This is a genomic window from Streptococcus sanguinis (assembly GCF_050223295.1).
Taxonomy (GTDB): Bacteria; Bacillota; Bacilli; order Lactobacillales; family Streptococcaceae; genus Streptococcus; species Streptococcus sanguinis_X.
On record NZ_CP071424.1, the window covers coordinates 2,237,501 to 2,351,320 of the forward strand.

Genomic DNA, 113,820 nt, shown 5'->3' on the forward strand with positions numbered 1-113,820 from the left:
CCTCGACTACCTGTGTCGGTTTGCGGTACGGGTAGAGTATGATACAACGCTAGAAGCTTTTCTTGGCAGTGTGACATCACTCACTCGCTACTAAACTTCGCTCCCCATCACAACTCAACGTTAGAGGTATAAGCATTTGACTCATACCACGCCTCACTGCTTAGACGTACATCCAATCGTACGCACGAGTTAGCCTACTGCGTCCCTCCATCACTTCATACTCTAGTACAGGAATCTCAACCTGTTGGCCATCGGATACACCTTTCGGTCTCTCCTTAGGTCCCGACTAACCCAGGGCGGACGAGCCTTCCCCTGGAAACCTTAGTCTTACGGTGGACAGGATTCTCACCTGTCTTGCGCTACTCATACCGGCATTCTCACTTCTATGCGTTCCAGCACTCCTCACGGTACACCTTCTCCACACATAGAACGCTCTCCTACCATACCTATAAAAGGTATCCACAGCTTCGGTAAATTGTTTTAGCCCCGGTACATTTTCGGCGCAGGGTCACTCGACTAGTGAGCTATTACGCACTCTTTGAATGAATAGCTGCTTCTAAGCTAACATCCTAGTTGTCTGTGCAACCCCACATCCTTTTCCACTTAACAATTATTTTGGGACCTTAGCTGGTGGTCTGGGCTGTTTCCCTTTCGACTACGGATCTTAGCACTCGCAGTCTGACTGCCGACCATAATTCATTGGCATTCGGAGTTTATCTGAGATTGGTAATCCGGGATGGACCCCTCACCCAAACAGTGCTCTACCTCCAAGAATCTTTATGTCGACGCTAGCCCTAAAGCTATTTCGGAGAGAACCAGCTATCTCCAAGTTCGTTTGGAATTTCTCCGCTACCCACAAGTCATCCAAGCACTTTTCAACGTGCCCTGGTTCGGTCCTCCAGTGCGTTTTACCGCACCTTCAACCTGCTCATGGGTAGGTCACATGGTTTCGGGTCTACATCATGATACTAAAGCGCCCTATTCAGACTCGGTTTCCCTACGGCTCCGTCTCTTCAACTTAACCTCGCATCATAACGTAACTCGCCGGTTCATTCTACAAAAGGCACGCTCTCACCCATTAACGGGCTCGAACTTGTTGTAGGCACACGGTTTCAGGTTCTATTTCACTCCCCTCCCGGGGTGCTTTTCACCTTTCCCTCACGGTACTGGTTCACTATCGGTCACTAGGGAGTATTTAGGGTTGGGAGATGGTCCTCCCAGATTCCGACGGGATTTCACGTGTCCCGCCGTACTCAGGATACTGCTAGGTACAGAATCTATTTAAAATACGAGGCTCTTACTCTCTTTGGCTGACTTTCCCAAGTCATTCTTCTATAAATTCTGAGTCCACATTGCAGTCCTACAACCCCGAAGAGTAAACTCTTCGGTTTGCCCTCCTGCCTCTTCGCTCGCCGCTACTAAGGCAATCGCTTTTGCTTTCTCTTCCTGCAGCTACTTAGATGTTTCAGTTCACTGCGTCTTCCTCCTCATTCCCTTAACAGAAATGGGTAACAGGCATCAACCTGTTGGGTTCCCCCATTCGGACATCCCCGGATCAAGTGCTTACTTACAGCTCCCCGAGGCATTTCGTCGTTTGTCACGTCCTTCTTCGGCTCCTAGTGCCAAGGCATCCACCGTGCGCCCTTACTAACTTAACCTTATTTTTGACCTTTCAGTCTTAAACTCATTAATTTTCACAGCGTTTTCGGTTTATTTTCTTGTTACTATTTGATATCGGTATTCAATTTTCAATGGACAAGTTCTTTATCTAGTCAAACTAGATAATGGAGCCTAGCGGGATCGAACCGCTGACCTCCTGCGTGCAAAGCAGGCGCTCTCCCAGCTGAGCTAAGGCCCCACATAGCCCTCTCAAAACTAAACAAGACTCAAGTGCATTCCGTGTGTCCTTACGGACTCCTTAGAAAGGAGGTGATCCAGCCGCACCTTCCGATACGGCTACCTTGTTACGACTTCACCCCAATCATCTATCCCACCTTAGGCGGCTGGCTCCTTACGGTTACCTCACCGACTTCGGGTGTTACAAACTCTCGTGGTGTGACGGGCGGTGTGTACAAGGCCCGGGAACGTATTCACCGCGGCGTGCTGATCCGCGATTACTAGCGATTCCGACTTCATGTAGGCGAGTTGCAGCCTACAATCCGAACTGAGACTGGCTTTCAGAGATTAGCTTGCCGTCACCGGCTTGCGACTCGTTGTACCAGCCATTGTAGCACGTGTGTAGCCCAGGTCATAAGGGGCATGATGATTTGACGTCATCCCCACCTTCCTCCGGTTTATTACCGGCAGTCTCGCTAGAGTGCCCAACTGAATGATGGCAACTAACAATAGGGGTTGCGCTCGTTGCGGGACTTAACCCAACATCTCACGACACGAGCTGACGACAACCATGCACCACCTGTCACCTCTGTCCCGAAGGAAAACTCTATCTCTAGAGCGGTCAGAGGGATGTCAAGACCTGGTAAGGTTCTTCGCGTTGCTTCGAATTAAACCACATGCTCCACCGCTTGTGCGGGCCCCCGTCAATTCCTTTGAGTTTCAACCTTGCGGTCGTACTCCCCAGGCGGAGTGCTTAATGCGTTAGCTGCGGCACTAAGCCCCGGAAAGGGCCTAACACCTAGCACTCATCGTTTACGGCGTGGACTACCAGGGTATCTAATCCTGTTTGCTCCCCACGCTTTCGAGCCTCAGCGTCAGTTACAGACCAGAGAGCCGCTTTCGCCACCGGTGTTCCTCCATATATCTACGCATTTCACCGCTACACATGGAATTCCACTCTCCCCTTCTGCACTCAAGTTAAACAGTTTCCAAAGCATACTATGGTTAAGCCACAGCCTTTAACTTCAGACTTATCTAACCGCCTGCGCTCGCTTTACGCCCAATAAATCCGGACAACGCTCGGGACCTACGTATTACCGCGGCTGCTGGCACGTAGTTAGCCGTCCCTTTCTGGTAAGATACCGTCACAGTGTGAACTTTCCACTCTCACACCCGTTCTTCTCTTACAACAGAGCTTTACGATCCGAAAACCTTCTTCACTCACGCGGCGTTGCTCGGTCAGGGTTCCCCCCATTGCCGAAGATTCCCTACTGCTGCCTCCCGTAGGAGTCTGGGCCGTGTCTCAGTCCCAGTGTGGCCGATCACCCTCTCAGGTCGGCTATGTATCGTCGCCTTGGTGAGCCGTTACCTCACCAACTAGCTAATACAACGCAGGTCCATCTGGTAGTGATGCAATTGCATCTTTCAATTAATTATCATGCAATAATCAATTTCATGCGGTATTAGCTATCGTTTCCAATAGTTATCCCCCGCTACCAGGCAGGTTACCTACGCGTTACTCACCCGTTCGCAACTCATCCAAGAAGAGCAAGCTCCTCTCTTCAGCGTTCTACTTGCATGTATTAGGCACGCCGCCAGCGTTCGTCCTGAGCCAGGATCAAACTCTCATTAAAAAGTTTGAGTTCGCACTCATTACTGTCCACTGACAGATTTATTTTCGTTTTTTGACAGGTTACATATCTCTATGTCACCCTGCACTTGGTTCGTCTTGTTCAGTTTTCAAAGGGCTTTGTCTTTCGCGACAACTATATTAGTATATCACCCAACCACACTCCCTGTCAATACCTTTTTCCAATTTTTTTAAAATTTTTCTAGATTTTTTTATTCATCAGAGGCCATCCTCTATTAAAGAGAGGGAAGATAAACTTCCTCACCTAGTTGACGTGCTATTAAACCAGCTCTCGCCAGCTGAAGCAAACTCTCTGTGAATTCATAAATATGCTCTCTTTCGCTTGTGGTCAACTCTTTTTTAGAAAATTTTCTTCTTAAAGCTTTGTAATCCCGACCTTCCTCTTGAAAGAAGGGAGCATCTTGTAAATAGGCTTTTACATTCTCCAAGTTTTCTAAAATACCAAGATGAAAAGCGGCAGAAGCAAAAGTTTTATCAAAAGGCTGGGTGCAAACGCTCCGAAACTCTACTGTCCCCCGTGTCGTCAAATCTTGATACTGGTAACTTCTGTGATTCTTGAAGTCTGCTTCCCTTGGAGTCAAGTTTGCTTTTTCGCCTGAAAGGTCATAAGCCTCAATAGTTTTCTGGCTCAAGTATTCATTAGCAGCTATCGGATAGAAATAGTAGGATTGACCATTTCGTTCGGCAGTAAAAAGTGCTGATCTATCAAGATATGCAAAAAATTCATCTTCAGTTTGAAAATCTTTCGAATTAACACCCGCATTTTCCTGTAAAATGCCATGCATCGATTGCTCCCAGAAAATATCTCGAGCGATTTTTGTATTCCAAGAAGAATCTGAAAACTCTGAATTGGCAAAGAGGTATGCCTTGGCAGCTTCAATTTGATTGAAGACATTGATAACAGTTAAATAATTTTCTCTTGAAACATCTAACTGCACCTGACTCCCACAAATAAAAGCACCATATTCTGGATAATTGTGCAGACCATCCATGTTCTTTCCCATAGCTAAATACTGCATCAGCATTTCATATCTTGGATACTTAACTGGACTATTATCATTTTCTGCCCAGAAAGGATGAATTCCTTTACCTTGAATTTCATGGTTTTCTTTGCGTAGAATTGCCTGAATAATGCTCAGATAGTTCTTAAAACGCTCTTCAACTTCTTGAATTCTGCTAGCCTTGGCAAAAGCAAATTCCAAAGTATTGTAAGAGACCTCAAAAAGAATTCTGTCTTCATTTTTAGTAGATTTCAGTTGAATGGGATTCCCGTCTCTGTCAAATCGTTCCGACTCAAAATCATACTCTTCCAACAGACGTTTCAAGAGATTTTTTGCAACATTTGTATCAGTCGCTCCGCCCTGGCTATTGACAATAGGAAATTCTAACTCAATGCCAATGTAGACAGTTGGATTTTCTTTGATATTCTTTAAATAGCGTTCTCTTAAAATTTGGATTGAATCCATCATTTCCATTTCCTATAAATTTTTGATAGTGTTAAAGTATTATAACAAAATTTCAGGTATTTTCCTAGCCTCATGCAAAAACGCCTGCTTACGAAATTGTTTTTGCCTTAAAAGCAATTTCGTAAACAAGCGTCTACCTATTATCAACTATATGATGAGTGTTCCCGCTAGGAAAGAATCCTAGCGGTAGACCAGAGCTAGACTAAGAATAGAGATTCTATTCCATCATCATAACACTCAACAAAGATTGATGATCTTAAACTAATTCGATGATTGCCATTGGCGCAGCATCTCCACGGCGCGGTTCAGTTTTCAGGATACGAGTATATCCACCGTTGCGCTCTGCATAGCGTGGTGCAATCTCAGAGAACAATTTTTGAAGAGCAGTAGTTGTAGTATACTTTTCTGTTGCTTCATCATAGTTTTCTGATGCGATTTCATTGCGTACAAAAGCTGCAGCTTGACGACGAGCGTGCAAGTCTCCACGTTTGCCCAATGTAATCATTTTTTCAACTGTTTTACGGATTTCTTTAGCACGAGCTTCAGTTGTCACGATTGATTCGTTGATCAGCAAATCAGTAGTCAAATCGCGAAGCATTGCTTTACGTTGTGAGCTAGTGCGTCCTAGTTTACGGTAAGCCATGTATTCCTCCTTTATTTATCGTTTTTTAACCCCAGACCGAGATCAGCAAGTTTAACTTTTACTTCTTCCAGACTCTTGCGTCCCAAGTTACGAACTTTCATCATTTCAGGCTCAGATTTCTCTGTCAAATCAAACACAGTATTGATACCTGCACGCTTCAAACAGTTGTATGAGCGAACTGACAAATCTAATTCTTCTATGGTCCGTTCCAAAATGCGGTCATCAGAAGTCTTTTCTGCTTCCTTCATAACGTCTGCAGCGATAGCTACTTCTGTCAGGTTAGTGAAGAGATTCAAATGTTCTGTAAGGATGCGGGCTGAAAGTCCCAAAGCATCTTCTGGAATAATTGTTCCATTCGTTAAAATTTCAAGGGTTAGTTTGTCAAAACCATCGTTGCTACCAACACGAGCTGGCTCAACTTGGTAATTAACTTTTGTCACTGGCGTATAGATAGAATCCACCGCAAGTGTTCCCACTGGTGCATCATCTTTCTTATTTTCATCAGCAGGCACATAACCACGACCGCTGTTGACAGTCATCGTTGCCTTAAAGCTTGCGCCTTCTCCGATTGTAAAGAGATAATGATCAGGGTTTATAATTTCAATATCACTGTCTGTCAAAATGTCTCCGGCAGTTACTTCTGCTGGTCCTTCAACATCCAGTTCAATAATCTTTTCGTCTTGGACGTAAGATTTTACAGCAATCCCTTTGACGTTCAGAATAATTTGCATCACGTCTTCGCGGACACCGGAAATTGTATCAAACTCGTGCAAAACACCTTCAATATTAATTGAAGTAACAGCAGCACCTGGAAGTGAAGCCAAAAGCACACGGCGAAGAGAATTTCCCAGTGTTGTACCATAGCCACGCTCAAGCGGCTCTACTACAAACTTGCCATAATCTTTATTTTCATCAATTTTTGTTATATTTGGTTTTTCAAACTCAATCATTTGCTATACTCCCTCTTAAACGAAAAGCAGTGTAACGGTTGGTGATTATACACGGCGACGTTTTGGAGGACGAGCACCATTGTGTGGTACAGGAGTCACATCACGAATAGCTGTTACTTCAAGACCAGCGGCAGCAAGAGCACGAATAGCAGACTCACGACCAGAACCTGGACCTTTTACAGTAACTTCAACTGATTTCAGACCGTGTTCCTGTGCAGATTTAGCAGCTGCTTCAGATGCCATTTGGGCAGCAAATGGTGTAGATTTACGAGAACCTTTAAATCCAAGAGCTCCAGCAGATGACCAAGCAATCGCGTTACCATGCACATCAGTAATCATAACAATAGTGTTATTAAATGTAGCGTGAATATGAGCAATACCGGATTCGATATTTTTCTTCACACGACGTTTACGTGTTGGTTTAGCCAAGACTTTTTACCTCCTTATATTATTTTTTCTTACCTGCAATCGCAACAGCTTTACCTTTACGAGTGCGGGCGTTATTTTTAGTGTTTTGTCCACGGACAGGAAGTCCACGACGGTGACGGATTCCACGGTATGAACCGATTTCCATCAAACGCTTGATGTTCAAGTTTACTTCACGACGAAGGTCACCTTCAACTTTAATCGCATCTACTTCACGACGGATAGCGTCTTCTTGTTCGATTGTAAGATCTTTTACACGAATGTCTTCTGAAACTCCAGCAGCTGCCAAGATTTTCTTAGAAGTTGGAAGTCCGATACCGTACACATAAGTCAGTGAAACGACTACACGTTTGTCATTTGGAATGTCAACTCCAGCAATACGAGCCATTTTTTCTCCTTTCTATCTTATCCTTGACGTTGTTTGTGTTTTGGATTTGCTGGGCAAATTACCATAACACGACCATTACGACGAATAACTTTGCAGTATTCGCAAATTGGTTTGACCGATGGTCTTACTTTCATTTTTTCCCTCCAAGTTTTTCGATTATTTAAAGCGGTATGTGATCCGTCCACGTGTCAAATCATAAGGACTCATTTCTACAGTCACACGGTCTCCCGCTAAAATACGAATATAGTTTTTACGAATTTTACCAGAAACTGTTGCTAAAATCTGATGTCCATTTTCAAGTTCAACCGTAAACATTGCATTAGGCATTGTATCAACTACCTTGCCTTCAACCTCAATCACATCGTCTTTTGCCACGCAAAAGTACCTCCATAAATTTCGATTTGATCCCTCTGAGCACAGAGGTAACAATTATAAGTCAGACTAATTCATTGTATCACTACTTGTCAAATATTGCAAGCAGGAAAAACGCTTTTATTTCAAATTTGTCAAGACTTTTTCGATAGCTGAGAAGACATCATTAATATCTTGATTTCCTTGAATATCATGGACCAGACCTTTGCTGCGATAGTGATCAATGATTGGCTGACCCTGAGCAATATTAACATCCAAACGACGTTTAACTGTCTCAGGCTTGTCATCTTCGCGCTGGTAATAATCCTCTTCCTTGTAGTCTACTGGCGGATTGAAGACCTTGTGGAAGGTTTCGCCTGTTTCACGATGGATAATCCGGCCGCTCAAACGCTCCAATAAGCTGTTAGGATCCACTTCGATATTGATAACTCCGTCCAAAGCTAAATCAAGCTCTGCTAGCGTTTGATCCAAGGCATTTGCTTGCTCAATCGTGCGCGGATAGCCATCCAAGAGGAAGCCTGTTTGCTTAATATCATCCTGACTCAAGCGCTCTTTGACAATGCCGTTTGTCACTTGGTCTGGAACCAACTCGCCCTTGTCAATATAGGACTTGGCTAAAACGCCCATCTCTGTTTGGTTAGCAATCGCCGCACGGAACATATCTCCAGTCGAAATATGCGCAACATTGAAGTTCTCAACGATTTTAGCAGCTTGAGTTCCTTTACCAGCACCTGGTAAGCCCATAATCAAAAGATTCATGATTGGTCTCCTTTTTTGTTTTTAAAGCAATCTATTAAACCGATTAATAAACTCGTTTAAAAACAAAATAGAAGGGGGTGAGTCTACTCTGTCCCCTTTTATTTTGTTTATTTTCGGTTCAAGAAAGGTTATCTGAACAAGCTTCTCATTAGATAAGCAATTCAAAAGTTCCCTTACTCTGATGTATCCATAAAGCCGACATACTTTCTCTTCAGCAAGTAGCCTTCTAGCTGTTTCATTCCCTCAATACCAGTTGAGATGATGATCAAGAGACTGGTCCCTCCAAGAGCAACGGCATCTGTCAATCCAAATACATCTTTAGCCAAGATAGGCAGGATAGAGATGAAACCTAGGAAGAGAGATCCCACTGTTGCCAAACGACGCAACAGCTTAGACATGTAGTCTTCTGTTCCTTTACCAGGACGAACACCTGGAATGTAGGCTCCGCTCTTTTGCAGATTTTCTGCTGTCTTCTCTGGATTAATCTGTACAAAAGTATAGAAGAATGTAAAGAGGACAATCAGGAAGGCGTACATGAACATGCCACTAATGGTCGTTGTTGCCAAAAGTGACTGAGCTGTCTTAACCCAATCTGCGTCATAGCCCATGGCACTGACAACTTGGAAAATCGCTGCCGGTGCAGCTGTAATCGAGCTGGCAAAGATTACTGGAATAACCCCAGCCGGATTGACTTTCAGTGGCAGATAGGAGCTAGAAGGTGCACCCTTAGCTACTTTCGTATACTGAATTGGAATTTTATATTCAGCCTGCTGTACAAAGGTTGTAAAGTAAATGATAAGCAGGACTGCCACAATCAGAATCCCTACAAAAATGAAGGATGAAGTCAAACGCTCACTAGGGATATTGACAAAGTAATCTTCATAAATACCTTTAATCATATCAGGGATAGCTGAAACGATACCAGCAAAGATGATCATGGAAACGCCATTTCCGTAACCCTTGTCTGTAATCTGCTCACCCAGCCAAGTTACAATCATTGAACCAGTTGCTAGAAGAACGCAAATCAAAGCGTAGGTCTGAACATTAGGATTGGCAACCAGATTAGCTCTTGAGAGAGTATCAAAACCAGCGGTAATCCCAATTGCCTGCACAAAGGCCAAAACTAGGGCGATATAACGAGTCGCTTGATTCAGCTTCCTCCGTCCCACTTCCCCTTGCTTGCCCCACTCTACAAACTTCGGAAGCAAGTCCATTTGCAGCAGCTGAACAACGATCGAAGCTGTGATGTAAGGACTGACTCCAAGTGCAAAGACAGAGAAGTTGCGCATGGCGTTACCAGAGACCAAGCTCAGCATATTCAGGAATGGCAAATCATTCAAATTGCTTAAAGCTTTGGCATTAATCCCCGGAACCGTTATGGTTGTACCGATACGGAAAACTAAGATGATAAAAATCGTGAACAGAATCTTAGACCGTACCTGTTTGATTTTAAATGCGTCTTTTAATAGTTTGAAAAACATAGGTCACCTCGCTTAGATGACTTCCACTGAACCACCTTTAGCAGTGATAGCTTCTTCAGCTGATTTAGAGAATTTAGCTGCCTTAACAGTCAATTTCTTTGTCAATTCTCCGTTACCAAGAATCTTGATACCTGATTTTTCAGCTTTTACAATACCTGCTTCGATGAGAACAACTGGTGTTACTTCAGCGCCATCTTCAAAGGCGTTCAGTTGGTCAAGGTTAACAATCGCATATTCTTTGCGGTTGATGTTCAGGAAACCACGTTTTGGAAGACGACGGAACAATGGAGTTTGTCCACCTTCAAAACCAAGGCGAACGCCGCCACCGCTACGAGCTTTTTGACCTTTTTGACCACGGCCAGATGTTTTACCGTTACCAGATGATGTACCACGACCAACACGGTTGCGGACTTTACGAGAACCTGCAGCAGGTTGTAATTCATGAAGTTTCATTATATTATTTCTCCTCTTTTGTAAAATGCTAGCGCTCATATAGGAGAAAAGGTGTCTCCTATATAAACTCGCCTATACATATATTTAGTTTTAGGGGCTGAGAAAATCCCATCCCCTAACGTATTTTAATTTAAAGTTGTTAAACCAGCAAAGCTTATTTAACTTCTTCAACAGTTACCAAGTGTGATACTGCAGTAATCATACCGCGTACTGCTGGATTATCTTCTTTGATAACTGAGCTGTTCAATTTGCCAAGTCCAAGTGCTACAACAGTTTTACGTTGTGACGGGATGCGTCCGATTGGAGACTTAGTCAAAGTAATTTTAATTTGAGCCATGTTATCCCCTTTCTTATGCCAAGTCAGAAACTGAAATACCACGAAGGGCAGCAACTTCTTCAGCGCGTTTTAATTGTTTCAAACCTTCAACAGTTGCGCGAACGATGTTGATTGGAGTGTTAGAGCCAAGAGATTTAGATGTAACATCTGCTACACCTGCCAATTCGATGACGGCACGAACCGCACCACCAGCAGCAACTCCAGAACCCTCAACAGCTGGCTTAAGCAATACTTTCGCTCCGCCAAATTCTGAAAGAACTTCGTGAGGAATTGTTGTGCCAACCATTGGTACTTCAATCAAATTCTTCTTCGCATCTTCAACTGCTTTGCGGATTGCTTCTGGTACTTCTTGAGCTTTACCAGTACCGAAGCCAACACGACCATTGCGATCACCAACAACTACAAGAGCTGCAAAGCGAAGACGACGTCCACCTTTAACAACTTTTGTAACACGGTTGATGGCAACTAAACGTTCTTCAAGTTCAACTGCGTTGTCTTTAAATGCCATTTTCTAGTGTCCTCCTCTTAGAATTTCAATCCGTTTTCACGAGCTGCATCAGCCAAAGCTTTTACACGTCCGTGATAGAGATATCCACCGCGGTCGAAGACGACTTCAGAAATACCTTTAGCAACTGCACGTTCAGCAACGAGCTTACCAACAACAACGGCTTGTTCTGTTTTAGTTCCTTTTGAAACTTCTTTGTCAAGAGTTGAAGCGCTTGCGAGCGTTACACCCGCTACGTCATCAATCACTTGAGCGTAGATGCCTGTATTAGAACGGAATACGTTCAAACGTGGGCGATCAGCAGTTCCAGAGAGTTTTCCGCGAACGCGACGGTGGCGTTTTTGGCGGATTTTATTTTTATCTGGTTTCGTAATCACAATTTTCACCTCTTAATTTTAATCTTGTGCTTATGCACAACCTTGGGAAACAGCTTGTTTGGCTGAAAAAATCAGCCAGACAAGATTATTTACCAGTTTTACCTTCTTTGCGGCGAACGAATTCACCAACGTAGCGGATACCTTTACCTTTGTATGGCTCTGGAGCACGCAGACTACGTACGTAAGCTGCAGTTTGTCCGACTACTTCTTTTGAAATTCCACTGACAACGATAGTTGTTGGGTTTGGAAGTTCAAAAGTGATGCCTTCTGGTGCTTCTACTTCGTCTGGATGAGATTTACCAACTGAAAGTACAAGCTTTTTGCCTTGAAGTTGTGCACGGTAACCAACCCCGCGCATTTCAAGTTCTTTCTTGAATCCTTCTGATACACCAACAACCATGTTGTTCAAAAGGGCACGAGTTGTTCCGTGGATTGTTTTCATTTCTTTTGAATCGTTTGGACGGTGAAGAGTTACTTCAGTTCCTTCCACACGGATTTCAATATCTTTTGAGAACTCACGAGTCAGTTCTCCTTTAGGTCCTTTTACAGTTACAACGTTGTCTTTGTTGCTGATCTCAACACCAGCAGGCAACACGATAACTTTATTACCAATACGTGACATGTATATATTCTCCTGTTAGATTGTCAGGCCGCAAGCGACCAGTTTTCACGGGGGGGCATTCGGATTAGAGCAAACCTAGTTTCTTTCGAAAAGCTTTGACAAATTCCTGATATTCTGTCAATACATCAATAGCCGCAGGACTATAACCAATTTCACATAAAAGAGATACAAGGTCATCTTTTGACAATTCAGCCAAAGCGTCTTCTGCAACAATAAGTTTTTCATTCAATTCAGTAGCTTTCATCTTTTTCTCCTAAACTATTTTACTCTCTATTTAGCTGATCAGTAAATCAGCTAAATTGAACACGAGCTATGGTCTGTGTGAAAAAGACAAATCTTCCTAGAGTGTTAACACTCTTTGTCAGATTTCCTATTTTCACATTGCCCATGACGCTCTTTGTATCTTGATTTTACCAAACGTAAGCGATAACCTCTCCACCAACATTCTTTTGGCGTGCTTCTTTATCAGTCAGCAAGCCTTCAGATGTTGAAAGGATAGCAATTCCAAGTCCGTTCAGAACTTTTGGAAGATCTTCGCGTTTCTTGTAAACACGCAGACCTGGTTTTGAAACGCGTTTCAAACCAGTGATAACTTTTTCACCATTTTGTCCGTATTTAAGGAATACACGAATGATGCCTTGTTTGTCATCTTCGATGATTTCAACGTTTTTTACAAAACCTTCACGCTTCAGGATTTCAGCAATCCCTTTTTTGATGTTTGATGCAGGCACTTCAAGCACTTCGTGGTTTGCTTGGTTAGCATTACGGATACGTGTCAGAAAGTCTGCAATTGGGTCAGTCATAACCATTTTATATTTCTCCTCTTACTAGTAGTTTGCAAGCTGCACTTGCTAGTTAATGATTGAGCTAGGCTCAGAATATGTTTCTAGGTTTCAATTCCTAAGTGAGTCTAGGCATCGGCTTGTAGGCATAACTAAAGTTAGGCAAAAGCCGATAACGAAGAATCGTGACGGAATTGAAAGCTAGAATTACCAAGATGCTTTGGTAACGCCAGGGATTTGTCCTTTGTATGCTAATTCACGGAAGCAAACACGGCAAAGTTTAAACTTGCGGTAAACGGAATGTGGACGGCCACATTTTTCACAACGAGTATAAGCTTGCGTAGAGAACTTAGCTGGGCGTTTGTTCTTAGCAATCATTGATTTTTTAGCCATTTGTTTTACCTCCTATATTATTTTGCAAAAGGCATTCCAAGGCCTGTAAGCAATTCGCGTGACTCTTCGTCAGTGTTAGCAGTTGTTACGATAACGATGTCAAGACCGCGAGTCTTATCAACGTCATCAAAGTTGATTTCTGGGAAGATCAATTGTTCTTTCACACCAAGTGTGTAGTTTCCGCGTCCATCAAAAGATTTTGTTGGAACACCGTGGAAGTCACGAACACGTGGAAGAGAAACTGAAACCAATTTATCCAAGAATTCATACATACGTTCGCCACGAAGGGTTACTTTAGCACCGATCGCTACACCTTCACGAAGACGGAAGCCGGCGATTGATTTTTTAGCTTTAGTGATAAGTGGTTTTTGACCTGAGATAAGAGCCAATTCTTCAGCAGCTTTTTCAAGGTTTTTAGCGTTTGATACAGCGTCACCGACACCCATGTTCAAAACGATTTTATCCACTTTTGGCACAGCCATAACAGATGAGTAGTTGAACTTTTCAGTCAAAGCTGGAACTACTTCTTTAAGATATTTTTCTTTTAAACGATTTGCCATTATACTTCTCCTTTCCTTCGTGATTAGTCAAGCACTTCGCCTGATTTTTTATTGTAACGAACTTTTTTGCCGTCTACAAACTTGTAGCCAACACGTCCTGCAACTCCATTCTTGTCAAGCACTTGAACGTTTGACACATGGATTGGCGCTTCTTTTTCCACGATAGCACCTTGAGGGTTTTCGTTATTTGGCTTTTGGTGTTTCTTAACGATGTTTACACCTTCAACAACAACTTTGTTTACTTTTGGAAGAGCTGTAACAACAAGTGCTTCAACACCCTTGTCTTTACCAGCAATTACGCGAACTTTGTCGCCTTTTTTTACAAACATTTATTTCTCCTCTTAATTCTTACGCCCATAGGGCACCCTGACTTTTGCCAGGGGACTGTGTTTGTTAATTTTGATTAAAGTACTTCTGGAGCCAATGATACGATCTTCATGAAGCCGCCGTCACGCAATTCACGAGCAACTGGGCCGAAGATACGAGTTCCGCGAGGAGTTTTGTCTTCACGGATGATGACTGCAGCGTTTTCGTCAAATTTGATGTATGAACCATCTTTACGACGAGCACCTGATTTAGTACGAACGATAACAGCTTTTACAACGTCACCTTTCTTAACCGCACCACCAGGAGTAGCTTGTTTTACAGACGCAACGATTACATCACCGATGTTAGCGAACTTACGTCCTGAGCCACCAAGAACTTTGATTGTCAAGATTTCGCGAGCGCCGCTGTTGTCGGCAACTTTCAAACGAGTTTCTGTTTGAATCATTTAAGTTTTCTCCTTTCTGGTTTGATTAGATGATAACCGCTTCTTCAACGACTTCTACAAGACGGAAGCGTTTTGTAGCTGAAAGCGGACGAGTTTCCATGATACGAACGATATCGCCTTCTTTGGCAACATTGTTTTCGTCATGTGCTTTGTACTTCTTAGAGTAGTTAATACGTTTACCATAGACTGGGTGGTTACGTTTAGTTTCAACTACAACTGTGATTGTTTTGTCCATTTTGTCAGAAACAACGCGTCCGACAAGAACTTTACGATTATTGCGTTCCATTGAAATTCTCCTTCCCTAGTCTATTATTTAACTTCTGATTGAACAGTTTTGATACGAGCGATTTGTTTTTTCACTTCTTTCAAACGAGCTGTCTGCTCCAATTGGCCAGCAGCTGCTTGGAAACGAAGGTCAAACAATTCTTTCTTCAATTCATTTTCACGCTTCGCGAGTTCTTCTTGAGAAAGACCACGAAGTTCTTTAACAAATTCTTTTACTTCATTAAGTTTCATGCCTTCTCCTTATTCTGCTTCACGTTTTACGAATTTACATTTAACTGGAAGTTTGTGGCTTGCAAGGCGAAGCGCTTCGCGAGCGATTTCTTCTGAAACGCCAGCAACTTCAAACATTACTTTGCCACGCTTAACTGGTGCAACCCAACCTTCTGGAGCACCTTTACCAGATCCCATCCGTACACCGATAGCTTTTGCAGTGTATGATTTGTGTGGGAAGATTTTAATCCAAACTTTACCACCACGTTTCATGTAACGAGTCATAGCGATACGGGCAGCTTCGATTTGGCGGTTAGTGATCCAGTGGCTAGTAGTTGCTTGAAGACCATATTCTCCAAATGCTACTTCTTTTCCGCCTTTAGCTTCACCGCGCATTTTTCCACGGAATTCGCGACGGTGTTTAACACGTTTAGGTACTAACATTGGTTATTTACCTCCTTTAGTGTTTTTACGAGCTGGAAGGACTTCTCCACGGTAGATCCAGACTTTAACACCCAGTTTACCGTAAGTAGTGTCAGCTTCTTCCCAAGCGTAATCAATATCCGCACGAAGAGTGTGAAGCGGAACAGTTCCCTCAGAGTAACCTTCGCTGCGGGCAATATCTGCACCATTCAAACGACCTGATACTTGAGTTTTGATTCCCTTAGCTCCTGCACGCATTGTACGTTGGATAGCTTGTTTTTGAGCACGACGGAAAGCAACACGCTGCTCAAGCTGGCGAGCAATTCCTTCACCAACCAGATGCGCATCCAAGTCAGGACGCTTGATTTCGATGATGTTGATGTGGACTTGTTTTCCAGTCAATTTGTTGAGTTTTGCACGGAGTGCATCAACGTTTGCTCCACCTTTACCGATAACCATACCTGGCTTAGCAGTGTGAAGAGAAACGTTTACTTTGTTTACTGCGCGTTCAATTTCAATAGTTGAAATCGCTGCGTCAGCCAATTCTTTTTGAACGAATTTACGGATTGCAAGATCTTCATGAAGGTAATCCGCGTATTCTTTTTCAGCATACCATTTGGCATCCCAATCACGGATGATGCCGACACGCATACCAATTGGATGTACTTTTTGACCCACGATGTTACCTCCTTATTTTTCTGCAACGACCACAGTGATGTGGCTTGTGCGTTTGTTGATTGGTGAAGCTGAACCTTTAGCGCGCGGACGGAAACGTTTCATAGTTGGTCCTTCGTTTGCGAAAGCTTCAGATACTACCAAGTTTGCTTTTTCCAAACCAAAGTTGTTTTCAGCATTAGCGATTGCAGAGTTCAAAACTTTTTCGATAATGCCAGCAGCTTTGTTTGGAGTGAATTTCAAGATTGCGATTGCGTCAGCGACGTTTTTACCACGAATATTGTCAAGAACCAGACGAGATTTACGAGGTGAAACACGCACTGTACGAGCCATTGCTTTAGCTGAAGTAATTTCTGCCATTTATGTTCTCCTTATTTTCTACGTGTTTTCTTGTCGTCTGCAGCGTGACCCTTGTAAGTACGAGTTGGCGCAAATTCACCAAGCTTGTGACCTACCATGTCTTCCTGGATGTAAACAGGCACGTGTTTACGTCCGTCATAAACTGCGATTGTGTAACCAATGAAACTTGGGAAGATCGTTGAACGACGTGACCAAGTTTTGATGACTTTTTTCTTTTCGTCGTTAGCTTGAGCTTCAACTTTCTTCATCAGATGCTCATCGACGAAAGGTCCTTTTTTAAGACTGCGTCCCATTTTATATTTTCTCCTTTAAATAAGTACCACAGCGGCCTGCGCTGACTAAGCAGCGCTACCGAGCTGGCGGATAGATTGTTTTAAATTATTTCTCGTTGCGACGACGAACGATAAGTTTGTCAGATTTCGCTTTTTTGTTACGAGTTTTAAGTCCAAGAGCAGGTTTGCCCCATGGAGTAGATGGCGCTTTACGACCAACTGGTGCTTTACCTTCACCACCACCGTGTGGGTGATCGTTAGGGTTCATTACAGAACCGCGAACTGTTGGGCGGATGCCTTTCCAACGGCTACGTCCTGCTTTACCAAGGTTTACAAGTCCATGTTGTTCGTTTCCGACAACACCAACTGTAGCGCGACAAGTACCAAGAATCATACGAACTTCGCCTGATTGAAGACGAACAAGTGTGTACTTACCTTCTTGACCCAATACTTGAGCAGAAGCTCCAGCAGCACGAACCAATTCTCCACCGCGGCCTGGTTTCAACTCAATGTTGTGAACCAAAGTACCAACTGGGATGTTAGCAAGCGGAAGAGCGTTTCCGACTTTGATATCTGCTTCAGGACCTGAAACGATGCGTTGACCAACTTCAAGACCTTTAGGAGCGATGATATAAGCCTTCACACCGTCAGTGTAGTGAACCAAAGCGATGTTTGCTGAACGATTTGGATCATACTCAATTGTTTTTACAACTGCTTCAACAGCGTCTTTGTTACGCTTGAAGTCAATCAAACGGTAGTGACGCTTGTGGCCGCCACCTTGGTGACGAACAGTGATGCGACCGTTGTTATTACGACCAGCCTTGCTCTTCAAAGAAACAAGCAAAGATTTTTCTGGAGTGCTGGTAGTGATTTCAGCGAAATCCAAAGAAGTCATATTACGGCGACCGTTTGTTGTTGGTTTATAAACACGAATTCCCACGATATTTCCTCCTTAGATTATTCTTCTTCTGCACCGAACAACTCGATTGCTTTAGAATCAGCTGTCAGTGTTACGATAGCTTTTTTAGTTTTGTTTGTAAAACCAGTGTAGCGTCCAACGCGTTTTGCTTTTGGTTTTACATTGATAGTGTTAACGTTAGCAACCTTAACTCCTTCAAAAGCAGCTTCAATAGCTTGCTTGATCAAGAGCTTGTGAGCGCGAGTGTCCACTTCAAATACGTATTTGCCTGCTTCGTACTGAGCCATTGAGCCTTCAGTGATAACAGGTTTTTTGATTACGTCGTACAAATTCATTATGCAAGAACCTCCTCAATTTTAGAGATAGCTGCCTGAGTAACCAGAAGTTTATCGCTGTTTACGATGTCCAGAACGCTTGCAGTTGTTGCAGTTGCAACTTTCACGTTTGGAAGGTTGCGAGCTGAAAGTGCAGCGAATTCATTTCCTTCTTCAAGGATAACAAGGACTTTCGTATCGATGCTCAGTGCAGCAAGCACTTTTGCAAACTCAGCAGTTTTTGGAGCTGTAAATGAAAGGCTGTCTACAGCTACGAATTTGTTTTCAGCAACTTTTTCAGAGTAAACTGATTTCAATGCCAATCTACGAACTTTACGTGGAAGTTTGTAAGCATATGAACGAGGAGTTGGACCGAATACGATACCACCACCACGCCATTGTGGAGAGCGGATAGAACCTTGACGAGCACGTCCAGTTCCTTTTTGACGCCATGGTTTGCGTCCGCCGCCTGATACTGCAGAACGGTTTTTAACAGCGTGAGTTCCTTGACGAAGGCTAGCGCGTTGGCTGATGATAACATCAAAGACAACTGATTCATTTGGTTCAATACCAAAGACCGCATCGTTCAGAACTACTTCACCAGCTTCTTTACCAGTTTGGTCAAATAATTTTACGTTTGCCATTGTGACTGATTTCCCCTTTCTTTATTATTTACCAGCTTTAACTGCTGACTTGATAGTGATAAGAGATTTCTTAGCACCTGGTACGTTACCTTTAATCAGGATAACGTTCTTCTCTGGAACAACCTGTACGATTTCAAGGTTTTGAATTGTTACACGGTTGCCACCCATACGTCCAGCCAAGCGTTTGTTTTTGAACACGCGGTTTGGCGCAACTGGTCCCATTGAACCAGGACGACGGTGGTAGCGTGAACCGTGAGCCATTGGACCACGAGATTGGCCGTGGCGCTTGATAACACCTTGGAAACCTTTACCTTTTGAAGTTCCTGTTACATCAACAACATCACCAGCTTCGAATGTATCGACAGTGATTTCTGCTCCTACTTCCAAGCCTTCAATGTTTTTGAATTCACGAATGAAGCGCTTAGGAGCTGTGTTAGCTTTCGCTACATGGCCTTTGGCAGGTTTGTTGCTCAATACGTCACGAAGGTCATCAAAACCAACTTGAACTGCGTTGTAACCATCTGTTTCAACTGTTTTAACTTGAAGAACAACGTTTGGAGCTGCTTCAACAACAGTTACAGGGATTAATTCGCCAGCTTCAGTGAAGATTTGAGTCATTCCCACTTTTTTCCCTAAGATTCCTTTTGTCATGAGAAAATGTTTCCTTTTCTATAATTTTTTTCAAAAAGTTTTTAACGAGCGTTTTTCATGCTCTGGTTTAGATCAAGCTTTAGATTAAAGTTTAATCTCTACGTTCACACCACTTGGAAGATCCAATTTCATCAAAGCGTCAACTGTTTTTTGAGTTGGGTTGATGATATCGATCAAGCGTTTGTGAGTACGCATTTCAAATTGTTCGCGAGAGTCTTTGTATTTGTGAGTCGCACGAATGATTGTGTAGAGGCTGCGCTCAGTTGGAAGTGGGATTGGACCCGCAACTTCAGCACCAGTACGAGTAGCAGTTTCTACGATTTTTGCAGCCGCTGTGTCAAGTGTACGATGTTCGTAAGCTTTCAAACGGATGCGGATTTTTTTGTTTGCCATCTTTTTCTCCTTTTCGTCTATTTAAGATAATAGGCTAGCTCCACAAGAAAACCGACAGGTGATTGCGTGGCAATGCAACCGAGCGTGTCGCAACCTCTTGCATCAAAGCTAAACACTGTATTTTTACAGCACCATAGTATCTTAACACAAAGAACCAGTCATTGCAAGGGATTTTAGTAATTTTTTAAAGATTTTTAGGATGATTTTTTATGAAAGTGTTTTCTAAACAATTTATAAGTCTTGTAAATCATTATAGAGAAGAAAATTTAGACTTTTAACCTATTTATTCGAGTTTGTATTCAGAAAATACAAAATCTCACTGACGCACATCAGTGAGATTAGAAACGAAAATTTACCCTTGGCTACTTTGTTTTATAACAAGGGACTGTTCTTTTCAATGCGAAAGCTATTGCCCGACTGGCAGATGACAAGGTCTGCAGCTGCTAGATAGGGTTGATAAAAGTGCCTATATTGCTCTCGTCGAGCCAGATGCGTCTGCTCTATCCACTCTGGCCTGCGCTCTCGCACAGCCACATCCCGTGCCAAGCGTCGTTCTAACTCAGTCTGATCGTCCGTGTAAAAGCAAAGCGACAAATCAAACAAACTTTCAGGCAAAAAGGCAGCCGACATACCTTCTACTATTAAAATCGGCTTTCGAGCTGATAAACGCAAGCTAGACGACCAAGCTGTGCCAATGGTCAGAATATCCAGACCAGACTGCAAGGCGCAAATATCTCGCTCCAGACTCCCGAGTTCATGAACAGCTGGGAGACAGGCCGTGACTTTTTGATGAGGAAAATCTTTGGAACTGAGCAAATCTCGATACTCCCCAGTAATTACATAAGGATCTGTTTCCAGCAGATTGGCTCGATCCTCACCCAAGGCTAGCTGGAGTTTTCGAGCAAAAGTCGACTTCCCCGAAGCACCATGACCATAAATACGCAAGGTACGTCTTTGGTCGTCTGACAGATAAGCTATCAATCTGTTCAGCAATTTCTCTTCATCAGACATGGCTTCCCCTTTCAAATGGAACTTCTTAGAAATTTCGGCTGGATTTATTGTAGCCGTAGCGCTCAATAAAGTCTTCACGGAATTCCAGCAGGTTGTCATCCATGATGGCTTGGCGGACTTTCTTCATAAGGTTTACCAAGAAGTAGAGGTTGTGATAGCTGGTCAGGCGGATGCCGAAGGTTTCGTCCGCTTTAAGCAAGTGGCGGATATAAGCCCGCGTGTAGTTGCTGCAAGTGTAGCAGTCACAGTCATGATCCAACGGTGTGAAATCTTCTTCAAACTGGGCATTTTTAACCACCAGACGTCCTTCGCTGGTCATACAGGTACCGTTTCGGGCAATCCGAGTCGGCAAGACACAGTCAAACATATCTACACCACGGATAATCCCATCAATCAAGCTATCTGGCGCTCCAACTCCCATGAGATAACGAGGTTTGTTTTCAGGAAGAAGTTGGGTTGTGAAGTCCAAGACTGCATTCATCTCTTCGTGAGACTCACCAACTGCCAGTCCTCCGATTGAATAGCCTGGGAAATCCATGCTGACCAAGTCTTGAGCAGATTGGCGGCGCAAATCTTCAAAGCCAGCACCCTGAACAATCCCAAAGAGACCTTGGTCGTGTGGACGGCTGTGAGCCTTGAGTCCACGCTCTGCCCAACGGCTAGTCCGCTCAATGGACTTCTTGACATAGTCATAGGGCTGGTAGAACTGCGGGCATTCATCAAAGGACATCATAATGTCACTGCCCAGATTGTTCTGGATGGAGATGGCCTTTTCTGGTGACAGGAACATTTTGGAACCATTGAGGTGGTTTTTAAAAGTTACTCCTTCTTCTGTGATATTGCGGCTGTCAGCTAGAGAATAGACCTGAAAACCGCCACTATCCGTCAGAATAGGCTGATCCCAGTTCATGAACTTGTGCAAGCCACCTGCACGAGCAATCAGCTCATCGCCCGGCCGCAGCCAGAGGTGGTAAGTATTGGACAAGATGATACCTGAACCCATTTGCTTGAGCTCTTCTGGTGACTGGGTCTTGACCGTCGCCTGGGTACCAACCGGCATAAACATAGGCGTCGGAAAGGTCCCATGAGGCGTGATAATTTCCCCCAAACGAGCACCTGTATGCTTTTCTTTTTTAATCAAACGATATTGAATCGGTGATGTTGACATGTTTCCTCCTGCTGGGAAAAACAGTCCCAGCGATTTTTCTTCTATATAATAAGCAACAATAGCTCACAAGATACCGTATGATTTTACCAAAAAAACTTCTATCTGTCACGGGGTATGATATAATGTAACAGACAAATCCAAATGGAGGAATTATGAATCTAAGTCACATCAGAGCTCAGGCTCGTACCGTCCGCAGCCAAACGAGAGGGATTTTTCTTTTGTTTGCGGCCCCAACCCTTGTCAGTATCCTCAGCATCTTACTTTCCCTCAATGACAATCTAAGAGATTCCATTCCCAGCCTAACTTTTAGCCAGTCCATCTATCTTCTCATTAGTAAAAATCTTTTTCCGACGACCATCCAGTTTATCTTGACCTTACTACTGCTTTCTGCCAGCTATACCATGATGAAGGTCCTTCGTAAGAAAAAGGATGACGTTGGTTTTTCAGATATTGGCCAGCTTTTTACGAGCAAGACTTTCACACCTGTCTTCAAGACGGTTTTGCTCAAGCATCTGCTGATTTTTCTTTGGAATATTCCTATGTTCTGCGGAAGTCTCCTAGCAATCTTCAATGCTTATAAAATCCTCTCTATTTCGGAAAAAATCCCAGCCCATACTGTAGTGACGGCTCAAAGTGCTGCAGGCCAGCAGATTCTTCAATACACCCCTGGTATGTTACTGGGAACCCTCTTGATATTAACTGGCTTAGGTATTGCCATCCCTCAGTACTATGCTTATGCTCAAGCAGAGTTCATCCTCTATGACCAGCTTGAGGCTGGGAGTTACCAGGGAGCTTTCTATGCTATCCGTCAAAGCCGGAAGCTAATGAAAGGCTATAAAGGAAAGCTTTTTATGCTTAATCTGAGCTTCATCGGCTGGAATTTATTGGCCAGATTAACTTACGGCTTGCTGAATTTTATAGTTCTCCCTTATACAGCGACTGCTTACATTCTCTTTTATGAAGAATTGAAAAAAGAAAACGCAATCTCACATAAAAACAACCCACAGGAACAGGACTCCTTGTCCTAAGCTTGTGAGTTGTTTTTTTATTTACTATTATATTCTGTCTTGTCCAGGGCAGAGCAGATTTTGTCAAAGGCTGCCTCTAGTGAATCCTCATCTGTGAAAAAGGCTTCCTCTTCCCAGCCTAAGAAGTCTCGGTCTTTCCACCAGCGCTTCATGTCTGCTGGGCTAAATTCTTCTTGCTTAGCTCTGGTCTGATGGCGACGGACTGTTTCTTCAAAGGATAGGTCATAGTAGTAAGCAAAGACCTGCGGAGCGAAGATTTTTTTCAACCGCTCTAGCATCTGTCCGTAAATGTCTGTCTCATAAAATCCTTCTACCAGAACCAGCAAATCATGTTCGTAGCCGAAGTGAGCCAGTGTCTCCGTCAGGCCAATAGACAAATTCCCCGGCTCGACTTTCTCCTTGAGCATGTCCCGTCTAACCGTATCCTGCGATATCAGGAGAGTTCCTCGGCCGTAGTGAGTCTGCAGTTTCCCAGCGAGACTAGACTTGCCAGAGCCGGAATTTCCACGAATGATAACTAACTTGGCCATCTTATTCGCCTAGAACCAAGCGAGTATGCTCGCGTTTAATGCAGCGGTCCATGACAATGTCATCCCGACCGGCTGCCCGCAAAATTTGCTCAGCCTCCTCACTCTCCAAGCCCAACTGAGCCCAGAAAATCTTGGCATCCGACTGCAGAAAATCCAGTGCCACATCCGGCAAAAACTCACTGCGACGGTATACATCGACAATATCAACCGGAAAAGGAATATCTTTGAGACTGGCATAAACAGTCTCACCAAAAATTTGACTGCCCGCTGCCCGCGGATTGACAGGGATAATGCGATAACCTCGCTCCTGCATCTCCTTGGACACGCGGTTGCTGGTCGTTTCTTCGCGGTCAGACAGTCCAACAACAGCAATTACTTTGCTGTTGTTCAAATAATGCTTGACGATTGCGTCACTGGGATTTTGAAAATGATAAGTCATAGGCTTCCTCCTCATTCATAATAAAGCTGGATAGTTTTGTAGTATTTGCGTCTTAGCTGAATCCGGGCTAAACACCGTGTGAAAAAGACAAGCTTCCTTGCATTCATCGAATACTGTGTCAGCTTTCTATTTTCACTTTGTATTTCACGCCCTTGATATCTTAAACTGAACATGAGCTAAAACCTTGGAAAATAGATAATCCATTCTAGGAGCATCGCTCCTTCGTCCGAATTGCTAATTTTCAGTCGGTTTTGACGCTCTTTGTATCTTGTTTTACTTCGCCTCGTACCAAGTTTGGCCGGCATTTTCATCAGCTACTAGTGGAACGGCCAGCTCAATCGCAGCTTCCATGGTTTCTTTGACTAGTTGGCGGACGGCTGTTAGTTCGTCATTTGGCACTTCTAACACGATTTCATCGTGCACCTGCAAGAGCATGCGAGATTTAAAATTCTTCTCTGTCAGAGCTCGGTCCAGATTAATCATAGCGACTTTGAGAATATCTGCGGCGGAACCTTGGATGGGGCTGTTAATGGCTGTGCGCTCCGCAAAATTTCGGATGTTAAAGTTGCGGGAATTGATATCTGGCAAAGAACGACGGCGATGATAAATGGTCTCTACATAGGCCTTATCACGCGCTTCGCGAACAATGGTTTCCATATAATTCTTGATACCAGGGAAACGCTCAAAATAAGTCTGAATATAATCTTTGGCAGCCTTGCGGGAAATTCCCAAATTATTGGCCAGTCCGAAGTCGGAAATTCCATAAACTACTCCGAAGTTGACAGCCTTGGCATTGCGGCGGTCATTAGGCGTCACATCCTCTGACTTTTCAATACCAAAGACCCGCATGGCTGTAGCCGTGTGAATATCTTCTCCATGCTGAAAGGCAGCAATCAGATGCTCGTCCTGCGAAATATGAGCCAGCACCCGCAGCTCAATCTGGGAATAATCCGAGCTGAGTAGTACGCTGTCAGCCCACTCTGGCACAAAGGCCTTACGAATAAGGCGGCCCTGCTCCAAACGAACGGGGATGTTCTGCAGGTTCGGGTCAACCGAGGACAGGCGACCCGTCTGGGTCAAATCCTGAACATAGCGAGTGTGGATCTTGCCGTCAGCCGCTATCGCCTCCTGCAGTCCGATGATATAAGTGGACTGAAGCTTGCTGATTTGACGGTATTCCAGAATCTTAGACACAATCGGTGCAATGGGAGCTAGGCGCTCCAGCACATCGACTGCTGTCGAGTAGCCCGTCTTGGTCTTTTTGGTGTACTCCAGTGGCAACCCCATATCCTCAAAGAGAATGGTTCCCAGCTGTTTCGGCGAGTTAATATTGAACTTCTGACCAGCCAGATCATAAATCTCCTGCGTTAGACTTTCCAGCGTCTTTTCATTTTCTGCCTGCATGCCCTGCAGGGTTTCCCGCTCAACCTTGATCCCCGCAATCTCCATCTTGGCTAGGACAAAGGCCAACGGCTGCTCCATTTCAAGCAACAAATCCAGCTGATTGTGGGCGCGGAGCTGTTCTTGCATAGGCTCTTCTGTTTCCAGCAATACCTGAACCTTACGAGCCAGATGCTCAAAGAGCTGCTCTTGCTCCGGCAAAGCACGCTTGGCTCCCTTACCATAAACCTCGTCATCAGTCGGCAGGATAGTTTGGCCGTAGAGGCGAGCAATAGTCGCCAGCTCATTATCCTCGACCGTCGAAAGCAGATACTTGGCTAGGCGCGCATCAAAGGCTGCTGCTGGCAGTTCGATACCATAATGACTGAGCAGTACCTTGGCCCGCTTGAGGTCGTAGGTTTTCAGAGCTGTTTTTGTCAAAAACTCCTGAAAGAGAGGTTGCTGTAGTAAATCGCTGGAACCGACATAAATCTGACGGCTATCGCCCCAGGCAAGGCCGACAATCTCTTCCTTGTGGTAGTTGTCGCCCAAGATTTCAAAATAGAAAAACTGCTCTGGTGCCAGCATATCTGCTGTCACCTCAGTCACTTTGGTAAATTCAATTGGTTTGACTTCTACCGGCTCTTGACCAGTTCCTAGCTGAGCCTTGAGCTGCTTGAAGCCCATCTCGTCATAGAACTTGCTCAGAGCCTCTACCTGCGGACCCTTATAAACCAAATCATCCAGTCCGATTTCAATCGGAGCCTGAGTATTGATAGTAGCTAGGGTTTTAGATAAGAAGGCCTTGTCCTTGTCATTGATCAGATTTTCCTTCATCTTGGAAGCCTTGAGCTGATCAATATTTTCATAGAGATTTTCCAAAGAGCCATACTCCAAGAGGAGCTTGAGGCCAGTCTTCTCACCAATCTTGGTCACGCCGGGGATATTATCCGACTGATCGCCCATCAGCGCCTTGAGGTCAATGAACTGCTCTGGCGTGATGCCCATCTTTTCCATGAGGTAGGCTGGGGTAAATTCCTCAAACTCAGCTACGCCTTTCTTGGAAATCTCCACCACGGTATTTTCATCCGTCAGCTGAATCAAGTCTTTATCGCCGCTGACAATGGTCACATCGTAAGGCACAGCTGTCTTTTCAGCCATCTTGTCCAAGGTTCCGATGATGTCATCCGCCTCGTACTGAGCCAAGTCGTAGTAGTGAATGCCTAGGTGCTTCAGCATTTCTCGGATAAAGGGCAGCTGCTCACGAAATTCATCCGGTGTCTTGGCCCGCCCTGCCTTATAGTCGGCGTACATCTCGGTCCGGAAGGTCGTCTTGCCAGCATCAAAAGCTACTAGGACATGAGTCGGCTGCACGCGCTCCAAGAGATGATTGAGCATAAGGTGGAAGCCATAAATGGCATTGGTATGCAGGCCCGATGGACTCTTGAAACGGTCAATTTGATTATAAAGCGCAAAAAAAGCGCGAAAAGCAACGGATGAGCCGTCGATTAATAATAATTTGTTCTTTTTTTCCATAGGTTTATTATAACACGAAAGGCGGACAAAGACAGAAAAGGCGGCGTGGAAAATAAAAAGTGATTTTAATAATTCCTGTATGGTATAATAATAAAAACTGGAGGTAAAAGATGTTTCCAATCCATATTACAACTCTTGTGACTGAAGAAGTGTATCAACGATTTGCTTGGTCTGTTTTCTTACGCGGGAAAAGATTTTTGCTAAATATTATTATTTTAATAGGAATCCTGTCTCTCTATCTAACCTTCCTACCTGACAACCTGAGGCGTTTTTCTATCTTTACCGTGCTATTTATATCTTTGGTGACATTCTCAGCAATGTACTTTGGCATGGACTTTCAGATAAAGAAAGCCTATCAAAAAACTCCTTTCTGGAAGGATATGGAGCAAACTCTTATATTTGAGAAAGATAAATTTTCTGTGAAAAGCAAACGGGGAGAGTTTCTTTATAGCTATGATGACATCGTCAAAGTTTTTCATACTAAGGATGATTTTTATATCATGTTGGGGCCAAATATCGGTTTCCCTATTGAAAAAAAGAACTGCACTCCCGAGGCTCTTGAGTTCTTGCTGGAACTTCACATTGAGCATATGTAAAAGAAAAAGCAGGCTAGACTGACAGTAAATCAGTTCTGGTCTGCTTTTTATTTTGTAAATAATTGCTTGATATCCACCAACTTCTCTATTTTTTGATTGATTTCTGGTCGGTAGTCACAGAAGTTAATGCTCTGGATGCCACTGTTGACGGCGACATCCACATCCAGCGTCCGGTCGCCGATATAGTAAGTTTCCTGCTTGTCCAGGCCATATTTCTCGAGCAGATAGTCGACACCTTCTGGGTGGGGCTTGCGCTCAAAGCCGTTGGCTGTTGTGATGATTTCTATAAAATAGTCATGAATGCCCAAGTCTTTTAAGATTTGATGAGCATTGATTCCCTTGTGGGTATAGACGAACTGGGCAATGCCCTGCTCTTCAGCCCATGCCAGTATCTCCGCAGCTCCTTCCATCAGATGGACCTGAGCATTTTTCTCCTTTAGGCTTGCTCCACGGAAGGCATTCATCTCGGCAGCATCCAGCCCCTTCTCAGACGCTACTTTTTCCAAGAGCTTCTGGACAGAGTGCTTTAGGATATAGCTGTGAATACTCGCCCTGTCGAAGTCCAGACCATAGTGAGCATAGGTTTCCTCAATCCCCGCCAAAATAGCATCGTATGAGTCCAGCAAGGTGCCGTCCAAATCCCAAATAAACGCTTTTTTCATGTGATTTCCCTCATTTTTCTGTCAAATAAAACCTTTAAAAATAGCCAGCGGAAGCCATTGTCCAAGAGCATCCCAGTCCAAACCCCCGGCAGACCCAATCCAAAGGTCACTCCCAGCAAGTAACCGGCAATAATGCGAATCAGCCACATGCCAACAGTCGTGGCATAAAAGGGCAGTCTGGCATTGCCCATCCCCTGCCAGATAGCTGTGTAAATCACGGTTCCGACTGCCATGGGAGTTCCCAGCAAGGAGAAAAGCATGACTGAAAGACTGGCTGTGATCGCTCCGCTATTATCCGTATAGAGCAAGGTTAGTGGCCGACCAAAAACGAAAATTCCTAGAGCCACGGGCAGCATACAAGCAAAAGAGAGCCAGAAGGTCCGCTGACGAATCAGACCGACTTCTTTCATATCTCCCTCACCTACCGCATGGCCTACAAGCATGACTGTTGCTGTTGCGACCCCGAAGATTGGCATATAATTAAACTGCGTCAGAACTTCACCGATGGCATTCCCCGCTACTGCATCCGTCCCAAAGACGACCACAATGGCGATAATCACTACATCACCCGCCCGCATCATGAGCCGCTCTCCAGCAGCTGGCAGAGACAGGCGCAAGAGCTCTCTATCTAAGCCCCAACTCCAGCGAATTGTGGACAAATCCAGCTCCCGCCAGAGAATCAGCACACCGACCAAACGAGCCAGCACCGTCCCCAGCGCTACACCGATAATACCAAGCCGAAAGACATAAATCCCCAGACCGGAAAAGAGGGCATTGAGGGCATTGGTCAGAAGACTGACATACATGGGGAATCTAGGATTGCGCGTGACCCGCACTAAAGCTCCAAAAGAAGTCATCAAGCCTAGCAGAACAATAGTCCCACCAACCAGAGCCAGATAAAGACCGCCTGCTTCAGCCACCGCCTTTTCTGTCCCTAGAAGATCCAGCATCTGCCTGCCAAAGAGTAGGGAAACGAGGCCTAGCAAAAGACTCAGAAGTAGCGTCAGCTTGATAGCCTCGGCTGTATGATAGGCCAAACGCTCCTTGTCTCCCTGTGCCAGAGTCTTGGAAATAAGACTGGAAATAGCAGCCCCCAGCGCGATAAAAATTGCCTGATAAATCGTAATGATGTTGCCGGCCACCGAGACACCAGAAATCGCAATCAGCCCAAGACTGGCCACCAGATAGCTGTCGACCATTCCCATGAGCATCTGCAAAAAATTCTCCGCCATAGCCGGCAAGGCGATATTCATGATTTTTTTATACGTCGTCATTGTCTGAAAATCTCCTGCATTTGTATATCCTTTCTTACTCGAGCCACTCTCCACCATAGAGAATAGAAAGCGGTGGGACTATTGTCCTACCGCATATGAATCTCCTATCACAAAATCTCGTTTTAAGCACAAACTCCCACACTATACTGCTTCGCATTCCCAAACTCAATGAATATCTTCACTCCTCCACAAAGAGTCCCAAGATATGGACATTGTCTGCAACGGAAACAAAGGCAGCTGGGTCTGTATGCTTCATGATTTGCTTGAATTCATTAAACTCAGCTCGGGTGATAACCGTCACCAGAACAGCTTTTTTTTCGTGATTGTAGGTTCCCTCGGCGCCATGGATTACTGTCGCCCCGCGATGAAGCTTGTTGTGAATCTTATCAATCACCCTGTCCGGATGGCTGGTGATAATCATAGCTTGCATACGCTTCTGCTTGGTAAAGACAGCATCCGTCACTCGACTTGATACAAAAATAGTAATCATAGAGTACAGCGCATATTCCCAGCCAAAAGTCAGACCCGCAATCAGCATAATAATCCCATTGACAATCAAGGAAATATTCCCGACATTCCGGCCTGTTTTTTTCCGAACAGTTAGACTTACAATATCAGTCCCACCGCTGGAGATGCTGGACTTAAGGGCAAAGCCAATCCCCGTGCCCATGACCACACCACCAAAAAGAGCGTTGATAATAGGATTGTCAGTCAAGGTTACTTCCGGCACAAACTGGATAAAAAGCGAGCTCATCGTAACCGTGATAAAGGTGAAAATGGTAAACTTATGCCCAATCTGGTACCAGGCTAGGATCATCAGCGGAATATTGATGGCGTAAAAAGTCACAGAAACCGGAATGGTAAAACCTAAGAAACGAGTACTGAGGGCTGTAATAACCTGCGCCAGACCAGTCGCCCCGCTGGAATAAACATGCCCCGGCTGAAAGAAGAAATTGACTGCGACAGCTGATAAAAAGCCATAGACAAGCGAGGCAGAAATCTTCTCATCGTACTTCTCACGCGAGATACTCTTTAAAGACCGCAAAATCTTAAAATTATAAGCAAACCTGCGGACATAATAGCGAAAGAGCTTGTAAAAATTAGTCTTCTTCATGTGCTTCCACTTGTAAACTTAATTCCTCTAGTTGAGCGACCGACACTGGGCTAGGTGCCTGTGTCATTGGATCAGAAGCCTTGTTATTCTTTGGAAAGGCAATGACTTCGCGGATATTTTCTTCACCAGCCAAGAGCATCACAAAGCGGTCCAAGCCTAAAGCTAAGCCACCATGCGGTGGAAAACCATAGTCCATAGCCTCCAGAAGGAAGCCAAACTGCTCAGTAGCTTCTTGAGCTGAGAAACCAAGTGCCTTGAACATCCGCTCCTGCAAATCTTTCTGGTTGATCCGAAGACTGCCGCCACCTAACTCATAACCATTGAGGACGATATCATAAGCCACAGCCCTTACCTTGCTCAGGTCGCCTTCCAGCTCTTGCTCAGACTCTTTCTGAGGCAGGGTGAAAGGATGGTGGGCACTCATGTAGCGGCCCTCTTCTTCTGACCATTCAAACATGGGCCAATCGACCACCCAAAGGTAGTTAAATGTATCAGGGTCAATCAAGTCCAACTCTTTGGCCAAGCGTACACGAAGAGCTCCCAAAGCAGCGTTTGCCACTTCTAAAGTATCAGCTACAAAGAGAACTAGGTCATTATTTTCAAGCTGTAAAGCTTCTGTCAACTGACTTGTCAAGTCTGTCAAGAACTTAGCAACTGGACCAGTCAGCTCTCCATCAGCCACTTTCACCCAAGCAAGACCTTTAGCACCATGCTGTTTCGCTTGTTCTGTCAGCTTGTCGATATCCTTGCGAGAGTATTTATCTGCAGCATTTTTCACTACGATTGCTTTGACAGCTGGAGCTTCTGAAAAGACCTTGAAGTCAACTCCCTTGACAAATTCTGTCAAGTCCTGCAACAGCATCTCAAAACGAGTATCAGGCTTATCAACACCATAAAGTGCCATGGCATCATCATACTTCATACGTGGGAAAGGCAGAGACACCTCAATACCCTTGGTCTCTTTCATCACACGAGCAATCAAGCCTTCTGTAATGTCCTGAATCTCTTGATCAGATAAGAAAGAAGTCTCCAAGTCTACCTGAGTAAACTCTGGCTGACGGTCACCGCGCAAGTCCTCGTCACGGAAGCATTTAACAATCTGATAATAACGGTCAAAACCAGCGTTCATCAAGAGCTGCTTGGTAATCTGCGGACTTTGTGGCAGAGCGTAAAAATGCCCCTGATGAACCCGGCTAGGCACTAAGTAATCACGCGCTCCTTCCGGCGTTGACTTAGATAGGAAAGGTGTTTCCACATCAAGAAACTCCAGCTCATCTAGATAATTGCGGATAGAGTGAGTCACCTTGGCACGGAGCTTGAAGTTTTCTAGCATCTCTGGCCGGCGCAAGTCCAGATAACGGTAGCGCAAACGCGTATCGTCATTCACCTCGATGCCGTCTTTGATTTCAAAAGGCGTCGTCTTGGCTGTATTTAAGACAGTCAGGCTTTCCACATGTAGCTCCACGCTTCCTGTCGCCAGCTTGTCATTGGCCTGCTCACGCGCAGCTACCTTACCTGTCACCTCCAGAACATACTCACTGCGCAAACTTTCTGCGGTCGCCATGACCTCAGCAGCCACAGTCTCAGGATTGATGACCAGCTGCATAATGCCTTCGCGGTCGCGCAAATCAATGAAAATCAGACCGCCCAAATCCCGACGGCGGGCTACCCAGCCCTTCAAAGTGACTTCCTGACCAACATGCTCCTTGCGAACACGCCCAGCATACATAGAACGTTTCATCTTTACTCTCCAAATTTTTAATTCTGTTACTATTTTACCACAAAGCGCCTAAGAAAGCCCTTCTGTCCGTTCTTTTTCTGAAAAATATTAAAGCTTCACATGACTAATGCTGACAATTATGACAAAAGGCCTGAGGCAAAGACCCCAGACCTACTGTCTACTCTATAGATTATTCCTTTTTCTTGCTATCCTCATAGAGACTAGGCGCAAACGCTTTTGTCACCATGGCTGTCACAAAGCGAAGCCCTCCCGCTGCCAGACCAAAAATCGGCGCCAAAGCACGGAAGAAAAAATCCCCCCTCATAAATAAACAAAGCAGACCAGTAATCACAAAGATAGCCAAGCCCTGCACCACAACCACCAATAATATTTTCTTCATTATTCCCTCGACTTTCTATAGACTATTATAGCATAAGTGAGGAAAATTTGACTGCAAACTATGAGCTTCTGGAAAGTAGCAAGTTATGGGGATGAGCTGTAAAAGAAAACCACCTGAATTAGGATTCAGGTGGTAAATAGAAAAGTCCATCTAGTCTAATACAAACTATTATAAGACTGTGAACGACGAATATTTTCGTTTTTCGAACGAATATATCTATCTTCGGAATCATTTTTCATATTGAAGACTTTTGTTCCTTCTGTGATATTTGTTGCTAAATCTTGGTCCGTCTTTGAAAAAGCTAGGGCTACCGCATTCAAATACCCATCTAGTGAGTCAACTGTATCAACCAGACTAGCTGTCATAGACTTTATGCTTGTCGTTCCTTCATCAATGGTGCCAGTAATATCTGACACGATAAAGGAGCCCGCAGAATTTATAAGTGCCGCCTCCATCGCTTTAAAACTTGTACGAGCCGAGGTTAGACGTGTCGGACTAATATCTTTTTGTCCCATAAGTTACTCCTTTTTCTCTTGTTGCTCTTTCCAGTTAAGATAATCCTGATAGCTTTGTATAGGATAGTCTGTTAAGGGTTGGCTATTCTTGTTATATCTATTCTCAACAAGATAAACTGTCAATACCTCTTCTCCTTCTGGCGCCAGCCAATGAAGCATATGGTTAAACCAATCCTCTGAGCTTACCATAGTAAATCGTGGATAGATGGTTCCTTTAGCATCTAATATCTTCATCACTTCAGGGTACTCTTTGGATAAATTTATTTTAGCTTCATTCTTGGAAGATGTACTATGCAATGTGTTGCTCAATAAGAAACCATTCTCATCTGCTACCTTTGCCAAGGTCGTACGATTGGTATCTGCATATAAATCATGATCTAGTGAAGAAGGTCTATCATCGAAAGCATTATTATTGCTATAGTCTTCTGGGATGTCACTGATTTCATGCGTCTCTAAATTCAGAAACACTTTCTTATCCTTGTCCGAATCCTTTTCCCCTTCAGGACGAATCGTCACAGTAAGATAGTCCACTTCTTGATAATGGATAAGATGGTTTGACATGATTGGAAAATAAGATGGATTATATGACCGAACAGCCTGATAGAGGTCTACCTTTTGGGACGGATATCCTTCCTGATCCAAGTCAAAGATAACCACATTCCAGTGCTCTTCTTTTCGTTGAGGATGATAGGGTATATATTCTCCATCTACTTTATCAAGAATGCGTCCCTCCTGGCTAATGGTATAACGTTTCCCTGCAGACCATCCTCTTGTTATAGCCACAAATTGCTTATTTTCTCCAAATACAATAATATCACGAGAGGTTATTGCTTCAAAAGTACGATAAGTTTTTTTCTCTTTATGGGCGCTTCTATTTAAGTAGAAAAAACTAAACAAGCCCAAAGCTAACACAAGGAGGAGTCCAGCGCCCCACACCAACGTTTTCTTATTCTTCATCGTCACCCTCATCATTCTACCATTTTATAGTCCTGTCGGCCATCGGTATATTTATTGAAGCTAACAGCGTTCGTCTTGGTAAAGTCATTGGCACTAGTGCTAAGAATGCCATCCTTTTTTGCTCCTCTTGCTAAATTCGACAGGGCATCTTTCACATTGTTCACGCCTACATCTGTGAGCGTGACATGGCCACCTGATCCCGCAAGCAGCTCTTTTGTTTGGCCACTTACGATCTTTGTCTCTGACATCTCAGTATCAAACTGATTCACTTTCGTTATAACATTCTCCATACCTGCTGCCGTTCCATCATATGCCTCTCGAGCAATCGCGCCCCGCATACCATTCCTTTCAAAATCAACCTGCTGAAGATGGCTGCTCAAATCATAAGTAGAATCAAAAGCAGCGTTTATAACCTTTGGATTGCCCCCGCCAACAAGTTTTTCATAGGTTGCTCGTCCACCTGTATCATGGAAAAGATAGGACTGCTCCTCCTTCAATTGCGCAATCTTTGTGTCATACTCATCGGCCCTGAAGTAGGCATCCACAATCGATTGACCTAACTTAACAGTCCGATTGCTCTTCTTATAGATTTCATCTGCTTCAATTCTAGATATTCCTTCCGCAACTTTCAAAGAGCTCTTCAGTCCACCTTCAACATCAGAGGTCTTAAACTTGATACCCTCTTCAATAATTGACAGAAGGACTCCCGTCTGTGGACTGTAAAGAGACAAGGCAGACTTAGCTATATTATAGCCCTCATCTATAACAATATTTCTCTTCTTCTTTTCAAAGTCGTCAATTTCTGCCTGTAAAAGTTTAGTCTTTTCACCATCGTAAGTATATAGCTCTTGTAAATTATAGTCACCCGTCTTTAGTCCATTCCAATAGGTAGACAATTCAATTTCTCCTAAAGCATTGAACCTTAGATTGGTCAAATAGCCTTTCGAAGTAGCACTAAATGTTTCTTTCTCATATCCTGAACCAACATAGGTTGTGCTATGCTCTTTTGTACCTAGTTGACTATAGTAAACAAACTTAAAGAGGTTATTTATTTTGGCCAATCGTTGCAACCTATTATCAATCTGCATGATTTCACCTTGGCCAGATGCGAGCGTATTCAGATAGTCCTGTGCTGTTAAGCCACTGCCTTCAGAAAAATTAAGCACATAAGCATCCGCTTTCCCTCTCAATCCTTTAGCAATATCTCCAGATGCAATAGACAAACGCGCAGTGTAGTCTTGAACACCTTCGCGGTCTTGTTCTGCCATTCCACGGAAAAATGCTTCAATATGCGGAAGACGACCATCATACATACCATACTCTGCATTAATAGCTTCCTTTTCAAACCTTCTAACGATGACTGCCATCGTTGCTAAGCTCATTTTTTTACCCTTAAGCTTGCCAAGAGATTCAAATATTTTCTGTTTTTCTTCATACTCCAGTCCTTCTGGATTACGACCAGAACCATCATTGAGTAAGTCCTTATAACTCCCCTCTGACATCAGATATTTAATCGCTTTTACGTCTTCATCTGTATGAACGGCATCTAAATAGTACATCGTCTCTGCTGTAAGAGCACCATGCTTGATAGAATCAATAATTTCCTGTGGGCTAATGGAAACAATAACTTTGGCATTGTCTACAATATCTTTCAGAGATTTAAAATTTTCAGTTGCCGGTTTAACCTCTTTACTCATTAAGTCGTGAGCTGTCACAATATTATTATGAGTTGTCTCACGGTCTTTCGCAGCCGTCTCCATATAAAGGGTGGCTGACTCAGAAAATCCATTGATATGAGAATCCCCTTCCCCTAACTCTGCAACAATGTCTTCTAGAATTGCTTCTATTCCCGCCTTCACCGAATTCGCTTCCTCAAGCTGATTGCCTTTCAGTTCACTGGCCATTTCATGAATGGCGTCGGAAGTATAAGCAATGCTAGTGAATCCTTCTCCCTGAATCGCATCTGTAAAACTTGAAATACTCGTTCCATATGTTTTTAAAACGGATGGAGCCACTTCAAATACCTGCGTTTGAAGCATGTTTAATTTTGTGAAGAAAGCATTAATAGCATCTGCATAGTTTCCTTCTACACGAGTTGTAAAGGATCTAGATGTGTCTGCGGCTGCCGACTCTACACTAGATGCAAAATTTGAAACAGAATTCCCATAATCCTTCATCAAGGAAGCATCCATTACTTTAATTGTTGTTCCCATTTGACTCCTCCACTATACTTCATTTTTACTCGCATTTATCTCTGCGATAATTTGGATTCCCAAAGAGGCAATCTCACTATCTAATAAAGCTACCATAACTGCTTTTTTACTATCTAAAAGCTTTGTTAAGTTAGATAGACTATCAAGTTCGTTTTGATGTTCTAAATCATACTTACTGCCAGCAATTTCACTCTCGCGTAACCCAACTACATAATGAATATCTGTATTTTGAGCTATTAGCCTTTTTTTCAACGCTTCAAGTCTATTCCTTTTTTGCGTTAATCGTCCTGCTCGTTCTGAGCCTCCAACAAGTAGCCCCATATCATTTTTCCCTTTCTAAGTTAAAACATTAATACTTTAATCTGTTTCGCTATTCCACTATCTACATAATAGTGAACTTGCTCTTGTAATGCTCCTTCACGGAGTGGTCTATTAGTGACCGTAATAATTGGTTGATCCGTTATCCTAATTCCAAGAATAGCTTGTTTCGTTGTCTTGGCTGCTTTTGAAGCTACATCTATTCTACGATTAAGATCGACACTTGACATCATTATAATGCCGTATCCCACTTTTGATCCTCTTTCAATAATGAACGAAAGTTGATTTAATAACTCTGGGGTCAATTCATCTACTAGATAAGACATGTCATAAATGATAACGTTGACAATATGATTACTTTGTCTGCTATCTAGATGTTCTTTTATTCTCAACTCTAACGCATCTATCATCTCAACTATTGCATCGCCTACAGATACTGTCACACCCTCTATCTCAGGGAGATTATGATACTTAGGAGCTAGCACAATCACCTTCTGCTTTCCTCGTGCAATATGTCGAGTAAAAGCACTCATCTGTTCTTCCTTGTCCGTTAAGTAGAGAAGATTACCCTTAGATAGATCCCAAATTATTGGCTCAACTGTCTCCAGGTCCAGTCCTAGTGGAACTAATCCCCGATTGTAAGCGGCTTGGACACTAGCCCGGCTGTAGAAGTCTGCCTCTGTCAACTCCTCTGGTACCATCGGAATGGCACTTGGGCGTTGACCTGTCCATGCTTCTTGGAGAGAAGCGACTTCCTGACGTAGGTTGTTGAGGACTTGTGCATCATTGGCACCTGCTACTGGCAGAGCCAGCTGGATAACATCGACTTCGTCACGCTTCATGAGCGCCCGACCCTTGATGTCTTCCATAGTAGCTGCAAGTAGAGTAGAGCCCACAATCAAGCGAACTTCTCCCACATCATTCTGCGGCAGACTCAGCTGGTGTTTGAAGTTGGCATAGAACTGCGCCCGTAGGTTGGACTGACGGCCAGCTGTCACCAAGAGGTGAACACCGATGCTGAGACCTTCACGGGAGATCCGCACTAAAAGCTTGAAGAGTTCCGCTTCATAAGCCTCTTCTTTCATGGACTCATAGCTGTCCAGCAGGATAACGATAGCCGGCTCTTGCTGACCGCTAGCTTGACGGTAGAGCTCCAATGTACCAACACCGTAGTCCGACAAGAGCTTCTTACGCCGGTTGAGCTCTCGCTCCATTATGCGTACAAACTTGGCAATCTTCTCCGTCTGATCCAAAAGCAGGGTATCGGCTACCTGCGGTAATTGCCCCAACGGTGCTAGACCATTGGTCCCGAAGTCCATCAGGTAGAGCGTGACATCTTTGGGACTGAACTTGCGAGCCAAATCCATGGCCGCACTCTGCAGGAAGGTTGTCTTCCCCGTACCAGGACTTCCGTAGAGCAGGATATGCCCATCCTTGGACAAGTTGACTGAGACAGGCTCTTGCTTCTGTGCCTGCGGGATATCCGCCATCCCCAGAAGGACAGAGACAGGCTTCTTTTGCTCCCAGGCTTCCTGCGGCTGGATCGGTTCCAGCTCCTGCAGAGTCATCCGCTCTTTAAGCGGCGGCAGCCATGGCTGCGGTACCGGTGGGATTTGCTGGCTCTCCGTCAGTAGTTGGATCTGACTGACAATAGCCTCCAGCTCTGTCGGTACTTCCTTGATATCTTCTGCTAGGTCGAGACCTGACAGGTCTTGATTGAGCACTTCGTATTGGCCTAGGTCGTTGATCAGGTAGATGGTATGGTCTTCGATACCCAGCTCATCCTTATCCGGCTGGTAGTCTGCCCCTGACCAAGCTGACTGGAAGAGTTCATAGACTTCATTATTCCCGACCTGCAGATAGGCCCGGCCAGTCTGGGTGATCTCCGCCGCATCTGGCGTCTTAAGCATTTCCATCGAGTCCGTCCGGTCTGCCACCTTGAGCGCTAGCTTAAAGCGGGAGTTGGACCAGATCTGGTCATCCACCACCCCAGAGGGCTTCTGAGTAGCCAGGATCAAGTGGACCCCAAGGGAACGTCCGACCCGAGCGATGGATACCAGCTCCTTGATGAAGTCAGGCTGGTTGACCTTCAGCTCTGCGAACTCATCCGAGATGAGGAAGAGATGGGGCAGGGGTTCAGTTGCTTCCCCGTTTTTAAATTTCTTTTGATATTGGTTGATATGATTAACTTCAAACTCTCTGAAGAGCCGCTCCCGACGGTGAATCTCCGCATTAATGGAAGCTAGCGCCCGCATGGATTGGGCCCCGTCCAAGTTGGTAATGGTTCCCAAGAGATGGGGCAGGTTCTTGAAGAGGTTGGCCATTCCCCCACCCTTGTAGTCGATGAGCAGAAAGGCCACATCGTGTGGGTGGAAGTTGACGGCCAGACTCAGGATATAGGACTGGATAGTCTCTGACTTACCTGATCCAGTTGTCCCGGCAATCAGCCCGTGCGGTCCGTGAGCCTTTTCATGCAGGTTGAGGTAGACCAGGTCCTCCTTACCCCGCAGGCCGATAGGCACCGCCAAGCTCTTATAAGGCGCATTCTGTTGCCACTTTTGCAAGACTTGCAGGTCTGAGAAGGTCTCTGCCCCATACATCTCCATAAAGGTTACAGTATCAGGGATTGAGCTCTTGAGATTCTGTAAGTGATTGAGCGGCGCTAAGGTCCGAGCGATTCGTTCCTTGTCATAGCCTTCTGGGAAATGATCCAAGCGGAAGTCAATTTCTCTGAGGATTCCCTCTTCCATGACTAGCTGACCAGTGTTGCGGTCTTTGATATTGATAACCGTCTTGATATTCTCAGACAGCGAGCTCATCACATCCTGCACGAAGATGAGTGAGCAGCCCAGGTCCGTTGGATCCTCTGTGAAGAACTCCATGATGATATGGTCGAGAATCAACTTTTCATCTGTGACCAATACCACATAGTGAGGACTGTAGAGTGTCGTCTCCTGCCGGGTCGCTTCTTCCTTCTGTGCCTTGCGCAGTTTCAGTATTTGGTTGAGACTGTTTAGGACCTGATCGTGCGTCCGTTGGTTATAGACAAAGCCACGGACATTCAGCTCTTGCAGAGTCGCATGCGGCAGCCAGCGCAGCCAATCCCATTGGTCGCGCTCCTCCTCTGGCATGATGGTAATCACCTGCACATCGTGGTAGGAGTGGAAGACCGCTAACTGCATGACTAAGAGCTGGAGCTGTTCCAGGACCAGATTGCGCGGACCGATATAGCCGACCGGTCCATGGCTGAGATTAGCCACGATAGGAAGATCGGGAATTTTTTTATGTCTAGTGTAGAGAGCATAGCCCTCCTCTTCCAGCGCATCTTTCTTTCCGCTCCGCTCCTCTTGACCATAGGTCAGCTTATAGGAGGTTGGCACTTGGCCAAGTCCCAAGCGATAGTAAAGAAAGTCAAAGTGCAGCGGTGTCTTCTCGTAGATGCGGTGGCTGTAGTCTGTCACCAGACCAGTCAATTCGTTAATGTTTGGGAAATGGTAGAGCATGCCATCACGCTGCTCACGTTCCAGCTTGTTCAGCTCAATAGCCTTGTCTTTCAGATAGAGGTGATAAAGATCTATGCGCTCCTTCTTGTCTTCCTTGAACTTCTTGCGGTTTTTGAAGAAACCTCGAACCGAAAAGATAGCACTGGCGATTGACATCGTCACCGTAACGAGGATATAAATCCCCCGCGGCTGAACCAGTGTAATTAGCACCGTCACCCCAACCATGAGAAGTGGCGGCACAATCAGTCTCAAGAGTTCATCATTGGGCTTTTGAGGCTCCTTGCTTGGCGGAGCAATCTGGATCTTGTCCTCTGAACTCCGATAGATAATCCGCGGTGAGCGGTGATAGTCTGGATAGTCTGGATAAAAACCATGGCGAGAAGCGCCCCGCAAGGTCAGGTTAGAACTGACCGTAGCTGGACCCGTCACCCAGATTTCTTCTGGATAGACCTTGAGGCAGATACCTTCCAAGCTTAGCTCGTCACCGGCCTCCAGCTGGATTTGGTCTCCCGTCCACTCAACGTGATTGAGATAAACTTGACCTCGCATCTTGGTCAAAAGCCAAGAATCATTTGTTCGCTTCAAGAGCAATTCCAAAGGCGCTTCCAGACTGATGGCTGCTCCCTTCTGGTCGCTAATGAGTAACTCTTTTCTGTCCAGCAGGTCATAAACAGCCGGTTCTGAATCAGATTGATATAAGGTGAGATTACCCAAGGCCAAGCCGTCAGTTACGACACCCGTATCTTCCCCCATCTGATAAAAGACTTGTCCCTCAGCTAGCTGAAGCTGGATAGGAGTTTCCTGATGGGGCAGGTAAAGCTGAGCCTTCTCGCTCGCTGCTAGGAGAACTTTCTTGTCCTCTGTCAGCTGCAGCTCATAGCGCAAATGGTCTGTATAGATGATGATTGTCTTGCTCATACTTACTCCTTCGCGCTACTGCTAGAAGACGCTTCACTGCTGGACGAAGAGCTTGCTCCTGAAGAACCTTCCTCGCTAGAAGCGCTTGAGCTAGAATCACCAGTTAGAAGCTCCTTGCGGCTATCCCAGTATTTCTTATACTCGCCTTCCAAGGACTCAAGCTTAGTCTCCCGATCCTTACCAGACAAACTATCGTCCTCACGTACCTTTTTCATCTCCTGCGTCAAGGCATAGATGATTAGATCTGAGTCATTAATCCGTTTGGCTGTGTCTAAAGCATCTTCAAAATCATTACGTCCAACTTGAATCCAGTAATTGAGATACAAATCATCTGATTTTAGTGTGACATTGTTCAGGATGACCTTACGCTGATCATCAGAAAATTCCAAGCCCTGGATATAAGAGTAGGCTAGTTCATATTTCTGTGTATTCGGCAGGCTCTTAGGAGAAATTCCTTCCAGCTCATCGATGACCTTGCTATAGTCCACTTTGATAAAGGCAGTATCCGCCTGTAACAGCTTTTCCTTGAAAGGATTCTGTATGAAAATCAAATAAATCAAAGGAATGGTCAAAATCACAACAGCTGCTGTCAGCCAGATGGTCGCCAGTTTGAAAATCTTATGCTGGCGCTTGGAGACCAGTGTCTGCTTCTCCGCTTCTTCTGCAGCCTTTTCCTGATAGGATTTCTCCAACACAGCAACCGCATCTTCCAGACTGTCAGCCTCACGCAGCTCCACTAGGAAATCTGGCAGAGTTTCTAGCTCTAACGAGCCCTTGTAAAGCTCCATAAAGTCCAGATCTGCAAAGAGCGTCACCGCAAAGCACTTGGCCTGACGCAAAAAGTCCTCCCGAGAAATAGCCTGAGGTGTCATAATACCTGGAACTCCGCGATAAGCAATCTTCGCCTGTGCATCCTTGGTAATAAAGAGATTGCTAGGATGCAGCAAAAAAGTAACCGGCAATTCCAGTGCCGCTTCCAAAGCAAACACATTGAGAGCCAGACGAATCCGCTCAGAAATCGTGCGCTTTTCAATCTCTTCCTTGGACAGCCCCAAAGGCTCAATCTGATAGGTGAAATAGACACTATCATGGTCGGCCTTAGTCTCCTGCTCCAAGAAAAGCGGATGGTGCAGGTCCAAAAGCAAGAGCTCCCGCAAATCCTGCGTTGCCACATCCGAACGCTTCAGCGTTAGGCTCCAATTCTTGTCATTTTTTTCATAGATAAACTCTTGTTCAGCAAATACAAATTTTTCCTCAGTCACCTTAAATCCCCTCAATCTCTACTAAATCTCCTGTTGTGACTGGATAATCAGCCAAAACCTTGCCCTCATCCAGTATCAACCCCTTGTTAATAATCCGCAGCTGATACTTATGGCGCTTTCCTTCGATATTGAAAATCTGATCAATCTCCCGAATGAAGCGGCGGACCTCAATCCGCTTAGGAATGCGAATATCCACGTCCTTATCCCGCAAACGAAGGGTGATATTGATATGTCCTTCCATGTTATACTTCTCCCTTACTGATACGATAGCTGACAAAGACAGTCATACTGACCAAGAGTACGGCTGCTACAAAGTAGACTACTCCTGGCAGAAAATCATCCCAGCTGCTTTCATCATCACTTTTCAAACTCGTTTGCAACTTGGACAATTTTTCCGTTCCCGGCTGAAAAAGCTCCTTGGAATGGTAAATATCCGTTGGCCCCTGTATAGCAGAAAACAGTTGTCCCGCTTCTGTGGCCAACTGTTTGTTTTGATACTGCTTCATTTCCTGAATTTTTTCCTGATTTTCAGCAACGAAAAGAGACTTGGTGCCTTCCGATTGTGCACCAAAGTTCAGTTCTTGCTCTTTTTCAATCCGCGAATTATCTATCTGCAGACGATTATCCTTAAGCTCATCTGCGGCAACAGTCGTCACCGCAAACGAACCTAGGAGTAGGAATAAAAACAGAATTCTTTTCATACTCTTTTAAACTTCCTCAGTTTTTAATGTTCTAGTCTTGATAAAGATATTAGCTGTAACCAGCAGAGCCAGTAAGACAATCAGACCAAAGATGGCAAAGAAGCCAGCGGTCTTGCCGTCAAAGTAACCTGACAGCATGCCTTCTAGCACAGACAAGGCATTCAAGCTCTTGATAAAGGCCGGGAAGCCAGTCAGACTAGCTGTCGTACCAATAGCATTAGATAGGTAGACAAAGCTGATAATCATGAAGAAAGCTAACCCCATACCCATCACGCGCAGATGCTTGAGGAACAAATACTGCCCCTGAATCAAGACAAAGCTAGCAACCACAATCAACAAGACCCAAGATGGTACATATTCTTTGCCAATGTGAAGCTGCATACTGGAGACAATTCCAATGACCAGACCAATCGTCAGAGACAGGAAGCCTAGAATACCCACAGTCGTAATATCTGTATCTTGTAGTTTATTAAGTTTAAAGCGGTCTTTAACCTTGCGCACAATATTTTGCGTTGCAAAAAGATAGGCCGTAAAGAGACTGACAATCTCCAACAAGAGGATCCATGTGAATGGACGGTAAACATTAACAGTCGCTTTGACAGATGAAGAAGACTGAGCAACTGGATTAGACAGGAAGTCCAGCAATACTTCATTAGGAACACCATTCTCATAGGCATTGTTAAGAACCTTGACAAAGGACTCCACAAAGTTGCCATTGTCTTCCAATTCCTTATTGAATTGTCCCATCAAGCTTTCAGCATTCGCAGACAGTTTCTCTGTCGTTCCTTGTGCATTTTCCAGCTCACGATTGAAGCTGCTGAAGATCTGGTTGACACCATCAGCTGCTTGCACATTGGTCTGTGAAGAAGACTTAACGCCAGAAGTTGAAGACAGCAAGGATGAGAATTCTGAATTCAGAGATGACAAATCGGTGTCAGTTTTAGCCAACGCCTCTGTAGAAGAAGCCTGAGCTTTTGAAATATCTGACATTCTAGTTTGTAGGTTATCATAAAGATTGAGCTGTTCTCCGATTTCTGTTGCGAGTTTAGCGTTCGTTCCTTTGACGTCTTCAATCTTGTTTTTCAAGTTACTAATCGTTTCATCTAACGTTTCTTTAACCCCTTGACTCTTACCATCGTTACTTTTAGACAAGCTGTTTTGATAACTATCTAGATTCGAATTAATAGCATTTATCAAAAGGGTAGATAAAGATTCAGACATATCTTTATTTTTTAACTCATCAAAAGAATTATAAGCTTGGATTAAAGACATAACGTGTTGATAGGCAGAAGAAATCTCTTGTACTTTAGCTCCATATGCCGCTGCCGCTTTTTGTGCATCCTCTACATTCACTGGCGCACTTGCAACCTTAATGCCATTCAGAGAAATATCAATTGAGCTGTCAACTGAAGTAGCTGCAGCATCATTAGCTACATTAAACTGCACATTAAAATTAGCGCCTTCAGCTAAATTAATTTCTTGCCCATTGGTTACTGTTTCACCATTGTATGTAATAGCTTTAATTGTTACACCTGTTGGTGGAGTGACCGACAAAGTAGCCTTTCCAACCTGGCTATTAACTGGGCTGGCTGTAGAGCTAGCCGCTTTCTCTGCAGCTGCTGCCAGATTGTCTAACTCAGCACCTCCATTTCCTTGTGGTGTTCCAAATTGCGAAATGGTTGAATAGTCAAGAGCAGGAACAGGCAATCCGAATTTCACCTCTGTTGGTTGAGAAGCTGGCAAAGCTTTTACTGCTTCAGCTATTTGTGCCTTCAAAGAAGCATCGTAGCTTGTTGTAGCATCTCCTAACACTGCGCTAAAAGTAATAGGCTTGCCTTCTTCAACACCATAGTAGGTCCTTAATTTATTATCAACAAAGTCCTTAATCTGTTGTTTATGGACATCTAATTGCCCACGTTCAGTTTCCAAAGCAGTTTCCAAATCCGCTAATTGCTTACTGACATTATCAGCATCAACATCTTTTACTTCATCGGTCGGGCCAAGCTGTTTAGTGAAATTTTTTTGTGTTTCTTCTAACTTAGCGTAGAGTTTTTGAGTATCATCATGGACAACTTTTTCATCCATTTCCATCAGTTGCTTCATAAAAGCGGCATAGTTGATTTGGTCATCTGCCCGCTGTTTGAGAAGGCTATCAAAATTCTTTCCATAAGTCGCCTGAGAGTTATCCAAGTCGTCAAAAGCCTTAGCATAAGTCTCCAGAGTCGTCTTCAGAGAGTTATTGGCTTCGACAGATGAGGCAGACATACTAACCAACGTTGGGAAGATATTCTTAGACCCAATAGCAGACTCCAACAAGTTGGTTCGATAATTGCCAATATTGGTAATTTGCACCTCTGAACTAGCCTGCACATTTTGCTGGGCTGTATAAAGATTGCTCAGGATGCTAGCCATATACATATCAACCAACTGGCTATTCAAATCCGCAATAATATCCTTAGCTAGATTATTAGCTTCATTTTCAATCTGCTGATTTCCAGCAGCATTGACCTTATAAGTGACGATTGTCCGATCTGCGCTGATAGCATTAACATCTAGCACCTTCTCTGAAAAGTCACTTGGAATCGTTACGACCAGTTGATATTTGCCATTTTCGAGACCAGTATCCGCAGCTCCACGCGTCACAATATACCAGTTTTGAGAGTCATCTCGTTCCAGATTCTTGACATAGCTAGCACCAAGATTGTACTCTTTCTTGTCAACCTTGACAGCCCGATCCTCATTGACAACCGCAACATTCAGTTTAGTCTTTTGGTCAGTGCGAATCTTGCTGTCCCTAGCAGTGCTTGTATTCTTTTGCACTGCGACATTCAGCGTCACTACTGCAGCCAGCAAGGCGATAACCAAAACAACGTTTCCTATATACTTAAGTAATTTTTTATTTCCCATGGATGTAAATTTCTTTTTCTTTTTCTTTTTAAATTTTTTTAGTTTATTGTTACATAAAAAAGCACACAGAAAGACACAAACAGCTCTAACAGTCTAATTCAGATATTGATTCAGATTGTCAGAGCTTGCCTTTACAATGCAGCGATTTTCTTATCAAACATGAAAGAAACTGCCATTTTTTCATTTTTAATCTTTACAAAAATAGGAAGGCTCTTGCCTTCCTAAAGCCGTTATAACAAAATTAGTGAATTTGTGCAGCGATATCTTGGTCAGTTTGCTCAACAATGTCAGCAACTTTAACCAATTGAGCATTAATATCTTGAAGTAAGGTTGCAAATTCTCTGATTTTTGGAGTCAATTCATTGAATTGTGCTTCAAAGCTATCAAATGCAGAACCATCCCAGTTATCTGAGATAATACCTTGTTCACGAGTCAATTCATTAAGAACTTGAGTTACATTTTCAGAACCTTGAGTGTATCTTTGTGCAGATGTGCGTAGATCTTCTGGAGTTAATTTAATTTGTGCCATAGTTTTTTCTCCTTTAGCAAATTTATATAACGGGTACATTATATCAATAATCACTTTATGTTTCAAGTTTTTAAAGATATTTTTTTAGAAAATATCTTTACACGTTGTCAACCAATCTTATTCAAACGTCTGATACTATAGCGTTTCCGACTGTCAGGTTCAAACCTTTAAAACCCCAATTTCTCAAAAATAAGCTGATAGTTTTCTTGGATTTGGTCTAGGCTAACAGTAATCTCTTCACGATTATGGTTGTTCTTAACAGTTACCTGGCCACTTTCCACTTCGCTTTCACCCAAGGTGATAAGAGTTTTGGCTTTAAAGCTATCAGCCGACTTAAACTGAGCCTTGAGCTTGCGGTCTAGATAATCCCTCTCTGCCGCAAAGCCCTGTGTGCGGAGAGCCTGCACTAACTCCAAAGCTCTGCCATTGGCACCAGGTCCTAGAACCGCTACATAAACATCCAGAGCGGTTTCAATCGGCAGCTCTACTCCTTGCTTGTCAAGTACGAGAAGCAAACGTTCTAAGCCCATACCAAAGCCAACACCTGGCGTTTCAGGGCCACCAAAGTAAGCCACCAGCCCATCATAACGGCCGCCAGCACAAATGGTCAGCTGACTGCCAGCCACCTCTGTCGTAAACTCGAAAATTGTGTGATTATAGTAGTCTAGCCCACGGACCATGTTGGTATTGATGACATAAGGAATCTGTAAGATCTCTAGCATGGAGCGAACAGCCGCAAAGTAGGCACTGCTCTCCTCATCTAGATAGTCCAGAATAGACGGTGCACCTTCTACAGCCGCCTTGTCCTCGGGCTCTTTAGAATCCAGCACGCGCAGCGGATTCTCCTCCAAGCGACGTTGGCTATCTGCTGATAGGCTAGGCTTCAGTGGAGTCAGATAATCAATCAAGGCCTGGCGGTAAGCAGCTCTGCTCTCAGGATTCCCCAGCGAGTTAAGCTCCAAGCTGACATTGGTAATGCCAATATCCTTGAAAAATTGAGCCGCCATGGCAATCATTTCTACATCTGTAGCAGGATTGCTAGAGCCAAAACATTCTGCACCAATCTGGTGAAACTCCCGCAGACGTCCAGCCTGAGGCCGCTCATAGCGGAACATAGAGCCCATATAGTAGACTTTAACAGGCTTTTGCACTTCAGGAGCAAAAAGTTTATTCTCTACATAAGAACGCACCACGGGTGCTGTCCCCTCTGGACGCAGCGTGATATGGCGGTCGCCCTTGTCATAGAAGTCATACATTTCCTTGGTCACAATGTCTGTCGTATCCCCGACCGAGCGGCTAATGACTTCATAGTGCTCAAAAATCGGCGTGCGGATTTCGCCGTAATTGTATTTTCTAAATGTCTTGCGGGCAAAGTCTTCTACATACTGCCATTTGGCTGATTCTTGAGGAAGAATGTCCTGAGTTCCTTTAGGTTTTTGTAATTTCATCTTCTGACCTCCGCCTTCTTTAGTACTTATATTCTATCATAAGTCCGCCATTTTGAGGAGTCTGAAAGGGATTTTTCATTTGGAAGAACTAAATCCGTTTTCATGTTCCAAAATAGCTTGAAAAAAAGTCTGAATTGTGAGAAAATAAAAACAATTCAACTCAGATAGAAGGGGATAGCCATGAGAGACGATATCAAAATCAATGATCGAGCAGCTGCAATTCAGGATAAGTTGGTGGAGAAGCTCGAGCGTATTTACGATCCGGATGTAGAGCTGGATGTCTATAACTTAGGGCTGATTTATGAAATCAACTTAGACGAAAACGGCCACTGCAAGGTTGTCATGACCTTTACCGATACAGCCTGTGACTGTGCTGAGAGCCTGCCCATCGCCATTATGGACTCTCTTAAAAAAATAGATGAGATTGAAAGTGCCTCTGTCGAAGTTACTTGGTCTCCTGCTTGGAAAATCACCCGTATCAGCCGCTTCGGCCGCATTGCCTTGGGGATTAGTCCCAGATAAGAAGGTACTTAGTTTATCTACATTTAAAATAAAAATATCAAACCCGCTAGAAAAACTAGCGGGTTCTTTTATCATATATAAGCTATTTCTTGCCCGTTTCTTCTGGTTTCCAGAAATCAGTAACAGCACCTTTAGCTGCAGAGGATACCATGTGAGCATATTTACCAAGTACCCCGCGACTATAAAGCGGTGGGATGGTCGTTTCTGCCTTGCGTTTCGCCAGCTCTTCGTCAGAGACTGCCATGGAAATTTCCTTGGTGTCTTGGTCAACCGTGACCATATCACCTGTACGAAGGTAGGCAATCGGGCCACCATCCTGAGCTTCCGGAGCAATGTGTCCAACAACCAAGCCGTAAGTACCGCCTGAGAAGCGACCATCTGTTAGAAGAGCCACCTTGTCCCCTTGACCTTTCCCTACGATGATAGAAGAAAGTGACAGCATTTCTGGCATACCAGGGCCACCCTTTGGTCCAACATAGCGAACTACAACCACATCGCCATCGACCACTTCATCGGCCAGTACCGCATCAATAGCGGCTTCTTCTGAGTCAAAGACCTTAGCTGGTCCAACGTGACGGCGCACTTTAACACCAGAAACCTTGGCAACAGCGCCGTCTGGAGCCAGATTACCATGCAAGATAATGAGCGGACCGTCTGCACGTTTTGGATTTTCAAGTGGCATAATGACCTTTTGACCTGGTGTCAAATCAGCAAATTCTGCTAGATTCTCTGCCACAGTCTTACCTGTACAAGTAATGCGGTCGCCATGCAGGAAGCCGTTCGCCAAGAGATATTTCATCACAGCCGGCACTCCACCAACCTCATAAAGGTCTTGGAAGACATACTGACCTGACGGTTTCAAGTCAGCCAAATGTGGTACCTTCTCTTGAATGACATTAAAGTCATCAAGCGTCAGCTCAACATTGGCCGCATGAGCCATGGCCAGCAAGTGCAGGGTAGCATTAGTAGAACCACCCAGAGCCATGGTAACTGTGATTGCATCTTCAAAGGCTTCACGTGTCAAGATGTCAGAAGGCTTCAGCCCCATTTTCAGCATTTTTACAACAGCACGGCCAGCTGCTTCGATATCCTCTTGCTTGTCTTTAGACTCAGCAGGGTGAGAAGAAGAGCCTGGCAGGCTCATGCCCAGAACTTCAATAGCAGTCGCCATAGTGTTGGCCGTATACATACCGCCACAGCCACCAGGGCCAGGACAGGCATTACACTCAATGCGCCGCACTTCCTCAGCTGTCAAGTCACCATGGTTCCATTTCCCGATTCCCTCAAAGACAGAAACCAAGTCAATGTCCTTGCCGTCCAGATTCCCCGGCGCAATCGTTCCGCCGTAGGCAAAGATAGCAGGAATATCCATGTTAGCAATTGCAATCATGGAGCCTGGCATATTTTTATCACAGCCCCCGATAGCTACAAAGGCATCCACATTATGCCCGCCCATGGCAGCCTCGATGGAGTCTGCGATAATGTCGCGTGAGGTCAGAGAGAAGCGCATGCCCGGTGTTCCCATGGCAATCCCGTCCGCAACCGTAATAGTTCCATACTGGACAGGCCAAGCGCCCTCTGCTTTGATGCCTTCCTTGGCCAGCTTGCCTAAGTCATGCAAATGGATGTTACAGGGTGTATTTTCCGCCCAAGTGGAAATCACACCAACAATAGGCGTTTCAAAATCTTTATCAGTCATCCCCGTCGCGCGAAGCATGGCACGGTTAGGAGATTTAACCATACTGTCATAAATCTTACTTCTGTGACGAATATCCTTATCTGTCATAGCTTTCCCTTTCATTGCAGTAATCTTTGTGCTTTATTATACCACACTTAGGCTGTATTTTACAGAGGAAAATTTTTAAATTTTCAGAATTTTTCAAAAAATGAATTTTCCTTAAAAATAATAAAACTCTAAAAAGTGCAAACCAATTTACCCCCACGGATATCCAACACAATCACCTCAGAATTCCCGCCTATACCGCTACCAGAACGCTCTCTCAAATCATAGCCTACTAGGTAATAACCATCCCAAAATTGACTGTAGTCTAACTTTTTAAGCTTTTGAAAAAAGACTCCGGGGTACTTATCTCTAGCTTTCTCATCATCATACAAATCATCAACTAATAGCTCATAGTTCACTCGAAGCTGTAGAGTATGTTTTTGCAGATAAGACTCAACATCAACATTATAATAACCATTGAGAGGCAAGCCTTTCTGCCTGTTCTTTTGGAAATCCTGAACTAGCTCTGCTTGCCCAGCATCCAGCATTTCTGAGGTTATTTGACCGTCATCCTGATGAAGCACTTCTATTGTTTCACCTGAAATTTCTTTTATAGTCAGATCCTCATCATCTAGATTCTTGAAGACTGACTTCATTTTCTTAAACTGCTTCTGAACATAAGGCTGCTGCCACATGGCTTCTAGCTGAATGCTATCATCTAAGCCTGTCTCAGTTTCCTCAGGCACGGGACTTAATCTTGAAGCTTCGTATTGCTTGTTTGTCGGATCATAATCCACGCTGTCTGAGAAGGTCAAAAGTCTTCCATCAATCTTTTCTTTATAGCTAAAGTCCATGGTCTCACCATAACCTGCCGGTCTATCGTAGTTTTTGACTGTCACTTTCCCCTTGTATCCCATTCTTTGGAAATCCATAGTCAAATGCTTTTCCACATCTTTCATAGTTTGATAATCACGAAAACTTTTCACCCCCCAAAAGATTAAAATAATAAACATGATTCCCAGCCAGAATAGACCAAGTAATTTTAATGCTGCTTTCATAGTCCGCCTCCTTTGTTCCTATTATAGCATACGGAAAAATCGGTTTCTTTTAAAAACGTAAGCAGAAAAGATTTAACAAAATCTGTCAAGTAACTTTACTTTACAAAAAAGTTTTGTTATACTGTTAAAGTTGATGAAAATCATCAAATTGAATCGAATTCATAAACTAAAAGGAGAAACAAACAATGGCAGTACCTGCACGTCGCACTTCCAAAGCGAAGAAAAACAAACGCCGCACTCACTACAAAGTGACAGCTCCAACTGTAACTTTTGACGAAACTACTGGTGATTACTCACGCTCTCACCGTGTATCCCTTAAAGGATACTACAAGGGCCGTAAGATTGCCAAAGCTGCTGCAGCAGAATAATAGAAGGGAGCTACCATGCGCGTAAATATTACACTTGAACACAAAGAATCTGGTGAACGCTTGTACCTTACTTCTAAAAACAAACGCAACACACCAGACCGTCTTCAATTGAAGAAATACTCACCAAAACTTCGCAAGCACGTTGTGTTTACAGAAGTTAAATAATTAAGTAAACTAAAAGCCTTTGAAATCAACATTTCAAAGGCTTTTTTCTTTTTATTTTAGGAAAATAACTGAATTTCAACTGATTAAATATTCCATAATGATATATGAATAATAAAAAACGGATAACTTCTAGTCTTGATTAAAGTTTAAATTTGGTATCAGAACAGCTCCATATGCCCCTTCAGAAAACATACCAACATATAATCTAAACTTCTCTATCATTGGTGTAATAAGTGCTTGTTGAAATTCATCATCCTGCGAAATATCTTCTGGTAAATCTGAAGCTAAGACCGAATATATGGCATCAATATCAGCAATAACTCGATACTGACTATCTGGGTATGAAATTTCCATCTTTATCAGAATAAGTTGATTCTCTTGTCCTTCCTCTCTGTCAGGAAAATTTAAATTAATCGAAGCTCTTCCATCTTCTTCAACTTCTCCAGTGTTATGAGTATTAAATTCGAATTTACTAAATGTTATTCTTCTTATCTCAATATTTTTTGTCTTCATTTTAACCTCCAATAGACCATGAAACTACTTTATTATCTTGTAGTCTATTATTAGTAATATTCTGCTCTTTATAAGGTTGTATTTTTTCAGATTGATTTTTTATAATGATTGTTTGGTGAATATGTTGCTCTGGTGCAGAAACCTTTTCAGCAATGGTTTGACTAAGTTTTTTAGTCATATCTTTAAATTGCTCTGTTAGCTGTTCAACAGCATTTTGAGTTTGTTTGAATAACCCGTCATTAATCAATTGTACCATAGTTTGATTTAAGCTGACTCCTTCAATTTCAGAGCGTTCTTTAACATCTCTATGTAAGGTTTTAGGTAATCTTAGCGTTATTTTTCCACTATACTCTTCCAGAGAGTTCTCAAGAGGTTCTTTAATTTTTCTCCCCCACTCAAGGTTGGCCTCAATCCAGTCTGCTTTAGCTAATTCAATCTCATCATAAACTTCTTCTAAAGATTCACCATAAACGATTAATCCTGGTAACTCTTTAATAGAGGCAGTAAATAATAATTCACCCTCATCATAAATTTTTTCAATTAAAATCGGATAGTTCAATCCAAGATAATATTCTTTATCTTTCATCATTTAAACCCTCCTCCAATTCTATCACTTTCTCAATCATTTTTATAACTTTCTTCACATAAACTGGCTTTATCGGCTTATGTCGCGGTATTGGATAGCTTTCTTCCAATAAAGCATGAGAGGTTATTGAATGATTGGTTCCTTGCTTCCACATAAAACCATATTTTTTACACAGAGATTCTAAGCGTTCAGGGGTAACAGATTTGGGGTTATTTTTTATTTTTTGCAACTCTTTTTCCTTGCCCATGATGTACCTCATTTACAGCGACACTATATATGGTGTCACAATGATTATATCCCAAAAATTCGCTAATTTCAAGGATTTCTTTTAATTTTAATAAAATATCTGAATTTTATAAGATAATTAAAAAATTATTTCAGACAAATCTATCATGGCTTGTTCAATCTTATGTTTACCTTTTTGCATGACATGAAGGTAAATTTTTTCTATCTCTCTACTATCTTCTGAATGTCCCACAAATTCTCGGATAACATTTAGACTTACATTCTTATCAGCCATGACTGAAACAAAACTATGTCGGAACATATGGGGAACTATGTGAACAGGTCTACCAAAATCAACTAGGTCATCAATATCCTTATAGGATTTTCCACTTTTCTTATTATACTTAGCGGACTGACTAGTTCCACCTCTTAAGAACATTGAAATTTCTGTATGATACAATGGACTGCCCTGCTGGTTCTTCCCTTTTATATATACCCTAGTAAAAATATATCCCATATCATGATAAGTCGGATTAAATCTCGCCTGAAACTTATTTCTTTCAATATATTTAAGTAAAATTCGTTCTACTTTTGGTGACATCGGAATAGTTCTAACGCTTTCTTTAGTTTTTAGAATTGCTCTATATCGTTCCTTTTCATCACGCAAGCCTTCTTCTGTCATTTCTTTGTCAGTCTTATTATGGCTTGCCCTCTGCCAATGAACCTTAATGAGTTTATTCTTGAAATCTAGAACATCTTCATTCAAACCTAATGCTTCACTCGGTCTCATACCTGTCAAGTAGATAATTCTGAGTACATCAGCAACTAGTTCATTATTATGTCGCTTAGTCCAGTTTTCAATAATCTTAAATACTTGATTAGCCTCTTCAACTTCAAGATATTTTTCAGCTATATCTTCCCTGAGTTTCGCCTGCTCCTCTGCGCTTGTTAGTGTCTTACGCTTAACCCTCTTATTCAAAATAGGGTGTTGCGACGCTGTCAATTCTCCCTGTTCTACCGCCCAATCAAATATCATTTTAAGATAGATATGAATGTTCTTTGAAGTTCCCTTACTTGCATTATTTATAATATCTTGCATTTTTTCCTGTTCCATACAGAATTGTTTAAGGCTCATATTTTCATTGAAATATGGGGAAATATGCTGATTATAAACACTAACTCTAGTCTTTAGAGTATTCTTGGCAGGCTTAACACGATTGACCCACCACTTAAAAGCTAAACCATATAATTCGTTGTTTTCATCATACGGTCTAGCTATCTCTTTAAGGCATAAAGTTTTGCTAGGCTCTAATTTCTTTGGCTTTTCTCCAGTCAAATCTAATACGGTTTCATCAATCATTTCATTTAATAATTTTGAAACTTTTGTAATCAGCTGACTATTCTTTATATCAGAAATAAGTAACTTCTCGTGTCCCTTACTGTCCTTTCCTGTTGGTTTTGCCTTAGTCGTATACCACCCTTTATTTTCTCCCCTTGTAAGGTACTTATAACGACTTTTTGTTATCAAAGGATGAGTATATCTCATTGCAAACTTAACAAGCACATTGCCCTTTTTAGAAGGGTCTGGTTTCCATTGATAAACAGTTAGAACTCGAGTAGTCTTACCTACCTTCATTTTTACCCCCTTATACTAAGCTATAACCGCCTCATTTTCATGGAAAATCTTGTAATCAAACCAATCTTTAAACACCTCCGCATGAATAAAGACATTCCCATGAGTTCCACAAATTCCAAAAGAATATGGACTATTTCTCATTTGACGAATGTAGTGATCCAATGTAGGTAATTTCATACCCTTCCAAAGTTCATCTAAAAATTCTTTCTTCCGATACCAATTTTTAGTTAAATCATAGTCTGACTTTGTCTTAAGCTCTATCATTGGAATACTTTCCTTTCTTATGCTATAATCTAGTTAGTTAATTATTAGAGGCGACTTATTCTCAAGTCGTCTTTTTTTGTCCCCAAAGTTGGGGACTATTCAGTTAACCTTGAAAGTCCTTCTTTGAGTAAGCTTTGAATATAATCTTCTGCCTTTTGAACGTCATAGGCCTGATACTTCGCAATATACACTTTTGCTAAGGTTTTCGCAACTTGTTTCTCTGTCCAAGCTTCAGACTGCCGTAGTGTCGTTTTAGCCCTTGTAATACTAAGAAATGTCTGGTTTTCGGTTCCTAGATAATCTATCCACCACTTGACTTTTTTTCTTCTCCAATGATTGCTATCTGTCGCATTTGGACGAACAAAGCGATAATGACCATTGATAGCCTCAAAATAGATTGACGATAAGGGACGTTTTAAAAATAACTGTTCTGCAATTATATTAGCCTTTTCCTGCCAACATCTAAGCTCTGCGCGAATCCAAGACGGAACCTCTACAAGCTCTTGCTTACCAAGTTGCTCCATGCGTTTATTATATATGCACCACTGCTGATTACCTCGTGAACCTATTGCAACTGTTTCTCCTACACGCTCACCAGAATCTAGAACTGATTTCTCATGATATTCAAAGTGTTTTGCCTTGGAAATACATAACCCCTTTTTACAATAGTCATATATTCGTTGTACGTCTAAAGTACCATCAAATATATCGTGAGCAATATCTAAACGAGTGAAATTGACATTATACTGGTATAAACGGGTGATTAAGGCAATCCAGTTATTAACATTTCCCTCCATAAATTCTTCATATTGACGGCAGGCTTTTCCTTTCAACTCTATAAACGTCCCCATAGAAAGTCTGTCAGCATTAAAATATACCTTAATTTCTGAACAAGAATAATGTTGCTTATACTTATTTATGCCCCAATCATTCAAGGTAAAGTTTTCAAGAGGAATCAGAAGGATATCTGTCAGAACTCTTTCTGGCGGAACATCCTTAACAGTCACAGCAAAATAATCAATTCTGACTGTATTCATAGGATTATTCTCCTAGAACTTTAATATCCTCACACACAATTTTTACACCTGCCCAATTACTTCTAGCCATGTTCCAAGCTAGCCGTACCTTAGGACGAACCAATTCAACAGAAACATTCAACAAAGCATCGTTTTGAGCAAGTTTTGCTATCTTATCCAGATTGCCGATAATTTCTAGGTTAATTGCTTTTAAGTCATCAGTAGAAATTCCCATTTCAGTTAGAACTTTCACTTTGTCAGCATCAAGAACAGTACAAGTAATTTTACTTACTTCATCTGTCTTCACGTTTTCGCCGTTGACTTCTTTGTATTTGTTGTTCACCCTAACTGACAAAATCACCACTTTCTTAGGAATATCAAACTGTGACATTTCAAGGTCAAGCAATCCAATTTTAATATTTGTGTCTGTCATATTGTAAACCATATTTTTCTCCTTTAAATATTTATCCTACACGAAAACACCTCTCAGCCTTACTCTCCCAAGGGTTTGCGACCTCTTGGTGCAACTAACGAGCCGTAACCCCTTACGTACCAAGGGTTTAGAGTACATTTCATGTATGTGTGCACCCCCTATTAGTACTGGGGACATTTTTCTGGCCTCCTGCGAAGCAGTCGGTGTGCTCTTTCTTCCTAGCGAAAAGAGGAACGCTCCGCTCGATTCTGCCCTTCAGGCAATCGTCCCTATTTCGCTAGTCCGAAAGACCGTCATTATTTCTCATACTCCAATAAAAATCGCAAGCCTTATCAAAATATTTCTCAAAATCTAGTTCATCAGACTTGAATGGAACTTCAACATATTTAGGATTAGGAATCACTCCGTCTATTTGAATATAGCCTGTCCCAATATCACAAGTCTTGTAATCAATATCTTGACTTGAAAACATCATGCGACACGAATCTGAATCAGCAGTAGTCGAACCTAATAAAAGTGCTGTGCCAAAGTTTTGCCTCATATACGTCGGAATGAAATCACTTGAGGCTCTCTGCAGACCTACTATAACTTCGATAGAGGCTTGGCGAGATTTTACTAATAGACTTCCAAGGTTCGACATTGCCTCTTGATAGGCTTGTTTCCCTTCTTTAGTCGTTTCTGCCTCTGTTTTGAAAGCAATCCCCTCATCAAGCACGATAACAAGGGGATAATTCCCCTTGACATCAGCCCAAGATAAAACTTTCCCTTTAGAAATATAGGTATCTGGGTTATCTGCCATAACCTGAAAGCGTCTATTCATTTCCTCAACAGCCTCTCTTAAAGCACCAGCAATTTGAAAGGGAGAATTATAAACTACTTTATAGCCTAACCTATCCTCTAACTTTTTACCAACAACCCAAGAGAGTTCTCCCTTTTTGGGGTCTAGTAGCCTAATTTCAGACCCTAAATGCAAGTATTGAGCCACAAGGTTCTCTATCATCACCGTTTTTCCCGACTTCGTCGAACCTGCCAAAAGGACGTGAGGCGGGGAACCGAATTGCCATCCTACTTTCTCGGAAATTGTCAATTTTGCAGTCTGAAGGGTATCTTCCCAAGTTAATCTCTTTTCAGCAGATTTAGGGAAAATATACATCACGGAATTAGTGTATTCAATCATCTCTTCTAACTCTAAAGATACAGAACTAGAGAGAAGAGAGGCGAGTTGATTCGCTTTAGAATCGTACTTACCCCCATATTTCAGGCATGCCACTCGGACATCTTGCTCAGTTTCTTGATACTGGAGCGGGATATAATTGATGATTTTTTCCTTACCGTTAATCACTTGACTTTCATAAAACTTATTAGAAATCACCATATAATTTAAGGCATATCTGACACTATTAAAAAACTTTAATCGTCTTCGTCTCCAATATCTAAAGGTAAATACAGTAATCCCTAAGAATAAGGTCGCAACAATAGTAGTTGCTAAATTTGTTTGAAAATTGGCAAAGATACTAAGCAAAAGAACTATAAAAACACCGTAAAAGGAAATTGAAATAGCTTTACTATATCTGAATGGAAGATAGAGACTAGGCTTAAAATTCCTTACTCGTTCTCTATTCCACAACAATAACCGACCAAATATACCCATATAGATACACCTCGCTTATTCAAGATTTTCTTGTTTTTTTCTCTCAACTAACATCATAATTAGAGCAGGCAGCTGAATAACCAATACGACTACCGACAATAATAGCGCAGCCTTAATTGATAGCCACGGGGTATATGCCTTGAAATTTATACCGTCCGCAGTAAATCCAGCTAACACAGAAATAATAGCTAGCAACACGAACGTGCTACTCGCCCAAAAATATTGAAATTGTTTCATTGTGTTTCTCCTTTATTGAAAAGGGGAGGACTTCTCCCCTGTATTACTAAGCTTCAATTATAGAGGTGTAAAAAGAAGTTCCCTTGTAACCTTGATAAATTGGCTTATTCATTAGACTAATTCGAGGCGCATCTGAAACACGATGTTTTTGGCGATTAAGAATAATGATGTTTTCTGCGAACTTCTTCAAAGTCGGCTCATAAATTACACCCACAATTGGTAAGTTTTTCTTTAAAAAGTCTCTGGATTCATCATCTAAGATAAATTCTACTGAAAAATTGGAATTAAAGTTTTGTACTCGCTTAACTCCATTGATATCTGGCATTTCCATTTTCTCACTAATGAAAATGTCCTTAAATGTTCTGACCATATTTTTCTCCTTTAATATTTTTTGTTACTGTATAGTTTTAAGTAACTTTCGGTGAAGCACGAGCTTCCATTTTCTCTCCCCCTTTTTCGTTTTATAGTGTCAAACTCCATAGAACTATCTTCTCAAAAAATAAAGTGTATAACACTATAAAACTTTATTGATAAATAATAAAGATGAATCTCATCCTTATTACTTATTAATTCTTTTTGATTTTAATAGTTCAATATCTTTTATGTTAGCACGATAATAAAGGTATATAAAAATTTTGATAACATAATTTAAATTGATTACTCTCTGCATAGAGTCTGGTTTCAATTTATACCTATAATCCTCTAAACCTTGTAACACATCACTAAACAGATAAAATCTCGGAGTAATAGTGCCCACTTCTTGCGAGTAATCCACTTTTTGGCTTGCTATTTCTGCAAACACTTGAGACCACTCAATCTCCTGTCTAGCATCTTTCTCTTTTACAAAATAATAAGCGGCCTCTAAAACACTCCCGCTGGAGACCATAATAGACAAGGTCGGAGAATATCCCTGAGAAAAATCTTCATATTCTTTCAATTTTGCCTCATACTTATCTATTAAAGAATTTTTTTCGCTTTTTAGTTGTTCTTCCTTCAAAAAAATAAGTTCATTTAACCAGTACTTAGTTTCATGGGCCACTCTGACTGTTTTATATTCTCTACTCATTTCCTCTCCTTGTGTTCTATCGTAACTTACACTATAATTCTATCACACACTTATCAGAAAAGCAAGAGAAAAGCTAAATTTTTTCATAACTGATTAAACTTCTATAAATTCATATCTCTATACTTATCATTTATTTTCTATTAGATAAAATCCTATCAAAATAAGGTTTTTAAATGTTATTACACATCTTAAAAATAACATATTCTTTACAGAAGTTAAGTAATTTATATAACAAAAATCCTTTGAAATCAACGTTTCAAAGGATTTTTTCTTTTTGTTTCAAGCCCTAGCCGAACAACAAACTTAATAGCAAGTCTCGAAAAGAACTATGTCTCCTCTTTCTGTCTGAGTTCAAAGAGGTCTTCTACTTTTAGATTGAAGACTTGAGCAATTTTGAGAGCCATTTCCAGCGAAGGATTGTAGCGGTTATTTTCCAAGTGCAGAATTGTCTCGCGTCGCATGCCGATGCGGTCGGCTAGCTCCTGCTGGGTCATGCCCATGGATTCACGGACGGATTTTAGATTGGTGATAATCTTGCTTTCTCTAGCCATGATTATCCTCTCCGTTCTGAGATAAGATAGACAACTGCAAAGATGCAAATCAAGGCAGCTATGCTAATAAACATCTGGCCCATGTAAAGAGTGAGAGACCCCATGTATCCAATGATAACTGCTAGGATCATCAGTGCGCCTAGTATAAAGACAAACATCAAGCTAGCTGCCTTAGCTAGATTCGCATAGAAGCGTTCGTCTGGAGTTTCCTTGACATTTTTCAAAGAGAAAAAACCAAATACAATCACTTCAATAACGAGGCCAACTCCCAAAATCCATTCTTTAATGCCAGATCTTACGCTTGGGGTCGCAACCCAAATCCCTACTGTATAAAAAATGGTTGCTGCAAACAAAAGCATCGTGTAAAGCTTAGCAGACAAGTCAAAAATAGTCTTTTCCTTACCTTTCTGACTCTTAGGTGGCCATGGTTTCATGTGCAGCCAGCCCCAAATAGCTACAATCTGACCTAACACTGAAATACCAGCAATAACTAACTTGGGTCCCCAACTAAGATTAGAGCCAAATAAAACAGTAAAATCAATAAAGAGAGCTGCGGCAATCATCGCAATGAGACCACCCGTTTTTTGACTATTTTTCATGATAGACTCCTTTCCTTATGTTAGAAATATTTAACACCCTTTATGTTATAAATATATCACACAGCGATTTGGAAATCAAGTATTTATGTGCTAAGGTGGCAATTATTTGAAAAAATTCTATAATAAAAGCCCTTGCCAGATAAATAACCAGCAAGGTCCTATGTTTTTATTGATTATTCAAAAATAGCAAAGTCCCTTATTCCATCTCTCTGAGATAGTTCAAAGCTTCGTTGAAGGTTTTGACAGGGACGATTTTCATTTTACTCTTGATTTTGATAGAAGCACGAAGTGCCTCATGGTAGTTAGAGCGCAGCTTGGGATTGTACTGGGCAATATCGGCATCAATGGTGTCATCAGGAACAAAGAAAATCTCAGCGCCTGCCTTATCTGCAGCCATGACCTTCATCTCTATCCCGCCAATCCGGCCAACATTTCCCTTGTGGTCAATCGTTCCAGTACCAGCAATAGTTTTTCCTTTAGTAATGTCTTCAGACACGAGCTGGTTGTAAAGCTCCAAACTGAACATGAGTCCACCAGAAGGACCTGCTACACCGTTGCTCTTAAACTCCGTCAGAGGATTCATGGCAACACTGGCTTTAGAACCCAATTCGATTCCCAAACCAGGCTTACCAGTTGTCTCATCCACAATCACAGGACCGCTAGCCAAACCGATTACACCATTACGGCTGTACTCAATTGATACCACATCGCCGACTGTCCGCTGTTCCATCTGATCAACGATGTCGTATGGGCTAGTGTAAGTCTGATTGTCAATCTTTAAAATCACATCGCCTCGCTGCAACTCCTTTGACAGAGGCGTCTCGCTGCTGATACCACCTACGTAAATCTCTTTATGCCTAATCTCAACTGTACGACCAGCAGCCTGATAAGCCACCTGCAAGGCATTAAGATGGGAAGACCCCATTGTGCTGTTCTCTCGCTCTTCCCGTCCCTTCTCCTTATCGAAATAGTTTTCAGGAACAGAGACATACTCTGTTTCCAGCCTGTAATTAGGCAGCAGAGTCAAAAAGAGACTGAACACTCGGGCCTTGGAAACACCAACAGCCATGACATAGATTTTACCTTTTCCTTTATCAGTTCCTCCTTGAACTTGGACAAAGTCTTTGGCATTCAAAGCCGGCCTCACGGTCTCTAATTCATAAGGGAGAGGAATAAAGCCTATCCCAGTTAGCACCAAAGCTGTTATTAAGATTCTTGTTACTGATTTCATATCCTTCCTCTTGTTTCTATCAAGTATTGTCTAGCCTTGCTACTTCCTAAATTAATCACCAAAATCCACCACTTCTGTATCATTTTCCATCAGAGTATCAGCAAAAACTGTCCGAACAACCAGAACAAATACACAGTAAAAGCTACTGAAAACTAGGACAGGAATCATCTGAATCAGGCCAAGTAAATCATCCAGTTCCCCCAGCAAGGGACCAATATACTGCCTTATCAGATCCATCAGGAGATGAGTACCCAGCCCAATCAGCCCACCAAAAGAAGCGAGAAAAAAGCTGAGCAGAACATAACGCCCCCTGCGCTCCTTCATCAGCAGGACTGACTTTCTCAAACAGCCATAAAAGGAAAGCGGCTTGGCCAGATTGTCTCTGGAGCTAGTATCCTGAATGATATAAGACAGCAAAAAGAAGTGCGAATCAACCAGATAAGTGAAGAGCAGGTAAAAGACCATGAACAAGAAAGGAAAAAGAAACTGGAAAATCACAATGGCCTCTGGACTTACTGCCCTCCGATAAAAGGAAAAGAGACTAGCCACCCCAAGATTGATGCCGATTGCCGACCAACCCATGTACAGAATCAGGACTTGGACTGCACTGACAATGAAGGAATAAAAGAGGCGAGTAAGCAAGCCATCTGAGATACTGTACCAAACCGCATAGCCAAAATAGAGCTTAACCATCTGCGGATTTCGTATCATTGTCAAGGCAAATTTATTGACATAAGCAAAACCGAAGGCAATTATAAAAGCCAAACAGGTCAAGACTAAAATGGACCGGTAAGACCAACTCGAAACCAGCGGAAAAAGAAACCAGCCCAGCACTGCAAGCGGGATTCCGACCAGCAAAAGGCCTTTCAGCCAGACAAAATAATATTCTGTAACAAAAACCCAAGATTCTCTGAAAACCCTTGTTACTTTTACATCATTCATCGTTCATTATCCTAAATCCTAAAACCCTTTCTAATTTTTTCATAAATATTAATCTCCAAAATTAACTATTTCCCGATCATAAGACATCAGGATGTCAGCCATAACCGAGCGGGCTGCCAAGGCATAAATCAGCAAAAAGCCATTTATCATACTAACAATCATTCCCACAATATTAGACACAGCAGCACTAAAAAGTAAACTCAAAATTTCTATCAGACCCAATACTACAGGAATAAGCTTTAAGACAAGCTCTACCAGTAAGTAACGCCCCCTCTGACCATTCATACAAGAAAAGGACTTGCGCAAGCTGCCAAAGGCTGACAGAGGACGCAATAGGTTATCAGAGGAGTTGGTATCTTGAATAATATAAGGCAACAAGAAGAAGTGAGAGACTATAAAATAACTGTAAAACAAATGGAATAACAAGTTAAACATTGGTGCTATCAAAAAAAGCAGGAAGAGCATACTAGCCATCTTTTCTTGATTATTTGCAACCCAAATCATCCAAGTTCCCATATTCTCTTGAAAATTTGCATCTGACATAAAGACATTATAGAAGTATACAAAAAGAAGTAACATAGCCAAGAAAAACATGAAGACGTAAATAGACATAGAAAGCAAACGCCCAAAAAAGCCATCAGAAATACTGTAGCCAACAGCCCTCCAGAAGTTTCTTCGCGCCATCTGCGGATTACGAACCATGGTCAAGGAAAACTTATGGATATAAGCAATCACAAAAGAACATAGAAATCCCAGCAGAATTATACTTGGAAGAAATGTAGAGGTCAATGGAGAAAAAAATAGAATTAACAGCCCCAGAATAAAAAATGGCAGTTGAATGATAGCAAGCCCTGCTGTCCATACAAAAAAGTAATCAACAGTCAGTCCCCAGGCTTCCTTTAACACATCGCTTACGTCAAATTTTCTTTTCATAAATCCCCTAATTAAGTCATTTTTCGCCATAAAAGACGATGTCGCAGAAGCAAGCTTTTATTTTTTAGTCCTGAGAGGATGATTAGGAATTTTTAGAGCCCCAGAGAACAAGAAAAACCCCGTCAATCACCTCACCAAAAGAAATTCTTTCTATAATAAAGCAAGCTGAGACATGATTGTCCCAGCCTCCTTAACCTTTTTTCAAAAAATTTCGAATACGAATCATAATCTTGCTTGACCAAGTTTTGTCAGATGCGTATCTTACATTGATAGCAGCCATGCTCTTACCATTGTAGAACTGACCGCCAGGCTTGAGATAGTGCTCGCTGAGATAGCGGGCAACTGTATCTATACCATCGTCAAATGTTGCGAAATTTCCTGCACTGGAAAAAGGACTGGAGTCATAAGCCATGAAACCAAACAGGTTGTGCTTGGCCTGAGCAATCTGACTGCGGCCGTAATCCGATTCGTGAATAGCCAGCCCTACGAGAAAAATTGCATTAACTCCATGATCTTTCTCTGCTTTTTTGAAAGCTTTTCCCAATCCAGCCATCGGCGTGCCAGCCAAACGACTATCAATGAAATCGGCTGACACTGTGCTAGGCACTGTTACATCTTCTGAAAAGACGACTGCTCCTGTCTTCTTGGCTTGAAACTGATCTGACACCTGCACTAAAGATGGATCCAGACTGGCCTTTTCATTTGCCTCTAGGCGGCTGACAGGCAGCACACTGCCTGAAAGGACAGTAGCTGTCGCTAATGCTATGATAACTTTTTTCTTCCTAAACATTTTTTCTATCCATTTCTATTGTCGCTTTTGGTTTCCTAGATTCCTCCCCAGAAATATAGGATAACCGCCATGATGCTCATAGCAGGACCAAAAGGGACTTCTTCTTTCAACTTAAATTTGAATTTCTTAAAGATGGTTGCGATTAAGAGAATCGCTCCAGCTACAAAGAAAGAACCATATCCTAAAATCAGCGTATTCAAGGGGCTAAACCAACTGCTCAGGGCAGCTAAGTAGAGAATATCCCCCATCCCGAAAGCCTCTTTCTTGTAATAAGCCTTGGCCCCAAAATAAATGAGAGAGTAGAGACCAGCGCCGACTAGCAGCGAAAAGAGCAGTTCCCAATTGAATTCACTGGTAAAAAACGTAACAGCCATACGGCCCAGCCAGAAAACCAACAGAACCGAGTCCGAGATGTACTGAGTATCAAAATCGATATAACCGATGATGAGACAAAGCGACACCAAAAGACAGGCTGAAACAACCATCCATGGCCCCTGATCTTGAAAGATCAGATAAGAGGCCAGCCAGAGCAGACCCGTCAGGAGCTCCACAATGAGATAGCGCGGTGAAATCGGCTCCTTGCAGTGCTTGCATTTAAAGCCCTGCATGATAATCGACACAACCGGAATCAGCTCCACCGAAGTCAAGACATGGCCGCAGGACGGACACATAGACCGACCTTTGGCAATGCTCTTTTCCAGTGGCACACGGTAGATGACGACATTGAAAAAGCTCCCAAATACGACACCTAATATAAATACTAAACTTGCAATCATAATTTTTCCCTTTTTATACTCTTTGAAAATCTCAGGTGACAATGTCAAACTTCGACTTCCCTTGAGTATCACTTAGATGCCAGAATGATGGATACTTGCCCCTCCTCCAAACTTAATGAAAATACCATATCTGTTTCTGTATTGTTTTGAATGGTCAATTCGGTCAAACCTTCAGCAGGCGTTCCGATGTTGAAATACTGTCCTCGATAGGAAATAACATTGGTCCGTGAAAAGGCGAGCTGCTGAATGGCATCTACAATCTGCTCAGCACCCTGGCCGTAAACTTCTTTATTATCCTTACCCTTGACCGGCAGATAGCCGGACTCTGCATTCAAAGCGCCAAGTAATTCTGAGATAGACTTGGTCTCACCAGGAGCCAAGTAAACATTCTGCAGTTTGTAAAAAGCTGTCTTCATGTTTTGAGCTTGAGCAGCGTTAGTCGGCAGTGGTACTTCCTTACGCTCTATAAAGTGTGTATATTGGCTCAGAAGCTCACTCTGATCTTCTGCTTCGACAGGCGTACTCTCAACCTTGACATCATCAAATTTACCAGTCTTGGCAATCTCTTCAGATGCTTGGATAAAAGCAGCAGGATCAATCTTATAGCCATTAGACTTATCTCCCACCTTTACATTAGACTCGCCGTCCATGACCAGATGATTGGTCGTTGGAAGCTGACTGAGAACATCAGGATGGGCAGCCAAGACATCATTTAAAGGTCTAAGCCAAAAAAGACGGTTAGGATAGATGGAAATCTGCAGATTTTCCTTGGTATCGAAAAACGGTGTAAACTTATCCCAGACTGTCTTGGCTGAGATATTATCCAGCCGCTTGAGCTCTTCTTCTGTGAAATAGCTCAGTCCTAAAAAGCGCATATCTACAGAGAAGTGTTGCCCCGTAGACAGCTGAAAAGTCGCCTTATAGGGCAGTTCTCTGTAAACTTCAATCTCAGCTTCGCTCCGAGAGCGAACCTTCATAGAGGGACGGCCATTGATACTCAGGTCAATCGTTGGATTAAAGACAAAAATGACATAAAATAAACTACCCAGCAGAAAGGCAGCAAGTGTCGCTGCTGGAAGTAGTTTTTGATATTTTGATGAAACCTTTCTTTTTCTTCTTGACATGAATCTCATCCCAACCTTATACTACGCATTCAGCTAAGCGGATAAGGAATTTACGGTCGATACGGCGAAGAAAATCAATGATGTCATCTGAAACAGTATCTCCGGCATTCAGGATTACTCCTCCATCTGCATTAACAAGATCTTTTTGCAGTGTTTTACCTACCAGAAGACGTTTTTGCCGATCGATAAAGTCGTTAACAGCTTTCTTTGCTCCTGACTCTTCTTCAGCAACTGGCGCTGTGCTGATAGTTGTTTCTACTTCCTCAGCAGGGGCTGCCAATACTTCTTCCAAAGCAGCATCCAGACTCAGCGCTGCATCTGTTTCTTCAACTTCTTCTTCAGCTGGAGCTGTTGTTTCTTGTACCAAGTCTTGAACTTCTGGTTCTTCTGCTGTCTCTACGACTGCTTCAGAAAACTCCAACTCAGGAGCAGCAGCTCCCAGACCTACAGCAGCCAAGGCCTCTGTCAAATCTGTTGCAGCTTCTTCTTTCACATCTGCTTTTTCATCTACAACTGGCTCAAATACAGGTGCTTCAGCAACTACTTCCTCAATTTTTTCGGCAGGTTTTGCAGCCTCAGTCTCATGGAGCAAATCTGCTGCAGCCAGACGGCCCATTTCTACATCTGCTTCAAGATGAGGAGCTGTCTTTTTTTCATCATTGAGGATAATGTACTCTTTACCAATCATCAAGATGCGTGATTTAGGAATCTGAATTTCCTCGCTGGCATCTTCAGAATTAACCACCAAGTAGCCAATTTCATTCTTTTCATCAATATGATAGTCAACAACAGTTCCCACCTTGTTTCCATCAATTGTGATAACAATTTCGTCAAAGACGCTACCCTGCTTGTCGTTCAAGACCTTCAGATCTGCCTCTTCCAGCTCTTGAAAGACTGAGCTGTTTTCTACCATGACCGCAAAGTCACCGATGCCTTGGATGTTCTTGCTAGACAGCAAGGCAAAAGGCTGTTCAGACTGCTTTGACTTAATGACAAAAGTCAGATTGACCCCCTCGTCAACAAAGACTTCATGGACTTCACCCAGTCCCATCCCTTTTTCAATCTCAATGACAACGGTCCCTGTGATTGTTTTACAACTTTTCATAATTTCCCCTAAAACCCTTCTAATTGATTACAATTGTATGTTTATATAGTATTAATTTTTCACGATTTTGTCCAGCATATTGAACGCTTCTTGACGAAGATTTTGATCTGAGCTGCCTTGGACAATTTCTTTCAGATAGCTCTCAGCTTCTTGAACTGCATTAGAAGCCAATAATTCCTGACTTTCCAGTAGGAGGAATTGGAAATAGACTTCTTTATCTCCCGCAGTTTCTGCAGCTGGTCTTGCTTCTGCTGCTTCCTCAGCCTTGAGGATATCAGTGATTTTCTGAAGCAAATCTTCTTCTGTCTCATCTGCAATTGCTTCTTGAACAGGCTCAGCCTGTGTCCAAAGAGCGTCTTCAGAAACTGATTGAACAACCGCTGGTTCAGCGGCTGCTTCAAACTCAAACGTTTCTGATGCAGGTTCGAAGCTACTTTCTTCCTCCCAAGTCTCTGCGACTTCAGCAGTTAAATCTTCCTCTTCAGATCCCAGCAAATCATGCTGAATCTGGCTGAGAATATCTTGATAACCCTGAATATCAGCGCGATCACGGCTAACCATAGACTCTTCAGAAGCAGAAAATTCTGGCTCTGCAGCAGCTTGGCTGAAGGCTGAATCCATCTTAGCTTGTGGCTCAGTGTCTGAATCAGCAAAGAAGAGAGATTCTAAGCTGTTTGTTGCTCTTGACTCTTCCGCTCTAACTGGCTTGATATCTCCCGTAGCAGCAAAAACATCTTCCAGGCTGTTGCCTACTTCTTCTGCCACTGGCTGCTGAGCTTGTTCTTGCTCAGTGAAGAATTCTTCCTCATCTTGAGAAACAACACCTGTCACCTCAACCGCCTGCGGTCTGAAGTTGCCATAGCTAGACTCCGTATAGGACATCGGTCTAATCTTAGACAGAACAGCAGTCTCAAAGGCTGGATCATCTATATCTGTATAGCCTTGATTGCCGGCTGCATTTGCTTCCGTAGGCTGAATCAGAGAGTTGGCCACCTTAATCTTAGTAGAACCCTTTCGGTGATGAAGCAGGGACTGCAAAAATTCATCATTGGCCTTTTGTGCGCTGTGGTCCATACCCACCATACCGACCTCAGCTGCCGCTAGCTGACTGTTTGGCTCGTATTCTCCAAAGGCAGGAGCTGTAGCCAGATTATCAACAGGGTAGAGAGGTTTTACTTTCTCAAATCTTGTCATATCCTTTTTGATAGAACGGTCTGCCAGGGTGCGACCAGAAGCAGATACTCTCTGCCTTGCCGGACTTTCCTCAGCCTGAACCCTTTCTTTACTTTCCTTTCTCATCCTACCGGTTGAAGCATTGGATAAGTTCAAATCCCTAGCAGATGACAAGCCTGCGCTCGTCACTTCCGCTTTCTTGCGTGTGCTCTTGGTATGCTTCTGGCTTCTGCTTCGCGCTGAAGCAGTTGCTCTCTTCTTGACTGGAGCTAGCTCCTGTGAAAAGAGCAGCACCATATAGACTGCCAAGGCCAAAGCACAGAGTCCAACAAAGGCTATGCCGGGAACTTGTTGAAAGAGGAATGGAGCACCAATCGCAAATAGCATGACCCATACTACGAGAAAAAGGCGCTTTATTAATGAAATCCTAGAAACAAATAAAATGCTAATCGTATGCAGCGCTATTAGCCCTGCTCCAAAAGGTAAAAAATATGCCATTTGAATATTTTCGACACCCCCCACTTTCTAAATGATATTAAACTTTTTCAATGCAAAACCAGTCTTGATTTTGTTTTTCCATAAACTCCATTAAAACCCAAAATAGACTCGGGCGTCTATTCTGAGTTTGCTTGTATTATACTTCAAATATCTCTATGTTTTAGTTTACTATAAATGCACCGTGAATACTAGTCTAATAACTTGGTTTTTAGCATTTTTTTAAGAAAAATTTACTCATGCTCTTGAAATTTTAAACCATAGACTTATTTGGTATTTTTTCAAAGTATTTTAGCTGACTACCAAGTTGTTCACAGATAGGTTATCCAGCTTCATAGTCGTTTCAGGGCTTTCTCCGCTTGGAGTTTCAAAGTAGTAACCCACAATAGTCATTGGATAGCTGAATCCTGGAATGTTTTCAGGATCGAAGCTAACTTCGCGCCAGCCAGTCCAGCTGTTTGGACGAATGACATGAAGGTAAATTTTCTGCCCACTGGCATTCTTGACAATCAAGCCAATCTTACCCTGCCATTGATTAGACAGAGATAGAGAGAAGCTGATAGCATCCGGCTTATTGTTCAAGGATACATACGGTGCTGCAAATTCCATTTCATACATAGTAGAAGACTTGGTTGCTGGAATCTTAACCACATTGGAACCTGAACCCTCAAGGAAGTCCGTATTGTCAACCGTCACATCATATTGATTGCTGCCGCCTGACTGAATCAGCTTCAGTGGTGATTCGAAGCGGTAGATAGTTGATGAATTGTAATAAGCTGACAGACCATCGTTCCGACTAGACTGAGTGCTAAGCTGCTCCAGATAAGACGGAGCCAGATTGGTACTGCTGTTAGCATTCGCGCTGCTAGTTGTATTGGTTGTTGCGGCCCCCAAACTGCCCTTATTGCCAGTTGCATCTGTGCCGCCACCAGCTGTCGTTACAGATATAGAGCCTGCCTGCCAAGTCGGAATCGCAAATGGAGACTCCCAGTTAGCAAACTGAATCGGTGTCTTATCGACATTACTCTCTAGAGTCACATAGCGCTCGACGTCTTTAACCTGATAGAAACGTAGCTTGATTTTACCGCTGGTTAGATCAGGGTTTTTGTTTTCCTCCGTGCTAGACAGGCTTTTCTTTCCGCCCAATTCCAGTTCGCTGGAAACGATTTTTTGTTGATTGCCATCAATCAATTCCAACAATTTCAGAACCTGTGTATAAGTTCCTTCGAACTCAATGTCCGCTGTCATCTGCGTGATGTTGGTATTATTGGTCGTTCCGTTCCCTGGTGTCGCTGCATTAGCTGCAGTTGTTGTTGCAGTATTCGCGTCTGATGAAGAGCTGCTGCTAGATGAAGATGAGGACGATGTACCAGACGAGCTAGAGGTCGTACTGGATGAAGAAGACGTCTCACTCGAGCTTGAACTGCTAGTCGTACCAGAAGAGTTGGAGTTTTGACCCTTGGACGAAGTCGCAGCCAATCCCTCCTGTTGGAGTTCCAACTCTGTGCTCTCAGTATAGTTGACAGACTTGAATTTAATACCGCTTTCGTTGACTAGCTTGTCAATCAAGAAGATGAACTCCCCTTGATTGGTCGTACCATAGTATTTCTTAGCCTGATCCAGAGTCTTAGCATTCAATGTTTGGAGCTGTTTGGTAAGAGACTTCCTCTGACTAATCTTGGCATTCTTGCCTTCCAACTCTGTCGAGATAGTTGCATGCTCTTCAGCTAACTGCGCCATCCGTGTATAAGAATTTGTTACCAGATACCCACCACCAGCAAGTACCGCTACTCCTCCAACACAGGCCAACAATTTCTTGTCACGCTCATTTAAATTACTCAGGATTTTTTTCTTTTCTTTCTCATTTTTGCTCTTCATTGAAATCTACATCCTTCGTCAAAATTTTAATGTTAAACTTGTACACTGTATTGTTATCCTTTTCCTCGCGAGTAATGTTGTCCACAAAAATATGGTTAAACTTCTCAGACTTACGAAGCTCTTCCTCAAACTTAGCGATAGAAAGATGCTCTTGAGACGAACCATTGATTTCTACATTGTCGTTATTAATCTTGATATCGTCAAAGACCAAGTTTCTTGTCACATTTTTATTAAGGAAGTCCATAAAGGCTTTGTTTACTCGGTGCAGGCGGCGGAAGTCGCCTTCTAGGCTGGTAAAGAGAAGTTCGTCATTCTTGACCGTAACAATCTTATCTTCAGTCTCAGAGACTGCCTTCAGCTCTTGAGCCATCTCTGGACTCTTGAGTGTCTGCTCCGCTCGGTCAATCTCGCCTTGGAGGTGCATAGCGCTAAACTGGAAGAAGCCAATCAGCACAATCATAATCGCTACAATCCCTGCAAAAGCGGAAATAGCAGCAAGTTTCAGTGGACTGGCCTTAGCCGGTGCCACATGATATTTTGAAAAGTAGTTTAAATCTCTCCGCATTAGTTCGCTCTCCTAATCAACATGGCTGTAGCCGGAATGAACTCCGCATTAAACTCGGCAGAACCTTCCCACAGTACATTCTCATAATCTACGTTATCAATTGAGATGAATTCTCGATTCATGTTCTGCTTCAGAATAGCAGCCAACTGCCAGCAGATGTCTTGGTCACCAAAGACATAGAAACTGTCAATGTTGAGACCGGTTGACCCGCTAAAGAAGTTTTCAGTATTGAGAATGTGGTTCTTAGCATCAGCCACCCACTCATCCAAGGCCCTCTTCAAGAGACCTGTATCCAGATCATCTGAAGCCACTGCTGGAAGCTTCTGCAGCAAACTAGCATCGTCTGCATAGCTCAGGATGTCCTTGTAGCCACGATTGAGATAGTTGCTGGTCACAAACTTGCCTTCTGAGTAGAGATAAACACCGATGAAGCTCTTGCTCAGATGTACCATGCCGACATTTTCCTTGGTCAGCTTCTTAGCACGATTGTTAACCGCCTGAACGCGTTCCAGCCATTTTTCAAAGGTATTGGACTGAAGGTCAAAGACATAAGGTGTCAGCTTCAAATTCTCAGCCAAGCCCAGATATTGCTCTACCACGCCTTTTGGCACAGCATAGACCATGAGTGAGCGAGTATCTTCATCAAGCGGAAAAGCTGAATTAGACTCTTGCTCTTGGAATTGAATAACATAAGAAGTCGGATCAATATCCAGGTATTGCTGGAGCTCGTAAGATACCAAGCCCTCAATATCCTCATCATTCTGCACACTAGCTGCCACATCAACCGAACGGGCGATGATATTGGTATTGCCCAGAGCAAAGAAAGCGTACTTAGCAGTGATCGCATGCTGCTCCATCAGGTCGCTGATAATATTTTTGAGAGTAATCGGGTCGATAATCTCACTATTCAGTACAACACCTTCTGGCAGATTGGCAGATGCCATCTTGATAATCTCCAGCTCATTGCGCTTCTGTCTGGCAACAACCAGATAGACTGATTCGTCAGTGAAGTCAATGGCCATCAGATTGCCCTTGATAGGCTTGCCAAACATAGTGTAAGGTGCATGCATTCTAGTGACCGGTTGGCTCGCCGCACCACTGCCTTTCTTAGCAAAGAGCGAACGATTACCAGACTTAGCAGGCATGTCATCACTGCCACTATTCTTAGAAAAGAGCGGCTTGTTGAGCTTGGTTAAGAAGCTCCCTTTTGCTGTTGATTTTTCCCCATCGTCAAAGTCTTCTTGACGATCTGACTTGATCTGAACTCCTTGAATAGATAAGTGTTCTTTATGTTTCCCTTTTGATGAGAAGAGCGGTTTATTTAATTTTCCTAAAAATGAGCCTTTTTTCTCATTATCTTCTTCGTCCAGAGCTCTTCTGCGCCCCTTGGACGAAAACATATTTTTTGCCATAATCTCCTAATCTCCCTTATTTTTCCTAAAAACTATTTCCCTAATTATTTCGCTCTGTATTTGTCGCTGAAATACTCAGCAAGAATATTAATCTCGCTGTCTGTCAACTTCTTATTATAGACAGCAAACTCATTTATAAAAGTTTTTCCGCCAAATATAATCTGACTTCTCCTAATATCATGAGTCACACCATTACGCTCCATGAAGAGTTCGTGTGTGTGAGCTAAAGCACCATTGACGAAGACTTCAAGTTTTAAAATCTTGTTTGTCACAGAGGCGCGAACCTGAATGGAATTGTCCTTTGTATAATCTAGTACAACATTTGCATATTGTCGACCACCATTATTAGCATTAGTGTTATCAACTGTCTCGATAGCAATTTTACCATTAGCTTCCAAGCTAACTGTCCAGTTCAAGGAATTATCTAGCTTATAAGTTAACAGCGAGCCTGTCTGCTGACGATTTCCAATTAAAATCGAGGTCGTATAACCCTTATTGAAATCGTGATTACTAAACTGAATTTTGGAGTCGTTAAGAGCGATTAGCTGTCTGGTCTGATTGATAGCTGGTTCCTTATAGTTGATAACAGGAATAACAACTCCATAGACTCCATTCTTTTTAGTCTCCGCATAGTTTGCCACAACAGTATTAGTGTGCGCTACCCCATCAGCTGGTATCGCTGAAATTGTGTTATCAGAGTTCCGCATCAAGGCTAAATCAGCATCTGTATGAAGTACTAGATTAGGTCTCATCCCACGATTAGGAAGACCCATAACCCAAATTCGCTGTGGACCTTCTTGGTATTTTCCAACACGTCCAAATGAGTTAATTCCCCGTGCTGCAAAGGTTAGATAACGTCCGCGCATCTCATCCGTGATAGCGATTGGTTTCTCGTTACTGCTTATTTGTTGAAAATCATCTGGTAGCTTAGGTAATACTATACCAAAACCAGTATTCTCTATATTAGGCCCCAACGTTCCTACCGGAACAATCTTACTATTATTATAATTAATACTGGACTCGCTGAGAAACCAAGCAGAACTGGTATGAATCTTGGCCTTTGTAGACTGTTTGTTATCTTTGAAGCCTGCTTGACCTGTCGGACTAGTCTCACCAGCATAATAATAGTAACGACTTGTGTCTTTTAATGAAACGACCAAATCCTCAGGAATATCCAAGGGGATTTCCTTTTTATTTGCGGCAAAGAGATGGATATTCTTGACTTTATTATCCTTATAAGACAGGGTCGTACCCTTGACGCTAACGCTGTTGCTCCGGCCGTTTTTACCTATACGATAGGTGAAAGTTTCAACATCGTTGCCACTTCCACCATCTTTTTTAATTTTTGCTAACCGGGTTTCAAAATCTTCCTGAATGTCAAAGTTCAAAGCATTTTGATTACGCTGGCCCAGAATATTCTGGTAACCAGTAGAAAAGAAAGTCAATAATCCTGCTGCAATGACCCCTATCAAAACGAGGGCTATCAAAACCTCAACTAGAGTAAAACCTCTGGTTCTTCGCATTTTTTTCATCGCTCTTCCTTTCTACGGACCAGACACAAACCAAAGATCCTGTTGAATTTGCTTTTTTATGTCTGCAAATGTCTGTTCTAAAGCAGCTTCATTAGTCGCAATGACAAAGGTAGAGTCTACCTTTCCGACTGTTTTGATTTGATCAGCTATTTTTTGTCCGTCTTTTATTTCTTTTACATTCCCTGAAAAGCCGATGACACTAATACGCTTAACACCAGAGCCGAAGGTCTTTGCCACTTGTCCCACATATTCCGTAGTCAATGAAACAGGTTGATCAGCTTTAATTTGCTTACCATTTGTTGGGAAATTTGCTGTCAGATCATACTTCCCAATCCCGTCAGGAGAGGCTGTATAGGCATTTGGAATACCGTCAGTCAGCAAGACAACATATTTTAGCTGGGCTGGATTTCTCTGAAGACTTACCAAGCCATAGCGAAGCCCATCTCCAGGGTTAGTAATCCAACTTGTAGGGAGGGCTTTAATCTTAGTTTTAATTGTATCTGTGTCCTTATCTAGCTCTACAAAATCTTCTTGAATATAACTTGCATCACCAGAAAACCGAACCAAATTAACACTAACGTTCCCTATTTCCTTGAGGTCATCAACCAAAAGATTTGCTTTGGTCTTCAAAATATTCATCCGGGTTCTACTATCTGTTGGTTCCAATTTCTGATTCCACAGGCCATAACCCATAGAACCGGAAGTATCAAAAACGAAAGTAACAGCTGTATTTACCTGACCCTCAATAGGATCGTTCCGATAAGCAAGTGCAACCCCTTTCTTACCTTTAGCTACTTTAGATATAACCTGCTTGGTGTTCAGAGCTGAGATAGCCGTATCAATAGAAAGTTTATTCTTAGAGTTTTTATATTGACCTGTCAGATTGTAGTTAATCAAGCGATTATCCTGATAAGATTCATCTGCCTTAAATTCTAGATCCAGTTGCATATCATAGAGGGAATTAGTTCCTAACACTGACTCGTCCCAGCTTTTAGTTGACTTATTCCAAATATAATTTATAACTTTCTTCCCATCAGGTGATAATCCGATATAATTCCAGCCCTCTGTTTTTCTGACATCCTTGCCATATTTGCTTTCGTCAAGGACGAAAACAGAGGTCGCCTTACCAATGGTGCGATCCACATATTGCATAGAAGTTCGCATTTCTGATTGGATACTAGCTTCCCGCTCGATTATATTGCGGCCTGAAAACATTGTGTTAAATACAAGACCTATCAGAAGTCCCACCATACTTGTAAGGATGATGGCAATAATGATTTCAGTCAGTGTAAAACCTTTTTGTATTTTTTTCATCATTCTTTCCTATTTAAATTTTTTGATCCATCTATTTAGCCGAGACTAAGTGGCCCTCTTCGGAACGGATACCTTGCGTTTCCCAGTTAAAGATTACCACATGCTCATAATAATCTTTACTATTAGCCAAGGTTGATTTTGATTTAATGGTTATAACATAATTTCTAGGGCTACGGTCATCACCCTCAAAGGATCCATTCATCTCAATCTCAGCTTTACCTCCATCTTTGAAGGTATGAGTAGAGATAATAGGATCTTTAGGGATTCTTCCTTCCTTATCTTGTGCCCGCCTGCCAAACTCTGCATAGAGAGGAGAAGACGCCCCCTCACCTAAAGCTCCCCAAGCAAGCTGAGAGCCAGATGTTGCTATATATTTGGCTTTAAGGTAGCTATACATACGCTGGGTTTGCATCTGTCCCGTATCTACTATAGAAGCCATAATGCCCAGCATGGCCACCAGCAGCACAATAGCCACAATAACCATAGGCAGGGTTGACCCTTGTCTTTTTTTTCCTTTCATGGATAATATCTCCTAATTTTCTCTTTTGATATTGCCAAAATAGTTGTCAGATGATGACAACTACTTTGGTAATATCCGACTGCCTTGGCAGTCGGAATAGAGATTTTCTTTCATTGCTATTATTAGCTAGCGCTATTCAATCTCCAGTCAAATTCCCAAGTAATAGACTTCCCGCCACTAGCAGGCGTATAAGTCGAAATCAGCTTATGACTCGTCTTGTTAACCTCATGAGCAATCTTGCCATTATCTGTTGCAAGGGTCTTAGACAGCTCTCCTGAACCCTGAGATTCTTTGGCTATATAAGGCTTGAGCGCATCAAGGTCTGGTACATCAGCCGTTTCTGGTTCGACTTGCGAACCAATATAGGACTGCACAGCCTGAACCAACTGACGATGTTCCGACTGGATACGTGCCTTGCGGGCAGTGTCCTGGAAAGAAACAAGAGAAGGAATAGCGACTGCTGCGAGAACTGCGATAATGATAATTACCACAATCAACTCAACCAAGGTAAAACCTTTACCTTTTTTCTTCAAGTCCTGACGGAACTTTTGCAGTTTCTTTAGCATTCGTTGATGTTCTCCCTATTTTTACATCTAACTGTTTATTATTTCGAATTACTGTTAGTCTTCCAGTCGTAGGTCCATTTCTTAGGTGTACCGCCACTCTTTGGAGTGTAGGTAGAAACCAGCGTGTTGCCACTGATTACATGAGCTGGACCATTATTTGCTCCATCCTTAGCAAGAGTATCAGCAAGCTCACCAGATTGTTGTGAGTTCTTAGCGATATAAGGCTTCAGATCGTTCATTGTTGGAGCTGTAGCATTCTCAGGATCTACTTGAGAACCAAGATAAGATTGAATAGCTGATACCAACTGACGGTGTTCTGTTTCGATACGGCTCTTACGCGCACTGTCTTGGAAGCCTGTGATAGCTGGGATTGCTACCGCTGCCAGAACAGCGATGATGATGATTACGACAATCAATTCAACCAAGGTAAAACCTTTACCTTTTTTCTTCAAGTCCTGACGGAACTTTTGCAATTTGTTTAACATTTGGATAATTCTCCTATTTCTTTTTTCTTATTATATTTAATTTCTTTGTAAGTATCCCAAAGGTAGGGTTTTACTAGACTTTGAGATGACACCCTTAATGGCCACTGTAGTTCTTAATTATCTAGGAATTTTTTAGACAAATTAAGGCTATGGATTTCCTGCTGCTGGTGTAGCTGCTTTTGCACTACTATTTTCTTTCCAGTTATAGGTCCATTTCTTAGGTGTACCGCCACTCTTTGGAGTGTAGGTAGAAACCAGCGTGTTGCCACTGATTACATGAGCTGGACCATTATTTGCTCCATCCTTAGCAAGAGTATCAGCAAGCTCACCAGATTGTTGTGAGTTCTTAGCGATATAAGGCTTCAGATCGTTCATTGTTGGAGCTGTAGCATTCTCAGGATCTACTTGAGAACCAAGATAAGATTGAATAGCTGATACCAACTGACGGTGTTCTGTTTCGATACGGCTCTTACGCGCACTGTCTTGGAAGCCTGTGATAGCTGGGATTGCTACCGCTGCCAGAACAGCGATGATGATGATTACGACAATCAATTCAACCAAGGTAAAACCTTTACCTTTTTTCTTCAAGTCCTGACGGAACTTTTGCAATTTGTTTAACATTTGAATAGTTCTCCTATTTCTTTTTCATATATTTTATTATATTCGCCCACAGAGGCATTTGTTTTGTTCCTAGCTGGGAGACCCCACAAACTCCCAGTATCAGAACGGTTTTCCTAACTTTTTGTGCAGAGCAAGTACTCTGCGAATCCTAACTTTTTATTTAATAATCTTTTATTGATTTGCTTCAGCGCCCTGTTGAACGGCATTCGCAATTTCAAACATTGGCAACATAACCGAAGCAACGATTCCTCCGATGATGACACCCATGATAATGATCATGGCCGGCTCCAAGAGCGAGAGCAGTTGCTTGATAGCTGCTTCAAGCTCTTCTTCGTAAAAATCCGAGGTCTTATTCAGCATGGACTCCAGAGACCCAGACTCCTCACCGATTTTAACCATCGAGAGCATCATAGGCGGGAAGAGGCCTGTCGAGGTCAGCATACCCGTTAGACGTTCCCCTTTTTGCAGACCTTCATTGGCGATTCTCAGCTTGTCAATAACAACAGCGTTATTGGTCGTTGCAGCAGCTGAATCAATAGCCTCTACCAGAGGGATACCCGCACTGGTAAGAGTAGCCAAGGTGCTGGCAAAACGAGCAGTGACAATCTTCTGCATCGGTCCTTTGACAACTGGCATCTTGAGCTTGAGCTGGTCCAGTTGGTAGCGTCCTGCCTCAGTACTGCGATAACGCAGGAATAGAAAGACTAGAAGCCCAACCCCTCCAAAGAGGATATACCAGTAAGATTGGACGAAGTTACTAGCTGCCAAGACGATACGTGTCGGCAAAGGCAAGGCAACACCACTCTGCTCAAAGATTCCCGAGAAGTTGGGGATAACGACATAGAGCAAGACCAAGGTAGCAGCTACTGCCAGAAAGGCAAGAACTGCGGGATAGATCATCGCTCCGCGAATCTGGCGACTGGTCTTGAGCTCCTTATTATAGTGCTCAGACATTCTTTCCAGTACCTCGTCTAGCTTACCAGTCTTTTCACCGGCCTGTACCATACGGATTAAGAGGTCGGGAAAGAGACCGTTTTGCTCAATTAGAGCCTTGGACAGCTGATTCCCTTCCTTAAGGCCTTTACTGATAACCTTCAGGCTTGCCTTCAAGTTTTTTGCATCTGTCTGCTGCTCTAAGATATCTACTGCATTGTTAAGCGGGATACCGGAGTTTAGCATAACCGACATCTGCTTACAGAAGAGCGATATGTCCTTGAGCTTGATCTTCTTACTTTGGAAAAGGGTGATTTCCTTAGAGCCCATGACCTTTTCTTCGACACTGATTGGCTTCCCTTTGAGACGGATCCGATTGACAGCGTCCGTCCGGTTAGGCGCATCCACCTCTAGTGTAACGACTCCTTGCCTAGTATCTAAGTATTTACAAACATATACTGTCATGCTCTAGTACCCCACTATTCCTAGGGATTTTTCAACTTGAGCGCGGTCCACTGAGTAGGACAACAGTGTTCTCTGATCGATGACATTGCGACGGTAGAGTCCCATGAGCGAAGTGTCCATGGTAATCATGCCTAGCTGAGCCCCCGTTTGGATTGGCGTCAGCAGCTGGTGGGTCTTCCCTTCGCGAATGAGGTTGCGAATAGCGGGTGTTCCCAGCATGATTTCAAAGGCAGCTACACGACCTTTGCCGGTCGCTGTACGCATAAGCTGCTGCGATACAACCCCTTCCATAACGGCGGAAAGCTGCACACGAATCTGCTCCTGCTGCTCGGCTGGAAATACGTCGATAATCCGGTCCATGGTGTTTACGGCACCGACCGTGTGGAGGGTTGACAGGACTAAGTGACCTGTTTCCGCCGCACGCAGGGCGATTTCAATCGTTTCCTTATCCCGCATCTCACCGACTAGGATGACATCCGGGTCCTGACGAAGGGCACCGCGGAGGGCATTCCCGAAGCTCTGCGTATCCGCTCCCAGCTCACGCTGGTTGACCAAGCACTTATTATGCGTATGCATGTACTCGATCGGATCTTCAATTGTGATGATGTGCTCGTCCCGCAAGCTATTCATGTAGTTAATCATGGTTGCCAGGGTCGTTGACTTTCCGCTTCCTGTTGGCCCGGTAACCAATATCAGCCCCCGGCGTTTCTCAGCCAGCTTTTTGATAACTGGTGGCAATCCCAGAGATTCCATAGATGGAATATCCTTGGGAATGACCCGCAAGGCAATCCCGCAGTTGTTTTTCTGCTTAAAGATATTGACCCGCAAGCGATAGCCATTGTCGACCTCGTAGGCACAGTCCACTTCACCGACTTCTAAAAGATGAGCAATCTGCTTCTCATTTAAAATATGCTTAGTGAAGCGAACCGTGTCTTCGTTGGTCAAAATTGTATTGTTGAGTTGTGTTAACCTCCCGTGCAGACGCATGGTTGGCTCAGCGCCAACCGTGAAGTGGATATCTGATGCACCCGCTTCAATCGCCTGCTTAATTAACTCATCCAAATTCATCCTAAACTTCCCCTTCTAGACTAAAGGCAATCTTCATTGCTTCTTCAATCGTTGTAGTCCCCTGTTTTGCGATATCAATGGCCTCCTCCGCCAAGTCTCGCATACCATTTTTCTTAGCTTCTGCTCGAAGCTGTGACGTTGTTCCACCATCATTAATTAGTGACTTAATCTCCCGTGTCACCGCCATGATTTCGTGGATGGCAATACGTCCATAGTATCCCGTACCGCTGCAGTAGTTGCAGCCGCGTCCGCGATACAAGGTGTCTCCCTTGTGAATACCGATACCTGCATGTTCATTTGTTTCTACAGTATACTCAGTCTTACACTTGGGACAGATACGCTTAATCAAGCGCTGTGCGATAATACCGACAGTCGCCGTTGATACCAGATAAGGCTTGATGCCCATATCGACCAAACGGTTGACTGTACTAGCTGTGTCATTGGTGTGGATAGTCGAGAGAACGACGTGACCAGTGATAGCGGCACGAACCGCGATACTAGCTGTCTCTTCATCCCGAATTTCCCCCAAGAGAACGATGTCCGGGTCCTGACGCAGGATACTTCTCAAACCACTCGCGAAGGTCAGTCCAGCTTTATTATTTACCTGAACTTGGTTGACCCCTTCCAATCGGTACTCAACCGGATCTTCAACAGTGATGATATTTTTTCCTACATCATTGAGCTCACGGAGCGCTGTGTAGAGAGTGGTTGTCTTTCCGCTTCCTGTAGGACCAGTCAGCAAGATAATGCCTTCTGGCGCCTTAAGAATATCTTCAAAGAGCTTCTGATTGGTTGGCGAGAATCCCAGCTCCTCTTTACTGAGGAGAGTTGCATTCCGGCTCAAAATCCGAATAACGATTTTTTCACCGAATACAGTAGGCAAGACTGAAACCCGCATGTCGACTTCCTTACCGTCGATGGTTGTCTCAATCCGTCCATCCTGAGGAATCCGCCGCTCGGCGATGTCCAGACCACTCATGATCTTAATCCGTGTCGCAATGGCTGAGTGAGCATTGGCTTTCAACTGCATGTTTTCCACCAAGGTCCCGTCAACCCGGAAACGAACACGAACAACTTTTTCAAAGGGCTCAATATGGATATCGCTGGTCCGCGTCTTGATTGCCTGACTGATAATTGAGTCAATCAAACGCACAACCGGAGCGTTTTTGATTTCGAGATCTTCTTCGACGATCTCTTCATCCACATTAAAACCTTCGATTTCGGTCGCTGCCTGTTGGGCTTCTTCTCCTTTGGAATAGTATTGATCAATATATTTCTCAATATCATCCCGAAAAGTTACATAAGGTTCTACCGCCATCTTAGAGACGATTTTAACGTCATCTAGGGCGATATAGTTGCTTGGGTCTGCCATCGCAACTACTAACTTGGGTTCTTCTCCCTCTTCCCCATCTGTGAAAGAGATCGGAATCAATCCATGACGTTTAGCAACTTTTTCTGAAACCTTCTCGACAGCTTCCTTTTCTATCACAAACTGTGATAGATTGACATGAGGTACACGATAATAGTAACTCATGACTTTCAGCATATCTTCTTCTGTCACATAGCCCTTGCTGATTAGATATCTCTCTAACTGCATGTTTGATTGTGGCATATCTTGAAGAATTTCTTCTTTTTGAGCTGCCGTTATCAGATTGAATTGAACCAATATAGCGATTAGTGCCATTTGTTTCTCCTGTCTGTGATTTTTTTGTAAAAATCCTTCAATTCTTTCTATGCGTTAATAGATAACAGCTTTCTTAAAAAAATCTCCCTCGCTTAAAGTTTCCTTTAAGGTTTCTTTAAGCTTTTTAAGTTAGGCTAGTACATGGAAAATTTACCAATAGAACCAAACTTAATGTTTTAAGTTAGATGCTTTGAGCAGTATCTTCATTTGATAAACCTAGTAAACAGTCCTTAAACCAATCCTAGGATTGATAAGGGACGTTTTAGATTTGTCAAAAGGGGCGCAAAAAAGCAGATGCCAAAAACATTTGTTCTTGCGTTCTTAAATACTATACAAAGCAAGTTCTCTTGCAAAATTTCTCATGCTTTTAGATGCAGGTTAAACCGTGTGTGTGTGAAGTTGGTTTAACCCGAATCATCAAGCAGCCAGTGCCATAAGATAAGAATTCTTGTCTTATGGCTTTTCTTTTTACCGATATGCATATTTTGGTAGGAAATGCTAGGAACAAAAGCTTTATTTGCTTTAAAAAACATTTACCTATCACAGTATATGACATAATTGACATCTTGTCAATAGGTTTGCCTCGAAAAAAATGATTGCATTTAAAAAAATGTTTAATTTTGATAAAACCTTGTTATATCAACGTTTCTAACGTTTTTTAAATGACTTCTTTTCTTTCAAAGTTTAAAAAACAGCAAAATTTTTGAGGGAATTTCTTCCCTTTACTGCTTCTTTTTCAACCTTCAGATGGACAGTGTGACAGCATCTGTCTTCTTCTGATCGGTATTCGATATGCTTAGGAAAGGCGCTTCAGGACAAGGCTTAGCAAGCTTTGCCTGTTTCTTCCTACCCAATAGTATATGCTAAAGAAAATGCATTGTCAATACATTTGCATTTTGTTATATGTAAAACCTATCTAAAAATGCACAATGTACTCAGCTTGTCTATTTTTTATAGAAAAACCACAAAATCAAAAAGCTAGAATTTTCAGACAGAGAAATAAAGAAATTAAATAAGAAGAAAATCATAAAAATAGAACCAGTTGAGTGATGGAAATTAGACTGTATAACGAAAAACAGCCCGAAATATCGGACTGCAGAGATATAATTTACACTAGTACTATTTAAGTATGAGGTTTTAAATCGCCCTCCCCACCTAAACACCACTCTTCATGCTCTTCCAAGCTGCTATCTGTCTGGATAGTGATTTTGGTGATGCCATAGGCTTGCAGTTCTTGACGCAGAGTAGTCTGGGTCTCGGCCAGCAGGTCTGGATTTTCAAGACAGATATGAATCATAGCAAATTTTTCCAAACCGTCTGTGGTCCAGACATTAAGCTGAGTAATAGCCTGAACGTTTTCAACCGCCAGAATTTCCTGATAAAGCTGGCTCAAATCAATATCGCTTGGGATGTGATCCAGAAAAATCTTGATGTTTTCCCAGAACTTAGGCAGGGCCTTACTGAGAATGAAGCCCGCAATGAGCAGGGAGAGCAGCGGGTCCAGAAAATACCAGTCGGTAAAGCGCAAAACGATAGAGACCAAAATAACAGCCACCCACCCCAAAATGTCCTCTAAAAAATGGAGACTGAGAATAGACTCATTATGACTGTGGCCATGCCCGTGACCGACTACCTTGCTGGCTGCTAGATTGACTATAATGGCAAAGATGCCCAGCACCAGCATGCCGTCATAATTGACCTTTTCAGGCGCAAAGACCTTGGGTACATTCTCGATAATCACCAAGGTTGAGCCGACCAGCAAGATGACCGAGGTCAGCAGGGCTCCCAAAAGGCTGTAGCGCTTGTAGCCCAGAGTGTATTTCTTGTCTTCTTTTTTATTAGAAATTTTTTCAAAAAGGGTGGAAAGTCCGATAGCCATCGCATCTCCTGTGTCGTGCACAGCGTCGGCTAGTACAGCGCTGGAATTGAACATAAAGCCAAAGATAAACTCAAGAATGGCAAAGGAAAAGTTTAACAGAAAGGCAATGGTCATATTTTTACTAGATTTCACGGCTGCCTCCTTTCAGTTTAGCAAATTTTATAGTATAATGTAATCAAAATGGAACACCTTGTTCAGTTTTCTTCATCTTTATTATCCCTTATTCTCAGAAAGGAAACAAGAAGCAATTGAGTGGCTTTGTCTGTTACTGAACAATCCTGCTCTTTTGTTCCGAAACGCTATGGACAGACGAGTCAAGAAATCACGCGCAGCTATTTACCAAGCTTTTATCAGCCTGCTGCATCAAAAAAGCTATGAAAGCATCACCGTGCAAGAAATCATCGACCTGGCAGACGTTGGCCGGTCGACTTTTTATGCCCATTTCGATACCAAGGAAGCCTTGCTAGAGGAGGTTTGCCAAGACCTCTTTCAGCATACCTTTCTTGAGCGCGACGACGGCAAGGATCTCTTTGAAGCAACCGCCCATATTTTCAAGCATTTCCAAAAGAATCAGGATAAGATTGCGACCTTGCTGCTTTCGAAAAATATCTATTTTACTAATCGCTTAAAGATTGAGCTGGAAAACTATCTCTTTCCGATGATTCAGGAACAGCTCCTGCAGAAAAAATCTCAGCTGCCAGAGCCCTTTCTGAGAAATTATGTGACTTCTACCTTTGTGGAGACGGTCAGTTGGTGGCTCCAGCAGAAGAAAACATTGCCAGAAACAGTTATCAGCCAGTATTTTCTGGATTTGATGGACTGATTTTATTTTGATATTTATATAGGAGGAAACTTAACTTTATGAAAAAGCAACATTCGAAATTTTTACTTCCAGGTATTCTAATGGTAGGGGTTGTCCTACGGGCGCCTTTTGCAGTGCTGCCTGTTGTGCTGAGTGATATTGCTAAGGGGCTGCAAGTTCCCGTCAACTCTCTGGGACTGCTGACTAGCCTGCCCTTGATCATGTTTGCACTCTGCTCAGCCTTTTCCCCACGCCTGGCTCAAAAGGTCGGCCTGGAAAAGCTCTTTACAATAGCCATGATTGTGCTGACTCTGGGCTCTTTTATTCGTATCTTTAACCTGCCTCTACTCTATGCAGGTACAATCATGCTAGGGGCTGCCATCGCCGTCTTAAATGTGCTCCTGCCTAATGTCATTCAGGCTAATCAGCCAGAGAAAATTGGATTTCTAACCACGCTCTATATCACTTCTATGGGACTGGCCATCTCAGTCATGTCTCCCTTGGCTGCGCCTATTGTCCGCTTAGCTGGCTGGAAAGGACTGATTCTCGTCCTGACCCTCATCTGCTTACTGGCTTGCTTGATTTGGCTTCCCAACAGCCGGCATAATCACCAACTGACTAGCAAAAGCCGCGAGCATCAAATGGGCTCTCTGCTAAAAAATCCTAGAGTATGGGCTCTGATTATTTTTGGTGGCCTGCAGTCCTTACTCTTTTATACGGCTATCACTTGGCTGCCGACTCTTGGTCAGTTGGCAGGACTTTCCGATGATGCTACTGGTTTCTTGGCCTCTATCTTTTCCTTTATCAGCCTTCCTTTGGCCATGACGATACCTAGTCTGACAACGCGTCTATCCGCTAAAAAACGCTTGGGGATGATTGCTCTCTTTTCTGTAACTGGTATGGTTGGTCTGGGTATGCTGCTGGTCAAGACAGATTCCTTTATCTATTGGCTGATCCTCAATCTGCTAATCGGTATGTCCGTCAGCGCCCTCTTCCCCTACCTCATGGTCACTTTCTCGCTCAAAACCAGTACTCCTGAACAAACCGCTCAGCTATCTGGCTTAGCCCAGACTGGTGGTTATATTCTGGCCGCTTTTGGACCTAGCCTCTTTGGATACAGCTTTGATTTATTCCATTCCTGGACTCCAGCCATCCTCATTCTCATTGGCTTGGCTGCCATCGTGACACTAACTCTCTTTTACATTGAGAAGTTTGACAAGATATAATAAAGACGAAAAACGCTTAGAAATCCTAAGCGTTTTTGCAATAGTTGAGACACTCTTCCAGGTCCACATCTCGCTCTAAGTGTTCTGGTGTCCAAGGAATCAGGATATCAGGTTCAACTCCCTTATCATTCATGCCCTTTCCTTGATCAATCCTAATGTCACGTGAGGTGGGAAACAGGAGCTCATAGTCACCAAAATCCTTCACGCAGCAATTGGAATAATCTAAAATTCCCATAGTCGGACGCCCTAGGACCGTAACCTTGGGCATCTTTTTCATAGTATCAACAAAATTATCACCTGAAGACCCACAGGTAACATCTGCTAGTACAAAGACTTTTTCAGGTCGAGCTAGGCCTAGGACGTCTGGCAGAAAGTTTTGATTGCTATCCTCATCGCCATAAAGGACATAACCTTTTCCCCGATTCTCTTCTAGCTCTTTTAGAAATTCTTTGATGATTTGGTGAGTTTCTGCTGATAAGTTTGGATCTTCTAGGAACTTTTGCATCAGTTGCTGACGCAAATCAACATTTCTATCAGTATAGAGAATCTCCATCCCATCATCGCTTGGCAAATCTAAGTCACTGAAGGCCTTTCCCTGAGGGAGAGTATATTTGAAAAGTGGATAATAAAGCGAGTCCGTCCCGCCATAATTGACTCGAACATCAATGATTAAATACTTGGCCTGCTCAATAGCTGCTTGACTGTCAGCATATAGCTGAGTGATTGCTGCCTCATCCGTAAAATCTTCTAACTTAAGATAGACGATGTCCTCAGAAAGATTGCGCCATTCAAACTGCGGTGGCTTCTTTGTGTGAGCGGTCGGCTGAACATGCAGTTGCTCTTCCTTGCCATTGCGTGCCACTGTAACTTCTCCGGCATGCTCCACAAAGTAAGCCCACTCTTTGTGCTGTCGCTCTGGTGTGGAACTGACAAAATAATCCTTGTGTTCTTGATACACCTGAGGCAAGGCTTTCCCATCCAAGGCCAGAACCTGGTCTCCACGCTTCAGCCCCGTGTCACTATTTGCCTGCAGAACGTAGAGGCAATCTTGGTAGTATCTCAGTTTAAAACCAGGCGGTTGCGTTTCCTTAAGTCCAAACCAAACATGGGACAAAATCCCAAAACTGGCTATATAACAATGCATCTGGTAGAGAAAGTCCTCTTGGCTCATCTGGTCTGTGATACGCGCTCGATATTCTTCGGGATTTGCACCCATGATGTCTTTCTTTGTTGAGGAATCCTCTCGCATAATTTCTACAACTTGCTCAAAAATCTCTGTTTTCTTCATCTTTTACTCCTTCTTCCAGGTGTCCTCATCATCCAGCAGGCCTCGCTTGGGCACTTTTGAGACATGACGATTGCCGGCCACATAAAAACCTAAAGGCTCCTCTCGCCAGGTATCTGTGCAGGTCACGCCAATCCGCGGACGGCTAGCAATCTGATTGGGAGTCAGGCCATGGGCTAATTGCAGACTGGAGGTCGCTAAACTCTGTCCATCAAATCGCTTATCAATCCCAGCATACTTGGTTAACTTGCCAGGGCCGTTAGCTAAAAGTCGGCCATCCGGCAGCTCCAAGGCTCGAATCAGTACGGCTTCGGCCACATTTTCAGGCTTGGTCACCAGATTCAGCATCTGATGGCCATGAATCTGATAGATATACCAGTGACCAGCTGATAGATACATGGATTCATTCCTAGGGGAGCGGCGCCCTCTAGCTGAATGACAGGCACTATCCTGACCTCCTAGATAGGCTTCTGTTTCGACAATTCGGCCTAGCTTCTGGCCATTTAGAATCAACTGCATACCTAACAAAGCTCGCGCTGCTGCAACTGTGTCAGTCTCGATTAGTTTCTGAAAATCTCTTGATAACATAGGTTGATTATAGCATGATTTCTCCATTTACAGAGGAAAAGAAATGTTGCAAAAATGTTATTTTTCTCCTTCTCACGGACAAGAATTGTGTTACAAAACAATTACACACTAAATAAGCGGAAAATCGTGGAAAAGCTTATAAAATCTATTTATTGTCTAATTAACTTGCATATATTTTGTAACATTTTTATTAACAGAGTATGTTATTTATGTATCAATCCAGTTTTTCATTGCTTCAAATGAAATATTTGTTTAATATTATACTAGAAGGAGGGGTAAGATGAAAAAATTATCTAAAATTTCTTTATTTTTATTACCACTAATTGCACTTTTCTTTTTAGCAGCTTGCGGAAATTCTGCAGATAAGAAGACTGAAGAAAGCTCAAGTTCCAGCTCAAGCGTATCTTCTTCATCTAAAGCTAAGACAAGCTCTAGCAGCACATCTGAAGAAAGCGGTAGTGCCAAAGTCAACGTAAACGGCGGTGATACTAGCGTTAATGTAAATGGCGATGACGAAAGCGGCGATGCTTCTGTTGAAACCAACGGAGACGGTGCTGCTAATGTACAAACTGATAACGCTGGTGTTAGCGTAAATGAAGATGGCGTTCATGTTCAAGGCGGCGGTGTTGATGTTAAGGTCGGCAGCGATGGATCTGTCAATATTCAAACACCTTAATTGAAAAACATATTTCGATTATTATAATTCATGAAAACCGAGATTTGCTCGGTTTTTTGATTTTCTCCTGCGCATTTCAAAAAACTTGTAAAACATTAAAAAGACTTGTAAAAACTTATTTGCTATGTTATACTCTATTTAGAAAAGCAAGGAGGGCCAAGTATGTACCAAGAACAACGCTTAGCTGAAATTTTAGAGCTCTTGGCTGAGAAAAAACAGCTGTCAGCCAAGGATATGATTGAGCATTTTCAGGTCTCTAAAGATACTATTCGGCGAGATTTTTCGATTTTGAGCGAGCGTAGGCTTGTGCAGCGCACCCACGGAGGTATTATCCCGCTGGACACTAGCCGGCAAATCCCGTCCTTTAACGACCGTATCAACCAACTAAGTCAAGAAAAAAAGGCTATTGCTCAGAAGGCTCATGACTTTCTCAAGCCGGGGCAGATTGCTTTCTTTGATGTCTCAACCATCGTTCTCCATCTGGCCCAGCGCATCAAGGAGCCTATGACAATCTACTCCCATTCTCTGGATAATGCAATCATGCTGAGCAGTCAGGACAAAGTGGACTTTCACCTCTTAGGTGGAAAATTTTATCCAAAAAACCGATTCTACTACGCGCTCAATGAAGCAGAGCTACTGGAGCAAATTTCTTTTGACATTGCCTTTATCGGAGCAGCTAGTGTCTCTGATGGTCTAGTCAGCTTTGAAGACGAGGCTGATGCTCACCTGAAAAAACTGGCTTTGAAACACGCCAAGACTAAAATCCTACTGGCCGAACAAGACAAGTGGCAGAAAGAATCTAAGTACATCCTGGGTCCTGTCAGCGACTTTGACTACTGGATTACGGACCAAGAGCCCAGCCCTAAAGTCCAAGAACTGATCGGAGACAAGGTTAAAATAATTTATTAAATCAATCCATTAGACACAAAGGAGGAAGAGCTATGACAAACCAACCGATTCGCCTGATTATCAGCGACATTGACGGCACCATTTTGGACGACCAGCACCAAGTAGATCCTAAACTCAAGGACATGATTCCTCTGCTAAGCCGAGAAAAAATCCCTTTCGTTCTCGCTTCTGCTCGCTCTCCTCTAGGCATGGAGCCGATTGCACGTGAGCTGGGGCTGGGAGATAATCCGTTAGCCTGCTACAATGGCGCTCTGGTCATCAAGGGTGATCCGCAAGCTTACGAGACCATTATCGAGCACCCTTTGGACAAGAAAGAAATCCGCACTTTTCTAGAGCTGGTCAAGACTGAATTTCCTAGCGTGTCCATCAATCTCTATTCCGGTAAGGATTGGATTGCTGACCGTCTGGATAAGTGGGTGCAGATAGAGGCTGAGATTACAGGTGAACAGCCGATGATTCAGAATGTTCTTCTGCCAGTGCTGGATGTGCTAATCCCTGCTCACAAGTTACTCCTCATTGATGAAGTACCTGTCATCCAGAAACTTTACGGCTACCTACAGACCTTAGAATTTCCCAAGACATCCTTCTACCTTTCTAAGGACAACTACATGGAAGTCACTGCCAAGCATGTCTCCAAGGAGCAAGCCTTGTACGAAATTGCCCAGCACTATCAAGTGCCTCTAGAGCAGGTCATGACAATCGGAGACAACTTCAATGACCTTCCTATGCTCCGCCTGGCTGGACTTGGAGTCGCTATGGGCAATGCCCCCGAAGCAGTCAAAACCGAGGCAAAAGCCGTCACCAAAAGCAACAATGAGCACGGAGTTGCAGAAGCTGTAGAAAAGTATGTTTTGATATAACGCAAAAAATCTGCTCAAAGGCAGATTTTTTTATTGATGATAGTCATAAGCCTGGCGAGGACTGCCATCAGCCACATAAATAATGCCACACTCCCTAAAGCCATAGTTCAGCACAGCAGCCTGCATAGCTTGATTGTCCGCATGGGTATCGATTCGCAAGTAGGGGATCTGCTGGCAGCAAAAATCAAAGACCTGACGGGACAGGCACCTAACTTGGCCATTTGAAGCGATGCGATGAATGGTGCCGTAAGGCTCTGCAAAATGCCAGGTTCCCTTTTCGATGACCTGATAGGTCGGGTCTTCTCCAATGATAAAGGCAAAGGTACCGACCAGTCGCCCTTTTTCCTCTATAACAAAAGAGTAGCCAGCCGCAATGTCTTCCTCAATCAAGCCCGCGCTGGGATAGCCTCCATCCCACTGAGTCGGATTGCCTTGGTCTTTCATGAACTGACGAGCCACATCATAAATCGCCATAATGGCTGGGATATCTTCTGTTTGGGACAAACGAATCTTCATCTTTCCTCCTTTATAAAAATAAGGCTGGAAAGTCCCAACCTTATTTGAATTCTTCTGGTTTGCCAGTATACTGAGACCATTCCTTAGTGAAGAAGCGGTCATTGATCTGGTAGTTTGGCGCCGGCTGTGGATTGGCTACAAAAGGATCAACAGCCTTGTCAAAGGCCAGCCAGCCATTCCAGCCCATGTGGATAGTGTCCTGCATGAAGTAAGGCTTGTCGCCATCTTTAGAAAAGTCAGCAATGTTGGTAAAACCCTGACTTTCCAGCTGGTAGCGAATCTTAGCCACCGTCCGCTGGTACATTTCAGGACTGAGTCCTGTATACTCCATCCACTTAGAATTGACCGGTGGAATGATGAAGATGACATTGGTCTTTGACTTGGCAAACTGATCCAAAACCAGCTGCAAGTCATTGTACTCAGGGGATTTTTCATAAGATTGCTTGGTCTGAAAACCTCTGAGCTTGGCAACCTTGCCGGCCAGACGGGTCTTGTAAAATTGATTGTCTATGCCAAATTGATTGTTATTGGTCTTCTTCTTGGCTTCTGCTGTGGAAATCTCTTCCAAAGCCTGATAGGAGAAGGTGTCTGGCAAATCAGCCATATAAGGCAAAATTCGCTGGTCATAATTTTCATTATTAAGGGCAGCAAAGTTGCTAAAAAAGGCATCTTGGCGCTCATTAAGATGAGCCATCATCTCAATATGACGCTCTTCAAAGCTGCTCAGCTTTTTCCCTTTAGACAGCTTCTGCACGCTCTCTGCCATAGCAACATCTGGATAGAGCTGAAGGAGGCGCTGGGCTGCATATTGCGCCGCCGCATCTCCCTGCTGCTGAGACAGATAAGCCGTCAGCTGATCACTGTTGAAGTACTGCTGAAAGGCCGAAGCATCATAGCCAGTCTTGGTAAACCACTGGGGCGACACTACATAGACCGCCGTTTGCCCCTCCAACTCAGAGGACATCTGCTGCATACCAAAGTACTGATTAAATGATGCTGCCCCGCGCTGGCCTAGAAAATAAGGCCGATAGGAGCGGTCGTATTTCTCAGCAAGGACCGCCGGATGCATACTATCAAAGCGCAGCCACTCACTTGACCCAAAGAAGGGCACAAAGCGCATCTTCTTATCGGTCAAGGCTGTCACCTTCTTGCTGCGGCTCTTGAAGTTTTCTGCTGTCAGGGTCACTGCCGAGCGCTTCTCTGCTTCTATATCATGCTTTTTATCAAGCGGATAGAAGAAAAAGAGCAGGGCAACCATGGCCATGGCGCAGAAAACCGGCCCCAGAATCAGCCAGAGTCGTTTAAGCATTGCGAAGCTCCGTTACGCCTTCAACGATTTTATTGGCTGTGTTCCAGTCATCGCGGCCAAACTCTGACACTGGCACGCGGATATCAAAACGGTTTTCCAGCTCAACAATCAGCTCAACCGTTCCCATACTGTCTAGGACACCAGCGTCAAACAAATCCTCGTCCATCATGTCTGACACATCTTCCATAAATAGTTCTTCAATAATTTCAATTACTTCTGCTTTTATATCCATTTTTCTTCCTCATTCATTTTTATTTTTTAAACCAAAGCTCATTTAAAAATCCAGAAAAGATTAAAAATGAGAACATGACTGCGTGAAAGGTCACCACAATCCCCAAAGCTTGAGTCCATTTATTGTCTGGCAGAGGCGGAAGCCCCTTAGCCTTGCGCTCTTTGTTTAGAGTTTTCTTCTTGCGCAGCCAGGCATCATTGACGACTAGCCCGGCTCCATGAAAGAGACCATAAGCGATATAGTACCAGGTCACACCATGCCAGAAGCCCATTATCAGCATGTTGATCAGATAGGCCACACTGGAGGTCGTGTTGCGGTTTTTAAAGACCTTATTGCGCATCAGGACCATGACCAACCGCATAAAGACAAAGTCACGGAACCAAAAGGACAGACTCATGTGCCAGCGATTCCAAAATTCTTTCAAATCGCGTGAGAGAAAAGGCTTATCAAAGTTGATAGGGCTCTTGATTCCCATGAGATTGGAAATAGCTAGCGCAAACATCGAATAACCGGCAAAGTCAAAGAAGAGATCCAGACCAAAGACATACATAACGCCCAGAGTTCCTAGATTAAAGAAACCGCCGGTATAGAGAGCGTAGGTCTTGACATGACCCAGCAGCAGGTGTCCAAAGATATGGGCTAGGATAAACTTATAAAGGAAGCCTAGCATGATATACTTGACAGACTGCTCCAGCATATCCAGCAGCTCATCGCGCTTGGGAATGTTCAAATAGTCTTCATTGAAACGCTTGAAACGATCAATAGGACCGCTCGAAAAGGTCGGCATGAAGAGCAGGAAACGCAGGAACTCCCAGAGCGTGAATTCTGTCAGAACTCCATCGCGCATCTCAATCATCATCCCTACCGAGCGAAAGGTCAGATAGGAAATCCCCAAAAAGCCAAAGAGAGACTGATGACCGCTGATTGCGGGCTCTACCTTAACAAGCACAAGCGGCAGAACCGCTAGCAAGGTATGCAGATAAAAGATCCACTTGCTGTCCCGCGACTCGCGATAGAGCTTGTATGAATAAACCCAGACTATCTGCCAAATGACATAGCCCAGCAGAGCACAAAGTTGGGCCAGACTAGGACCTGTCAGCATCAGGACGATAAAGACCAAGCTGACCAAGGCTTCATAAAGGGGAAAGCGTTTCTTAAAGAAAAGTCCGACAAAGATTGGCAGAACTGCCAGAACGATATAGACAAAGTAAACTGGATTGCCGTAGGGTTCCAAGTGAGGCAGCTGTTTCAAGAAATCCATCATCGCTTATTGACCTCGCTAATCAGTCCCTTAATGTCAATCTTGCCATTCGGGGTCAGAGGCAGGGTCTCTCGATAGAGGAACTTGGACGGCATCATGTAGGACATCATGATATCCTGCAGATCTTCCTTGATTGCCTTGGTAATATCGATTTCTCGCTCAAACTGCTCAGCCACACCGTCTTTGAGAATGACATAGGCCAACAGATTTTGAACCTTGTGGTCCTTATTGTAGCGGGGCACAGCCACCGCAGACTCAACGTATTTCGATTTGTTCAGGTTCTGAGACACATCCTCCAGCTCAATACGGAAACCATTAAACTTAATCTGGAAGTCCATCCGGCCGCCGTAAAGCAGCAGGCCTTCATCTGTCATCGATCCGACATCTCCTGTATGATAGGCTGGCAGACCTTCAAATTCAAAGAAGGCCTCCGCTGTCTTCTCAGGATTATTCAGATAGCCTTTGGATACAGCTGGGCCGCAGACGATGATTTCTCCTTGCTGGCCATTCAGTACTTTCCGCCCTTCTTCGTCAATGACAAAGGTCGGAGAGTCCGCCTTGGTATAGCCAATCGGCAGGCGCTTGCAATTTTGCAGCATCTCGTCTGTCACTGCTACCGCAGACAGGGCCACTGTTGCCTCAGTCGGACCGTAAGCATTGATAATGCGAGCTTGAGGGAATCGATCGCGAAGCTTCTGAGCTGTCTTGACCGTCAACTCCTCGCCGTCAAAGTAGAAATGCGTCAGCTGAGGCAGCTTCTGGCTGTTAAAGTCATCCGACAGCAAGGCCATATCCGCGAAGGAAGGCGTCGAAGTCCAGATAGCAATAGGCAGACTGAGAATCGTCTCAAACAGCTGCTTGAAATCCTGAGTCACTGCCGAAGGTAGGGCAAAGAGAGTCCCTCCCAAGGCTAAAGTCGGCGCCCAATACATGACCGACAAATCAAAAGAATAAGGCGGCTGAGCCAACATTTGAGGACGCTCTGGAGTCGCAAACTCCTTATCAGTAATCATCCAATTCGTAAAGCTGAGCAGATTATTATGGGAAATCTGCACTCCCTTAGGCTTGCCAGTCGTTCCCGATGTGAAAATGATGTAATAGTTATCATCTCCCTGCACCGGATGGCTAAGCTCATAGGGCGCTCCCTCTCTGAAGGCTGTCTGAACTTGCTCCGCACTAAAAATAGGAGCTGCCACATCTACCAGCGGAAAATCATTGATGGCAATAATCAAGCTTGGCTCAGCAACTTCCACAATCGCTGCCACGCGCTCCAAGGCTGAATGGCTGTCGATAGGAATGTAGGCATGACCAGACTTGGTCAAGGCCACAAAGGTAGCCAGCATCTCGTATTCCTGACCGCCAAAGACCACAACCGGAGACTTGTCAGGAAGCCCCAGACGGTCAATCTGAGCCGCCAACGAATCGGAATCCTTCTTTAAGTCGCCATAAGTATGAACTTGACCTAAAATATCATAGACCGGAAAATCCGGCTGCACCTGAGCAAAATGCTCAATCGCTTCAATCATATCATGTATCACTTTATTTGACATTATTTCCTACTCTCTCACATTAAAATTCATTATAGATAAAGCCACCCTGACCCTGACCTAGATAGCTAAAGAAATAAAGCAAGGCCAGAAAGATAACAAAATATAGTAGGGTTTGGCCCAAAAATTTATATAGGGTTTGATGTTTTTTCATTGATCTCTCTTATATTTTTAGTTAGACTTACACCATTTTACCATTTTATGGAAGATGTTTTCAACACAAAAGCTAAGGAAGATGTAAAGTTCTTGTAAGGAAGAAAGGTACTTTGATGTTCCTTATAAACAGCCATTAAAAGACTTTTTAAAAAAATATATAAAAATTTTATATATTTTGCTTGACTTTTTCCCTAAGAGGTTGTAGACTATATATAGAAAGATTATATATAAATATTTTACACAAGGAGGTGGTCCTATGTCTTTCCCCACATCATCGGCTTTGATTGAGTTTCTCATCTTAGCCATCCTTGAAAAAGACGATTCCTACGGTTATGAAATCAGCCAGACAATCAAGCTGATTGCCAATATCAAAGAATCAACACTTTACCCTATTCTGAAGAAGCTGGAGCAAAATGACTGCCTCACGACTTATTCGCAGGAGTACCAAGGACGAAAACGAAAATACTATTCACTCACTGCCTACGGGCATGAACATTTACTCACTCTAAAAGAAGAGTGGCAAACTTATACCATGACCATCAGCGGTATCATAGAAGGGAGCATCCGTCATGACAAGAACCGAGTATCTAGCTGATCTAGAAAAATATCTGAAAAAACTGCCACGCAAGGACTACCAGGAAGCTATGGATTACTTCACTGAGTACTTCGACGAGGTAGGCCCAGAGGGCGAGGCGGCTGCTATTGCTGAGCTTGGTAGCCCTAAGGAAGCGGCCCACGAGATTATGTTGAATCTTTTGGACAAAAAAGTCGAGGAAGATAATCAAGACAGCAGTTCCTCAAAAAACACTAAGAACATCGTCCAGATTGCTATCCTATCCATTTTGGCAGCACCTTTGGCTATTCCGCTCTTTATAGTAGCAGCACTTTTGACTTTCGTTTTCTTCCTCTTCGTCTTTATCTTTGCTCTAGTCATGGCTATAGGTGCCTTTGCCTTCTTTATCTTCGGAATCAGCCTGATCTGGGACACTTTGACAGTGGGACTGACAACATCGATCCCGGCCTTCCTGTTCACTCTGGGGCTCAGTGTTCTAGCTCTGGGACTGTCCGGCATCTTCTACGCAGGCATTTCTCCTGTTACTCAGTTTGGCAAGGCTGGCTTTGTCAAACTAGCTCAACTTTTCGCAAAGAAGGGAGCACGTCATGGCTAACATCAAATTGAAAAAACCTCTTTTATCCGCAGCTATTTTAGCCTGCCTCTTTGGTGGAGCCCTGACAACTATCGGCTCCATTACAGGCGGTGTCAACGACTTGATCAATTCTGCCAAAAGCAAGGTAAAACTAACGAAAAAAGAAGAAAGTTTCTCTGATCTTTCTTCCCTAAATATTAATTTAGCAGCTAGAAACCTCGTCATCAGCGAATCTCCTAATGACAAGGCTCACTTGACCTATTACCAAAGAGACGGCAACTATCAGATTGGCGGCAGCATGCTTGGAAAAATAACAACAAGTTCTGAAAATGGAAACTTAAACATCAAGGAAGATGGTGCAGACTCCTTCCACATAAGCACTGACATCCGCTCCTTCCACATAAGCACTGGCATCCGCTCCTTACTCAGCTTATTTGACCAAGAATCTCAGGAGAAGCGTACTGTGGAGCTTTCCCTGCCCAAGGGGACCAAGCTTGAGACATTCAGCGGCAGTTCGTCATTAGGAGATGTTACGCTGTCCAATCTATCAGCCAAAAATGCTGACTTCTCTCTATCTCAGGGCTCGTTGACTGTGAATGATGGCCAATTCGCATCTGGTAAATTTAAGAACTCTCTGGGAGAGATTACCATCAATAACAGTCAGATTAGCTCTGGAAAAATCATTGATTCTTCGGGTACCATCACTCTGAGCAACAGCCAGTTCGCATCTGGCGAAATATCAAACTCTCTGGGAGAGGTCAATCTAAACTCGAGCAAAATCTCCGACAGCACTCTGAAAATCTCAAGCGGCTCACTGAACTCTGAACAGTTGGAATTAGCTGGTACAATCTCTATCACTAATCAACTGGGCGATATTAATCTGCATCTGGTTTCTGGCAGTTTGTCGCAGCTATCCTTTGATCTGAAAACGGATCTAGGTGAAATTGACATCCCTAGTAGTATAAGTGTAGAGCACTCCAAAGGCCATGAACTTGGCGGCTCTGCCATCCGTAAAGTCGAAAATCCGACAACTACACTTACTGCCAGCGTCGAAAGCGGTAGCATTAAGCTCAGCGAATAAATCATAGAAAAGAATATATACAATCAGGGAGTCTTCAGCGGCTCCCTTTTTTTGATAAAAATTCCCGCACTGCCCTAAGATTGCTTTACAGGCCTTGGCCTTTGTGCTATGATATTCTATAAAAATTTATCATAAGGAGGTCCCTATGAAAAAACTCACACCTGGTATGCACATTCGGGTCGTTAGCCCCTCAGCGTCAATCGAACACATCGGTGGCTTTGAGGCCAATCTAGCCGCCAAGGAGCGCTTGGAAAAACTAGGATTTACCGTGTCTTTTTCGGAGCATTATCTAGAAAATGATATGCTAGACTCTGCCTCCATCGAAAGCCGGGTGGCAGACATCCATGCTGCCTTCGCAGATGAGTCCGTTGATGCTATTCTGGCCACTATCGGCGGTTTCAACTGCAATGAGCTCCTGCCCTATCTGGACTTTGAGTTGATTGCTAGAAATCCTAAGATTTTCTGCGGCTACTCAGACACAACAGCCTTGCTCAGCGCTATTTATAGCAAGACCGGCATGAAAACCTACATGGGACCGTCCTACTCTAGCTTTAAGATGGATGCCTTGCAGGACTATCAGACTGAGAGCTGGCTCAAGGCCGTCAGCCAGACTTCTTATGAATTGACTCCTAGTGAAAAATGGGGCGACAATGCTTGGTATCTGCCCGATGCCCCACTAACCTTCCATGAAACGAAGTGGAAAGTTTATCATCACGGACAAGCCCAAGCCACTGTTATCGGCGGTAATCTTTCCACCTTCTCGCTCCTACGTGGTACGCCCTATGCCCCAACAGATGAAAACTATGTCCTCTTTGTTGAAGAGGCGGAGGAAGATCATTATGTGGAGTTTGAGCGCAATTTAGCTGCCCTCCTTCAGGCCTATCCTAACCCGCAGGCCCTTCTCATCGGCCGCTTTCCAAAAGAATGTCAGATGACAGAGGAACTGCTCCTCTATATCTTGGATAAACATCCTATTCTAAAGACAATTCCTGTCCTCTATGACTTGGACTTTGCTCATACTCAGCCACTCTTTACCATTACCATCGGTGCTCAAGTGACGGTGGATACGGAGAAGATGTTGATTAAGATAGATGAGTAAGACATATCATAATTATTGTGGAGGTAGTAAAATGTCAGCTCATAAATGGTTATTTTTTGACATTGGCTCTACTTTGATTGATGAAAAAGAAGCCTATCAAGATAGAATTAGGAGAGCAATTACAGGGACAAATATTAACTACGATATTTTTTATGCTCGTATGGTTGAACTGTTTAAAGAAGGCAAAAAGGGAGACTTGGAGACAATAAAAGAATTTAACTTAGAACGCCCCATTTGGAACTCTAATTTGGAGAAATTATACCCAGATGCCCAAGTGGTCTTAAAAGAATTGCACAACCGATATAAAATCGGAATCATCGCCAACCAACTACCTGGCCTAAAAGAACGTTTGAAAAAAATGGGACTATATCAATGGATTGATTTAGTTGTCTCTTCTGCAGAGTTCGGACTTTCCAAGCCTTCCCCTGCCATTTTCACTTTAGCTTTAGAGAAAGCTCATTGCCTTGCTCAACAAGCTGTTATGATTGGTGATCGAATAGACAATGATATCATACCTGCTAAAGCACTAGGAATGACAACTATCTGGTTAAAACAAGGTTTTAGTGCTTATTACCAACCCCAACGACTAGAAGAAAAACCTGATTTCACTATAGAAAATTTATCGTCTCTCTTAAGTCTTCTATAAAAGATTACTTTGCAGAAACATAGCTGCATCCCCGTCTTTTTCATAAATTAATAAGGCAGTTCAATTTGAACTGCCTTATTTTCTTATCGTCCACCAAAACCTCCTTGGCCGCCTGGGGCACCGCCGCCACCAGGTCCACCAGCGCCAGGTCCGTCTGCTGTGATTTCTGTTCGGCTCTCACCATTGACCGTGATGGTACCACCAGTGTAGGTAGCTGTTCCGTCAAAGTCAAAGGCAGATACCGTAGAAGTAATATCCAAGTTTCCTCCTGACATAATGACATCGCCGTTAGAGTCGATAGCATCGGTATCGCCTTCACCGACCTCGACCTTGATATCGCCACCGGTAATCTTGATAAAGATATCAGCTCCAGTTACATCACTAGCTGCATTGATACCATCATCCGTCGCATAAAGGTCCAGCTTGCCGCCGTTAATGGTGACATTGGTTCCCTCCAGAGCTTCTACACTCTTAGAAACTGTAATCGTTCCACCATCAATCAAAGCAATATTGCTAGCGTGTAGACCATCATCACCTGCATTAATCGTGATAGTGCCGGACTGAATATAGAGATTTCCCAGAGAAGTATCTTCATCATTGTCCGCGTGGATAGCATCTTCTGTCGCTGTGATATCGATAGTAGCGTCCTTGATATTAATGGCTGAAGCTGCAGACAGACCATTCTTAGCTGCCTTGAGCGTATAAGTGCCACCTGTCACCCGCAAGGTCTGCTCAGACTTAATCGCTGTTTCATACTTGCCGTCAACTGTCAGACTTCCAGAGCCATTGAGAGTCAGATCAGAGTTACTATAGATAGCTGCATCTGCATCCGTATTACTGTGATTTGATGAGTCTGAGATGGTGTTTTGGCTGCCGTCAGCCAGAGTCAGGCTTGTTTTACCCGCATTTTCTACTAGGATAGCTGCATCTGTCCCGCTCATGGTTACGCCATTTAGGACGATTTGAACCTTGTCGCTATCACCTGCTTTGACAACAATCTGCACATTTTCGCTCGTTCCGGAAATAACATAAGTCCCAGCTTCTGAGATTGTCACGGTAGAGCCGGAGACACTAGCGCCGTCACCAGATGTCTTAGCACTAGAGCCACCCAAGCTGATAGTCGTCGCCTTAGACTCATCATAAGAAGCGTCTGAGTCTTCTGAAGCAAAGTAATCAGAAGTATTGGTCTTGGTCTGACTGGTGCTTGTAGCATTAGCAGCCTGAGTGCTGCTTGAAGCTGTAGAGCTGCTAGCGTTTGAGCTGCAGGCTCCCAGCACTGCTGTCATCAAGACCAGTGGAATCATCAATTTAATTTTTTTAAGGGTTGATTTTGATTGTTTCATTTTTCTTTTCCTATCTATTTTATTTGCTGCTGATACAGTTTGCCTTTTTATAAGCAAAGCCGTATTTCGAGAAAGAGCTTGGAGACAGTTGGTAGCGTTCCATGATCTCGCTCAGCCATAGCGGACAAGCTTCTGGAATCTTAACTTCCATAATGACTTGATTGGCTGGCAGGAGGTAATCTCCATGGCGACCAGCCAAGAGACTCAGATCATAAGGACGGTAGGTCAGGTCGTGATCAAAGGTAATCCGAATCCGCTCATCCTCAATCTCCTTCATCGAATAACGATTATAGCCGATATACATCATAGGCTGAATATGGCCACAATGCTGGGTCAGCCAGGCCATTTCCTTATCTATCTGAAGGTCATTCAGCTGACTATAATCACCGTCCAGATAGGCTTCCGCTGTCAGCAAATCTGCTGCAATCCGGCGTTTGGTGACCAGATTCTCCGTCTTTTTCTTAATTTCCAAAAAGACTTGACTATCCTCAGCCGGATGCTCTTGATAGGTTCGCAAGCGAACTTTCTCATCAAAGCAAGGATTTTCCAAAGACTCACGAATGAGCTGATAAGACGGCGTATCGTAGTAGAGATTGTTAATGGTCGAATAAGCTCGCTCATCCTCCACCAGATAGCCTTCAAACTCTAGCAATAAATCCAGCAAGGTTTCCTTGGAAATGATGTATTTGGTTTCAAAGCGCTGAAAATGATGTTGAAAAATTTTTTCTGCCATGGGCTTCTCACCTCTCTATCTTTCTTGAATGTAATGCAATTTTAAAGATGAAAACTTAAAAGAAAGATAAAGAAAACTTAAAGAAAACAAAACATCTCCCTTTTCAGGAGATGTTGATGAGAGAAAAAATAAACGAATTACAGATAGACTTTTCATCTACATTTTTACACATTCATAAAAGTACGAACCCTAAGCTAGCTGTTTTTTATCTGTTCGATAGACCAGAGTGCCAAGTGCCATGAAAAGAACTAAAACAAAAGCAAGGAAGAGCACTTGACTACCAATTTGGCCGTTCATAGAAATCGTTTGGCGTAAGCCCGATACAGAATAGCTCATTGGTAGCCAAGGGTTGATAACTTGGAAAATCTTACTAGTCAGCTCCAGCGGATAGGTTCCTGCACTAGAAGCCAGCTGTAAAAGCAAGAGAATCAGAGAAGCAAAGGCACCGAGCTTGCTATCCCAAGTAACCAAAGCCGTCACAAGAGCCATAAAGGTCATGCTGGCTAGGACAATCAAACCAAGGGTTGCCCACTCATGGTTAGCAGATAAGCCTATCAAGTGCACAGCACCATAGACCAAAACACCCGCCACGACAGAAATGACTCCATTTACCTCTATACGGGCCTTCAGCCAGTCTCGTCTCGTCTTAGGTTCTTGACCTGATGGAAGTGTGCTAAAGATGATATTGGTTGAAATAGCTGCCACAAATAAAGCTACTGAAATCATATAAGGCGCCATACCAATGCCGTTTTTCTCTACCTTGTTCTCATCTGTCTTGCTCAGTGTCAGAGGATCTGCTAGAGTTTTTGCATTGTCGTCCTTGGTTGAAACAGATGACAATTTATCGCCTGCATCCGTGAGACCATTGGACAAATCACTTGTTCCCTCAGTAAGTTTGGAGAGATTATCTGTTAAAGCACTGCTGCCATCAGCCAGCTTTTCTGTACCGCTCGCTAATTGATTGGTTCCATCTGCTAATTTCTCGAAACTAGAGGTCAATTCTGGCGATTTATCTGTTAATTGGGCTGCCCCGTTTGCTAATTTTGTTGTATTTGCTAGCAAATCAGGATTCTTACTTGCCAAAGCTGATGTCCCCTCAGATAGCTGACCGACTGCATTGGTATAGCTTGTCACCCCTTGTTCCAATTGTGTCGCGCCAGTCGTTAATTTTTCATTTAAGGTATCTACACCTGCGACTAGTTGATTAGCTCCTCCGCTTGCTGAACCGAGGCCAGTACTCACCGTTGATAATCCATTATAAAGGCCATTGATCATGCTAGATGCCTGTGGCAGAACTTGATTTGATGCACCTTCTAATTGACTAAATTTTGTATGACTAGCGCCTTTTATCGTTTCAAGAGAAGCCTTCATTGTATCAACTTCTGATAAAATTATCTGAGCAGATTGGTCACTGCCCGCTTGACTAGCACCGACTGCTGCGTCAATCTCAGCCTTAGCCTCACTAGAAAGTCCTTGATAAGCACTGGTACCTTGGACACTTGCCAAAGCTGTGGCCTTGGCATCCTGATTGTTATTGATAATGTCTTGAGCGGATGCTGCTATGCTAGTCAGTGAACCTTCAATGCTGTCTGTCGATACTGCTGAGTCACTTGCTGCAGCTTGAATACTAGCATTCAACTGTGTCAAACCATTTGCTAAATCACTCACATTTTGCTGGTTGTTAGCTAAGGTGGTATCTACCGATGACTTTAATGTAGCCAAGCCAGTATTCAGATTCGTTACACCTGTTGATAAGGCCTGAACTCCATCTCCTGACTGAGTAAGCTGTTGGACTCCACCCAATAAGTCTGCTGATCGACCCGACAGCTGATTTGCACCTGCGGCCACAGTACTTACACCATTAGCATAAGTGTTTATCCCATTTGACAAACTACCCAGTCCAGACGATACTTGTGCAACACTCCCAGTATAAGTCTGTAGTCCTGTGTTAAATTGAGCTGCACCGGACGATAATTTGCTCGTAGCTTGATTCAGAGTTCTTAAGTTATCTGCAATTGTCTGACTGCCTGAACCTAGTTGTTGGCTGCCAGATGCTAATTGCTGAGCACCATTGGATGCCTTCACCAAGCCAGTTTTTAGATCTCCCATATTCTTAAATAAGGCGCTTGTATAAGTATCCGTCACATTTTGCGCCACCGTCTGCTTCAAAGAAGTCATGGCTGAATCACTCATCTTACCAGCAATAAAACTGTGGCCGCTAGACGTTTGATAGTCAATCTTCATTTGCTGAGGATTATCGGTCAAAATACTGGCTGCACGTTCAGATAAATCACTTGGAAGCGTCACAACCATGTAGTAATCACCCTTTTCCAGACCATTTTGAGCATCTTCTTTACTGACGAAGTGAAAATCCAGATTTTTATTTTCCTTGAGGCTGGAAACAACATCGTCGCCTATAGACAAGGTCTTACCACTAGCAGTTACAGCTTTATCCTGATTGACGACCGCTACCGGTAAGTCTGATACCTTTCCATATGGATCCCACATGGAGCTTAAGAAAATAACGTTATACAAGGCAGGAATCAAAGAGACCCCTAACATCACAATGATAAAAGCCGGCTTTTTTAAAATAGCTTTCCATTCTCTTAACATGTCTACCTCCTAAAATTATACACAGTGTCCAAATTTCGATAAAATTGATTATACACCAATCGAAAATTATTACAAGTTTATTTTTTAAAAAATGGACACCATGTCCAATTTTGTTTAAAAAGATTGCAAGGAAGCGGAATAAGTTAGTTCTACTGTATTCAAGCTTTCAATCATGTAGATAAAAATTTTTTCCACTGGTAGGTACACAGGAAATCAGTATTATGTTAGAATGATAAGATTTATGCGACTGGCAATGCCAAGGTTTATTACCAATCCTATGAATCTGGCGATTTTGAAGCTCAAATTCCTCAATTTAAAGGATATACTCAAGAAAAAGTCAAAAGTATTTTGGGAGAACCAGAGAAAGTAAGCACTGATCTCGCATCTGAAAGCAAAGCACTTGAAGAAAAGAATTAGAAAATCTTAAAAGACTGATTCAGGAGCAAAAAATAAGTACCGAACAAGCGCGTGCCTTTTTAGCAGGTGTAGTTGATATTTCTCAAGCATCAAGGTTGCAAAACACCTATACAATTTACTCTTATAAAAATGAACAGATTTCTATTATCTTCTCACAGGAAGGCGAGCTACTTTATGTCACTCCTGACCCTGACTACCTCTACTTCAAATAATGTTCATAACAAAAGCCGAGACTTTACTTTAAGCCTCGGCTTTATTATTTTACCAGTCGACTAAGCCTAATCAGATAAAATTTTGACTATCTATGCTTAATTCCGGAATTTAACTCTTTTCCACTGGAAAAACATTTGATATAATAGTACACGGAGAAAAAGAAAAAGTAGTTTGCTATGATGGCTATTCGCTTGAAGAGCAGACTGAGGCTTAGCCTCAAAGGGAGATTTTATGTTAGAAAGCAATAAACGCCGAAAAACCAAGGCTATTATTGAAAGAGCCATGGTTTCACTACTGCATAAGCAGTCCTTCGACCATATCACTACTGTCCAGCTAGCTCAAGCTGCTGGCATCAGCCGTAGTAGTTTTTATACTCACTACAAGGACAAGTACGACATGATTGAACGTTATCAGCAAAACCTCTTTCATCAGTTGGGATACATTTTTGAGAATAATCAAGAAGATATTCAAACTGCGATTACAGAGGTCTTTCAGTTCCTCCAGCTAGAGCCACTCTTGGCTGCTCTTTTGACAGAAAACGGCACGAAAGAGATCCAAAATTTCCTGCGCCATAAGCTGCAGGTGATGCTGGCGGATAGTCTGCAGGACCGTTTTAGTAGACGTGTTTACAATCATTTTGAAAAAGAATACAGCAGGGTTTTTCTCGCCAACGCCTTCTTTGGTGTCTGCCAAATGTGGATTGCCAGAGGAAAAAAAGAAAGTCCTGAACAAATAGCAGAATTTCTTTTGAAAATGCTGTAAGAAGCTGTTGGAACCCAATGGGTTCTGGCTCTTCTGATATTTTGAAAAATTAAACAGGGTGTACAAAACCTCTTTTGGTTCTGTACACCCTATTTTTATTGCATTATAGTTTCATAGCCAGCATATTGACCGTCATACCAGCTGCTGTTCCCATCAGAGCGATGGTGTCCCCTTCCTTGACTAGATTGCGCTCCAGAGCATAGCAGAGAGAAAAAGGCACTGCCACTGACACCATATTCCCATAGTCTTGCACAATATTAAGGTATTTATCATCAGGAATGCCCAAGCTGCGCATGACCATTGGCAGGGCACGACTAGCCTGATGCGGAATGATATAATCCAAGTCAGACAGGCTGAGACCACTCTTTTCCTTAAACTCTTTAAACATTTCCGGAATTTTTCTGGCAGAGAGCAAGAGAATCTTCTTACCATTCATGTCAAACATGTAGTGAGTCTTGGTAGCATCCGAATACTCCTTAGGCTGGAATGATGTCAAACCACCACGAATCTCTGTATCGTGAGCCCCCTCGGACCAGGTTCGCTGCAGACTGGAGATGACCCCTCTTTCTTCCTCTGTTGCTTCAAAAATCAAAGCAGCCGCCCCGTCACTGAATAACTCAAAACTTTCCTTCTGATTGGGATTGAGACCCAAACTTCCAACCTCACTGGACACGATGAGGATTCTATGATACTCACCAGCCTCCAACAAATGAGACATGAGACTCAAAGCCGAGATAAAGCTGGTGCAAGTCGTATTGATATCCATGGCTGGAATGGACAAGCCCTTGGCTACCAACTCATGAATCAGGGCCGCTGTACAAGGAATAGGCTGGACACCCACCGCACTGGCTGACACGATACAATCGATGTCTTTGATTGTCAAGCCCGCTTGCTCTAGGGCTTTTTCAATCGCCTTAACCGCCATGGAAAGCTGGGTTTCTTCATTTTCCACCACTCGATAACGGGTCTGATCCTTAAAAGTCACAGTATTTCTAGGTAGATGCGTACCATAACCAACAATCTTTATATGATTCTTTACTGCTGTCATATTAAACTCCTTCTTGTCAGACTTGGGGCTGCTCGGCAACTAGGTAAACTGCCAAAGCGCTTGAGCCACCAATTCATCTGTTTTCCAAATTGGGGCATTCTTAAGCCCGATAGATGCGTTTCAACTTACGGCTTCTGTCCCGCTGGTAATCTTCAAAAGAAATAGCCGACATAAGAAAGCCCTTATCAGTCGCTAAGTTTTGAAACTGCTGGACAATCTCGTCTTCTCGCTGCTGACTGCGATGTTCGATAGCAATGGTCAGAGAACGATCCTTTTTCTGAGCGACTTGATATTCTCCAATCCCATCAACTAAGAGCAGACAACGGCGGATAAAGTCTGGAAAGACCTCCACCGACTGACCTGCAGCATTTTCAAAAATGAAAATATCATCCGAGCGCCCCTCAATCCTATCAATCCTTGTAAAGACCGAACCGCAGGGACAAGGTTCAGGATTTTCCACCAAGATATCATTCAGCTCATATTGAAAAATTGGCTGAGAAGTCCGCTTAAAATCCGTAATAATTGGGTAAAAGCGCCTATCATCCAAGTAGTGCTTATCTACATGGACAATGTCTTCGTTTAGATGAAGATTCCCATGGAAACAAGTGCAAGCTAGAAAGCCCTCGGTCGCTTGGTAAACCTGATCCACCTTTTTTAGACCAAATCCTTCTTGAATCCTCTGCCGATCTTGCTCTTCCAAAATTTCTGCCACTGATACGACTTTGCTAGGAGCAATTTTCAAATTCCCTACCTGGACTTGTTTAGCCAACTCCAAGAGCATTGACGCTGGTGCCACCAAAATTGTTGGCTGGTAAGCATTCAAGCGCTCTAAGTGCTCTTCAGCTCCCTGAAAAGTATCAAAATATTCCAGAGAAATCAAGCCTGAATTGACAGTCTGATAGAGCTGGTTGTCTGCCCGAAGAAAGAAGGCGATTTTGTGCCCAAAGAGTTTGCCTTTAGGCAGCATCTTGGCCAAGATGGCTGCCGCCCACATACTGCGCTCCTTTTCAGTGGTAACAAATAAACCTCGGTGACCAGATGTCCCAGAAGACAGGCCGACAGCAATTTCTCCTATCATGGGACTGAAATCACGTGTCCGCTCACTCTCTAGGGCCAAAGCTAGCAACTCATCACGATCCAGTCCCTGAGTATTGAGCTCATTGAAATGCTCCATCATGAAGGCCTTATTCATCTTAAAATCTGCTGGAATACCTGATTTAAAATAAGGTGATTCCTGCTGCAGAAATTCCCGATAGGCTGCTAAAGCCTTGATTTGATAGCATTCCAAGGCCTGTCGATCCTTAAATCGATACCCCCAGCGCATGACGCTAAAGGTTTTTAGAAATGTTCCTAGTTTCATACAAAATCTGCTCCGCTCTCTCAGCCGGATCATGACTGACTAGCACCTGATAGCCAACAGCAAGCAACTGCCGAAGCAAGGCCACACCGGCCATGTATTCTTCCTTGCTATCTTGGATCAGTGACGGCAAGAAACGCATCTGCTCCGTATACGGCAACAGATCCACGCCCCAGCACAAATCAGCCCCGATAAACAGATGATAATCAGGTAAAAAGAGACAAGCTTGACCAGCAGCATGTCCATCAACTGAAGCCAGATATATGCTGCCATCCCCAAACAAGTCAACTGTCTTGCGATATAGGAATGCTGCTTGGACCTGCTGAGGTTCCACTACTTCCAACCGACTCTCAAAATCCTGCGGAAGAAATTCCTTGAAAATCAAATCCTTAAGCTTGGCATGCTGATACGTTTTGAAAACGGTCTTGGTCAGAATGAAGCGGGCCTTGGGAAAGAAAGCGGCTCCGCCGATGTGATCTGGATGCAAGTGCGACAAGATGACATAAGAAATATCTTCTGGTGCAATTCCTTTTTGCTCAAGTAGCCGGTCTACACGCTCCTCTTCTGACATATCAATAGGTGTTCCCAGACCATAAAGCCAGTATTTGAAATTGGGCTTCAGAATAGCTGGAGAATAGCCGGTGTCATAGAGAATATAGCCTTTCTCACGATGCTTCAAGAGGAAAACACCAGCTGGAAAAATCATTTTTTTCTTGGCAACTCCCTTAAACATCTGCTGCAAGTGACTGCTGCAGCGCCCAGGCTGAAGATACTCAATTTTCTCGATAATGTTGGACATATTTTGCAATCCCTTCACTGATTGTCAACTTGGGTTGATAGCCCAAATCCCTTACCGCTGCTGATATATCCAGCGTTTGACTGTAACGCATTAAGTAATAAGTGTAAAGAGTCAGAGGTGGCTCTTTTTCAATGTTAAAAAAGCGATAAAAGCTTTCAAATCCTTGTGCCAGAAGACATAGAAAAGCAGCAGGTAACTTAATATAACGTTTACGAACTTGTAAACCATCTAAAGTTTCATCGAGCATATCCTTGAAACTACGGGATTCTCCGTTGGTAATGTTGTAAACTTGTCCTTGCGCTTCTGGCATTTCCAAAGCCAGTCGAACAGCAAAGGCCACATTTTCCACACAGGTCATGTCCATCATTTGCTGGCCATTTCTGATGAGTGGAATTGCCAATTTTTGGCTCAAGCGCAGAATCCTAGGAAAGATACTGGTATCTCCAATACCAAAAAGCCCTCTAGGACGCAAGATAACCGATGGAACTTGAGGATAACTTCCGACAATCCGCTCAGCCATGAGCTTGCTTTTGATATAGAAATTCAGCTCATTCTCCTGAGGAGCAGCCTCTTCTTTGATAGCGAGTTGATCACGCGCCGCAGCATAAACACTTGGGGAGGAAATATAGACCAGTCTTTGCACTCCAAAATGTCGGCAAGCTTCCATAACCAGCTTGGTTCCTACTACATTAGTCTGATAAAACTGCTCCCAGGGTCCCCAAATCGTTGAAAGAGCACCAGCATGCACCACTGCATCCACTCCTTCGCAGGCTGCAAAAATTTCTTCTTCTCTGGTAAAATCACCAGCAAAAAACTCTACTAAAGGACCCTCTAACTGCCGACCAGCCTTCAGATTACGACCAAAAGCCCGCACCTGATAGCCTTGTTCAGCTAGCTCTTCTACAACATACTTTCCTAGAAAGCCAGTCGCACCTGTCACTAGAACCTTCATCGCTACTCCTTTCATACAATTTTCTGTTTCTGTCTTGTCCCCATTATACACCATTTCAGCAAATCTTCCGTAAAAAAGCTGGAAAAAATCTTTACAGAGTGTCTCACCTGATTGGATAGGAGCAGAAAGAAATCAGATAATTTTCCAAAACAAAGGTCTCCTTTTCCTTGCTCTTAGTTATAAAAAATTGAGCAAACTCAAGCTTTCGTCAACCTTTTTAGTTAAAATCAGCTTTATTAGTTCACTGAGAATATTAAAAAAGAAGCCGGGAAACCGACTTCAGAACAAATACAAATTAAAGCATTTTGTTGTAGAATTCAACGATAAGTGCTTCGTTGATTTCTGGGTTGATTTCATCGCGCTCTGGAAGGCGAGTCAATGAACCTTCTAATTTTTCAGCATCGAATGATACGAATGCTGGACGTCCAAGAGTTGCTTCAACAGCTTCAAGGATTGCAGGCACTTTTAATGATTTCTCACGAACTGAGATTACTTGACCTGGAGTTACGCGGTATGATGGGATATCAACACGTTTGCCGTCAACAAGGATGTGACCGTGGTTTACGAATTGACGAGCTTGACGACGAGTAGTCGCAAGACCAAGACGGTAAACAACGTTATCCAAGCGACGCTCCAAGAGAAGCATGAAGTTGAAACCAAGGATTCCTTCTTTGATTTTTGAAGCTTGAACAAACAAGTTACGGAATTGTTTTTCACCTACACCGTAAGTGAAACGAAGTTTTTGTTTTTCAGCCAATTGTAAACCGTATTCTGACAATTTGCTGCGGTTGTTTGGTCCATGTTGACCAGGTACATAGTTACGGCGAGCCAATTCTTTACCTGTACCAGTAAGAGAAAGACCCAAACGACGAGCTTGTTTCCAAGATGGTCCTGTATAACGTGACATAAAAATGTCCTCCTGTAAAATATTTTTGAGGAAATAGTCACTTAGAAAGCCCTGATTCGTGCAGAACATTTTCGCCCAAACAGCTAAGGCTACTTTTTATAGCTGATGTTCTGTTGACGAGCTCCATGCTTTCCTGCTGCTATTTCACACAAAGGCTATTGTACCATGAATTAAGTCAAAAGTAAAGGGGCTCATCCAAAAAATCAAGCCAAAAGGCTTGATTAAAGTTGTTTCTTTAAAGCAAAGGAATTCAGGCAGTTACTTCACACTCCTAAAATCCTCAAAATCTCCTGCTTGTATCGCAGCTTCTGCAATTCCTTATCCTCACTGTCTGACCAAGTCAGTTGGAGATCTGCAACGACTTCCCCAGGCCGATCTTTCAGAATATAGATATGGTCGCTGAGAGCCAGAGCTTCCTCGATGCTATGAGTAATGAGAAGAGTCGTCAGACCCAGCCTACGATGAATATCCAGATACCAAGCGTGCAGCTCCATCTTGGTCAACTCATCCAGAGCACTAAAGGCCTCGTCTAGAAGAAATAGCTTGTGACCGAACATATAGGTCCGCAGCAGAGCCACGCGCTGCCGCATCCCCCCGCTCAGCTCATGTGGATACTTGTCTGCCACATCAAAGAGCCCGAACTCCTTCAAAATCTGACTTGCCTGCTCCGTCGCTTCCTTTTTGGATACTTTTCGGATTAGCAGGGGCAAGATGACATTGCCCAGCACCGTCTTGTGCTCCAGCAGCAAGTCTTTCTGCAGCATATAACTCACCCGGCCCTTGGGATTTTCCTGCCCATCTAGGACAATCCTGCCCGACTGGACCTCCAAAATCCCAGCAATTAGATTAAAGAGGGTCGTTTTCCCGACTCCACTAGGCCCCAAAATTGCTACGACCTGGCCTGCTTCTACCTGTAGGCTGATATCTTTCAAAATCTGCTGCTCATCATAAGCATAGCTTACATTTTCAAGTTTAATTTCTGTCATTATTTTATATAATCGTTGCTAAATCCCTTGTCACTCAAGTCATTGTCCACGATCCCCTTATCCTTGGCCCATTTGTAAAAGGCATTCCAGCGGCTAGCCTCAAACTGACCCCACTTGTCCTTATCTGATGCATATTGCTCGGACAAATATTTTTGAGAAGCCAAGACAAAGTCACGCTTGTTTTTCAACTCTGGCGCATGCTTGATTAAAATATCCGCTGCTTCTTCAGGGTGCTCCATGGCATATTGATAACCCTTCTTAATAGCCTGCAGGACCTTTTTCGCCTCGTCCGGATTCTTCTTGAGATAGTCATTATTAGCAATGATGACAGGAGAATAATAGTCAAACTCCTTGACATAGTCCTTCATATAAAAGAAATTAGTGTCCATGCCCTGAGTCTCTGCCATGATGCCGTCCCAGCCATGATAAATCCAAGCTGCATCAAACAAGCCATTTTCAATCGGAGTAATAGAGTTGGAATCGTTGTTAGGAACCTTTTCTACCTCATCAAACTGACCTCCTTGGCTTTCAACCAAAGTTTTGAGCATGCCTAGCTCCACCGGATCATTCCAGGTACCATATTTCTTCCCAGCCAGATCCTTAGGACTTTTAATACCAGCCGACTTCTTGGAAATAATGCCCGAAGTATTATGCTCTACAATAGCCGCAACAGCTGTGATTTCTGCGCCCTTATCCAGTTTTTTGGCCATAGAGTCCTGGAAGTAAATACCAAAAGGCGCCTTACCGTTGATAATCAAATCCGAACTGCTATCTTCAGGCGGCAACTTGATATCCACATCCACGCCTGCTTCCTTGAAGTAGCCCTTTTCTTGAGCTACATAAAGGCCGGTATGGTTGGTGTTAGGTGACCAGTCTAGGATAAAATCAATCTTTTTACCCTTGCTCTCAGATGTAGATTTCGACTGGTTGCAGGCCGCTAGGCCAACAATTGACACAGCAGCCAAACCTGCCAACAAGACTTTATAACTTTTTTTCATCATTATCCTCTTTTCTTTATTTGGAAAATAGAAGAGCTGAGCTCCTATTTCCACTTGATGACATATTTTTCACTGACAGCCACAAGCTTCATCCCCAGAAGACTGATAACCGAAACCAATATGATAATGGCAAACATGGTGTCGTACTGGAAAAGTTTCTTGGACTGAATCATATAAACACCCAAGCCTTCAAAACCGCCCAGCCATTCAGAAACTACGGTCGTGATAAAGGCATAGGAAACACTGACACGCAAGCCCGCATAGAAATAGGGCAGACTAGCTGGAATCTTAAAATGCCAGAGAATCTGCCAGCGATTGGCCTGCATGAGCTCAAAGAGAGTCAAGGTGTCTCTGTCACAATGCCGAAAACCGTCCAGAATACTGACGATAATCGGAAAAGTCGTCGTCAGAATAATGAGAACAATCTTGGGCAAAATCCCATAACCCAGCCAGAGAACCAAGATTGGCGCCAAAGCAATGGTCGGAATCGTCTGCACCACGACCATCATGGGATAGATTAGATCATTGAGCCAGCTCATACTGTCCATGAGTATAGCTAGTATACAGGCCAAGATGACGCCCAAGACTAAACCCAGCAAGGCTACTTTTAAAGTCGCCCAGCTATGACTTGCTAGAAAGCCAGCATCTCTGATAAAGGCCTGACCAATTTCCAGAGGTGTCGGCAGGATAAACTTGGGCAAGAGCTTGAGCCAGCCCATGACCTGCCAGATGACAAGGACACCCAGCATACCTAAGAGACCGATTTGCTGCCGCATCAGCCTTTGTAATGCTTTCATTAGAACGATTTTCCTCCCTTCCTGTATTTTAGTACTGCAATTCTTCAAGATATCACCATCGATAAAGATGATAAAAGAAAAGGCCTTTTCCGTATATGGAAAAGGCGCACAAATACCACTATTTTCGGTATGATTCCTACGCTGGCATTACCCAGATCAGGTGCGGTCGAAGCTTACACTTCCTCTCAGACTGTACACAGACTCCCATATATAGGACTATGATAGCGCAATCATCAGCAAATGTCAAGGTTGGAGCTTGGACTCACTCCTTTTCAACGATAAGTAAAGCAAACGATCATCAATCAGTCAAACTTCCCTTTCGCAGCCAGCAAAGTCTCCATAGCCCTGATATTCTCTGTCTCGCTTGTGGATAAGATGGTTTCAAAGCCCAATTCAGCTGCC

123 protein-coding genes, 1 tRNA gene, 2 rRNA genes and 2 pseudogenes (2 of these 128 only partly in view) are annotated in these 113,820 nt (G+C 43.3%); 17 read left to right on the plus strand and 111 right to left on the minus strand.

What is annotated here, in order from left to right; genetic code table 11:
* The 36 genes from J1C77_RS11045 to tgt form a co-directional block, all read right to left on the minus strand.
* Positions 1-1,658 (minus strand): 23S ribosomal RNA (locus tag J1C77_RS11045) (it extends 1,243 nt beyond the left edge of the window).
* A gap of 127 nt (positions 1,659-1,785) precedes the next feature.
* Positions 1,786-1,858 (minus strand) — tRNA-Ala (locus tag J1C77_RS11050).
* A 64-nt stretch (positions 1,859-1,922) separates the two neighbouring features.
* Positions 1,923-3,470: ribosomal RNA gene (locus J1C77_RS11055) — 16S ribosomal RNA — on the minus strand.
* The 16S and 23S rRNA genes sit together here with 1 tRNA gene alongside, the layout of an rRNA operon.
* 232 nt (positions 3,471-3,702) lie before the next feature.
* Entirely contained in the window at positions 3,703-4,962 is a 1,260-nt protein-coding gene (locus J1C77_RS11060) for a glutamate-cysteine ligase family protein (RefSeq protein WP_002922998.1), read from the minus strand.
* A gap of 247 nt (positions 4,963-5,209) precedes the next feature.
* Positions 5,210-5,596 (minus strand): 50S ribosomal protein L17, encoded by a 387-nt coding sequence (rplQ, locus tag J1C77_RS11065; RefSeq protein ID WP_002894521.1) that lies wholly within the window; start codon positions 5,594-5,596, stop codon positions 5,210-5,212.
* An 11-nt stretch (positions 5,597-5,607) separates the two neighbouring features.
* Entirely contained in the window at positions 5,608-6,546 is a 939-nt protein-coding gene (locus tag J1C77_RS11070) for a DNA-directed RNA polymerase subunit alpha (protein ID WP_002894519.1), read from the minus strand.
* Between the two features lie 45 nt (positions 6,547-6,591).
* Positions 6,592-6,975 (minus strand): 30S ribosomal protein S11, encoded by a 384-nt coding sequence (gene rpsK / locus J1C77_RS11075; protein WP_001118385.1) that lies wholly within the window; start codon positions 6,973-6,975, stop codon positions 6,592-6,594.
* A 19-nt stretch (positions 6,976-6,994) separates the two neighbouring features.
* The gene (gene rpsM / locus J1C77_RS11080) at positions 6,995-7,360 is read right to left on the minus strand and encodes a 30S ribosomal protein S13 (RefSeq protein WP_002894516.1); all 366 of its coding nucleotides are present in this window, start codon (positions 7,358-7,360) and stop codon (positions 6,995-6,997) included.
* 17 nt (positions 7,361-7,377) lie between these two features.
* Positions 7,378-7,494 carry a 50S ribosomal protein L36 gene (gene rpmJ, locus J1C77_RS11085; protein WP_001808836.1) on the minus strand — a complete coding sequence of 39 codons (117 nt, stop codon included), beginning with the start codon at positions 7,492-7,494 and terminating at the stop codon, positions 7,378-7,380.
* A 22-nt stretch (positions 7,495-7,516) separates the two neighbouring features.
* Positions 7,517-7,735, minus strand: a complete 219-nt coding sequence (infA, locus tag J1C77_RS11090; protein ID WP_001029883.1) for a translation initiation factor IF-1 — start codon at positions 7,733-7,735, stop codon at positions 7,517-7,519.
* 117 nt (positions 7,736-7,852) lie between these two features.
* Entirely contained in the window at positions 7,853-8,491 is a 639-nt protein-coding gene (locus J1C77_RS11095) for an adenylate kinase (RefSeq protein ID WP_002922997.1), read from the minus strand.
* A 173-nt stretch (positions 8,492-8,664) separates the two neighbouring features.
* Complete coding sequence (gene secY / locus J1C77_RS11100) at positions 8,665-9,972, minus strand: preprotein translocase subunit SecY (RefSeq protein ID WP_002905788.1); 1,308 nt, start codon at positions 9,970-9,972, stop codon at positions 8,665-8,667.
* A 12-nt stretch (positions 9,973-9,984) separates the two neighbouring features.
* Positions 9,985-10,425, minus strand: coding sequence for a 50S ribosomal protein L15 (gene rplO, locus J1C77_RS11105; protein WP_002901833.1), 441 nt, complete (start codon positions 10,423-10,425; stop codon positions 9,985-9,987).
* 154 nt (positions 10,426-10,579) lie between these two features.
* Entirely contained in the window at positions 10,580-10,762 is a 183-nt protein-coding gene (gene rpmD / locus J1C77_RS11110) for a 50S ribosomal protein L30 (RefSeq protein ID WP_002894509.1), read from the minus strand.
* A 13-nt stretch (positions 10,763-10,775) separates the two neighbouring features.
* Entirely contained in the window at positions 10,776-11,270 is a 495-nt protein-coding gene (rpsE, locus tag J1C77_RS11115) for a 30S ribosomal protein S5 (RefSeq protein WP_002894506.1), read from the minus strand.
* 17 nt (positions 11,271-11,287) lie between these two features.
* Complete coding sequence (rplR, locus tag J1C77_RS11120) at positions 11,288-11,644, minus strand: 50S ribosomal protein L18 (protein ID WP_009659213.1); 357 nt, start codon at positions 11,642-11,644, stop codon at positions 11,288-11,290.
* Between the two features lie 85 nt (positions 11,645-11,729).
* A complete protein-coding gene (gene rplF, locus J1C77_RS11125; RefSeq protein WP_002894503.1) occupies positions 11,730-12,266 on the minus strand; it encodes a 50S ribosomal protein L6 in 537 nt (178 codons plus the stop codon).
* A 64-nt stretch (positions 12,267-12,330) separates the two neighbouring features.
* Positions 12,331-12,510, minus strand: a complete 180-nt coding sequence (locus tag J1C77_RS11130; RefSeq protein WP_000648250.1) for a hypothetical protein — start codon at positions 12,508-12,510, stop codon at positions 12,331-12,333.
* Positions 12,511-12,676: 166 nt separating this feature from the next.
* The gene (rpsH, locus tag J1C77_RS11135) at positions 12,677-13,075 is read right to left on the minus strand and encodes a 30S ribosomal protein S8 (RefSeq protein ID WP_002899666.1); all 399 of its coding nucleotides are present in this window, start codon (positions 13,073-13,075) and stop codon (positions 12,677-12,679) included.
* Between the two features lie 180 nt (positions 13,076-13,255).
* Positions 13,256-13,441 (minus strand): type Z 30S ribosomal protein S14, encoded by a 186-nt coding sequence (locus J1C77_RS11140; RefSeq protein ID WP_001085697.1) that lies wholly within the window; start codon positions 13,439-13,441, stop codon positions 13,256-13,258.
* 17 nt (positions 13,442-13,458) lie between these two features.
* Positions 13,459-14,001 carry a 50S ribosomal protein L5 gene (gene rplE, locus J1C77_RS11145; RefSeq protein ID WP_002894499.1) on the minus strand — a complete coding sequence of 181 codons (543 nt, stop codon included), beginning with the start codon at positions 13,999-14,001 and terminating at the stop codon, positions 13,459-13,461.
* Between the two features lie 23 nt (positions 14,002-14,024).
* Positions 14,025-14,330 carry a 50S ribosomal protein L24 gene (rplX, locus tag J1C77_RS11150; RefSeq protein WP_002894497.1) on the minus strand — a complete coding sequence of 102 codons (306 nt, stop codon included), beginning with the start codon at positions 14,328-14,330 and terminating at the stop codon, positions 14,025-14,027.
* 74 nt (positions 14,331-14,404) lie between these two features.
* Positions 14,405-14,773 (minus strand): 50S ribosomal protein L14, encoded by a 369-nt coding sequence (gene rplN, locus J1C77_RS11155; RefSeq protein ID WP_002894494.1) that lies wholly within the window; start codon positions 14,771-14,773, stop codon positions 14,405-14,407.
* A gap of 25 nt (positions 14,774-14,798) precedes the next feature.
* A complete protein-coding gene (gene rpsQ / locus J1C77_RS11160) occupies positions 14,799-15,059 on the minus strand; it encodes a 30S ribosomal protein S17 (RefSeq protein WP_000440801.1) in 261 nt (86 codons plus the stop codon).
* A gap of 23 nt (positions 15,060-15,082) precedes the next feature.
* Complete coding sequence (gene rpmC, locus J1C77_RS11165) at positions 15,083-15,289, minus strand: 50S ribosomal protein L29 (RefSeq protein WP_002894488.1); 207 nt, start codon at positions 15,287-15,289, stop codon at positions 15,083-15,085.
* 9 nt (positions 15,290-15,298) lie between these two features.
* On the minus strand, positions 15,299-15,712 hold the full coding sequence (gene rplP, locus J1C77_RS11170; protein WP_000960948.1) for a 50S ribosomal protein L16: 414 nt from the start codon (positions 15,710-15,712) through the stop codon (positions 15,299-15,301).
* Between the two features lie 3 nt (positions 15,713-15,715).
* Complete coding sequence (gene rpsC / locus J1C77_RS11175) at positions 15,716-16,369, minus strand: 30S ribosomal protein S3 (RefSeq protein WP_002894486.1); 654 nt, start codon at positions 16,367-16,369, stop codon at positions 15,716-15,718.
* A gap of 12 nt (positions 16,370-16,381) precedes the next feature.
* Positions 16,382-16,726 carry a 50S ribosomal protein L22 gene (gene rplV / locus J1C77_RS11180; protein WP_002894484.1) on the minus strand — a complete coding sequence of 115 codons (345 nt, stop codon included), beginning with the start codon at positions 16,724-16,726 and terminating at the stop codon, positions 16,382-16,384.
* An 11-nt stretch (positions 16,727-16,737) separates the two neighbouring features.
* A complete protein-coding gene (gene rpsS / locus J1C77_RS11185; RefSeq protein ID WP_000533766.1) occupies positions 16,738-17,019 on the minus strand; it encodes a 30S ribosomal protein S19 in 282 nt (93 codons plus the stop codon).
* 85 nt (positions 17,020-17,104) lie between these two features.
* The gene (gene rplB, locus J1C77_RS11190; protein ID WP_002894482.1) at positions 17,105-17,938 is read right to left on the minus strand and encodes a 50S ribosomal protein L2; all 834 of its coding nucleotides are present in this window, start codon (positions 17,936-17,938) and stop codon (positions 17,105-17,107) included.
* Positions 17,939-17,955: 17 nt separating this feature from the next.
* Positions 17,956-18,252: a 50S ribosomal protein L23 gene (locus J1C77_RS11195; RefSeq protein WP_002922993.1), complete on the minus strand. Its 297-nt coding sequence runs from the start codon at positions 18,250-18,252 to the stop codon at positions 17,956-17,958.
* On the minus strand, positions 18,252-18,875 hold the full coding sequence (gene rplD / locus J1C77_RS11200) for a 50S ribosomal protein L4 (RefSeq protein WP_002894480.1): 624 nt from the start codon (positions 18,873-18,875) through the stop codon (positions 18,252-18,254). The genes J1C77_RS11195 and rplD overlap by 1 nt, the downstream gene beginning before the upstream one ends.
* Before the next feature lie 24 nt (positions 18,876-18,899).
* Entirely contained in the window at positions 18,900-19,526 is a 627-nt protein-coding gene (gene rplC, locus J1C77_RS11205) for a 50S ribosomal protein L3 (RefSeq protein WP_002894479.1), read from the minus strand.
* A gap of 84 nt (positions 19,527-19,610) precedes the next feature.
* The gene (gene rpsJ, locus J1C77_RS11210; protein WP_002894478.1) at positions 19,611-19,919 is read right to left on the minus strand and encodes a 30S ribosomal protein S10; all 309 of its coding nucleotides are present in this window, start codon (positions 19,917-19,919) and stop codon (positions 19,611-19,613) included.
* Positions 19,920-20,291: 372 nt separating this feature from the next.
* Positions 20,292-20,930, minus strand: a complete 639-nt coding sequence (locus J1C77_RS11215; RefSeq protein WP_002922992.1) for a uridine kinase family protein — start codon at positions 20,928-20,930, stop codon at positions 20,292-20,294.
* Positions 20,931-20,955: 25 nt separating this feature from the next.
* On the minus strand, positions 20,956-22,098 hold the full coding sequence (gene tgt / locus J1C77_RS11220; protein ID WP_002922991.1) for a tRNA guanosine(34) transglycosylase Tgt: 1,143 nt from the start codon (positions 22,096-22,098) through the stop codon (positions 20,956-20,958).
* Positions 22,099-22,250: 152 nt separating this feature from the next.
* Here tgt and J1C77_RS11225 point away from each other — a divergent pair, with 152 nt between their 5' ends.
* The gene (locus J1C77_RS11225; RefSeq protein ID WP_002922990.1) at positions 22,251-23,126 is read left to right on the plus strand and encodes a DUF975 family protein; all 876 of its coding nucleotides are present in this window, start codon (positions 22,251-22,253) and stop codon (positions 23,124-23,126) included.
* 17 nt (positions 23,127-23,143) lie between these two features.
* Here J1C77_RS11225 and J1C77_RS11230 read toward each other — a convergent pair whose 3' ends face one another.
* The 3 genes from J1C77_RS11230 to polA form a co-directional block, all read right to left on the minus strand.
* Complete coding sequence (locus tag J1C77_RS11230; protein WP_002922989.1) at positions 23,144-23,656, minus strand: kinase; 513 nt, start codon at positions 23,654-23,656, stop codon at positions 23,144-23,146.
* A gap of 1 nt (position 23,657) precedes the next feature.
* Positions 23,658-24,095 (minus strand): CoA-binding protein, encoded by a 438-nt coding sequence (locus J1C77_RS11235; RefSeq protein WP_042763111.1) that lies wholly within the window; start codon positions 24,093-24,095, stop codon positions 23,658-23,660.
* Between the two features lie 273 nt (positions 24,096-24,368).
* Entirely contained in the window at positions 24,369-27,011 is a 2,643-nt protein-coding gene (gene polA, locus J1C77_RS11240; RefSeq protein ID WP_002922987.1) for a DNA polymerase I, read from the minus strand.
* Positions 27,012-27,121: 110 nt separating this feature from the next.
* Between polA and J1C77_RS11245 the strand changes: the two genes are divergently transcribed.
* Positions 27,122-27,607 carry a YcxB family protein gene (locus tag J1C77_RS11245; RefSeq protein WP_002922986.1) on the plus strand — a complete coding sequence of 162 codons (486 nt, stop codon included), beginning with the start codon at positions 27,122-27,124 and terminating at the stop codon, positions 27,605-27,607.
* A 47-nt stretch (positions 27,608-27,654) separates the two neighbouring features.
* On the opposite strand, the gene J1C77_RS11250 is transcribed toward J1C77_RS11245, so the two are convergent.
* From J1C77_RS11250 to hisS, 16 genes are all read right to left on the minus strand, one after another.
* On the minus strand, positions 27,655-28,269 hold the full coding sequence (locus J1C77_RS11250) for an HAD-IA family hydrolase (RefSeq protein WP_002922984.1): 615 nt from the start codon (positions 28,267-28,269) through the stop codon (positions 27,655-27,657).
* On the minus strand, positions 28,266-29,543 hold the full coding sequence (locus J1C77_RS11255; RefSeq protein ID WP_042763110.1) for an MATE family efflux transporter: 1,278 nt from the start codon (positions 29,541-29,543) through the stop codon (positions 28,266-28,268). The genes J1C77_RS11250 and J1C77_RS11255 overlap by 4 nt, the downstream gene beginning before the upstream one ends.
* A gap of 178 nt (positions 29,544-29,721) precedes the next feature.
* Positions 29,722-30,657: a YitT family protein gene (locus tag J1C77_RS11260; protein ID WP_002894123.1), complete on the minus strand. Its 936-nt coding sequence runs from the start codon at positions 30,655-30,657 to the stop codon at positions 29,722-29,724.
* Entirely contained in the window at positions 30,644-32,398 is a 1,755-nt protein-coding gene (aspS, locus tag J1C77_RS11265) for an aspartate--tRNA ligase (RefSeq protein ID WP_002922980.1), read from the minus strand. Before aspS ends, J1C77_RS11260 begins: the two co-directional genes overlap by 14 nt.
* Before the next feature lie 169 nt (positions 32,399-32,567).
* Positions 32,568-32,780: a hypothetical protein gene (locus J1C77_RS11270; RefSeq protein ID WP_042763109.1), complete on the minus strand. Its 213-nt coding sequence runs from the start codon at positions 32,778-32,780 to the stop codon at positions 32,568-32,570.
* Between the two features lie 152 nt (positions 32,781-32,932).
* Positions 32,933-33,292: a hypothetical protein gene (locus J1C77_RS11275; RefSeq protein ID WP_002922978.1), complete on the minus strand. Its 360-nt coding sequence runs from the start codon at positions 33,290-33,292 to the stop codon at positions 32,933-32,935.
* Positions 33,293-33,295: 3 nt separating this feature from the next.
* Positions 33,296-34,249: a hypothetical protein gene (locus J1C77_RS11280; RefSeq protein ID WP_152905382.1), complete on the minus strand. Its 954-nt coding sequence runs from the start codon at positions 34,247-34,249 to the stop codon at positions 33,296-33,298.
* An 11-nt stretch (positions 34,250-34,260) separates the two neighbouring features.
* Positions 34,261-36,462, minus strand: coding sequence for a hypothetical protein (locus J1C77_RS11285; protein ID WP_002922975.1), 2,202 nt, complete (start codon positions 36,460-36,462; stop codon positions 34,261-34,263).
* A gap of 12 nt (positions 36,463-36,474) precedes the next feature.
* Positions 36,475-36,783: a hypothetical protein gene (locus tag J1C77_RS11290; protein WP_002922974.1), complete on the minus strand. Its 309-nt coding sequence runs from the start codon at positions 36,781-36,783 to the stop codon at positions 36,475-36,477.
* A 20-nt stretch (positions 36,784-36,803) separates the two neighbouring features.
* Positions 36,804-41,201, minus strand: a complete 4,398-nt coding sequence (essC, locus tag J1C77_RS11295) for a type VII secretion protein EssC (RefSeq protein ID WP_002922971.1) — start codon at positions 41,199-41,201, stop codon at positions 36,804-36,806.
* Positions 41,202-41,203: 2 nt separating this feature from the next.
* A complete protein-coding gene (gene essB / locus J1C77_RS11300) occupies positions 41,204-42,463 on the minus strand; it encodes a type VII secretion protein EssB (RefSeq protein ID WP_080980261.1) in 1,260 nt (419 codons plus the stop codon).
* Between the two features lies 1 nt (position 42,464).
* On the minus strand, positions 42,465-42,704 hold the full coding sequence (locus J1C77_RS11305; RefSeq protein ID WP_002922958.1) for an EsaB/YukD family protein: 240 nt from the start codon (positions 42,702-42,704) through the stop codon (positions 42,465-42,467).
* Position 42,705: 1 nt separating this feature from the next.
* The gene (essA, locus tag J1C77_RS11310) at positions 42,706-43,164 is read right to left on the minus strand and encodes a type VII secretion protein EssA (protein ID WP_002899625.1); all 459 of its coding nucleotides are present in this window, start codon (positions 43,162-43,164) and stop codon (positions 42,706-42,708) included.
* A gap of 6 nt (positions 43,165-43,170) precedes the next feature.
* Positions 43,171-46,071: a type VII secretion protein EsaA gene (gene esaA, locus J1C77_RS11315; protein WP_002922955.1), complete on the minus strand. Its 2,901-nt coding sequence runs from the start codon at positions 46,069-46,071 to the stop codon at positions 43,171-43,173.
* Between the two features lie 241 nt (positions 46,072-46,312).
* On the minus strand, positions 46,313-46,600 hold the full coding sequence (locus J1C77_RS11320) for a WXG100 family type VII secretion target (RefSeq protein WP_032909143.1): 288 nt from the start codon (positions 46,598-46,600) through the stop codon (positions 46,313-46,315).
* A 167-nt stretch (positions 46,601-46,767) separates the two neighbouring features.
* Entirely contained in the window at positions 46,768-48,048 is a 1,281-nt protein-coding gene (hisS, locus tag J1C77_RS11325; RefSeq protein WP_002922946.1) for a histidine--tRNA ligase, read from the minus strand.
* Positions 48,049-48,228: 180 nt separating this feature from the next.
* Here hisS and J1C77_RS11330 point away from each other — a divergent pair, with 180 nt between their 5' ends.
* Entirely contained in the window at positions 48,229-48,570 is a 342-nt protein-coding gene (locus J1C77_RS11330) for a metal-sulfur cluster assembly factor (RefSeq protein ID WP_002899327.1), read from the plus strand.
* Between the two features lie 82 nt (positions 48,571-48,652).
* Here the strand turns inward: J1C77_RS11330 and ilvD are convergent, their stop codons facing one another.
* Positions 48,653-50,356: a dihydroxy-acid dehydratase gene (gene ilvD, locus J1C77_RS11335; protein WP_032907459.1), complete on the minus strand. Its 1,704-nt coding sequence runs from the start codon at positions 50,354-50,356 to the stop codon at positions 48,653-48,655.
* 128 nt (positions 50,357-50,484) lie between these two features.
* Positions 50,485-51,351, minus strand: a complete 867-nt coding sequence (locus J1C77_RS11340; protein ID WP_002922938.1) for a hypothetical protein — start codon at positions 51,349-51,351, stop codon at positions 50,485-50,487.
* 185 nt (positions 51,352-51,536) lie between these two features.
* Here J1C77_RS11340 and rpmF point away from each other — a divergent pair, with 185 nt between their 5' ends.
* The gene (gene rpmF, locus J1C77_RS11345) at positions 51,537-51,719 is read left to right on the plus strand and encodes a 50S ribosomal protein L32 (protein WP_002894148.1); all 183 of its coding nucleotides are present in this window, start codon (positions 51,537-51,539) and stop codon (positions 51,717-51,719) included.
* A 15-nt stretch (positions 51,720-51,734) separates the two neighbouring features.
* Positions 51,735-51,884 (plus strand): 50S ribosomal protein L33, encoded by a 150-nt coding sequence (gene rpmG / locus J1C77_RS11350; RefSeq protein WP_001265622.1) that lies wholly within the window; start codon positions 51,735-51,737, stop codon positions 51,882-51,884.
* 129 nt (positions 51,885-52,013) lie between these two features.
* On the opposite strand, the gene J1C77_RS11355 is transcribed toward rpmG, so the two are convergent.
* The 34 genes and pseudogenes from J1C77_RS11355 to J1C77_RS11520 all read right to left on the minus strand — a co-directional run bounded on the left by J1C77_RS11355 (position 52,014) and on the right by J1C77_RS11520 (position 84,284).
* The gene (locus J1C77_RS11355; protein ID WP_002922935.1) at positions 52,014-52,397 is read right to left on the minus strand and encodes a hypothetical protein; all 384 of its coding nucleotides are present in this window, start codon (positions 52,395-52,397) and stop codon (positions 52,014-52,016) included.
* A gap of 1 nt (position 52,398) precedes the next feature.
* Positions 52,399-52,986, minus strand: a complete 588-nt coding sequence (locus tag J1C77_RS11360) for a toxin-antitoxin system HicB family antitoxin (RefSeq protein WP_002922933.1) — start codon at positions 52,984-52,986, stop codon at positions 52,399-52,401.
* The gene (locus tag J1C77_RS11365; RefSeq protein WP_016397345.1) at positions 52,973-53,230 is read right to left on the minus strand and encodes a hypothetical protein; all 258 of its coding nucleotides are present in this window, start codon (positions 53,228-53,230) and stop codon (positions 52,973-52,975) included. Before J1C77_RS11365 ends, J1C77_RS11360 begins: the two co-directional genes overlap by 14 nt.
* Positions 53,231-53,347: 117 nt before the next feature.
* Positions 53,348-54,844: a tyrosine-type recombinase/integrase gene (locus tag J1C77_RS11370; protein ID WP_002922927.1), complete on the minus strand. Its 1,497-nt coding sequence runs from the start codon at positions 54,842-54,844 to the stop codon at positions 53,348-53,350.
* 15 nt (positions 54,845-54,859) lie between these two features.
* Complete coding sequence (locus tag J1C77_RS11375; RefSeq protein ID WP_000571454.1) at positions 54,860-55,108, minus strand: hypothetical protein; 249 nt, start codon at positions 55,106-55,108, stop codon at positions 54,860-54,862.
* A gap of 98 nt (positions 55,109-55,206) precedes the next feature.
* Positions 55,207-56,145: pseudogene (locus J1C77_RS11380) on the minus strand (replication initiation factor domain-containing protein); the annotation flags it as partial.
* A 4-nt stretch (positions 56,146-56,149) separates the two neighbouring features.
* Entirely contained in the window at positions 56,150-56,569 is a 420-nt protein-coding gene (locus J1C77_RS11385) for a hypothetical protein (protein ID WP_002922924.1), read from the minus strand.
* A 265-nt stretch (positions 56,570-56,834) separates the two neighbouring features.
* Positions 56,835-58,208 (minus strand): FtsK/SpoIIIE domain-containing protein, encoded by a 1,374-nt coding sequence (locus J1C77_RS11390; RefSeq protein ID WP_002922922.1) that lies wholly within the window; start codon positions 58,206-58,208, stop codon positions 56,835-56,837.
* A 15-nt stretch (positions 58,209-58,223) separates the two neighbouring features.
* Positions 58,224-58,445, minus strand: a complete 222-nt coding sequence (locus J1C77_RS11395) for a hypothetical protein (protein ID WP_002922920.1) — start codon at positions 58,443-58,445, stop codon at positions 58,224-58,226.
* A 46-nt stretch (positions 58,446-58,491) separates the two neighbouring features.
* Positions 58,492-58,815, minus strand: a complete 324-nt coding sequence (locus J1C77_RS11400) for a hypothetical protein (protein ID WP_002922919.1) — start codon at positions 58,813-58,815, stop codon at positions 58,492-58,494.
* 189 nt (positions 58,816-59,004) lie between these two features.
* Positions 59,005-59,511 (minus strand): hypothetical protein, encoded by a 507-nt coding sequence (locus tag J1C77_RS11405; RefSeq protein ID WP_002922918.1) that lies wholly within the window; start codon positions 59,509-59,511, stop codon positions 59,005-59,007.
* 326 nt (positions 59,512-59,837) lie between these two features.
* Positions 59,838-60,062, minus strand: coding sequence for a helix-turn-helix transcriptional regulator (locus tag J1C77_RS11410; RefSeq protein ID WP_002911008.1), 225 nt, complete (start codon positions 60,060-60,062; stop codon positions 59,838-59,840).
* A 2-nt stretch (positions 60,063-60,064) separates the two neighbouring features.
* Positions 60,065-60,661: a hypothetical protein gene (locus tag J1C77_RS11415; RefSeq protein ID WP_002922917.1), complete on the minus strand. Its 597-nt coding sequence runs from the start codon at positions 60,659-60,661 to the stop codon at positions 60,065-60,067.
* A 196-nt stretch (positions 60,662-60,857) separates the two neighbouring features.
* Positions 60,858-61,892 (minus strand): SepM family pheromone-processing serine protease, encoded by a 1,035-nt coding sequence (locus J1C77_RS11420; RefSeq protein ID WP_002894161.1) that lies wholly within the window; start codon positions 61,890-61,892, stop codon positions 60,858-60,860.
* Between the two features lie 51 nt (positions 61,893-61,943).
* Complete coding sequence (locus J1C77_RS11425; protein WP_002922916.1) at positions 61,944-62,834, minus strand: hypothetical protein; 891 nt, start codon at positions 62,832-62,834, stop codon at positions 61,944-61,946.
* Positions 62,835-62,882: 48 nt separating this feature from the next.
* Positions 62,883-63,797, minus strand: a complete 915-nt coding sequence (locus J1C77_RS11430; RefSeq protein ID WP_002922914.1) for a hypothetical protein — start codon at positions 63,795-63,797, stop codon at positions 62,883-62,885.
* Between the two features lie 160 nt (positions 63,798-63,957).
* Positions 63,958-64,557: a glucosaminidase domain-containing protein gene (locus tag J1C77_RS11435; protein WP_002922913.1), complete on the minus strand. Its 600-nt coding sequence runs from the start codon at positions 64,555-64,557 to the stop codon at positions 63,958-63,960.
* A 35-nt stretch (positions 64,558-64,592) separates the two neighbouring features.
* Positions 64,593-65,405: a prepilin peptidase gene (locus tag J1C77_RS11440; RefSeq protein WP_002922912.1), complete on the minus strand. Its 813-nt coding sequence runs from the start codon at positions 65,403-65,405 to the stop codon at positions 64,593-64,595.
* The gene (locus J1C77_RS11445; protein WP_042763105.1) at positions 65,402-66,466 is read right to left on the minus strand and encodes a VanW family protein; all 1,065 of its coding nucleotides are present in this window, start codon (positions 66,464-66,466) and stop codon (positions 65,402-65,404) included. The genes J1C77_RS11440 and J1C77_RS11445 overlap by 4 nt, the downstream gene beginning before the upstream one ends.
* 7 nt (positions 66,467-66,473) lie before the next feature.
* Positions 66,474-67,562: a hypothetical protein gene (locus J1C77_RS11450; RefSeq protein ID WP_002922899.1), complete on the minus strand. Its 1,089-nt coding sequence runs from the start codon at positions 67,560-67,562 to the stop codon at positions 66,474-66,476.
* Between the two features lie 51 nt (positions 67,563-67,613).
* Complete coding sequence (locus J1C77_RS11455) at positions 67,614-69,233, minus strand: SSA_2305 family type IV pilus system protein (protein ID WP_427195102.1); 1,620 nt, start codon at positions 69,231-69,233, stop codon at positions 67,614-67,616.
* Positions 69,234-69,521: 288 nt separating this feature from the next.
* Positions 69,522-71,108 carry a hypothetical protein gene (locus tag J1C77_RS11460; RefSeq protein WP_002922897.1) on the minus strand — a complete coding sequence of 529 codons (1,587 nt, stop codon included), beginning with the start codon at positions 71,106-71,108 and terminating at the stop codon, positions 69,522-69,524.
* Positions 71,092-71,673: a PilN domain-containing protein gene (locus J1C77_RS11465; protein WP_002922896.1), complete on the minus strand. Its 582-nt coding sequence runs from the start codon at positions 71,671-71,673 to the stop codon at positions 71,092-71,094. The genes J1C77_RS11460 and J1C77_RS11465 overlap by 17 nt, the downstream gene beginning before the upstream one ends.
* Entirely contained in the window at positions 71,673-73,085 is a 1,413-nt protein-coding gene (gene pilM / locus J1C77_RS11470; RefSeq protein ID WP_002922895.1) for a pilus assembly protein PilM, read from the minus strand. Before pilM ends, J1C77_RS11465 begins: the two co-directional genes overlap by 1 nt.
* Before the next feature lie 44 nt (positions 73,086-73,129).
* Positions 73,130-74,617 (minus strand): type II secretion system protein, encoded by a 1,488-nt coding sequence (locus J1C77_RS11475; RefSeq protein ID WP_002922894.1) that lies wholly within the window; start codon positions 74,615-74,617, stop codon positions 73,130-73,132.
* Positions 74,618-74,629: 12 nt separating this feature from the next.
* Complete coding sequence (locus J1C77_RS11480) at positions 74,630-75,934, minus strand: VWA domain-containing protein (RefSeq protein ID WP_002922892.1); 1,305 nt, start codon at positions 75,932-75,934, stop codon at positions 74,630-74,632.
* 28 nt (positions 75,935-75,962) lie between these two features.
* The gene (locus J1C77_RS11485; protein WP_049547789.1) at positions 75,963-76,451 is read right to left on the minus strand and encodes a hypothetical protein; all 489 of its coding nucleotides are present in this window, start codon (positions 76,449-76,451) and stop codon (positions 75,963-75,965) included.
* A 122-nt stretch (positions 76,452-76,573) separates the two neighbouring features.
* Positions 76,574-77,017, minus strand: coding sequence for a prepilin-type N-terminal cleavage/methylation domain-containing protein (locus J1C77_RS11490; RefSeq protein WP_002922888.1), 444 nt, complete (start codon positions 77,015-77,017; stop codon positions 76,574-76,576).
* Between the two features lie 38 nt (positions 77,018-77,055).
* The gene (locus J1C77_RS11495) at positions 77,056-77,502 is read right to left on the minus strand and encodes a prepilin-type N-terminal cleavage/methylation domain-containing protein (protein WP_427190303.1); all 447 of its coding nucleotides are present in this window, start codon (positions 77,500-77,502) and stop codon (positions 77,056-77,058) included.
* A gap of 147 nt (positions 77,503-77,649) precedes the next feature.
* Positions 77,650-78,123 carry a prepilin-type N-terminal cleavage/methylation domain-containing protein gene (locus J1C77_RS11500; protein ID WP_427190304.1) on the minus strand — a complete coding sequence of 158 codons (474 nt, stop codon included), beginning with the start codon at positions 78,121-78,123 and terminating at the stop codon, positions 77,650-77,652.
* Positions 78,124-78,294: 171 nt separating this feature from the next.
* Positions 78,295-79,521, minus strand: a complete 1,227-nt coding sequence (locus J1C77_RS11505) for a type II secretion system F family protein (RefSeq protein ID WP_002922885.1) — start codon at positions 79,519-79,521, stop codon at positions 78,295-78,297.
* 3 nt (positions 79,522-79,524) lie between these two features.
* On the minus strand, positions 79,525-80,589 hold the full coding sequence (locus J1C77_RS11510) for a type IV pilus twitching motility protein PilT (RefSeq protein ID WP_002899359.1): 1,065 nt from the start codon (positions 80,587-80,589) through the stop codon (positions 79,525-79,527).
* 1 nt (position 80,590) lies between these two features.
* Positions 80,591-82,273: a GspE/PulE family protein gene (locus J1C77_RS11515; RefSeq protein ID WP_002899360.1), complete on the minus strand. Its 1,683-nt coding sequence runs from the start codon at positions 82,271-82,273 to the stop codon at positions 80,591-80,593.
* 1,123 nt (positions 82,274-83,396) lie between these two features.
* Positions 83,397-84,284: a cation diffusion facilitator family transporter gene (locus tag J1C77_RS11520; RefSeq protein WP_002922883.1), complete on the minus strand. Its 888-nt coding sequence runs from the start codon at positions 84,282-84,284 to the stop codon at positions 83,397-83,399.
* Positions 84,285-84,453: 169 nt separating this feature from the next.
* Between J1C77_RS11520 and J1C77_RS11525 the strand changes: the two genes are divergently transcribed.
* Complete coding sequence (locus J1C77_RS11525) at positions 84,454-84,975, plus strand: TetR/AcrR family transcriptional regulator (RefSeq protein WP_002910979.1); 522 nt, start codon at positions 84,454-84,456, stop codon at positions 84,973-84,975.
* 38 nt (positions 84,976-85,013) lie between these two features.
* Positions 85,014-86,180 carry a CynX/NimT family MFS transporter gene (locus tag J1C77_RS11530; RefSeq protein ID WP_002922882.1) on the plus strand — a complete coding sequence of 389 codons (1,167 nt, stop codon included), beginning with the start codon at positions 85,014-85,016 and terminating at the stop codon, positions 86,178-86,180.
* 25 nt (positions 86,181-86,205) lie between these two features.
* On the opposite strand, the gene J1C77_RS11535 is transcribed toward J1C77_RS11530, so the two are convergent.
* The gene (locus tag J1C77_RS11535; protein ID WP_002922881.1) at positions 86,206-87,468 is read right to left on the minus strand and encodes a S41 family peptidase; all 1,263 of its coding nucleotides are present in this window, start codon (positions 87,466-87,468) and stop codon (positions 86,206-86,208) included.
* A gap of 3 nt (positions 87,469-87,471) precedes the next feature.
* Complete coding sequence (locus tag J1C77_RS11540; RefSeq protein WP_042763098.1) at positions 87,472-88,053, minus strand: DNA-3-methyladenine glycosylase; 582 nt, start codon at positions 88,051-88,053, stop codon at positions 87,472-87,474.
* 280 nt (positions 88,054-88,333) lie between these two features.
* Between J1C77_RS11540 and J1C77_RS11545 the strand changes: the two genes are divergently transcribed.
* The 3 genes from J1C77_RS11545 (at position 88,334) to J1C77_RS11555 (ending at position 90,498) form a co-directional block, all read left to right on the plus strand.
* Positions 88,334-88,729: a hypothetical protein gene (locus J1C77_RS11545; RefSeq protein ID WP_002899368.1), complete on the plus strand. Its 396-nt coding sequence runs from the start codon at positions 88,334-88,336 to the stop codon at positions 88,727-88,729.
* A gap of 162 nt (positions 88,730-88,891) precedes the next feature.
* A complete protein-coding gene (locus J1C77_RS11550) occupies positions 88,892-89,638 on the plus strand; it encodes a DeoR/GlpR family DNA-binding transcription regulator (protein ID WP_002922879.1) in 747 nt (248 codons plus the stop codon).
* 32 nt (positions 89,639-89,670) lie between these two features.
* Positions 89,671-90,498 (plus strand): Cof-type HAD-IIB family hydrolase, encoded by an 828-nt coding sequence (locus J1C77_RS11555; protein ID WP_002922878.1) that lies wholly within the window; start codon positions 89,671-89,673, stop codon positions 90,496-90,498.
* Between the two features lie 30 nt (positions 90,499-90,528).
* Here J1C77_RS11555 and J1C77_RS11560 read toward each other — a convergent pair whose 3' ends face one another.
* From J1C77_RS11560 to J1C77_RS11585, 6 genes are read right to left on the minus strand one after another with little or no spacing between them, the layout of a single operon-like run.
* Entirely contained in the window at positions 90,529-91,014 is a 486-nt protein-coding gene (locus tag J1C77_RS11560; RefSeq protein WP_002922876.1) for a hypothetical protein, read from the minus strand.
* Between the two features lie 40 nt (positions 91,015-91,054).
* Positions 91,055-92,323: a D-alanyl-lipoteichoic acid biosynthesis protein DltD gene (dltD, locus tag J1C77_RS11565; protein WP_002922875.1), complete on the minus strand. Its 1,269-nt coding sequence runs from the start codon at positions 92,321-92,323 to the stop codon at positions 91,055-91,057.
* Complete coding sequence (dltC, locus tag J1C77_RS11570) at positions 92,316-92,555, minus strand: D-alanine--poly(phosphoribitol) ligase subunit DltC (RefSeq protein ID WP_002894204.1); 240 nt, start codon at positions 92,553-92,555, stop codon at positions 92,316-92,318. Before dltC ends, dltD begins: the two co-directional genes overlap by 8 nt.
* Before the next feature lie 19 nt (positions 92,556-92,574).
* Positions 92,575-93,819 (minus strand): D-alanyl-lipoteichoic acid biosynthesis protein DltB, encoded by a 1,245-nt coding sequence (gene dltB, locus J1C77_RS11575; protein ID WP_002922874.1) that lies wholly within the window; start codon positions 93,817-93,819, stop codon positions 92,575-92,577.
* Complete coding sequence (gene dltA / locus J1C77_RS11580) at positions 93,816-95,366, minus strand: D-alanine--poly(phosphoribitol) ligase subunit DltA (RefSeq protein WP_002922873.1); 1,551 nt, start codon at positions 95,364-95,366, stop codon at positions 93,816-93,818. The genes dltB and dltA overlap by 4 nt, the downstream gene beginning before the upstream one ends.
* 19 nt (positions 95,367-95,385) lie before the next feature.
* A complete protein-coding gene (locus J1C77_RS11585) occupies positions 95,386-95,517 on the minus strand; it encodes a teichoic acid D-Ala incorporation-associated protein DltX (protein WP_002894209.1) in 132 nt (43 codons plus the stop codon).
* A gap of 258 nt (positions 95,518-95,775) precedes the next feature.
* Between J1C77_RS11585 and J1C77_RS11590 the strand changes: the two genes are divergently transcribed.
* The 5 genes from J1C77_RS11590 to J1C77_RS11610 all read left to right on the plus strand — a co-directional run bounded on the left by J1C77_RS11590 (position 95,776) and on the right by J1C77_RS11610 (position 99,493).
* Positions 95,776-96,114, plus strand: a complete 339-nt coding sequence (locus J1C77_RS11590) for a PadR family transcriptional regulator (protein WP_002899377.1) — start codon at positions 95,776-95,778, stop codon at positions 96,112-96,114.
* Complete coding sequence (locus tag J1C77_RS11595) at positions 96,089-96,688, plus strand: DUF1700 domain-containing protein (protein ID WP_002907577.1); 600 nt, start codon at positions 96,089-96,091, stop codon at positions 96,686-96,688. The genes J1C77_RS11590 and J1C77_RS11595 overlap by 26 nt, the downstream gene beginning before the upstream one ends.
* Positions 96,681-97,748, plus strand: coding sequence for a DUF4097 family beta strand repeat-containing protein (locus tag J1C77_RS11600; protein WP_002907579.1), 1,068 nt, complete (start codon positions 96,681-96,683; stop codon positions 97,746-97,748). Before J1C77_RS11595 ends, J1C77_RS11600 begins: the two co-directional genes overlap by 8 nt.
* A gap of 145 nt (positions 97,749-97,893) precedes the next feature.
* Positions 97,894-98,847 carry a S66 family peptidase gene (locus J1C77_RS11605; RefSeq protein ID WP_002922870.1) on the plus strand — a complete coding sequence of 318 codons (954 nt, stop codon included), beginning with the start codon at positions 97,894-97,896 and terminating at the stop codon, positions 98,845-98,847.
* Positions 98,840-99,493 carry an HAD family hydrolase gene (locus tag J1C77_RS11610; RefSeq protein WP_002922869.1) on the plus strand — a complete coding sequence of 218 codons (654 nt, stop codon included), beginning with the start codon at positions 98,840-98,842 and terminating at the stop codon, positions 99,491-99,493. The genes J1C77_RS11605 and J1C77_RS11610 overlap by 8 nt, the downstream gene beginning before the upstream one ends.
* Before the next feature lie 83 nt (positions 99,494-99,576).
* Here J1C77_RS11610 and J1C77_RS11615 read toward each other — a convergent pair whose 3' ends face one another.
* The 3 genes from J1C77_RS11615 to J1C77_RS11625 form a co-directional block, all read right to left on the minus strand.
* Positions 99,577-100,836: a carbohydrate-binding domain-containing protein gene (locus tag J1C77_RS11615; protein ID WP_427195103.1), complete on the minus strand. Its 1,260-nt coding sequence runs from the start codon at positions 100,834-100,836 to the stop codon at positions 99,577-99,579.
* A gap of 19 nt (positions 100,837-100,855) precedes the next feature.
* Positions 100,856-101,569 (minus strand): polyphosphate polymerase domain-containing protein, encoded by a 714-nt coding sequence (locus J1C77_RS11620; RefSeq protein ID WP_002922867.1) that lies wholly within the window; start codon positions 101,567-101,569, stop codon positions 100,856-100,858.
* 189 nt (positions 101,570-101,758) lie between these two features.
* On the minus strand, positions 101,759-104,182 hold the full coding sequence (locus tag J1C77_RS11625; protein WP_002922866.1) for a YhgE/Pip domain-containing protein: 2,424 nt from the start codon (positions 104,180-104,182) through the stop codon (positions 101,759-101,761).
* 237 nt (positions 104,183-104,419) lie between these two features.
* On the opposite strand from J1C77_RS11625, the pseudogene J1C77_RS11630 reads away from it, so the two are divergent.
* Together J1C77_RS11630 and J1C77_RS11635 are read left to right on the plus strand one after the other, a co-directional pair.
* A pseudogene (locus J1C77_RS11630) lies at positions 104,420-104,811 on the plus strand (DUF4947 domain-containing protein).
* A 232-nt stretch (positions 104,812-105,043) separates the two neighbouring features.
* A complete protein-coding gene (locus J1C77_RS11635; RefSeq protein ID WP_002899570.1) occupies positions 105,044-105,574 on the plus strand; it encodes a TetR/AcrR family transcriptional regulator in 531 nt (176 codons plus the stop codon).
* Positions 105,575-105,677: 103 nt separating this feature from the next.
* Here the strand turns inward: J1C77_RS11635 and J1C77_RS11640 are convergent, their stop codons facing one another.
* From J1C77_RS11640 to J1C77_RS11680, 9 genes are all read right to left on the minus strand, one after another.
* Positions 105,678-106,622, minus strand: a complete 945-nt coding sequence (locus tag J1C77_RS11640; RefSeq protein WP_002894224.1) for a 3-oxoacyl-[acyl-carrier-protein] synthase III C-terminal domain-containing protein — start codon at positions 106,620-106,622, stop codon at positions 105,678-105,680.
* A 100-nt stretch (positions 106,623-106,722) separates the two neighbouring features.
* Positions 106,723-107,982: a F390 synthetase-related protein gene (locus J1C77_RS11645; RefSeq protein WP_002922864.1), complete on the minus strand. Its 1,260-nt coding sequence runs from the start codon at positions 107,980-107,982 to the stop codon at positions 106,723-106,725.
* Entirely contained in the window at positions 107,951-108,778 is an 828-nt protein-coding gene (locus J1C77_RS11650) for an MBL fold metallo-hydrolase (protein WP_002922863.1), read from the minus strand. Before J1C77_RS11650 ends, J1C77_RS11645 begins: the two co-directional genes overlap by 32 nt.
* Complete coding sequence (locus J1C77_RS11655) at positions 108,753-109,784, minus strand: NAD-dependent epimerase/dehydratase family protein (RefSeq protein ID WP_002922862.1); 1,032 nt, start codon at positions 109,782-109,784, stop codon at positions 108,753-108,755. Before J1C77_RS11655 ends, J1C77_RS11650 begins: the two co-directional genes overlap by 26 nt.
* Before the next feature lie 241 nt (positions 109,785-110,025).
* The gene (gene rpsD / locus J1C77_RS11660) at positions 110,026-110,637 is read right to left on the minus strand and encodes a 30S ribosomal protein S4 (RefSeq protein ID WP_002899562.1); all 612 of its coding nucleotides are present in this window, start codon (positions 110,635-110,637) and stop codon (positions 110,026-110,028) included.
* 263 nt (positions 110,638-110,900) lie between these two features.
* Positions 110,901-111,623 carry an ABC transporter ATP-binding protein gene (locus J1C77_RS11665; RefSeq protein ID WP_002922858.1) on the minus strand — a complete coding sequence of 241 codons (723 nt, stop codon included), beginning with the start codon at positions 111,621-111,623 and terminating at the stop codon, positions 110,901-110,903.
* Complete coding sequence (locus J1C77_RS11670) at positions 111,623-112,621, minus strand: ABC transporter substrate-binding protein (RefSeq protein ID WP_042763095.1); 999 nt, start codon at positions 112,619-112,621, stop codon at positions 111,623-111,625. The genes J1C77_RS11665 and J1C77_RS11670 overlap by 1 nt, the downstream gene beginning before the upstream one ends.
* Positions 112,622-112,665: 44 nt before the next feature.
* Positions 112,666-113,418, minus strand: a complete 753-nt coding sequence (locus J1C77_RS11675) for an ABC transporter permease (RefSeq protein WP_002928546.1) — start codon at positions 113,416-113,418, stop codon at positions 112,666-112,668.
* 302 nt (positions 113,419-113,720) lie between these two features.
* Positions 113,721-113,820, minus strand: partial view of an HAD family hydrolase gene (locus J1C77_RS11680; protein WP_002922853.1) — the 3' end only. Its footprint extends 524 nt past the window's final position; only the last 100 of its 624 coding nucleotides appear in the window; the start codon falls outside the window, past its right edge — the gene reads right to left on this strand; it ends in the stop codon at positions 113,721-113,723.

Excerpts from the sequence above, each read along its gene's own strand:
- J1C77_RS11060 (WP_002922998.1), bottom strand. The coding sequence starts at position 4,962 with ATGGAAATGATGGATTCAATCCAAATTTTAAGAGAACGCTATTTAAAG.
- rplQ (WP_002894521.1), bottom strand. The coding sequence starts at position 5,596 with ATGGCTTACCGTAAACTAGGACGCACTAGCTCACAACGTAAAGCAATG.
- J1C77_RS11070 (WP_002894519.1), bottom strand. The coding sequence starts at position 6,546 with ATGATTGAGTTTGAAAAACCAAATATAACAAAAATTGATGAAAATAAA.
- rpsM (WP_002894516.1), bottom strand. The coding sequence starts at position 7,360 with ATGGCTCGTATTGCTGGAGTTGACATTCCAAATGACAAACGTGTAGTC.
- rpmJ (WP_001808836.1), bottom strand. The coding sequence starts at position 7,494 with ATGAAAGTAAGACCATCGGTCAAACCAATTTGCGAATACTGCAAAGTT.
- J1C77_RS11095 (WP_002922997.1), bottom strand. The coding sequence starts at position 8,491 with ATGAATCTTTTGATTATGGGCTTACCAGGTGCTGGTAAAGGAACTCAA.
- secY (WP_002905788.1), bottom strand. The coding sequence starts at position 9,972 with ATGTTTTTCAAACTATTAAAAGACGCATTTAAAATCAAACAGGTACGG.
- rplO (WP_002901833.1), bottom strand. The coding sequence starts at position 10,425 with ATGAAACTTCATGAATTACAACCTGCTGCAGGTTCTCGTAAAGTCCGC.
- rpmD (WP_002894509.1), bottom strand. The coding sequence starts at position 10,762 with ATGGCTCAAATTAAAATTACTTTGACTAAGTCTCCAATCGGACGCATC.
- rpsE (WP_002894506.1), bottom strand. The coding sequence starts at position 11,270 with ATGGCATTTAAAGACAACGCAGTTGAACTTGAAGAACGTTTAGTTGCC.
- rplF (WP_002894503.1), bottom strand. The coding sequence starts at position 12,266 with ATGTCACGTATTGGTAATAAAGTTATCGTGTTGCCTGCTGGTGTTGAG.
- J1C77_RS11130 (WP_000648250.1), bottom strand. The coding sequence starts at position 12,510 with ATGAAAGCTACTGAATTGAATGAAAAACTTATTGTTGCAGAAGACGCT.
- rpsH (WP_002899666.1), bottom strand. The coding sequence starts at position 13,075 with ATGGTTATGACTGACCCAATTGCAGACTTTCTGACACGTATCCGTAAT.
- J1C77_RS11140 (WP_001085697.1), bottom strand. The coding sequence starts at position 13,441 with ATGGCTAAAAAATCAATGATTGCTAAGAACAAACGCCCAGCTAAGTTC.
- rplE (WP_002894499.1), bottom strand. The coding sequence starts at position 14,001 with ATGGCAAATCGTTTAAAAGAAAAATATCTTAAAGAAGTAGTTCCAGCT.
- rplX (WP_002894497.1), bottom strand. The coding sequence starts at position 14,330 with ATGTTTGTAAAAAAAGGCGACAAAGTTCGCGTAATTGCTGGTAAAGAC.
- rplN (WP_002894494.1), bottom strand. The coding sequence starts at position 14,773 with ATGATTCAAACAGAAACTCGTTTGAAAGTTGCCGACAACAGCGGCGCT.
- rpsQ (WP_000440801.1), bottom strand. The coding sequence starts at position 15,059 with ATGGAACGCAATAATCGTAAAGTTCTTGTCGGACGCGTTGTTTCTGAC.
- rpmC (WP_002894488.1), bottom strand. The coding sequence starts at position 15,289 with ATGAAACTTAATGAAGTAAAAGAATTTGTTAAAGAACTTCGTGGTCTT.
- rplP (WP_000960948.1), bottom strand. The coding sequence starts at position 15,712 with ATGTTAGTACCTAAACGTGTTAAACACCGTCGCGAATTCCGTGGAAAA.
- rplV (WP_002894484.1), bottom strand. The coding sequence starts at position 16,726 with ATGGCAGAAATTACTTCAGCTAAAGCAATGGCTCGTACAGTGCGTGTT.
- rpsS (WP_000533766.1), bottom strand. The coding sequence starts at position 17,019 with ATGGGACGCAGTCTTAAAAAAGGACCTTTCGTCGATGAGCATCTGATG.
- J1C77_RS11195 (WP_002922993.1), bottom strand. The coding sequence starts at position 18,252 with ATGAATTTGTACGACGTAATCAAAAAACCTGTTATCACTGAAGGCTCA.
- rplD (WP_002894480.1), bottom strand. The coding sequence starts at position 18,875 with ATGGCAAACGTAAAATTATTTGACCAAACTGGTAAAGAAGCTGGTGAA.
- rplC (WP_002894479.1), bottom strand. The coding sequence starts at position 19,526 with ATGACAAAAGGAATCTTAGGGAAAAAAGTGGGAATGACTCAAATCTTC.
- rpsJ (WP_002894478.1), bottom strand. The coding sequence starts at position 19,919 with ATGGCAAACAAAAAAATCCGCATCCGTTTGAAAGCTTACGAACATCGT.
- J1C77_RS11215 (WP_002922992.1), bottom strand. The coding sequence starts at position 20,930 with ATGTCTGATGAAGAGAAATTGCTGAACAGATTGATAGCTTATCTGTCA.
- tgt (WP_002922991.1), bottom strand. The coding sequence starts at position 22,098 with ATGTCAACATCACCGATTCAATATCGTTTGATTAAAAAAGAAAAGCAT.
- J1C77_RS11225 (WP_002922990.1), top strand. The coding sequence starts at position 22,251 with ATGAATCTAAGTCACATCAGAGCTCAGGCTCGTACCGTCCGCAGCCAA.
- J1C77_RS11230 (WP_002922989.1), bottom strand. The coding sequence starts at position 23,656 with ATGGCCAAGTTAGTTATCATTCGTGGAAATTCCGGCTCTGGCAAGTCT.
- J1C77_RS11235 (WP_042763111.1), bottom strand. The coding sequence starts at position 24,095 with ATGACTTATCATTTTCAAAATCCCAGTGACGCAATCGTCAAGCATTAT.
- polA (WP_002922987.1), bottom strand. The coding sequence starts at position 27,011 with ATGGAAAAAAAGAACAAATTATTATTAATCGACGGCTCATCCGTTGCT.
- J1C77_RS11245 (WP_002922986.1), top strand. The coding sequence starts at position 27,122 with ATGTTTCCAATCCATATTACAACTCTTGTGACTGAAGAAGTGTATCAA.
- J1C77_RS11250 (WP_002922984.1), bottom strand. The coding sequence starts at position 28,269 with ATGAAAAAAGCGTTTATTTGGGATTTGGACGGCACCTTGCTGGACTCA.
- J1C77_RS11255 (WP_042763110.1), bottom strand. The coding sequence starts at position 29,543 with ATGACGACGTATAAAAAAATCATGAATATCGCCTTGCCGGCTATGGCG.
- J1C77_RS11260 (WP_002894123.1), bottom strand. The coding sequence starts at position 30,657 with ATGAAGAAGACTAATTTTTACAAGCTCTTTCGCTATTATGTCCGCAGG.
- aspS (WP_002922980.1), bottom strand. The coding sequence starts at position 32,398 with ATGAAACGTTCTATGTATGCTGGGCGTGTTCGCAAGGAGCATGTTGGT.
- J1C77_RS11275 (WP_002922978.1), bottom strand. The coding sequence starts at position 33,292 with ATGGGACAAAAAGATATTAGTCCGACACGTCTAACCTCGGCTCGTACA.
- J1C77_RS11280 (WP_152905382.1), bottom strand. The coding sequence starts at position 34,249 with ATGAAGAATAAGAAAACGTTGGTGTGGGGCGCTGGACTCCTCCTTGTG.
- J1C77_RS11285 (WP_002922975.1), bottom strand. The coding sequence starts at position 36,462 with ATGGGAACAACAATTAAAGTAATGGATGCTTCCTTGATGAAGGATTAT.
- J1C77_RS11290 (WP_002922974.1), bottom strand. The coding sequence starts at position 36,783 with ATGGGGCTACTTGTTGGAGGCTCAGAACGAGCAGGACGATTAACGCAA.
- essC (WP_002922971.1), bottom strand. The coding sequence starts at position 41,201 with ATGAGCAAGACAATCATCATCTATACAGACCATTTGCGCTATGAGCTG.
- J1C77_RS11305 (WP_002922958.1), bottom strand. The coding sequence starts at position 42,704 with ATGGAAGGACATATCAATATCACCCTTCGTTTGCGGGATAAGGACGTG.
- essA (WP_002899625.1), bottom strand. The coding sequence starts at position 43,164 with ATGAAAAGAATTCTGTTTTTATTCCTACTCCTAGGTTCGTTTGCGGTG.
- esaA (WP_002922955.1), bottom strand. The coding sequence starts at position 46,071 with ATGGGAAATAAAAAATTACTTAAGTATATAGGAAACGTTGTTTTGGTT.
- J1C77_RS11320 (WP_032909143.1), bottom strand. The coding sequence starts at position 46,600 with ATGGCACAAATTAAATTAACTCCAGAAGATCTACGCACATCTGCACAA.
- hisS (WP_002922946.1), bottom strand. The coding sequence starts at position 48,048 with ATGAAATTACAAAAACCTAAAGGAACTCAGGACATTCTTCCTCAAGAA.
- J1C77_RS11330 (WP_002899327.1), top strand. The coding sequence starts at position 48,229 with ATGAGAGACGATATCAAAATCAATGATCGAGCAGCTGCAATTCAGGAT.
- ilvD (WP_032907459.1), bottom strand. The coding sequence starts at position 50,356 with ATGACAGATAAGGATATTCGTCACAGAAGTAAGATTTATGACAGTATG.
- J1C77_RS11340 (WP_002922938.1), bottom strand. The coding sequence starts at position 51,351 with ATGAAAGCAGCATTAAAATTACTTGGTCTATTCTGGCTGGGAATCATG.
- rpmF (WP_002894148.1), top strand. The coding sequence starts at position 51,537 with ATGGCAGTACCTGCACGTCGCACTTCCAAAGCGAAGAAAAACAAACGC.
- rpmG (WP_001265622.1), top strand. The coding sequence starts at position 51,735 with ATGCGCGTAAATATTACACTTGAACACAAAGAATCTGGTGAACGCTTG.
- J1C77_RS11355 (WP_002922935.1), bottom strand. The coding sequence starts at position 52,397 with ATGAAGACAAAAAATATTGAGATAAGAAGAATAACATTTAGTAAATTC.
- J1C77_RS11360 (WP_002922933.1), bottom strand. The coding sequence starts at position 52,986 with ATGATGAAAGATAAAGAATATTATCTTGGATTGAACTATCCGATTTTA.
- J1C77_RS11365 (WP_016397345.1), bottom strand. The coding sequence starts at position 53,230 with ATGGGCAAGGAAAAAGAGTTGCAAAAAATAAAAAATAACCCCAAATCT.
- J1C77_RS11370 (WP_002922927.1), bottom strand. The coding sequence starts at position 54,844 with ATGAAGGTAGGTAAGACTACTCGAGTTCTAACTGTTTATCAATGGAAA.
- J1C77_RS11375 (WP_000571454.1), bottom strand. The coding sequence starts at position 55,108 with ATGATAGAGCTTAAGACAAAGTCAGACTATGATTTAACTAAAAATTGG.
- J1C77_RS11385 (WP_002922924.1), bottom strand. The coding sequence starts at position 56,569 with ATGGTTTACAATATGACAGACACAAATATTAAAATTGGATTGCTTGAC.
- J1C77_RS11390 (WP_002922922.1), bottom strand. The coding sequence starts at position 58,208 with ATGGGTATATTTGGTCGGTTATTGTTGTGGAATAGAGAACGAGTAAGG.
- J1C77_RS11395 (WP_002922920.1), bottom strand. The coding sequence starts at position 58,445 with ATGAAACAATTTCAATATTTTTGGGCGAGTAGCACGTTCGTGTTGCTA.
- J1C77_RS11400 (WP_002922919.1), bottom strand. The coding sequence starts at position 58,815 with ATGGTCAGAACATTTAAGGACATTTTCATTAGTGAGAAAATGGAAATG.
- J1C77_RS11405 (WP_002922918.1), bottom strand. The coding sequence starts at position 59,511 with ATGAGTAGAGAATATAAAACAGTCAGAGTGGCCCATGAAACTAAGTAC.
- J1C77_RS11410 (WP_002911008.1), bottom strand. The coding sequence starts at position 60,062 with ATGGCTAGAGAAAGCAAGATTATCACCAATCTAAAATCCGTCCGTGAA.
- J1C77_RS11415 (WP_002922917.1), bottom strand. The coding sequence starts at position 60,661 with ATGAAAAATAGTCAAAAAACGGGTGGTCTCATTGCGATGATTGCCGCA.
- J1C77_RS11420 (WP_002894161.1), bottom strand. The coding sequence starts at position 61,892 with ATGAAATCAGTAACAAGAATCTTAATAACAGCTTTGGTGCTAACTGGG.
- J1C77_RS11425 (WP_002922916.1), bottom strand. The coding sequence starts at position 62,834 with ATGAATGATGTAAAAGTAACAAGGGTTTTCAGAGAATCTTGGGTTTTT.
- J1C77_RS11430 (WP_002922914.1), bottom strand. The coding sequence starts at position 63,797 with ATGGCGAAAAATGACTTAATTAGGGGATTTATGAAAAGAAAATTTGAC.
- J1C77_RS11435 (WP_002922913.1), bottom strand. The coding sequence starts at position 64,557 with ATGTTTAGGAAGAAAAAAGTTATCATAGCATTAGCGACAGCTACTGTC.
- J1C77_RS11445 (WP_042763105.1), bottom strand. The coding sequence starts at position 66,466 with ATGAGATTCATGTCAAGAAGAAAAAGAAAGGTTTCATCAAAATATCAA.
- J1C77_RS11450 (WP_002922899.1), bottom strand. The coding sequence starts at position 67,562 with ATGAAAAGTTGTAAAACAATCACAGGGACCGTTGTCATTGAGATTGAA.
- J1C77_RS11455 (WP_427195102.1), bottom strand. The coding sequence starts at position 69,233 with ATGGCATATTTTTTACCTTTTGGAGCAGGGCTAATAGCGCTGCATACG.
- J1C77_RS11460 (WP_002922897.1), bottom strand. The coding sequence starts at position 71,108 with ATGAAGAGCAAAAATGAGAAAGAAAAGAAAAAAATCCTGAGTAATTTA.
- J1C77_RS11465 (WP_002922896.1), bottom strand. The coding sequence starts at position 71,673 with ATGCGGAGAGATTTAAACTACTTTTCAAAATATCATGTGGCACCGGCT.
- pilM (WP_002922895.1), bottom strand. The coding sequence starts at position 73,085 with ATGGCAAAAAATATGTTTTCGTCCAAGGGGCGCAGAAGAGCTCTGGAC.
- J1C77_RS11475 (WP_002922894.1), bottom strand. The coding sequence starts at position 74,617 with ATGAAAAAAATGCGAAGAACCAGAGGTTTTACTCTAGTTGAGGTTTTG.
- J1C77_RS11480 (WP_002922892.1), bottom strand. The coding sequence starts at position 75,934 with ATGATGAAAAAAATACAAAAAGGTTTTACACTGACTGAAATCATTATT.
- J1C77_RS11485 (WP_049547789.1), bottom strand. The coding sequence starts at position 76,451 with ATGAAAGGAAAAAAAAGACAAGGGTCAACCCTGCCTATGGTTATTGTG.
- J1C77_RS11490 (WP_002922888.1), bottom strand. The coding sequence starts at position 77,017 with ATGCTAAAGAAACTGCAAAAGTTCCGTCAGGACTTGAAGAAAAAAGGT.
- J1C77_RS11495 (WP_427190303.1), bottom strand. The coding sequence starts at position 77,502 with ATGTTAAACAAATTGCAAAAGTTCCGTCAGGACTTGAAGAAAAAAGGT.
- J1C77_RS11500 (WP_427190304.1), bottom strand. The coding sequence starts at position 78,123 with ATGTTAAACAAATTGCAAAAGTTCCGTCAGGACTTGAAGAAAAAAGGT.
- J1C77_RS11505 (WP_002922885.1), bottom strand. The coding sequence starts at position 79,521 with ATGACAGTATATGTTTGTAAATACTTAGATACTAGGCAAGGAGTCGTT.
- J1C77_RS11510 (WP_002899359.1), bottom strand. The coding sequence starts at position 80,589 with ATGAATTTGGATGAGTTAATTAAGCAGGCGATTGAAGCGGGTGCATCA.
- J1C77_RS11515 (WP_002899360.1), bottom strand. The coding sequence starts at position 82,273 with ATGGCACTAATCGCTATATTGGTTCAATTCAATCTGATAACGGCAGCT.
- J1C77_RS11525 (WP_002910979.1), top strand. The coding sequence starts at position 84,454 with ATGGACAGACGAGTCAAGAAATCACGCGCAGCTATTTACCAAGCTTTT.
- J1C77_RS11530 (WP_002922882.1), top strand. The coding sequence starts at position 85,014 with ATGAAAAAGCAACATTCGAAATTTTTACTTCCAGGTATTCTAATGGTA.
- J1C77_RS11535 (WP_002922881.1), bottom strand. The coding sequence starts at position 87,468 with ATGAAGAAAACAGAGATTTTTGAGCAAGTTGTAGAAATTATGCGAGAG.
- J1C77_RS11540 (WP_042763098.1), bottom strand. The coding sequence starts at position 88,053 with ATGTTATCAAGAGATTTTCAGAAACTAATCGAGACTGACACAGTTGCA.
- J1C77_RS11545 (WP_002899368.1), top strand. The coding sequence starts at position 88,334 with ATGAAAAAATTATCTAAAATTTCTTTATTTTTATTACCACTAATTGCA.
- J1C77_RS11550 (WP_002922879.1), top strand. The coding sequence starts at position 88,892 with ATGTACCAAGAACAACGCTTAGCTGAAATTTTAGAGCTCTTGGCTGAG.
- J1C77_RS11555 (WP_002922878.1), top strand. The coding sequence starts at position 89,671 with ATGACAAACCAACCGATTCGCCTGATTATCAGCGACATTGACGGCACC.
- J1C77_RS11560 (WP_002922876.1), bottom strand. The coding sequence starts at position 91,014 with ATGAAGATTCGTTTGTCCCAAACAGAAGATATCCCAGCCATTATGGCG.
- dltD (WP_002922875.1), bottom strand. The coding sequence starts at position 92,323 with ATGCTTAAACGACTCTGGCTGATTCTGGGGCCGGTTTTCTGCGCCATG.
- dltC (WP_002894204.1), bottom strand. The coding sequence starts at position 92,555 with ATGGATATAAAAGCAGAAGTAATTGAAATTATTGAAGAACTATTTATG.
- dltB (WP_002922874.1), bottom strand. The coding sequence starts at position 93,819 with ATGATGGATTTCTTGAAACAGCTGCCTCACTTGGAACCCTACGGCAAT.
- dltA (WP_002922873.1), bottom strand. The coding sequence starts at position 95,366 with ATGTCAAATAAAGTGATACATGATATGATTGAAGCGATTGAGCATTTT.
- J1C77_RS11585 (WP_002894209.1), bottom strand. The coding sequence starts at position 95,517 with ATGAAAAAACATCAAACCCTATATAAATTTTTGGGCCAAACCCTACTA.
- J1C77_RS11590 (WP_002899377.1), top strand. The coding sequence starts at position 95,776 with ATGTCTTTCCCCACATCATCGGCTTTGATTGAGTTTCTCATCTTAGCC.
- J1C77_RS11595 (WP_002907577.1), top strand. The coding sequence starts at position 96,089 with ATGACAAGAACCGAGTATCTAGCTGATCTAGAAAAATATCTGAAAAAA.
- J1C77_RS11600 (WP_002907579.1), top strand. The coding sequence starts at position 96,681 with ATGGCTAACATCAAATTGAAAAAACCTCTTTTATCCGCAGCTATTTTA.
- J1C77_RS11605 (WP_002922870.1), top strand. The coding sequence starts at position 97,894 with ATGAAAAAACTCACACCTGGTATGCACATTCGGGTCGTTAGCCCCTCA.
- J1C77_RS11610 (WP_002922869.1), top strand. The coding sequence starts at position 98,840 with ATGAGTAAGACATATCATAATTATTGTGGAGGTAGTAAAATGTCAGCT.
- J1C77_RS11615 (WP_427195103.1), bottom strand. The coding sequence starts at position 100,836 with ATGAAACAATCAAAATCAACCCTTAAAAAAATTAAATTGATGATTCCA.
- J1C77_RS11620 (WP_002922867.1), bottom strand. The coding sequence starts at position 101,569 with ATGGCAGAAAAAATTTTTCAACATCATTTTCAGCGCTTTGAAACCAAA.
- J1C77_RS11625 (WP_002922866.1), bottom strand. The coding sequence starts at position 104,182 with ATGTTAAGAGAATGGAAAGCTATTTTAAAAAAGCCGGCTTTTATCATT.
- J1C77_RS11635 (WP_002899570.1), top strand. The coding sequence starts at position 105,044 with ATGTTAGAAAGCAATAAACGCCGAAAAACCAAGGCTATTATTGAAAGA.
- J1C77_RS11640 (WP_002894224.1), bottom strand. The coding sequence starts at position 106,622 with ATGACAGCAGTAAAGAATCATATAAAGATTGTTGGTTATGGTACGCAT.
- J1C77_RS11645 (WP_002922864.1), bottom strand. The coding sequence starts at position 107,982 with ATGAAACTAGGAACATTTCTAAAAACCTTTAGCGTCATGCGCTGGGGG.
- J1C77_RS11650 (WP_002922863.1), bottom strand. The coding sequence starts at position 108,778 with ATGTCCAACATTATCGAGAAAATTGAGTATCTTCAGCCTGGGCGCTGC.
- J1C77_RS11655 (WP_002922862.1), bottom strand. The coding sequence starts at position 109,784 with ATGGTGTATAATGGGGACAAGACAGAAACAGAAAATTGTATGAAAGGA.
- rpsD (WP_002899562.1), bottom strand. The coding sequence starts at position 110,637 with ATGTCACGTTATACAGGACCATCTTGGAAACAAGCTCGTCGTTTGGGT.
- J1C77_RS11665 (WP_002922858.1), bottom strand. The coding sequence starts at position 111,623 with ATGACAGAAATTAAACTTGAAAATGTAAGCTATGCTTATGATGAGCAG.
- J1C77_RS11670 (WP_042763095.1), bottom strand. The coding sequence starts at position 112,621 with ATGAAAAAAAGTTATAAAGTCTTGTTGGCAGGTTTGGCTGCTGTGTCA.
- J1C77_RS11675 (WP_002928546.1), bottom strand. The coding sequence starts at position 113,418 with ATGAAAGCATTACAAAGGCTGATGCGGCAGCAAATCGGTCTCTTAGGT.